This is a genomic window from Paenibacillus sp. EB106-05-06-XG162 (assembly GCF_058791655.1).
Genome location: NZ_JBYTDT010000008.1, coordinates 57,672 through 173,014, shown reverse-complemented (window position 1 = coordinate 173,014; position 115,343 = coordinate 57,672). Strand labels below are relative to the sequence as shown.

At 47.9% G+C, this 115,343-nt stretch carries 101 protein-coding genes, 1 tRNA gene, 1 pseudogene and 3 riboswitches (2 of these 106 cut by a window edge); of the genes and pseudogenes, 33 read left to right on the top strand and 70 right to left on the bottom strand.

Going from position 1 to position 115,343, the window contains the following annotated elements; translation table 11 throughout:
* The 3 genes from AC3WU2_RS18240 to AC3WU2_RS18230 form a co-directional block, all read right to left on the bottom strand.
* A protein-coding gene (locus AC3WU2_RS18240; protein WP_492456524.1) for an ABC transporter substrate-binding protein crosses the window boundary here: on the bottom strand, window positions 1-356 show its beginning. Its footprint begins 940 nt before the window's first position; only the first 356 of its 1,296 coding nucleotides appear in the window; its start codon is at window positions 354-356; its stop codon lies beyond the left edge, outside the window.
* Window positions 357-484: 128 nt separating this feature from the next.
* The gene (locus tag AC3WU2_RS18235) at window positions 485-1,321 is read right to left on the bottom strand and encodes a carbohydrate ABC transporter permease (RefSeq protein WP_018758741.1); all 837 of its coding nucleotides are present in this window, start codon (window positions 1,319-1,321) and stop codon (window positions 485-487) included.
* Complete coding sequence (locus AC3WU2_RS18230; protein WP_314586382.1) at window positions 1,321-2,205, bottom strand: carbohydrate ABC transporter permease; 885 nt, start codon at window positions 2,203-2,205, stop codon at window positions 1,321-1,323. Before AC3WU2_RS18230 ends, AC3WU2_RS18235 begins: the two co-directional genes overlap by 1 nt.
* 298 nt (window positions 2,206-2,503) lie before the next feature.
* Here AC3WU2_RS18230 and AC3WU2_RS18225 point away from each other — a divergent pair, with 298 nt between their 5' ends.
* Both AC3WU2_RS18225 and AC3WU2_RS18220 read left to right on the top strand, forming a co-directional pair.
* Window positions 2,504-4,312 carry a cache domain-containing sensor histidine kinase gene (locus tag AC3WU2_RS18225; RefSeq protein ID WP_492456523.1) on the top strand — a complete coding sequence of 603 codons (1,809 nt, stop codon included), beginning with the start codon at window positions 2,504-2,506 and terminating at the stop codon, window positions 4,310-4,312.
* 9 nt (window positions 4,313-4,321) lie between these two features.
* Window positions 4,322-5,941 (top strand): response regulator transcription factor, encoded by a 1,620-nt coding sequence (locus tag AC3WU2_RS18220; protein ID WP_492456595.1) that lies wholly within the window; start codon window positions 4,322-4,324, stop codon window positions 5,939-5,941.
* A gap of 50 nt (window positions 5,942-5,991) precedes the next feature.
* On the opposite strand, the gene AC3WU2_RS18215 is transcribed toward AC3WU2_RS18220, so the two are convergent.
* Entirely contained in the window at window positions 5,992-7,356 is a 1,365-nt protein-coding gene (locus tag AC3WU2_RS18215; RefSeq protein ID WP_492456522.1) for a sensor histidine kinase, read from the bottom strand.
* 1 nt (window position 7,357) lies between these two features.
* Window positions 7,358-8,059, bottom strand: a complete 702-nt coding sequence (locus AC3WU2_RS18210) for a response regulator transcription factor (RefSeq protein ID WP_492456521.1) — start codon at window positions 8,057-8,059, stop codon at window positions 7,358-7,360.
* Window positions 8,060-8,220: 161 nt separating this feature from the next.
* On the opposite strand from AC3WU2_RS18210, the gene AC3WU2_RS18205 reads away from it, so the two are divergent.
* Entirely contained in the window at window positions 8,221-8,805 is a 585-nt protein-coding gene (locus tag AC3WU2_RS18205; RefSeq protein WP_492456520.1) for a hypothetical protein, read from the top strand.
* 68 nt (window positions 8,806-8,873) lie between these two features.
* Here the strand turns inward: AC3WU2_RS18205 and AC3WU2_RS18200 are convergent, their stop codons facing one another.
* Together AC3WU2_RS18200 and AC3WU2_RS18195 are read right to left on the bottom strand one after the other, a co-directional pair.
* The gene (locus tag AC3WU2_RS18200) at window positions 8,874-9,533 is read right to left on the bottom strand and encodes a YjgB family protein (RefSeq protein ID WP_492456519.1); all 660 of its coding nucleotides are present in this window, start codon (window positions 9,531-9,533) and stop codon (window positions 8,874-8,876) included.
* A gap of 229 nt (window positions 9,534-9,762) precedes the next feature.
* Window positions 9,763-9,963 carry a cold-shock protein gene (locus tag AC3WU2_RS18195; RefSeq protein ID WP_018758750.1) on the bottom strand — a complete coding sequence of 67 codons (201 nt, stop codon included), beginning with the start codon at window positions 9,961-9,963 and terminating at the stop codon, window positions 9,763-9,765.
* Window positions 9,964-10,518: 555 nt separating this feature from the next.
* On the opposite strand from AC3WU2_RS18195, the gene AC3WU2_RS18190 reads away from it, so the two are divergent.
* Together AC3WU2_RS18190 and msrA are read left to right on the top strand one after the other, a co-directional pair.
* Window positions 10,519-11,406, top strand: a complete 888-nt coding sequence (locus AC3WU2_RS18190; RefSeq protein WP_018758752.1) for a LysR family transcriptional regulator — start codon at window positions 10,519-10,521, stop codon at window positions 11,404-11,406.
* 42 nt (window positions 11,407-11,448) lie between these two features.
* Window positions 11,449-12,003 carry a peptide-methionine (S)-S-oxide reductase MsrA gene (msrA, locus tag AC3WU2_RS18185; protein ID WP_492456518.1) on the top strand — a complete coding sequence of 185 codons (555 nt, stop codon included), beginning with the start codon at window positions 11,449-11,451 and terminating at the stop codon, window positions 12,001-12,003.
* 16 nt (window positions 12,004-12,019) lie between these two features.
* Here the strand turns inward: msrA and AC3WU2_RS18180 are convergent, their stop codons facing one another.
* Window positions 12,020-12,520, bottom strand: a complete 501-nt coding sequence (locus tag AC3WU2_RS18180; protein ID WP_018758754.1) for a GAF domain-containing protein — start codon at window positions 12,518-12,520, stop codon at window positions 12,020-12,022.
* A gap of 114 nt (window positions 12,521-12,634) precedes the next feature.
* Here AC3WU2_RS18180 and AC3WU2_RS18175 point away from each other — a divergent pair, with 114 nt between their 5' ends.
* Window positions 12,635-12,976, top strand: coding sequence for an acetyl-CoA acetyltransferase (locus tag AC3WU2_RS18175; RefSeq protein WP_492456517.1), 342 nt, complete (start codon window positions 12,635-12,637; stop codon window positions 12,974-12,976).
* 63 nt (window positions 12,977-13,039) lie between these two features.
* On the opposite strand, the gene AC3WU2_RS18170 is transcribed toward AC3WU2_RS18175, so the two are convergent.
* The 6 genes from AC3WU2_RS18170 to AC3WU2_RS18145 form a co-directional block, all read right to left on the bottom strand.
* Window positions 13,040-14,194 carry an ABC transporter permease gene (locus AC3WU2_RS18170; RefSeq protein ID WP_492456516.1) on the bottom strand — a complete coding sequence of 385 codons (1,155 nt, stop codon included), beginning with the start codon at window positions 14,192-14,194 and terminating at the stop codon, window positions 13,040-13,042.
* Between the two features lie 24 nt (window positions 14,195-14,218).
* A complete protein-coding gene (locus AC3WU2_RS18165; protein ID WP_492456515.1) occupies window positions 14,219-15,142 on the bottom strand; it encodes an ABC transporter ATP-binding protein in 924 nt (307 codons plus the stop codon).
* Window positions 15,143-15,180: 38 nt separating this feature from the next.
* Complete coding sequence (locus AC3WU2_RS18160; protein ID WP_492456514.1) at window positions 15,181-15,939, bottom strand: ABC-2 transporter permease; 759 nt, start codon at window positions 15,937-15,939, stop codon at window positions 15,181-15,183.
* 16 nt (window positions 15,940-15,955) lie between these two features.
* A complete protein-coding gene (locus AC3WU2_RS18155) occupies window positions 15,956-16,657 on the bottom strand; it encodes an ABC transporter ATP-binding protein (RefSeq protein ID WP_492456513.1) in 702 nt (233 codons plus the stop codon).
* Between the two features lie 3 nt (window positions 16,658-16,660).
* Window positions 16,661-17,044 carry a GntR family transcriptional regulator gene (locus AC3WU2_RS18150; protein ID WP_492456512.1) on the bottom strand — a complete coding sequence of 128 codons (384 nt, stop codon included), beginning with the start codon at window positions 17,042-17,044 and terminating at the stop codon, window positions 16,661-16,663.
* Between the two features lie 184 nt (window positions 17,045-17,228).
* Entirely contained in the window at window positions 17,229-17,609 is a 381-nt protein-coding gene (locus AC3WU2_RS18145; protein ID WP_492456511.1) for a PH domain-containing protein, read from the bottom strand.
* Window positions 17,610-17,819: 210 nt separating this feature from the next.
* Between AC3WU2_RS18145 and AC3WU2_RS18140 the strand changes: the two genes are divergently transcribed.
* Entirely contained in the window at window positions 17,820-18,878 is a 1,059-nt protein-coding gene (locus tag AC3WU2_RS18140; protein ID WP_492456510.1) for a type I restriction endonuclease, read from the top strand.
* Between the two features lie 71 nt (window positions 18,879-18,949).
* Here AC3WU2_RS18140 and AC3WU2_RS18135 read toward each other — a convergent pair.
* Window positions 18,950-19,022 (bottom strand) — tRNA-Thr (locus AC3WU2_RS18135).
* A 206-nt stretch (window positions 19,023-19,228) separates the two neighbouring features.
* On the opposite strand from AC3WU2_RS18135, the gene treP reads away from it, so the two are divergent.
* The 4 genes and pseudogenes from treP to AC3WU2_RS18115 form a co-directional block, all read left to right on the top strand.
* Window positions 19,229-20,671, top strand: a complete 1,443-nt coding sequence (gene treP, locus AC3WU2_RS18130) for a PTS system trehalose-specific EIIBC component (protein ID WP_492456509.1) — start codon at window positions 19,229-19,231, stop codon at window positions 20,669-20,671.
* Between the two features lie 28 nt (window positions 20,672-20,699).
* Window positions 20,700-22,388 carry an alpha,alpha-phosphotrehalase gene (treC, locus tag AC3WU2_RS18125; RefSeq protein ID WP_492456508.1) on the top strand — a complete coding sequence of 563 codons (1,689 nt, stop codon included), beginning with the start codon at window positions 20,700-20,702 and terminating at the stop codon, window positions 22,386-22,388.
* 130 nt (window positions 22,389-22,518) lie between these two features.
* Window positions 22,519-23,226: a trehalose operon repressor gene (gene treR / locus AC3WU2_RS18120; RefSeq protein WP_492456594.1), complete on the top strand. Its 708-nt coding sequence runs from the start codon at window positions 22,519-22,521 to the stop codon at window positions 23,224-23,226.
* A gap of 251 nt (window positions 23,227-23,477) precedes the next feature.
* A pseudogene (locus tag AC3WU2_RS18115) lies at window positions 23,478-23,966 on the top strand (C40 family peptidase); the annotation flags it as partial.
* Window positions 23,967-24,205: 239 nt separating this feature from the next.
* Here AC3WU2_RS18115 and AC3WU2_RS18110 read toward each other — a convergent pair.
* Together AC3WU2_RS18110 and AC3WU2_RS18105 are read right to left on the bottom strand one after the other, a co-directional pair.
* Window positions 24,206-25,621, bottom strand: a complete 1,416-nt coding sequence (locus tag AC3WU2_RS18110; RefSeq protein ID WP_492456507.1) for a sensor histidine kinase — start codon at window positions 25,619-25,621, stop codon at window positions 24,206-24,208.
* 9 nt (window positions 25,622-25,630) lie between these two features.
* Complete coding sequence (locus AC3WU2_RS18105; RefSeq protein ID WP_492456506.1) at window positions 25,631-26,320, bottom strand: response regulator transcription factor; 690 nt, start codon at window positions 26,318-26,320, stop codon at window positions 25,631-25,633.
* 182 nt (window positions 26,321-26,502) lie between these two features.
* Here AC3WU2_RS18105 and AC3WU2_RS18100 point away from each other — a divergent pair, with 182 nt between their 5' ends.
* Complete coding sequence (locus tag AC3WU2_RS18100; RefSeq protein WP_492456505.1) at window positions 26,503-26,853, top strand: hypothetical protein; 351 nt, start codon at window positions 26,503-26,505, stop codon at window positions 26,851-26,853.
* A gap of 117 nt (window positions 26,854-26,970) precedes the next feature.
* On the opposite strand, the gene AC3WU2_RS18095 is transcribed toward AC3WU2_RS18100, so the two are convergent.
* The 10 genes from AC3WU2_RS18095 to AC3WU2_RS18050 all read right to left on the bottom strand — a co-directional run bounded on the left by AC3WU2_RS18095 (window position 26,971) and on the right by AC3WU2_RS18050 (window position 35,739).
* Window positions 26,971-28,062, bottom strand: a complete 1,092-nt coding sequence (locus tag AC3WU2_RS18095; protein ID WP_492456504.1) for a putative 2-aminoethylphosphonate ABC transporter substrate-binding protein — start codon at window positions 28,060-28,062, stop codon at window positions 26,971-26,973.
* A 113-nt stretch (window positions 28,063-28,175) separates the two neighbouring features.
* Complete coding sequence (locus tag AC3WU2_RS18090; protein WP_492456503.1) at window positions 28,176-29,030, bottom strand: PHP domain-containing protein; 855 nt, start codon at window positions 29,028-29,030, stop codon at window positions 28,176-28,178.
* The gene (phnM, locus tag AC3WU2_RS18085) at window positions 28,993-30,228 is read right to left on the bottom strand and encodes a phosphonate metabolism protein PhnM (RefSeq protein WP_492456502.1); all 1,236 of its coding nucleotides are present in this window, start codon (window positions 30,226-30,228) and stop codon (window positions 28,993-28,995) included. Before phnM ends, AC3WU2_RS18090 begins: the two co-directional genes overlap by 38 nt.
* Window positions 30,222-30,941: a phosphonate C-P lyase system protein PhnL gene (locus tag AC3WU2_RS18080; RefSeq protein WP_492456501.1), complete on the bottom strand. Its 720-nt coding sequence runs from the start codon at window positions 30,939-30,941 to the stop codon at window positions 30,222-30,224. The genes phnM and AC3WU2_RS18080 overlap by 7 nt, the downstream gene beginning before the upstream one ends.
* A 12-nt stretch (window positions 30,942-30,953) precedes the next feature.
* Window positions 30,954-31,787 (bottom strand): ATP-binding cassette domain-containing protein, encoded by an 834-nt coding sequence (locus tag AC3WU2_RS18075; protein WP_492456500.1) that lies wholly within the window; start codon window positions 31,785-31,787, stop codon window positions 30,954-30,956.
* A complete protein-coding gene (locus AC3WU2_RS18070) occupies window positions 31,753-32,649 on the bottom strand; it encodes an alpha-D-ribose 1-methylphosphonate 5-phosphate C-P-lyase PhnJ (protein ID WP_492456499.1) in 897 nt (298 codons plus the stop codon). Before AC3WU2_RS18070 ends, AC3WU2_RS18075 begins: the two co-directional genes overlap by 35 nt.
* Window positions 32,636-33,820: a carbon-phosphorus lyase complex subunit PhnI gene (locus tag AC3WU2_RS18065; RefSeq protein ID WP_492456498.1), complete on the bottom strand. Its 1,185-nt coding sequence runs from the start codon at window positions 33,818-33,820 to the stop codon at window positions 32,636-32,638. The genes AC3WU2_RS18070 and AC3WU2_RS18065 overlap by 14 nt, the downstream gene beginning before the upstream one ends.
* The gene (gene phnH, locus AC3WU2_RS18060) at window positions 33,821-34,441 is read right to left on the bottom strand and encodes a phosphonate C-P lyase system protein PhnH (protein WP_492456497.1); all 621 of its coding nucleotides are present in this window, start codon (window positions 34,439-34,441) and stop codon (window positions 33,821-33,823) included.
* Window positions 34,438-34,905: a phosphonate C-P lyase system protein PhnG gene (gene phnG / locus AC3WU2_RS18055; RefSeq protein WP_492456496.1), complete on the bottom strand. Its 468-nt coding sequence runs from the start codon at window positions 34,903-34,905 to the stop codon at window positions 34,438-34,440. The genes phnH and phnG overlap by 4 nt, the downstream gene beginning before the upstream one ends.
* Before the next feature lie 48 nt (window positions 34,906-34,953).
* On the bottom strand, window positions 34,954-35,739 hold the full coding sequence (locus tag AC3WU2_RS18050; protein WP_492456495.1) for a DeoR/GlpR family DNA-binding transcription regulator: 786 nt from the start codon (window positions 35,737-35,739) through the stop codon (window positions 34,954-34,956).
* Between the two features lie 202 nt (window positions 35,740-35,941).
* Between AC3WU2_RS18050 and AC3WU2_RS18045 the strand changes: the two genes are divergently transcribed.
* Complete coding sequence (locus AC3WU2_RS18045) at window positions 35,942-36,721, top strand: TspO-related membrane protein (RefSeq protein WP_492456494.1); 780 nt, start codon at window positions 35,942-35,944, stop codon at window positions 36,719-36,721.
* Between the two features lie 121 nt (window positions 36,722-36,842).
* On the opposite strand, the gene AC3WU2_RS18040 is transcribed toward AC3WU2_RS18045, so the two are convergent.
* From AC3WU2_RS18040 to AC3WU2_RS18010, 7 genes are all read right to left on the bottom strand, one after another.
* Window positions 36,843-37,472, bottom strand: coding sequence for a nitroreductase family protein (locus AC3WU2_RS18040; RefSeq protein WP_018758776.1), 630 nt, complete (start codon window positions 37,470-37,472; stop codon window positions 36,843-36,845).
* Window positions 37,473-37,616: 144 nt separating this feature from the next.
* The gene (locus AC3WU2_RS18035) at window positions 37,617-38,678 is read right to left on the bottom strand and encodes a nucleoid-associated protein (RefSeq protein ID WP_492456493.1); all 1,062 of its coding nucleotides are present in this window, start codon (window positions 38,676-38,678) and stop codon (window positions 37,617-37,619) included.
* A gap of 406 nt (window positions 38,679-39,084) precedes the next feature.
* Window positions 39,085-39,873, bottom strand: coding sequence for a (2Fe-2S)-binding protein (locus tag AC3WU2_RS18030; protein ID WP_018758778.1), 789 nt, complete (start codon window positions 39,871-39,873; stop codon window positions 39,085-39,087).
* Window positions 39,874-40,068: 195 nt separating this feature from the next.
* Complete coding sequence (locus AC3WU2_RS18025) at window positions 40,069-41,109, bottom strand: lactonase family protein (RefSeq protein ID WP_492456492.1); 1,041 nt, start codon at window positions 41,107-41,109, stop codon at window positions 40,069-40,071.
* Window positions 41,110-41,317: 208 nt separating this feature from the next.
* Window positions 41,318-43,006, bottom strand: a complete 1,689-nt coding sequence (locus AC3WU2_RS18020; RefSeq protein WP_492456491.1) for a methyl-accepting chemotaxis protein — start codon at window positions 43,004-43,006, stop codon at window positions 41,318-41,320.
* Between the two features lie 200 nt (window positions 43,007-43,206).
* The gene (locus tag AC3WU2_RS18015) at window positions 43,207-44,895 is read right to left on the bottom strand and encodes a methyl-accepting chemotaxis protein (protein WP_492456490.1); all 1,689 of its coding nucleotides are present in this window, start codon (window positions 44,893-44,895) and stop codon (window positions 43,207-43,209) included.
* Window positions 44,896-44,990: 95 nt separating this feature from the next.
* Window positions 44,991-45,269 (bottom strand): hypothetical protein, encoded by a 279-nt coding sequence (locus AC3WU2_RS18010; protein ID WP_492456489.1) that lies wholly within the window; start codon window positions 45,267-45,269, stop codon window positions 44,991-44,993.
* Window positions 45,270-45,392: 123 nt separating this feature from the next.
* On the opposite strand from AC3WU2_RS18010, the gene AC3WU2_RS18005 reads away from it, so the two are divergent.
* From AC3WU2_RS18005 to AC3WU2_RS17990, 4 genes are all read left to right on the top strand, one after another.
* Complete coding sequence (locus AC3WU2_RS18005; protein ID WP_492456488.1) at window positions 45,393-45,845, top strand: MarR family winged helix-turn-helix transcriptional regulator; 453 nt, start codon at window positions 45,393-45,395, stop codon at window positions 45,843-45,845.
* A gap of 42 nt (window positions 45,846-45,887) precedes the next feature.
* The gene (locus tag AC3WU2_RS18000) at window positions 45,888-47,534 is read left to right on the top strand and encodes a hypothetical protein (RefSeq protein ID WP_492456487.1); all 1,647 of its coding nucleotides are present in this window, start codon (window positions 45,888-45,890) and stop codon (window positions 47,532-47,534) included.
* Window positions 47,535-47,863: 329 nt separating this feature from the next.
* On the top strand, window positions 47,864-48,640 hold the full coding sequence (locus AC3WU2_RS17995; RefSeq protein ID WP_492456486.1) for a DUF262 domain-containing protein: 777 nt from the start codon (window positions 47,864-47,866) through the stop codon (window positions 48,638-48,640).
* An 82-nt stretch (window positions 48,641-48,722) separates the two neighbouring features.
* Window positions 48,723-49,544, top strand: coding sequence for an alpha/beta fold hydrolase (locus AC3WU2_RS17990; RefSeq protein WP_492456485.1), 822 nt, complete (start codon window positions 48,723-48,725; stop codon window positions 49,542-49,544).
* Window positions 49,545-49,619: 75 nt separating this feature from the next.
* Here the strand turns inward: AC3WU2_RS17990 and AC3WU2_RS17985 are convergent, their stop codons facing one another.
* Window positions 49,620-50,192, bottom strand: a complete 573-nt coding sequence (locus AC3WU2_RS17985) for a nitroreductase family protein (protein WP_492456484.1) — start codon at window positions 50,190-50,192, stop codon at window positions 49,620-49,622.
* A gap of 162 nt (window positions 50,193-50,354) precedes the next feature.
* On the opposite strand from AC3WU2_RS17985, the gene AC3WU2_RS17980 reads away from it, so the two are divergent.
* From AC3WU2_RS17980 to AC3WU2_RS17970, 3 genes are all read left to right on the top strand, one after another.
* On the top strand, window positions 50,355-51,233 hold the full coding sequence (locus AC3WU2_RS17980; RefSeq protein ID WP_492456483.1) for an RNA polymerase sigma-70 factor: 879 nt from the start codon (window positions 50,355-50,357) through the stop codon (window positions 51,231-51,233).
* Between the two features lie 83 nt (window positions 51,234-51,316).
* Window positions 51,317-51,754, top strand: a complete 438-nt coding sequence (locus tag AC3WU2_RS17975; RefSeq protein ID WP_492456482.1) for a carboxymuconolactone decarboxylase family protein — start codon at window positions 51,317-51,319, stop codon at window positions 51,752-51,754.
* Between the two features lie 161 nt (window positions 51,755-51,915).
* On the top strand, window positions 51,916-52,734 hold the full coding sequence (locus AC3WU2_RS17970; RefSeq protein WP_492456481.1) for a hypothetical protein: 819 nt from the start codon (window positions 51,916-51,918) through the stop codon (window positions 52,732-52,734).
* A 138-nt stretch (window positions 52,735-52,872) separates the two neighbouring features.
* Here AC3WU2_RS17970 and AC3WU2_RS17965 read toward each other — a convergent pair whose 3' ends face one another.
* The 3 genes from AC3WU2_RS17965 to AC3WU2_RS17955 form a co-directional block, all read right to left on the bottom strand.
* Window positions 52,873-53,139 (bottom strand): hypothetical protein, encoded by a 267-nt coding sequence (locus tag AC3WU2_RS17965; RefSeq protein ID WP_018758790.1) that lies wholly within the window; start codon window positions 53,137-53,139, stop codon window positions 52,873-52,875.
* Window positions 53,140-53,345: 206 nt separating this feature from the next.
* On the bottom strand, window positions 53,346-53,930 hold the full coding sequence (locus AC3WU2_RS17960; protein ID WP_492456593.1) for a sugar ABC transporter substrate-binding protein: 585 nt from the start codon (window positions 53,928-53,930) through the stop codon (window positions 53,346-53,348).
* Complete coding sequence (locus tag AC3WU2_RS17955; protein WP_492456480.1) at window positions 53,905-55,410, bottom strand: methyl-accepting chemotaxis protein; 1,506 nt, start codon at window positions 55,408-55,410, stop codon at window positions 53,905-53,907. The genes AC3WU2_RS17960 and AC3WU2_RS17955 overlap by 26 nt, the downstream gene beginning before the upstream one ends.
* 191 nt (window positions 55,411-55,601) lie before the next feature.
* On the opposite strand from AC3WU2_RS17955, the gene AC3WU2_RS17950 reads away from it, so the two are divergent.
* Together AC3WU2_RS17950 and AC3WU2_RS17945 are read left to right on the top strand one after the other, a co-directional pair.
* Window positions 55,602-55,730, top strand: a complete 129-nt coding sequence (locus tag AC3WU2_RS17950; RefSeq protein ID WP_018758792.1) for a hypothetical protein — start codon at window positions 55,602-55,604, stop codon at window positions 55,728-55,730.
* Between the two features lie 210 nt (window positions 55,731-55,940).
* A complete protein-coding gene (locus tag AC3WU2_RS17945) occupies window positions 55,941-56,342 on the top strand; it encodes a hypothetical protein (RefSeq protein WP_492456479.1) in 402 nt (133 codons plus the stop codon).
* Between the two features lie 75 nt (window positions 56,343-56,417).
* Here AC3WU2_RS17945 and AC3WU2_RS17940 read toward each other — a convergent pair whose 3' ends face one another.
* Window positions 56,418-57,086: a DsbA family oxidoreductase gene (locus AC3WU2_RS17940; protein WP_492456478.1), complete on the bottom strand. Its 669-nt coding sequence runs from the start codon at window positions 57,084-57,086 to the stop codon at window positions 56,418-56,420.
* Window positions 57,087-57,348: 262 nt separating this feature from the next.
* On the opposite strand from AC3WU2_RS17940, the gene AC3WU2_RS17935 reads away from it, so the two are divergent.
* From AC3WU2_RS17935 to AC3WU2_RS17925, 3 genes are all read left to right on the top strand, one after another.
* A complete protein-coding gene (locus tag AC3WU2_RS17935) occupies window positions 57,349-57,597 on the top strand; it encodes a helix-turn-helix transcriptional regulator (RefSeq protein WP_492456477.1) in 249 nt (82 codons plus the stop codon).
* 127 nt (window positions 57,598-57,724) lie between these two features.
* Entirely contained in the window at window positions 57,725-58,072 is a 348-nt protein-coding gene (gene catR / locus AC3WU2_RS17930) for a catDE operon transcriptional regulator CatR (RefSeq protein WP_492456476.1), read from the top strand.
* On the top strand, window positions 58,053-58,292 hold the full coding sequence (locus AC3WU2_RS17925) for a cysteine-rich CWC family protein (protein WP_492456475.1): 240 nt from the start codon (window positions 58,053-58,055) through the stop codon (window positions 58,290-58,292). The genes catR and AC3WU2_RS17925 overlap by 20 nt, the downstream gene beginning before the upstream one ends.
* Before the next feature lie 160 nt (window positions 58,293-58,452).
* Here AC3WU2_RS17925 and AC3WU2_RS17920 read toward each other — a convergent pair whose 3' ends face one another.
* The 3 genes from AC3WU2_RS17920 to pruA all read right to left on the bottom strand — a co-directional run bounded on the left by AC3WU2_RS17920 (window position 58,453) and on the right by pruA (window position 62,239).
* On the bottom strand, window positions 58,453-59,241 hold the full coding sequence (locus AC3WU2_RS17920; protein ID WP_492456474.1) for an SDR family oxidoreductase: 789 nt from the start codon (window positions 59,239-59,241) through the stop codon (window positions 58,453-58,455).
* An 82-nt stretch (window positions 59,242-59,323) separates the two neighbouring features.
* On the bottom strand, window positions 59,324-60,652 hold the full coding sequence (rpoN, locus tag AC3WU2_RS17915; protein WP_492456473.1) for an RNA polymerase factor sigma-54: 1,329 nt from the start codon (window positions 60,650-60,652) through the stop codon (window positions 59,324-59,326).
* 39 nt (window positions 60,653-60,691) lie between these two features.
* Window positions 60,692-62,239: an L-glutamate gamma-semialdehyde dehydrogenase gene (gene pruA, locus AC3WU2_RS17910; protein ID WP_492456472.1), complete on the bottom strand. Its 1,548-nt coding sequence runs from the start codon at window positions 62,237-62,239 to the stop codon at window positions 60,692-60,694.
* A gap of 198 nt (window positions 62,240-62,437) precedes the next feature.
* Between pruA and AC3WU2_RS17905 the strand changes: the two genes are divergently transcribed.
* On the top strand, window positions 62,438-63,361 hold the full coding sequence (locus AC3WU2_RS17905) for a proline dehydrogenase family protein (RefSeq protein WP_492456471.1): 924 nt from the start codon (window positions 62,438-62,440) through the stop codon (window positions 63,359-63,361).
* 67 nt (window positions 63,362-63,428) lie between these two features.
* On the top strand, window positions 63,429-65,174 hold the full coding sequence (locus AC3WU2_RS17900; RefSeq protein ID WP_492456470.1) for a sigma 54-interacting transcriptional regulator: 1,746 nt from the start codon (window positions 63,429-63,431) through the stop codon (window positions 65,172-65,174).
* A gap of 115 nt (window positions 65,175-65,289) precedes the next feature.
* Here the strand turns inward: AC3WU2_RS17900 and AC3WU2_RS17895 are convergent, their stop codons facing one another.
* Together AC3WU2_RS17895 and AC3WU2_RS17890 are read right to left on the bottom strand one after the other, a co-directional pair.
* Entirely contained in the window at window positions 65,290-66,747 is a 1,458-nt protein-coding gene (locus AC3WU2_RS17895; RefSeq protein ID WP_492456469.1) for a catalase, read from the bottom strand.
* Between the two features lie 238 nt (window positions 66,748-66,985).
* Complete coding sequence (locus AC3WU2_RS17890) at window positions 66,986-67,198, bottom strand: cold-shock protein (protein ID WP_018758803.1); 213 nt, start codon at window positions 67,196-67,198, stop codon at window positions 66,986-66,988.
* 334 nt (window positions 67,199-67,532) lie between these two features.
* Between AC3WU2_RS17890 and AC3WU2_RS17885 the strand changes: the two genes are divergently transcribed.
* Together AC3WU2_RS17885 and AC3WU2_RS17880 are read left to right on the top strand one after the other, a co-directional pair.
* Window positions 67,533-69,191, top strand: a complete 1,659-nt coding sequence (locus AC3WU2_RS17885) for a sulfatase family protein (RefSeq protein WP_492456592.1) — start codon at window positions 67,533-67,535, stop codon at window positions 69,189-69,191.
* A gap of 107 nt (window positions 69,192-69,298) precedes the next feature.
* Entirely contained in the window at window positions 69,299-70,525 is a 1,227-nt protein-coding gene (locus AC3WU2_RS17880) for an MFS transporter (RefSeq protein ID WP_492456468.1), read from the top strand.
* 62 nt (window positions 70,526-70,587) lie between these two features.
* Here AC3WU2_RS17880 and AC3WU2_RS17875 read toward each other — a convergent pair whose 3' ends face one another.
* The 3 genes from AC3WU2_RS17875 to AC3WU2_RS17865 form a co-directional block, all read right to left on the bottom strand.
* Window positions 70,588-70,824, bottom strand: coding sequence for a DUF6953 family protein (locus AC3WU2_RS17875; RefSeq protein ID WP_492456467.1), 237 nt, complete (start codon window positions 70,822-70,824; stop codon window positions 70,588-70,590).
* A 14-nt stretch (window positions 70,825-70,838) separates the two neighbouring features.
* Complete coding sequence (locus tag AC3WU2_RS17870; protein WP_492456466.1) at window positions 70,839-71,357, bottom strand: hypothetical protein; 519 nt, start codon at window positions 71,355-71,357, stop codon at window positions 70,839-70,841.
* Window positions 71,358-71,552: 195 nt separating this feature from the next.
* Window positions 71,553-72,374, bottom strand: coding sequence for a protein-glutamine gamma-glutamyltransferase (locus AC3WU2_RS17865; RefSeq protein ID WP_492456465.1), 822 nt, complete (start codon window positions 72,372-72,374; stop codon window positions 71,553-71,555).
* 291 nt (window positions 72,375-72,665) lie between these two features.
* A riboswitch (cyclic di-GMP riboswitch) is annotated at window positions 72,666-72,752 on the top strand.
* Window positions 72,753-72,841: 89 nt separating this feature from the next.
* A riboswitch (cyclic di-GMP riboswitch) is annotated at window positions 72,842-72,931 on the top strand.
* Window positions 72,932-72,985: 54 nt separating this feature from the next.
* Here AC3WU2_RS17865 and AC3WU2_RS17860 point away from each other — a divergent pair.
* Window positions 72,986-73,633: an anthrax toxin lethal factor-related metalloendopeptidase gene (locus AC3WU2_RS17860; RefSeq protein WP_492456464.1), complete on the top strand. Its 648-nt coding sequence runs from the start codon at window positions 72,986-72,988 to the stop codon at window positions 73,631-73,633.
* A gap of 57 nt (window positions 73,634-73,690) precedes the next feature.
* On the opposite strand, the gene AC3WU2_RS17855 is transcribed toward AC3WU2_RS17860, so the two are convergent.
* Window positions 73,691-79,117 carry a MucBP domain-containing protein gene (locus tag AC3WU2_RS17855; protein ID WP_492456463.1) on the bottom strand — a complete coding sequence of 1,809 codons (5,427 nt, stop codon included), beginning with the start codon at window positions 79,115-79,117 and terminating at the stop codon, window positions 73,691-73,693.
* A gap of 70 nt (window positions 79,118-79,187) precedes the next feature.
* Window positions 79,188-79,274, bottom strand: a riboswitch (cyclic di-GMP riboswitch).
* Between the two features lie 528 nt (window positions 79,275-79,802).
* Between AC3WU2_RS17855 and AC3WU2_RS17850 the strand changes: the two genes are divergently transcribed.
* Window positions 79,803-81,353: an ABC-F family ATP-binding cassette domain-containing protein gene (locus AC3WU2_RS17850; protein ID WP_492456462.1), complete on the top strand. Its 1,551-nt coding sequence runs from the start codon at window positions 79,803-79,805 to the stop codon at window positions 81,351-81,353.
* Between the two features lie 100 nt (window positions 81,354-81,453).
* Here the strand turns inward: AC3WU2_RS17850 and AC3WU2_RS17845 are convergent, their stop codons facing one another.
* Complete coding sequence (locus AC3WU2_RS17845) at window positions 81,454-81,912, bottom strand: SRPBCC domain-containing protein (RefSeq protein ID WP_492456461.1); 459 nt, start codon at window positions 81,910-81,912, stop codon at window positions 81,454-81,456.
* 133 nt (window positions 81,913-82,045) lie between these two features.
* Between AC3WU2_RS17845 and AC3WU2_RS17840 the strand changes: the two genes are divergently transcribed.
* The gene (locus AC3WU2_RS17840; RefSeq protein ID WP_492456460.1) at window positions 82,046-82,852 is read left to right on the top strand and encodes a DUF6597 domain-containing transcriptional factor; all 807 of its coding nucleotides are present in this window, start codon (window positions 82,046-82,048) and stop codon (window positions 82,850-82,852) included.
* A gap of 11 nt (window positions 82,853-82,863) precedes the next feature.
* Here the strand turns inward: AC3WU2_RS17840 and AC3WU2_RS17835 are convergent, their stop codons facing one another.
* The 7 genes from AC3WU2_RS17835 to AC3WU2_RS17805 all read right to left on the bottom strand — a co-directional run bounded on the left by AC3WU2_RS17835 (window position 82,864) and on the right by AC3WU2_RS17805 (window position 89,759).
* A complete protein-coding gene (locus AC3WU2_RS17835) occupies window positions 82,864-83,778 on the bottom strand; it encodes a DMT family transporter (RefSeq protein WP_492456459.1) in 915 nt (304 codons plus the stop codon).
* A gap of 93 nt (window positions 83,779-83,871) precedes the next feature.
* On the bottom strand, window positions 83,872-84,738 hold the full coding sequence (locus AC3WU2_RS17830; protein WP_492456458.1) for a hypothetical protein: 867 nt from the start codon (window positions 84,736-84,738) through the stop codon (window positions 83,872-83,874).
* A gap of 164 nt (window positions 84,739-84,902) precedes the next feature.
* Entirely contained in the window at window positions 84,903-85,376 is a 474-nt protein-coding gene (locus AC3WU2_RS17825) for a CcdC protein domain-containing protein (protein ID WP_492456457.1), read from the bottom strand.
* A 128-nt stretch (window positions 85,377-85,504) separates the two neighbouring features.
* Window positions 85,505-86,761, bottom strand: coding sequence for an ATP-binding protein (locus tag AC3WU2_RS17820; protein WP_492456456.1), 1,257 nt, complete (start codon window positions 86,759-86,761; stop codon window positions 85,505-85,507).
* A 148-nt stretch (window positions 86,762-86,909) separates the two neighbouring features.
* The gene (locus tag AC3WU2_RS17815) at window positions 86,910-88,001 is read right to left on the bottom strand and encodes a threonine aldolase family protein (RefSeq protein ID WP_492456455.1); all 1,092 of its coding nucleotides are present in this window, start codon (window positions 87,999-88,001) and stop codon (window positions 86,910-86,912) included.
* 141 nt (window positions 88,002-88,142) lie between these two features.
* A complete protein-coding gene (locus AC3WU2_RS17810; protein WP_492456454.1) occupies window positions 88,143-89,096 on the bottom strand; it encodes a cation diffusion facilitator family transporter in 954 nt (317 codons plus the stop codon).
* Window positions 89,097-89,285: 189 nt separating this feature from the next.
* Complete coding sequence (locus AC3WU2_RS17805; protein WP_492456453.1) at window positions 89,286-89,759, bottom strand: DinB family protein; 474 nt, start codon at window positions 89,757-89,759, stop codon at window positions 89,286-89,288.
* A 68-nt stretch (window positions 89,760-89,827) separates the two neighbouring features.
* On the opposite strand from AC3WU2_RS17805, the gene AC3WU2_RS17800 reads away from it, so the two are divergent.
* Window positions 89,828-90,532 carry an ArsR/SmtB family transcription factor gene (locus tag AC3WU2_RS17800; protein ID WP_492456452.1) on the top strand — a complete coding sequence of 235 codons (705 nt, stop codon included), beginning with the start codon at window positions 89,828-89,830 and terminating at the stop codon, window positions 90,530-90,532.
* 51 nt (window positions 90,533-90,583) lie between these two features.
* Here the strand turns inward: AC3WU2_RS17800 and AC3WU2_RS17795 are convergent, their stop codons facing one another.
* The 14 genes from AC3WU2_RS17795 to AC3WU2_RS17730 all read right to left on the bottom strand — a co-directional run.
* Window positions 90,584-91,009 (bottom strand): DUF3995 domain-containing protein, encoded by a 426-nt coding sequence (locus tag AC3WU2_RS17795; protein WP_492456451.1) that lies wholly within the window; start codon window positions 91,007-91,009, stop codon window positions 90,584-90,586.
* Window positions 91,010-91,043: 34 nt separating this feature from the next.
* Complete coding sequence (locus AC3WU2_RS17790; protein WP_492456450.1) at window positions 91,044-92,426, bottom strand: DUF5808 domain-containing protein; 1,383 nt, start codon at window positions 92,424-92,426, stop codon at window positions 91,044-91,046.
* A 36-nt stretch (window positions 92,427-92,462) separates the two neighbouring features.
* The gene (locus AC3WU2_RS17785) at window positions 92,463-92,843 is read right to left on the bottom strand and encodes a GntR family transcriptional regulator (RefSeq protein ID WP_492456449.1); all 381 of its coding nucleotides are present in this window, start codon (window positions 92,841-92,843) and stop codon (window positions 92,463-92,465) included.
* Window positions 92,844-93,017: 174 nt separating this feature from the next.
* Window positions 93,018-94,037, bottom strand: coding sequence for a LacI family DNA-binding transcriptional regulator (locus AC3WU2_RS17780; RefSeq protein ID WP_492456448.1), 1,020 nt, complete (start codon window positions 94,035-94,037; stop codon window positions 93,018-93,020).
* A 24-nt stretch (window positions 94,038-94,061) separates the two neighbouring features.
* Window positions 94,062-95,417, bottom strand: coding sequence for an alpha-L-rhamnosidase-related protein (locus AC3WU2_RS17775; protein WP_492456447.1), 1,356 nt, complete (start codon window positions 95,415-95,417; stop codon window positions 94,062-94,064).
* Window positions 95,418-97,220 (bottom strand): glycoside hydrolase family 36 protein, encoded by a 1,803-nt coding sequence (locus tag AC3WU2_RS17770; protein WP_492456446.1) that lies wholly within the window; start codon window positions 97,218-97,220, stop codon window positions 95,418-95,420.
* Window positions 97,221-97,266: 46 nt separating this feature from the next.
* On the bottom strand, window positions 97,267-98,169 hold the full coding sequence (locus tag AC3WU2_RS17765) for a carbohydrate ABC transporter permease (RefSeq protein WP_492456445.1): 903 nt from the start codon (window positions 98,167-98,169) through the stop codon (window positions 97,267-97,269).
* Window positions 98,170-98,182: 13 nt separating this feature from the next.
* A complete protein-coding gene (locus AC3WU2_RS17760) occupies window positions 98,183-99,136 on the bottom strand; it encodes an ABC transporter permease (protein WP_492456444.1) in 954 nt (317 codons plus the stop codon).
* A gap of 68 nt (window positions 99,137-99,204) precedes the next feature.
* Window positions 99,205-100,881, bottom strand: a complete 1,677-nt coding sequence (locus AC3WU2_RS17755; protein WP_018759121.1) for a type 2 periplasmic-binding domain-containing protein — start codon at window positions 100,879-100,881, stop codon at window positions 99,205-99,207.
* Between the two features lie 256 nt (window positions 100,882-101,137).
* The gene (locus tag AC3WU2_RS17750; protein ID WP_492456443.1) at window positions 101,138-102,373 is read right to left on the bottom strand and encodes an MDR family MFS transporter; all 1,236 of its coding nucleotides are present in this window, start codon (window positions 102,371-102,373) and stop codon (window positions 101,138-101,140) included.
* A gap of 80 nt (window positions 102,374-102,453) precedes the next feature.
* The gene (locus tag AC3WU2_RS17745) at window positions 102,454-103,485 is read right to left on the bottom strand and encodes a LacI family DNA-binding transcriptional regulator (protein ID WP_018759119.1); all 1,032 of its coding nucleotides are present in this window, start codon (window positions 103,483-103,485) and stop codon (window positions 102,454-102,456) included.
* 385 nt (window positions 103,486-103,870) lie between these two features.
* On the bottom strand, window positions 103,871-110,614 hold the full coding sequence (locus AC3WU2_RS17740) for a DUF4855 domain-containing protein (RefSeq protein ID WP_492456442.1): 6,744 nt from the start codon (window positions 110,612-110,614) through the stop codon (window positions 103,871-103,873).
* 510 nt (window positions 110,615-111,124) lie between these two features.
* Window positions 111,125-113,905: a glycoside hydrolase family 3 C-terminal domain-containing protein gene (locus tag AC3WU2_RS17735; protein WP_492456441.1), complete on the bottom strand. Its 2,781-nt coding sequence runs from the start codon at window positions 113,903-113,905 to the stop codon at window positions 111,125-111,127.
* 433 nt (window positions 113,906-114,338) lie between these two features.
* Window positions 114,339-115,343, bottom strand: the 3' portion of a protein-coding gene (locus AC3WU2_RS17730) for a YybI family spore inner coat protein (protein ID WP_492456439.1). Its footprint extends 45 nt past the window's final position; only the last 1,005 of its 1,050 coding nucleotides appear in the window; its start codon lies beyond the right edge, outside the window — the gene reads right to left on this strand; its stop codon occupies window positions 114,339-114,341.

Genomic DNA, 115,343 nt, shown 5'->3' with positions numbered 1-115,343 from the left:
TCCTCCAAGCTATTGATCCATGTATCCAATTCGCGATAACCAAGGTTATTGAAAATATCCGGCTCGTCGCCCGAAGCGAACTTCGCTTTCAGCGCTGCGCCATAATCGGAGCCGCCGCCTACTGTCTGAATGTCCAGCTTAATGCCGGGATGCGTGCTCTCGTATTCCGCTTTAAGCTTGTTCAATGCTTCTGCAATCTCAACCTTGAATTGGAAAATCTTAATCGTCTTCGTCTCCGTGCCGCCGTTAGTTGTGGCACCGCTTGCCCCTTTATCTTCCGTTTTGGAGCCGCATGCTGCGAGCGCCATCGACAATGTTAGGAGTAGAACGAGTGAAAGTTTGGTTTTCTTTTTCATGAAAATGCCTCCCTATAATCTATCTAATGAACGTTTGTGTAATACGCTTACATCCTCATTGTAGAGGGAATCGCGCCTTGTTTAACCGTAGAATATTGATCAATCAGGTAGACGGAAGTGACCTTCTCTTACCCTTTCACCGCACCTTGCGTAATCCCTTCGATAATATACTTCTGCATCATGAGGAAGAAGACGATAATCGGCAGCACGCCCATGACGAGCGCTGGCAGCGCTAAATCCCACTGCTTCGTATATTGTCCGAAGAACGCGAACGTTGCAATCGGAATCGTGCGAAGCTCAGGCGATTGCAGGATGAGGGACGGCAGCAGGTAGTCATTCCAGATCCAGAGCGCATTCAAGATAAAGACAGTGACTAGCATCGGCTTCATCAGCGGTAATACGATGCGGAAGAACACGCCGTATGCATTCGTGCCATCGACCGTCGCCGCCTCTTCAATCTCCAGCGGAATCGACTTCACGAAGCCATGGAGCAGGAACACCGACATCGGAATCCCGAAGCCCAAATAACATACAATCAGTCCGGGAATACTGTTCATCAAACCGACGGTGCTCGTAACCTTCACCAGCGGAATCATGATGGATTGGAACGGCACGACCATCGCCGCGACGAATATCACGAACAGAATACGGTTGAATGCCGTGTTCTGCCGAACCATCCGATAAGCTGCCATCGCGCTGACGAGAACGAGCAGTACATTACTTACGATCGTAATGACGAATGAGTTCAAGAACGCAGACGGAAAATTCGTAATCTCAAAAGCTCTGGCATAGTTGCCCCATTCGATCGACTTCGGCAGACTCGCTGCATTGGTGAGGAGGTCGCCGAAGCTTTTGACGGAGTTGACGAACAAGAAGTAGAACGGAATAAGGAACAAAATTGCCACGAGCAGCATGATGATCTCTGTGATGGCAAGGCTTATACGATTATTCTTGGTGATATCCATTAGGCTTCAACCTCCTTACTCTTCGTCAATCTTACTTGCAGCGTCGTGATGACGGCAACAATGATGAAGAAGATAATCGCTTTCGCCGTACCGAGACCATATCGGTTCTTCGAGAAGGCTTCGTTATAAATGTTCATGGCGACCGACTCCGTGGAGCCGAACGGACCGCCTTTGGTGAGCGACAAGTTCAAGTCGAACATTTTGAACGACCACGAAATCGCGAGGAACAGACATACCGTCGCAGCAGGCATGATGAGCGGGATGATAATCGAACGGAGCACTTGTCCTCTGCTCGCGCCGTCAATCTCAGCCGCCTCCAGAATATCCTTCGGCACATTGTTCAGAGACGAGATGTAGATGACCATCAGATAACCGGCTGTCTGCCATACGAAGACGATCACGATCGCCCAGAACGCCGTATTCTCTGTTCCGAGCCAAGGCAGATTGAAGAACGAAATGCCCGTTACATCGCCGATCGCTGCGAACCCTTTGACGAAGATGAACTGCCAGATGAATCCGAGCAGCAGTCCGCCGATGACGTTCGGCATGAAGAATACCGTTCTAAGGAAATTACGACTTTTCAACTTTTTTGTCAAAAAATACGCCAGCGCAAATCCGAGCACATTCGTGAAAATCACGCCAAGTACGGTAAATTTCGCCGTGAACCAGAACGAATCGCGAAATACGGTATCATTCGTTAGTATTTGTTTATAATTGTCGAGGCCGACCCATGCCACCTCGCCAGAAACGCCATTCCAGTCCGTGAAGGAATAGTAGAGTCCCAGCAGGAACGGAACGACGATAATGAGAGCGAAGAATATCAGCGCAGGACCGACGAACACGAGCTGCTGCGTCCATTGTGAATTTCTTTTATGTTGATGCATCCCGATCTCCCCTTTGCATATTTCATTTTTTGCTTATAATTAGTATGCGAGAATCATGCGTCCAAAAGAACGTACGATATTAAACCAATAGGGAGACAATATTGACCTCCTCCGGTCGGCTTTCCATCGCGAAGAATAATCAGGGAGGCATATTCGACATCGAATCTTGCATTCAGCCTTCGAACTCCAGTGCTCATGTAGGCTCCCCCTACACTCCGCGCTTCCTTCTTCGGCTTCACGCAACCTTCTCGACGCTGAAAAGCCGACATCAACGTTAATGAAATCGAGGTGGCATTCATTGAAATTAAAATCCCATAGCATCCGTACCCGCCTGATCCAATTCATGCTGGTCGTGACGACGATTCCGCTCGTGCTCTCGCTCATCATTACGCTGATCCATACACGGGAATCGATCAAAGAGCAGTCGATCAGCGAGAATGCGAAGCTTATTTTCCAAGGGAAAACCAATCTCGTGAACTATCTGAACAATATCAATCGTGCGTCGATCATCGTGTATTCGGACCCGCATTTCATTGGTAATTTGTCCAAAAGTCTGGATGACTACCAGGCGATTGCCGAAATTTATAGCACCATGCAAAATTTGCAAGGCTCCCTGCCGGATATACAGCAGGTCTATCTGCATTCCCGGATCACCAATCAATCGACGCTAATCACGAGCAGCGTGCCTAGAAGAGAGGTTCGCGAAGCACCTTATGAAGGGGTCGCCAAATACATGACCACGCAGGCACCGACGAGCACAGAGCCCCCGCACCGCGTACATAACTATGGCTTTCCACCTTCGCCCTTGGAGAAAACCGATCGCCAAGTGTTCACCTTCTATCGTTCCATCAATCGAATTCCATCCACAACGCAGCTCGCTGTACTGGCGATTGATGTGAAGCTGGACGGGATCGCAGCGATCTGTAATCAGCTCTATGAAGCAGGCGATGAGCAGTTGTATCTCGTCAGTGACCAAGGAGATATTATCTATAGCGGGAACAAGGACGAGATCGGCAAGTCGTTGAAATCACTCGGACTAGGAGAGAAGCTCGCCGTCCCTCGTGGGGATCAATCTGGCTATGTCGACAAGGATAAAGCCATGCAGATCTATGAGCGGCTCGAGGTTCCTTTTGCCAACTGGACCTTGATTAAGCAGATCCCGCATGCAGCGCTATATCAGCGATCCACGGAATTAATCAAGATCAACGCTATTATTGCGGCGCTCGCGCTTCTGGCGGTCATCCTCGGAACCCTCGTTATCTCGATCCGCATCACGAGGCCCATTAAGCAGCTTGCAAGCTATATGAACGAAATTCAGACCGGTCGACTTGATATTAACATCGAGGTCAAAAGTCAGGACGAAATCGGCACCTTGTCGCGGCGATTCCGGCAGATGATGGATACAATCAATAACCTTATCTTACGCAAATATAAGCTGGAGCTCGCGAATCAGACGAATCAGATTCGTGCCCTGCAGGCACAGATTGATCCTCATTTCCTGTACAATGCGCTGCAATCGATCGGTACCCTAGCCCTTCAACATAACGTACCGCGCATCTATACGCTGCTGACTTCCTTAGCCGAGATGATGCGCTACAAGATGCGCAGTAATGAAGCGAAGGTCACATTACAGGATGAAGTCAATCACTTAAAAATGTATCTGGATTTGCAAAAAGAACGCTTCGATGAGCAATTCGATACGACTTGGGAGCTTGCACCGAACAGCCTGTCCGCCGCCATCCCTAAGATGACGCTGCAGCCGCTTGTAGAGAATTATTTCAAGCATGGTATGGACCCGCGTCTAGGAGCCGGTCGATTGTCGATTCGCAGCCGCATCGATGAAGCGAACTCCAAACGTCTGATCATCGAAATTGAGAATAACGGGACATCGATTCCTGAAGAAGAGCTTCACGTGCTGCAAGCATCACTTACAGCGCACCATCAAGAAGGTGAGGAGCAACGCGTGGAGGAAGGTGCTTCGATTGGGTTACAAAACGTATTGATGCGGTTACAGCTCTATTCAGAGGATCAAGCTTCGCTCAAGATTGAGAACCTAGAGCCGCACGGCGTTCGAGTCACCTTAGATTACATCTGGGAGAGTGAGTAAACGATGACGATGAAAGTACTTATCGTGGATGACGAGAAGCATGTCCGCGATGCGATTAATCTGCTCGCCCATTGGGAAGAGCATGGGATTACCGAGGTGCTGCAAGCCTCCGATGGCGAAGCTGCCATCACGATGATTGGGGCACACAAACCGCAAATTATACTGACGGACATGCGGATGCCGCACAAGGACGGCACCGAGTTGTTAACCTGGCTGCACACCCATGCCCCACAGATCAAAGTCGTCGTCATCAGTGGATACGATGACTTCAATCTCGTCCGGCATACTCTGATCAGCGGCGGAATGGACTATATTCTAAAGCCCGTTCAAGCTACTGCATTAAATGCAGCCTTAGCGCAGGCAGCGAAATGCTGGCAGCAGGAAGAACAAGCACGCGATCGCGTCACGAGACAACGTATGGAAGTGAATGAAATGAAGCCGCATTATGCGGATAAGCTCCTGACCGATCTGATCACGGGCGAGGGCCGTCGTGACGCCATATTAGGCCAGCTTCGCGAAGAATTTCAACTCCCGCTTCCGAAGTCACGCTGTTCGGTAGCTGTTCTCGATGTATCTCATTTGGATCATAAGCTGCGCTCCAAGTTCCAGAACCAACTGCAACTGCTCTTATTCTCTTTGATTAATATTTGTAATGAGATTCTACAGCAGCGGGGGGTGGCATTCCGCCAATTGAATCGTGCCGGTGAAATCGTCATTCTTTACGGCGATGAGCAGCGGTCCTTCCCCCCTCTCTTAAACGCAATTAACGATGGGATATACAGCACGCTACGCCGTCGCTTTCATTTCGGCATGAGCGACAATCATACGTTTCCAGACGATGCTCCCCGCGCCTATCATGAAGCATCTTCCGCATTATGGAAGCGCAACTTATTAGAGCCGAGGCTGTTGCATTCCTACCAACCGGATGGGATTCAGGGAGCTGCTCGCCCCTTGCGATTAACAGCGATACAAGAACAGCTTCGGCTTGCCGCCTTAAGTGGGGCCAGCGAGCAAATGGAGAACGTCACCACGCAATGGCTGAATGACATCCAGGGACTCAGCTCCATTACGCCGGAGCAGCTCGTCCAGTGGGATAAAGAATGGGACTGGATGCAAATGCAGTGGCTCGAAGGGGAAGGCGACGCCCTGCCCGTGGAGGAGAAAACGACGACAGCCGATACCGAGCTATCCCCTCCCTTGCCGCTTAATGAAGAAGGCTACTTGTCTCTGGATCTGCTGAAGCAGCAGGTTCGAGATCGACTCCAAGCGGTGAGCAAAATCATGACGCAGCAGCATACCAGGGACAACTTCTTCATCCATGACATTGCCAAATATTTAGAGCGTCACTATCAGCAGGAAATCTCACTTCAGGATATTGCAGCCAGGTTCTTCTTAAGCCGCGAATACATCGCACGGAAGTTCAAGCAAGAATACGGCGTTACCTTGCTGGACTACCTCAGCCGATTCCGAATCGGCAAAGCCAAACAGCTGCTCCATAACCCACACCTTCGCATCGCGCAAGTAGCTGAGATGGTAGGGTATCAAGACGAGAAATATTTCAGCAAAGTGTTCAAGAAGCTTGAAGGCATCACGCCCGGCGAGTTCCGCAGAGAACAGACGCTAGGCTAACACCAAAGAGACCTGAGTTCACCTCAGGTCTCTCTCTTCTATGATGAGCCTCACGCTCGACACGTCGGGAAATCAAAATCCAGTATCGCCCCGCCCGTATCCCGATTCTTCGCTGTAATCTCCCCCCCGCAGCGTTCAACGATTGCTCTCGCAATGGCAAGACCTAGACCGGACTCGCCGCCCTTCCCTTTCACAAAACGGTGAAACAACGTTGGAAGCAGCTGCTCTGGAATCCCTTCCCCATCATCTTGCACCGAGATAAGTACGTGGTTCCCTTTTTGCTCCACATGAATGTGAATCTGCTCCTTCGCATGACGAATCGAATTTGTTACCACATTAAGCAGCGCTTGCAATAGCTTGTCCTGATCCGCACGAATTTGCAATGATTCCGGATCATCCATGTGGTAATGGATGTGGAGCTGTAAGTCATTTTTCAAGAGCATCGGATTTACACGTTCTTCCGTCTCGAGCAGCATGTCCTTCACAGCAACGTCCTCAAATTGAAAGATATCCTCTTCACTATCAAGCTTCGCTAGCAGCGTCATTTCAGTGACAAGCTTTTTCACCCGATTGCCTTCACTCATAATGATCTCTAGTCCGCGCCGCATACTCTCGCCTTCGAATACGCCATCCCTAATCCCCTCAGCATAACCGGAAATCGACATCAAGGGGGATTTGAGCTCATGCGAAGCGTTCTGGAAGAATTGCTTCTGAACACGGTGGTAATGATCCAATTCCTGCGCTAGATCATAAACTGTCTCCGCCACCGCACCAATCTCGCCGCTTGCCTTCACCAGCTCCACATCAGCATACTTCCGGCTGCGCACCTTCTTCAATTCCTCTCGTAATCGCATCAAGGGGTGAATGATACGCTTCGTCATGAACAAGCCTAAGAGGAACACCACAATGAACCCAATACACAGCACGATGAGCAGCTGGCTGAATAGCTTCATCTCGATCTCTCGAACTTTACTGACAGGAGACACCAAGGTTAGCTGGTCGCCTGCTCTCGTTACCGCTGTACTGGTAAGGAACCGCTTGTCCTTGCCCTCGACGATCTTGCGCATCTCCGCATCCATCGGCATAGCAGCCGCAACCGATGAAACTCCCACCTCCAAGGCTGAGGTCTGCGGCGACAGAGTCGATGAGACAACCCGACTCTGACCGTCCAGAATAATGGCCTCAATATCACTCTCTGCTGGCAGATACCTGACTTTAAAGCTTGCCGAAGGGGTGGCACGCGTATCTTGCTGGATAATAGTTCGCGACAAGGTTGTGCTTAGGGTCTGAAGCTCTTCCTGCTGCTTGCCCATGAAATGATCCAACAGCACATTATGAATAATAAAGGCAATGACGCCGAACACGAGCACGAGCAGTATGCCGAAAGCCAAGTTAATCTGATGAATCAACTTCATCCTAACATTCCCCTCCATTCAGCCGATAACCGAGGCCCCATATCGCTTCAACCGGCAGGTCTTCAATCTTCTTGCGCAGACGCTTTACGAGATGGTCTACCGCGCGGTCGCTGCCGAAATAGTCGTCTCCCCATACCAGCTGCAGGATTTCGTCTCTGGCAAAAGCACGATTCGGGCGCTCCACGAACAGCTTGAGCAGATCGAACTCCTTGCTCGTAAGGTCGACCTCTAACCCGCGCCAGACGGCTCGCCGATCATGCAGCAAGAGACGGAGCTCACCAAGCGCCACGACAACCTCCTCATCCAGCTGCGGCTCTTCTTCCTTCATTCGAAGCTTCTGCATGCGCTGCAGCTGACGCTTCACGCGAGCGACAAGCTCTCTTGGACTGAAGGGCTTCACCATATAATCGTCGCCCCCCAGTTCAATGCCTAGTATTTTATCAACCTCGTCATCCCGCGCTGAGACCATGATAATCGGCACCTCAGCGTCAGCTCGAATTTTGCGGCATAGCTCGTATCCATCCATGCCAGGCAGCATAATGTCGAGCACCCACATATCTGGCGGATTGTTCTCCCAGAGGATCCATGCCTCCTCGGCCGTCCCAAGCCCGATGGTTTCCATATTTTCTTTTTGCAAATAGGACTCTACTAACTGTCTTATATTTAGATCATCATCTACGACGGCGATGCGATAATTGTTCATCCATCCGAACCTCCTCTTATCATGGTGCCATTATAGCAGTCCAAGCTTAAGGAGATATGAGTTGCCATTCTTTTTACATCATTTCGGACATGACCTGCCACATTTGCGTCCTACAATAGGTCTTGTAAACAACAAACCACCATTAAAGGAGTGTATGTACCATGAAAAAAAATTTCGTCGTTAGTTCCTTATTATCCGCTATGCTGTTCACCATCGCAGCGCTGCCCGCTTCCGCAAGCCCTGATGTGAAGCCCATCGAATCAGGTAAGAACTTGAACGTTCAGAGCACCGCGGCTGTGGCCAAACCCGCCATTGATCTACTTGGGCTTGTGAAGCAATATGCACCAGATACGTTACAAGAATGGGAAGACGTGCTCGCCAAGCAAACGAAGCACTTCGTCAAGGTAGATAACCTATCCCACACGGTTACGGTCATGAAGTCAGATGTAATCGATTCGAAAGAAGCAAAACAAATGATGATCAAAGAAGCCGTTCCGGCTTCCGTTGGAACTGAAAAGAAAGGAACTGAACAGCTAGGAACTGTAATATTTGTAGCCGATGCACCATTGACTGCATCCGCATCATTCGTAACAAAGAGAACCAAAGAAAATCAATTGTTCGAGGATTTGAACAAAGCGGTAGAAGAAAAGGATATCGAGGCGATTCAATCCAACCTGGCAAAACTGCTCGAGCAGATGAAAGAGGAAGCGAAGGCGGTAAAACAAGGAAAAGTCCTTACGAAATAAGACCATGACAACAAGGGTCTCTCACGCGAATGAGAGACCCTTTGTATATTTAGCAATCTAATCTCACTTCAACCCTGCATCAAATTCACCGCACCTCTCGGATAATACACCGAGATATGGTCGATATGCGGGTTCGGCTGTTTCTTCGTAGGCGAAGGTATAATGAATTTCAATTCGTAATCCTTGCCTGCCGAATAGACGTAAATGCGATCGTTGCCGCTCTTGCGCACTTCCTTCGGTTTCCCGAGCGCTGTCGTCACATCAGAGAGGGTCAGTGACTGAGCCTCTGGGCTGTTCGATCGTACATCGAAGATCTGCATGCCTTTGTTATAGCCGAATACGATATGCTTCTTCGCATAGGTGGCGTAGATGCCCTTGCCTACAGACTCATTCGTATCAGGCTTACCCCAGTTCTTCTCCACGTCATCGAACAATCCGGTTTGCGCACCGTATTCACTTCCTGCGACTTTACCTTGCTTCGCCAGCTTCATCATGTTCTTCACGGCTTCCACGGATTTATCATGCTTGCCGGTTCCCTTCTTGTTAGCTGTAAAACGCACCGTATAGTCAACGGCTCTCGGCTGCCCTTCAGCCTGCTGGACGATGCGGGTTGTCTCTGGCATCTGATTGGATTGGACAGATCGCTCTGCATTATTATTGCCGCAACCGCTCAGCATCACGACCAGCGTGAGTCCTAATGAGGCTGCTAGCGTTAAATTTCGGATCACGCTACCACTCCTATTCTCTCAAAGCTTGATGTTATATATCGTTTGACGTTGTCATTCTTCTAAAGGTTACCCCAAATGCATGATTCCAAGCACGCAAAATAACCCCACAGCGTGGGGCACCCGAAGACTTATGCAGATTCTAACAACAAAAAAAGCAGCTCACCCCTAGGGGTGAGCTGCTCTCGAGAACCTCCCGATTACTCGGGACGTTATTGTAGACAAATTAGTCTTACAATTTTGTTACGTTCTCAGCTTGTGGTCCACGGTTGCCTTGAACAACGTTGAACTCAACTTTTTGGCCTTCTTCAAGAGTCTTGAAGCCGTCGCCTTGGATTGCGGAGAAATGTACGAATACATCGTTGCCGCCTTCAACTTCGATGAAGCCGAAACCTTTCTCAGCGTTGAACCATTTAACTGTACCTTGTTGCATGTGTGTAGCCTCCTCAAAATAATTAACATGCTACTCCTATATTTACGGGTGGTAAATAAAAATTCACATATTCGAAAAGGTATATTAATCATACCGCATAATACCCTTTAGAATATGTGAATCCAGATCTCAAATCTTCAGGAGCATTTCATTGTTAATTCGTATTTACTTGTTCATAGTACCATATTATTTCATGGAAAGTCAAACACTTATGTGCCATTAACTTTTCCAGACCATGTCAATGCGTCAAAAATTCCCCTAATTCAGCGAAAGCGCGTTCATTACTATGGTATCAAGCAATAGCGCTGCATGGAATATATATGGCTTTTCCGAAAATTCCTTACCCGTATCCGCTTGCATCACCAGCATTTCACCCTGGGTCAACCTTTATTGAAATCAGGCACAGATATCATGTTACCCCTTTTTTAAAATTATATACCTGAAAGTAACAAACCTTGTGGGGATACAGGATAACGTTTATGATGAAAAATACCATGATCAACGTTTAACCGGACTCCGGAATGAATATTCATGCAAGGGAGGGCCACCTGCACCATGATTACGGATTCGCTCCATATTTTCGTCACGGTCATTGAACATCGCAATTTCTCGCGCGCAGCAGAGACTTTAAACTTGTCGCAGCCTGGCGTTAGTCTTCATATACGCAATTTAGAACGAGAGCTCGGGGCGAAGCTCCTGCACCGTTCCCCCAAATATGTACGATTAACGGAAGCTGGACAGGTGCTCTATCAACGTGCGAAGGTCATTCTATCCCTCTATGAGGAAGCCAAATCCCAAATTCAATTGATGCATGGCACGGTCACCGGCACACTCAAAATCGGAGCCAGCTTCACCATCGGTGAATATGTCCTTCCGAAGCTGCTCGCAAGCTTCGTGCAGCATCACCCGCAAGTCGATGTACAAGTCACGATTGCAAATACCGAAGGGATCACGCAAGGAATACGTTCCAATACGCTGGATCTTGGACTCGTCGAAGGTGAATTGCAGCAGAACGATATTGAGATTAGCCATTGGATGGAGGACGAGATGCTCGTAATTGCACCTTCGTCTCACCCCTTATCACGTATCCCACGGATAACGACAGAGCTGCTGCAGGAGCAGACTTGGGTATTCCGAGAACTCGGATCCGGGACAAGAGCCTATCATGATCGATTCATTGAGCGTCGCGGGGTGCAAGTGAAACGTTCCTTCATCCTAAGCAGTAATCAAGGGGTCAAAGAAGCCGTGCTCTCTGGGCTTGGTCTATCTGTATTGTCCAAGCTCGCCGTAGAGAAGGAACTACTCAGCGGTGAGCTCGTTGCCTTACCGATTGAAGGAGGAAGGCTTACACGGGCGCTCTCGATTGTACAGCGACGTGAGCCGCAAGATATGCTGGCGCCACTGATGTTCCGTCAACATATTAGTCACCCTATTCAATCCTAATCTATCGCTGTATCCCATAATTCGTTTAAAGGTGGTTACCCCATGGAACAACATCATGCATCTTCTATTCAACTCGCGACCTTCGCCGGCGGCTGCTTCTGGTGCATGGTCAAGCCGTTCGACCAATTGCCTGGCATCCTGAAGGTCGTCTCTGGCTATTCCGGCGGCCATACGGAGAATCCGACATACGCTGAAGTCAAATCGCAAACGACGGGGCATTATGAAGTCGTACAAATAACGTTCGATAGCGCACTATTCAGCTATGCGCAGCTGCTTGAGCTATTCTGGCCGCAGATTGACCCGACCGATGCGGAGGGACAATTCCAAGATCGCGGCCCTTCCTATCGTGCAGCGATTTTCTACCATTCAGAAGAGCAGCGTGAGCAGGCTGAAGCCTCCAAGGCTGTCATCGCCGCGAGTGGACGCTTCAACAAGCCGATCGTCACCGAAATTCTGCCTGCGAAGACCTTCTACCCCGCAGAAGAATATCACCAAGATTATTATAAAAAAAGCCCCGACCATTACCGAGAAGATCGCCTTCTCTCCGGTCGAGACCAATTTATTGAACAACACTGGAATTCCAAATCGAACTCCTAATGATTATCTTTACCTATTATCGTTTCAATTCGCCCAAATGCCGGAGCAGTTCCGTTGTGAATTGCTCCAAGTAAGTGCGGTCCACCTCACTGAATCGGCTCTCCAACGGGCTGTCGATATCTAACACGCCAATCAATTGATCATCGATCAATAGAGGAATAACAATCTCTGATCTCGAAGCCGCATCACACGCAATATGACCTGGGAACTTATGCACATCTTCGACGACAATCGTTCGCCGTTCTCCCGCAGCCGTCCCGCATACACCGCGTCCGAGCGGAATGCGTACGCAGGCAGGCAGCCCTTGGAATGGGCCAAGCACCAACTGATTCGTTGCTTCCTCGTACAGATAGAACCCCACCCAATTGATTCGATCCATATATTCACTCAGCAATGCCGAAGCATTGGATAGATTCGCGATAGCGCTCGTCTCCCCTTCTAGCAATGCAGCAAGCTGCCTTATTGCCTCCGGGTAATCTTTATCTGGATTTCCACTGATATGACCTTTTTCGAACATCTCTTTCTCCTCCCCTTACACGGATTCCCTGAATAACCTCCTCAGATTAACACATTCCCTAGGCAAATGCATATCTTATTGCAACACGAATTACCGAGGAGGTACCTAGAACCGATGCGCAAGAAGAAACCCGTCACGACCCAATCTCGCAACCAGAACCGGCTCTATCAGGCAGATGAGAGCTTCGCAGGCCAGCTTCAGAAAGTACGTGAGAAGCTGCTCCCTCTTTGTCATCAATACAAGAACCACGCCGTGCATATTGAGACCATTGATGGCAGAACTTTTGAAGGTACGATCGTAGATGTCGACGCTGGGCATCTATACTTACAAACCCTGAGCCAACAACGCGCTTACTATCCTTATCCCTACCCACAGCCATATCCCTATCCGCGTCCAAGCTCAAATGTTATATTACCGCTAGTCTTGTACGAATTACTCGTCATCGCGCTTCTCTAACGAACGCAAAAAAACAAGAGAAGGTATGGCAATCGCCCTCTCTTCTCTTGTCCTTACGATCAATTAGCTTATAGCACTCTTCATGAATCGAGGGAATCGCAGCGTTGCAAGCGCTAAGCCGACAACCGCAACGAGAAGCATCACTCCGAGATTCGGTAAGATATCCTGAATATGCGCACCATGCACCATCACATTCTGCATCGCCTTCTGCGCCCAATACTGCGGCATGACTTTACCTATATTCTGCAAGAATCCAGGCAGCATATCTGATGGGAACCACAAGCCCCCGAGCACCGCACCACCCATCGTAATGAGCTGCGTGAACGCCATCCCTTGATTCTCACTTTTTACGATGAGGGAAATCGCAAGTCCAAGCCCCGTACCACAAATCGCAATCGCGAAGACGATCATCGCGATAGCTAGTGCATCTCCAAGATGCAAACCGTACACCAAATACCCGAACCCAAGTAGAATCGTACATTGTACAACCACGACAAGCATATACGGTACCCACATGCCGATTAAATAGCTCATATAGCGCATCGGCGTACTATTCAGACGTGAGATCATGCCCGATTCTTTATCCTTCATAAATCGACGCACCATCGAAGTGATTACGAAGAACGCGAACATCACGGTATAACCTGGGACAACCTGCGTAATCATACTGATCGAACCGCTCGTTACCTCTTGCTTCTCATCGACTTTAATCGGCGGAGTAAGCACTTGCTTCAATTCCGCTTGGCTTTTCCCTGCTGCAGTCAGCGCATTCGCAATTTTCTCTTCCTGATATTTGCCTGCAATATTCTGGAGCACCGCTTCAATCGGGCCGATAATATTGCTGCTCATGCCATCGTGATAGAGCACGATCTGTGCTTGTTGATTCCCGGACTTCAAGCTGTCCCCGAAGCCTTTCGGGAACACGATCATCGCCGATAATTTGCCTTCCTTAATCTTATCAATCTGCTGTTCAGTCGTCAGCGTCGTATCATGCGTCAATTGGAATGCCTTCGTATCCTCAATCGTCTTGAGAAATTGCTGTGATGCTTGGCTTTGGTCTTGGTCCACATATTGAACATGCAATGTGGCAGAGCTTGCGTTGCTGAATACCGTTGCGAACAACACGATGAATAGAATGGGCATCCCGAGTAACCAGAAAAATGTACCTTTTTCTTTCATTAACAATTTAATTTCTTTCCGCGCAATCGTCCGTATCATCTTTTAACCTCTCCCTTCGTATCCCTAAGCGTCACGCAGCGAAGTTCCTGTTAGCTCCAGGAACACGGCCTCAAGCGATGGCCTTACCACCTCAAGCTGCGATGTTCGATAACCTCTCAACTGGCAGAGCTCTGCCGTACGGCGGATTGTGTCTAGCACGGCATCCGTTTCAATGCGGAATCCACGGCCTTGCTTCGTTATTCTCTGCGATAGCGGGGTTAAATCCGGTTGGACATCTCCCTCAAGCTCCAGATAGACCGATCTGCCGCCATACTGCGCGAGAAGCTCATTGAGTGCGCCCGCCACAACAACTTTTCCATGATCGATAATCGCGACATCTTCGCATAATGCCTCGACTTCCTCCATATAGTGCGTGGAGTAAATGATCGTCATGCCTTCGGCTTTGAGTGACTGAATCAAATCGAAGATATGGTTCCGTGATTGCGGGTCGATTCCGACCGTCGGCTCATCCAGAATCATGAACTTCGGTTTATGCAGCAGCGCGGCTGCGATATTAATTCGCCGCATCATCCCGCCAGAGAAGGTGCTCACGGTATCATTCGCCCGATCTGCAAGCCCCACTTGCTCCAGCACTTCTTGAATGCGTTGTTTCAATGCCTTACCCTTCACCCCGTACATCTCACCGAAAAAAAGAAGATTATCATAGGCGCTCAGTTTCTCATACAACGTTATATTTTGCGGGACATAACCGATGATTTTGCGAACCTCTTGCGACTGTGTTGCCGTGTCATAACCGAGTATATTTACGCTGCCACGATCTGCCGTTGTGATACAGGAGAGAATCTTCATCGTCGTCGATTTCCCAGCCCCATTGGGTCCGAGCAGCCCAAAACACGTCCCCTTACGCACTTGAAACTGAAGATCTTGCACGGCAAGCTTCCCTGCGTACCCCTTCTGCAAGCCTTTCACTTCGATCGCCATATCCATGATCATTAACCTCCCTTATATTTAACTGCGTTGATCTCTTATTGAATTAATTGCCGATTCATGAGCTTCACGGCAGCCCACAAGAAAACTCCCCCGAGTAGAAAGGACAGCGCCAGGAAAGCTACGAACAGCAGCCCTTCTGCCTGCGTGATCGGCATCTGCATAAACGTAAAGAAAGAATTACCATCATCGTTCAATACAACCGCTGGAATCCATGACATGGCGTTCGCTGACAACCCATAAATCACCCAGACGAGCGGTAATAGCGGTCTCCACTGCGTTACGCGAAGAATCGAACCGAATAGGCCAAAGCCAATCATAAATGGAACGAGCACAAACATAGCTAGATAGGTTTTGGACTCCGTGATGGTGAATCGGAAAAGTGAGTCTACCGATAGGTTCCCCTGAACCATCTGGATCAGAATGGTGATGACCCACGTCGCGGCAAAGGCAAGAAGCCCGTACTGTATGATTCGTATCAACGCTGCGACGTATTTCGATCGAAGAAGCACACCTCTTGAATAGGGAAGCGTTAACCACCACCCGTGCGTTCCTTCTTTAAACTCCTTGCTCACCATCATATAGGCCTGCATAAATGCAAAATACGGGAATACATAAATGATGAACAACAGCACTTCCGGCTTGAACGTGATCTGTACATGCAGGAAAGCGTAGGCGCTTATCAGAATGACCGCCGCAATGGCAGCGTACGCCGCAACCCATTTCCGGCACACCCGCGTCGGCCTACGCCGTTTCAACTCATGTTTTATTAAATAGCTAAACGCATTGCGATCCATTTATCATTCTCTCCCCTTACTGGTATAGATTCCGGTAAATCGACTCCATCGAACCCCGCTCGGCACGCAGCGTCTCCACATCGCCATGCAGCAGTGCCTGCCCATCGTTCATGAATAAGGCATAATCGAACAGGCTCTCTGCTTCTTGAATCTCGTGCGTGCTTATGAGCACGGTCTGCTGACTATCACTCATATTGTCAATGAGTGCGCCGATAATGCGCTCGCGTGAGATTAAATCGATACCTGAGAAAGGCTCATCTAAGATTAATAAAGGGACATCGCGGCAAAGGCATAACGTAAGCATCAGTCTTGCTTCCTGTCCGCGAGACATCCCGTGAACATCCATATCCGAGCGCAGCTTCATAAATTCGAGCATACCTTCAGCCCGGTTGCGATCAAAGCCCGGCAGCAGCGATTCTGCCCAATTCAGCGCATGCTGCACGTTATGGTAGTTATACCAGCGCGCACGATCCGGCAAATACGAGATGAGACGATTCGTCTCAAAGCCCGGCTTCGCCCCGAACACCTCAACCTGCCCATGATCGGGCTGCGTCATCCCCGTGATCATACGGAAGAAGGTCGATTTCCCTGCGCCGTTCGCGCCCAGCACACCGATGACACGATTAGCTGGCAATTCGATGGAGAAATCATTCAGCGCCCAGTGATTCCCGTAGCGCTTCGTCACCTGTTTCGCAGTGATGGCCATTTCCGTCTTCATTCGTCATTCGTCCCCTTCATTCAAAAATCTTTGTATATCGATCCGCGTAAAGCCAATGCTATGCATCTTCTCGAGAAATTCCTTCGTCGCTTCCAGCGCCAGGTTGTTACGGATATTCTGAACAACTTCATTATTCGAGGTAATGAACGTTCCTTGCCCGCGCCGTGTCTCCGTTAATCCATCCCGCTCAAGCTCCTGATATGCACGCATCACCGTATTCGGATTGATCTTCAACGTCTGTGCCAATTCCCGTACTGACGGTATCTTCTCTCCCAACGCAATTCCTCCTCTTGCGATTGAACCTCTTATCTGCTGCAACACCTGTTCATACAACGGTTTGCTTAAATCCAGATCAAACTGTATGCCGCCTGCTTCAACTACACTCAAGTCACTTCCTCCTTCACCCACACATTCATAAGACGAAAGCACGGCGTTTCAACATTCGTTTCTATATCGTATGTAGTGTATTATATCACTTAATACACTCAGTGCAATAGGTATTTTATATTTTTTCCCAGAAAAAAGAAAAAATCCACCGCCATAAGGCGATGGATTGCTGTTCATTCATTCGTTATTTTAATACTTTCTCAGCCAGGATGCGCTGTACATCATAAACATTGGAGTCTTTCTTGAACTGCTTCGATACGGTTGGTTCTACAGCGCTGGAGATCCAAATTTTGAGCTCTGCATCCAGATCGAATGTCCCTGCTGTCTCAATGCTGAAGCGTGCAATACTCTTGTAAGGAAGGGACATGTACTCTACCTTCTTCCCTGTAACACCTTGCTTGTCAATTAGAATCAATCGTTTGTCCGTGAACACGAACATGTCGCGAATGAGTTTGTAGGCCTTATCCACCGTCTCGCCGGGGAATAAAATCGGCTGCAATTCCTCTTGTACATCCTTCTCACTGACCGCTGAAGCGTTACCCAATATTCCGTCCAAAAATCCCATTCCCACATCTCCCTTTCATGGTATCCATTTTATAAAATAATTTACACTGACTGTTTGCTTGGATGGTGCTTACTTCTCATACGCAGCAAGCGGCAGGGATGGTGCAAAAATTTAAAATAAATGTCTACTAAAATATCATAGGAAACAAGTCCCTAATTTGGTATATTCATATTATCAAAACTATACAAATACAGGAAAGAGGTACTACTTATGGATAACTTTCGCGAACAAATACTGAATTTATCTAAACGAATACACAAAATGAAAGATAATATTCTAACAGAAGAAGCAACAAAAACTTCTGCTATCATGCCTTTTTTTCAGTTACTGGGTTATGATGTGTTCAACCCTGAGGAATTTATCCCTGAGTTTGTAGCAGATGTTGGAATTAAAAAAGGGGAGAAAGTAGATTATGCAATCATGCAAGATAACAAACCGATCATACTTATAGAAGCAAAATCCATCCAAGAATCACTTTCTAAACATGATTCACAACTGTTCAGATATTTTGGGACAAGCGAAGCAAAATTTGCTATTTTAACGAATGGTATTACATATCGTTTTTATACGGACTTAGAACAACAAAACAAAATGGATACGGCTCCGTTTTTTGAATTCAATTTAAATGATATTCGTGATACACAGCTCGTAGAATTGTTCAAGTTCAGAAAAGAGCAGTTTAGTATTGAGAACATTTTGACTACCGCATCGGAACTTAAATACACCAATGAGATAAAAATGTATTTAAGTAAAGAATGGGACAGCCCTTCTGAAAATTTTGTAGGATTTATATTACAAAATGTGTATAGTGGCAAAAAAACAAAACAGGTTGTAGAACGATTTCAAGGTCTCGTGAAAACATCATTAAAACAGTTTATTAATGATATTCTAAATGATAAATTGAAAGCAGCCATTGCAACCACAAACTCTGAAATTGATAAAGAACTACCAGTAAAAGAAATCGCAGCTACTACTGAGGAAGCACAAATTATTACTACCCAAGAGGAAATTGAAGGATATGTTACTATTAAATTTTTACTTCGTGATGCAATACCCGTAGACAGAATTCACTACCGAGATAATTTAAGTTACTTTAACATCCTTCTAGATAACAATATAAGAAAATGGATTTGTCGTCTTGGGTTAAACGGAACGAACAAATATATTCAATTGAACGACGAAGATAAAACGACATTCACAATTGAAAATATCTCTGATATTGAGAATTACAAAGATAAATTAATTGAGGTTGCAGATAAATTCAAATAATCACAATAAATACAGTAATGGCGCGGATTCCCAAAACCTCGGAACCCGCGCCATTACTGCGTTTATAGGAATGCTGATGAGAGGACTCGAACCACCGACCTACGCATTACGAGTGCGTTGCTCTACCACCTGAGCTACATCAGCAAGGACGCTGCATGAAGCAGCGGCAACTAGGTTATTTTATCAAAAAAAGAAATGATCGTAAACGGCTCCTCCGAAAAAATGAAATCCACATTATCAAACTCATATATATAAGTGTTGACACACTCGTATATACGAGTTATATTATTAGCTGTAAGCGCTAACACATGACATCATGAATAAAACATTGAATTGAAGGAGGCAGCCCCATGAGTAAGAACTACCGGGACACTGCATTACAAATACTTGAACATATCGGCGGCAAGGACAATATCGACCAAGCGGCACACTGCGTCACGCGGTTGCGAATTGCCCTGAAAGACGATAGCAAGGTGAACACGGACCAACTGCTTACAGTTCCCCTGGTGAAAGGCGCATTCCATAATGCCGGCGTCTTCCAAGTCATCATTGGGCCCGTCGATGTCGAGCGTGTATACGCCGAACTCATCGATTTAACAAAGATGGAAAAAGCCACTATTGCCGATGTCAAAACATCCGGCTCCAAGAAGCTGAATCCGCTACAGAAGCTCGTTAAAATTTTCTCCGACGTCTTCATGCCAATTCTTCCTGCCATTATTACGGCCGGTTTATTAATGGGTCTGAATAACCTCATCGGGGCTAAAGATTTGTTCTTCGAAGGCAAAACCTTGCTGGAAGTCTACCCGAACCTGGAAGGCCTGTGGGGTCTCATTAATATGATGGCGAATACGTCCTTCGTCTTCCTGCCAGCCCTCGTCGGTTGGTCCGCAACCAAACGATTCGGCGGCAGCGAGATTCTAGGATTGGTACTCGGGCTGATGCTCGTCCATCCGGATTTGCTCAATGCATGGAACTACGGACAAGCCGCTTCTGGTCTGAACGGACAGACGCTTCCGTACTTCGATATTCTAGGCCTGTTCTCGATTGAGAAAGTTGGTTATCAAGGTCAGATTCTGCCGATTCTCGTCGCGGCATTCGTACTCAGCAAAGTCGAATTATGGCTCAAAAAGAGAGTTCACAGCTCCATTCAACTCCTGGTTGTTCCGATTACATCCATCGTTGTCACAGGCGTTCTTGCCCTTGGCATTATTGGTCCGGTTACGCGTCATATCGGGAACTTCATTACAGACGGCATCGTTATGATCTTCGACGTCGCACCGGCGCTTGGCGCAGTCATCTTCGGCGCATTGTATGCACCGCTCGTCATTACAGGCATGCACCACATGTTCATCGCAATTGACTTGCAATTGATTGCTCAGACAGGCGGCACATTCATCTGGCCAATGATCGCACTATCCAACATTGCACAAGGTAGTGCAGCGCTGGCGATGTTCTGGCTGGCTAAATCGAAAACAGAAAAGAGCATGGCTTCCACTTCAGCATTATCGGCCTACTTCGGCATTACAGAGCCGGCGATGTTCGGCGTAAATTTACGCAATAAATTCCCGTTCTACGCAGCCATTATCGGTTCTGCGGCTGCAGCCATCTTCATTACACTAAGCGGCGTCCTAGCAGCGGGCGTTGGGGTCGGCGGTCTACCTGGCTTCATTTCTATCATTCCGAAGTATATTCCAACCTTCATGATCGGGATGGTCATCGCCATTGTCGTCCCACTCGGCTTAACTTACCTGTTCTCGAAATCTTCGAAGCTTAATAACCGAAATGGAGAATAAGGTACTGAATTAGAGAGGTGAAATCATCATGAATAACAGCAACAGCACAGCGAATTGGAAAAAATCCGTTATCTATCAGATCTATCCGAAAAGCTTCCGCAGCGCGCAGCAGCGCGCTACGGGAGATATTCAAGGCGTTACCGAGAAGCTCGATTACCTTGCCTTCCTCGGCGTCGATTATATATGGCTAACCCCCGTGTACACTTCACCCCAACGAGATAATGGCTATGACGTCAGTAATTATTACACCATTGACGAGAGCTATGGCACGATGGAAGACTTCGATCAACTCATCGCGGAAGCACGTTCTCGCGGCATCGGCATCATGATGGACATTGTGGTCAATCATTCTTCCACCGATCACGCATGGTTCCAGGAAGCGAAGCAGGATCGGAACAGTCGCTACCGTGATTATTACATTTGGCGCGATCAACCGAACAATTGGGCGTCGAAATTTGGCGGCTCTGCTTGGGAATATGACGAAGTAACAGAACAATATTATTTGCATTTATTCGACAAAACCCAAGCAGACTTGAACTGGGAGAATGAACAAATGCGCGCAGATGTCTATGAAATGATGCGATTCTGGGCAGACAAAGGCGTCTCCGGCTTCCGGCTCGATGTCATCAATCTCATTTCCAAAAATACAGATTTCCCAGACGATCTCACGGGAGACGGACGCAAGCATTATACCGATGGTCCTCATGTGCATGAATATATTCAAGAAATGAATTGCGAGGTTTTCGCAGGCCGCGAAGTCATTACCGTTGGCGAAATGTCATCAACGTCCATCGACAACTGTGTACTGTACTCGAATCCGGAGCGTCGTGAGCTGTCGATGACCTTTAGCTTTCACCACTTGAAGGTGGACTACCCGAACGGAGACAAATGGACGGAAGCTCCTTTCGACTTCGCGATGCTCAAGCAGATTATGTCGGACTGGCAAGTTGGCATGCATGCAGGACAAGGATGGAACGCCCTCTTCTGGTGCAATCATGACCAACCGCGTATTGTATCTCGATTCGGAGATGATGGGATCTACCGGGAGAAATCGGCCAAAATGCTTGCCACCGCACTCCATATGCTGCAAGGTACGCCTTATATTTATCAGGGCGAAGAAATTGGCATGACGAACCCAAATTTCGTATCGATTGATCGTTACCGCGATGTTGAGACCTTGAACATCTATGGATTGAAACGGCGAGCCGGTCAATCTGATCAAGACATTATGGGCGCTATTCGGCAGAAGTCCCGCGATAACTCGCGAACACCAATGCAGTGGAACAATGCCGCCTACGCTGGCTTCTCAGAAGCTGAGCCGTGGATCGATGTCGCATCTAATTATCCCGAGATCAATGTCGAACGTGCGCTCAATGATAAGGAATCCATTCTGTATCATTACAAGAAGCTCATCCATTTACGCAAAACGATCGATGCCGTGACGGATGGCGCCTATCGCATCGTATGTGGTGATCATCCGCAGGTATGGGCTTACACCCGAACGACGAAAGACGAGACGCTGCTCGTCGTGAACAACTTCTATGGCGATCAGACTTCGATCGATTGGCGTACGGAACCCGGCGTGATGAATCAGCTGAACTCGGGATCTGCAGAAGTCCTGCTAACCAATTACGAAGACAATGTGCACCTAGACGGAACTTCTCTTTCGCTCCGTCCTTATGAATCGATTGTCTATCGCATAACAACACCAAATTAAACAAGAACCGCCTCATACGAGCGATATTTGTCGATATCCGTTCGTAATGGCGGTTCTTTGGCATTCCAAGATTCGCCACGAATTTTATGGTACGATAGGGGGACAGATTGAGCATGGAACGGGGGTTCGAATCATGACGAAATATGAACTTATCATGGAAGCGATCATTCAGAAGATCGAGACGGGCAAATGGAAAGAAGGACACAAAATCCCGTCCGAGACGGAACTGATGGAAGAATATGATACCAGTCGCGGTACCGTGCGCAAAGCGGTCGATTTGCTGCAGGAGCGAGGGTACGTACAGAAGATTCATGGCAAGGGCGTGTTCGTCCTGCGGAAGAAGAACATTGAATTCCGCTTCGGCGGCATCGTTAGCTTCGCAGAAGAGAATAAGCGATTAAACCGAAAATTTCAGACCAAAGTCGTCGAGATGGATACACTCACGGCAGATAAAGAGGTTGCGAAGCTGCTAAGTATAAAGACCAAAACGGCAGTCACGCGGATCAAACGGGTCCGGCATGTCGATGGAGAGAATGTCATTCTCGACGTGAACCATTTCGTCGCTGAACTCATCCCTGGTCTAACTTCGGACATCGCGGAAGCGTCGATCTATGCGTATATTGAGCAGACGCTTGGATTACATATCAGCTATGCCCAGCGGGTGATCGAAGTGCAGCCCTGCACGGAGGATGACCGGAAGTACCTTGATTTGAACGGGACCGACTATGTCGTTGTCGTCAAGAACTTCACACATCTCTACGACGGCAGACAGTTCGAATATACCGAATCCCGGCACCGCTGGGACAAGTTCTATTTTTCGGATGTGGCTCGGCGATAGTCGAATTCTAATCCCATCTCTGCTTCTAACCCTACGAAGCGAGGTGGGATTTATTGTGTATTCTGTGTCCTCCATGTCAATGAACACAACATGAGAATATTCTCATCGAGTTCTCATACTTCTCGGAAATCCACGTGTGCCCTAATCAGTCCGATGGTTAGGTAAATGATGGGATTTTTTTGTATGTTATGTTGGTATCAGGTGATCGAGACGCTTCACCACAACATTTCATTTCGAGGAGGAAATTAACAATGAATCCTACACAAAAGTTCGGTAAGCTGCTTCTAGGCACAAGTCTTAGTCTTTCCTTATTATTCACTGGAGGTATGCTGATCCCCCCTCAAGCCGCACATGCTGCACAAGCTGCACCTCTATCGACATCTACATCCATCGCGGATAACATCGCTGCTACAGGCAAGCAATTCATGGGGGTTCCCTATAAATTCGGTTCGAAGTCCGGCGTAACAAGTACATTTGACTGCTCTTCATTCACACAGTATGTCTTCAAACAAAATGGAATTTCCCTTCCGCGTGATTCGAGACAACAATCCCGGGTGGGGACATATGTATCACGGGATCAATTGAAACCAGGGGATCTCGTCTTCTTCTACAACCCTATTCATCATGTGGCTATCTATATCGGAAATGGGCAGCTACTTCATACGTATGGCAAACCTGGCGTGACAATTACTAGCCTAAGCTCATGGGAATCTCGGATTAATACCATCCGTCGCGTACTACCTGACAATGGACAAGCCGTGGATCCAACCAATACGACAAGTCCTGATCAAGGCACCAACGTCCAACCGACAACGAAACCGGATCCTACAGATCAGTCCCCGTCCCATCCGTATAAAAAGACGAAACACAGACACGGGTACCGGAACTACAATCAACAAAACGAAAATGAATAAATTGGCATCCTGGTAAATGCCAATGCTCGAAGGGAGCCGTTCGCGGCTCCTTTTGCACGGGTATGCTAGTGAATACCTTCCTCTTTAACATGGGCTGCATAGACAGGCAATGCAACCCGAAAAGTACTTCCCCTCCCCAGTGTGCTGGTCACAGTGATCTTGCCCCCATGGTTCTGCACCAACTCTTTGGCAATGGATAGCCCCAATCCCGTCCCTCCCGTTTCTCTCGAGCGCGCTTTATCCACCCGATAGAACCGGTCAAAAATTTTGCCCTGATCCCCCTCTGGAATGCCGATCCCTGAATCCGCTACGGCGAAGAACACTTCCTCTTTACTTTTGCCGACACGAATTTCTATGGATCCTCCTGCACGCGTGTAGCGTATAGCATTCTCGAAAAGAATGACCACCACCTGCCGAAGCTGCTCCTCATCCCCCAAGACATATACATACGGATCTAATATTTCCTTCAGGGAAATGTTCATATCTTGACGCCATAATTGTCGAATTGCATCTTGAACCGTGCTGCCTAAATTCACTTTATCTTGTTTCATTGTGATATTGCCGGTACGCGCTAACGTTAATAATTGATTGATCAGACGCTGCATGCGTTTACTTTCTTGATCGAGCGCTTGAATGGATTGTTCCAAGACTTGAGGATTTTGTTTGCCCCAGCGCTGAATCAGCTGTACATTACCTCGAAAAGCCGTAAGCGGGGTTCGCAGCTCATGAGAAGCGTTCGAGACGAAGCTTTTCTCCCGTTCGAATTGATCTTCGAGTCGATCTAACAAATAATTAATCGTCTTTGCTAAGTCTGAGAGTTCTTTCGGGGTATGCGGGACAGGAATACGCAGCTTCATATCCGTAACGTCGCTCATTCCTCGCATGGCATGCATGATTGCAAATAAAGGACGCATGTTTCTCCGTGTAAGATGATAAATTAACAAGGATCCGATGATCATACTGAAAATTCCCGTGATACTTAAGACTCTAACAATAACCCCTAGTAAATGCACAATATTGTTCATCTGCACCCGGATATGAATCGTCATCGCATGTCCATTACTGTGATGGACGATATTGTCGTAGAAAAATAAGCCCTGCGTCGCATCCCATTGGAGGGGGCCAATCCAAGTTAATTCGACCGTTTCTTGACCATGACCATCCGTAGTCACTTCCCACCCCCGAGAATGTGCTACCGTAACTCCTTTGGAATTTTTGATCTCCACATTGTAATTCGCGTGGTCCGGATAGAGAACCTCATCCAGCATCTCTTGCCAATCGTCGACCGTTTCCTCGATACCATTCGTTATTTTTTGTTCGACAGCCATCAGTTCATTCTTCGTATCCTGGACCAGAAAATAACTTACAGCTCCCATAATGCATAGACCGATAAATAGAATAATCGCCAGGAGGCTGAGTACATACCACGCGGTAAAGCGAAACATCAACGTATTGACTGCTTCTTTCATCTGCTTCATCATCTGTCATCCTTAGCCAGAACGTATGACATATCCAACACCTCGAATGGTATGAATTAATTTGGGGATATGCTTGCGATCGACTTTATTGCGAAGATATCGAATATAGACATCCACAACATTGGTCTCCCCCGCAAAATCGTAACCCCATACCGCTGACAATAAGCGTTCTCGGCTGATAACCTCACCTTGATGCTGCATTAAGAAATGAAGCAGTTCGAACTCCCGCTGCGTGAGCTCGATTCGTTCTTCTGCTCTCGTAACCTGCCGTTTTCGAATATCGATGACCAAATCTTCCACTTGAAGCACATCCATAGAGGATCGATTCATTTCTCGATAATTACGCCGTATGTTGGTCCGTACTCTAGCGAGTAACTCCTCGATTTCAAAAGGCTTGGTTATGTAGTCATCTGCCCCTGTATCTAATCCGGCAATTTTATCTCCGATGTAGTCCCTTGCTGTTAGTAAAATGATCGGAACTTCACTCGTTCTGCGAATCCTGCGGCAGACCTCGAGCCCATCCAACTTCGGAAGCATCCAATCCAAGAGAATCAAGCTCCATTCCGTCTGATGAAACAACGCAAGCGCCTGCTCTCCGTCTGGGGCAACCGTTACCTCATACCCCTCATGCCGAAGTTCCAATTGAATAAACTGTGCGACATTCGGTTCATCTTCGACGAGTAAAATTTTCGCTGGCGACATCGTTTCACCTCATTGAATAGATATCTGTAGTCTAACCCCAGCTTCAGTAAACATGCAGCAGACAAATGAGAGCAAGATGAGAAAACTCCAATGAATCTCTCATGCAAACTTTCTTATTTTTTCATTTTCCTCTGATAACATGGTACAAGTAAGGAAAAATCAAAAAAGAAAGGTTGATAAGCATGAAGAAAAAACCATTACTCATTGCAGGCTTGGTCGCTATGATGATCGGAGGCGGTGTTCTGGTTCAAGCATATACTACCCCAGACAATAAAGCCTTTGCTGCGCCTAAGAGCCCTACAACAGCAACAACGGTAGACACACAGAAAGATAAAGATACCGACCCTGAGGTAGCAGATGATACCGAGCAAGTTCAATCAACTGATGCAACAACGCATCAAAACTCGAATACCATGAAACAAACGGAATCAGAAGATAATGATCACGGTGCCGTAGAGAAGGAATCTACGAATCAGGATCAGCAAGACCAGAGTGATGGCGACGGAGAAGTAGAAGACGGCCCGAACGAATAAGTAAAACAACAAAACAAGCCTAGTACGCTGCGGTACTAGGCTTGTTTTGTGGGTATGTACATGTATAAAGTGAAAAGCCCCCCCTAAAAGGAGAGCTTCTTACGGAAGACATCTATATTATTTCTTAGGCTCGGATTTGCTCGCGTAACGCTTATCCCACTCAGCCAGAATGCCGTCACGATCTACAGCAGCTTTGATCAGGTCGTTCTTGATCAATTGCTTGAGCGGATCTTGCGCATAGCCTTCAGGAATGGATGCCCCTTCTTGCTTGATACTCAGAATCGCATAGTTCTTGTTATACTCTTTCATTGGCGCATCGCTGATCGCCCAGTCCAGGAATGCTTGCGCTTCTGGCTTGATGTTGTCCTTCTTCACAAGCGCATTGGCTTCTAGATCCCAACCAGAACCTTCAGATGGGAATACAACTTCAACTGGGGCACCTTTTTGCTTCTCTTGAATACCACGGTATCCGAAGGACAATCCGATGACAGCTTCACCTGTTCCTGCCATTTTCGCTGGCTTCGAACCGGAATGTACATACATCAACATGTTGTCATTCAATTTGTCCATGTATTTCCACGCTTCATCTGCACCCATCAATTGCAAGAACGCATTCACTGTCAAATATCCTGTACCGGACGAAGAAGGATTCGGCATGACGATAAGCCCTTTATATTCTGGTTTGATCAAGTCCGCATACGATTTCGGAACCGGTAGTTTACGCTTCTCTAGCTCAGCTGTATTCGCAATGATCGCCGTTTCCCATGCGTCGATCCCTACCCATTTGGTCGGGTTCGCTGTATCCTTGAATTCTGGCGCTACACGCTCTACACCTTTTGGTGAATAGCCTTCTAGCATTCCCTTCTGATCGAGCACGAGCAAGCTCGTTGCAGCTAGACCCCAGATCACGTCCGCTTGCGGATTATCTTTCTCCGCGACTAATTTGGAAGTAATAACGCCCGTTGAGTCGCGTACGATGTTCAGCTTCACATTCGGATACTGCTCCTTGTATGATGCCAAATAGGCTTGAATTTGATCATCTTCCATAGCTGTGTAGATGGTTAATTCACCAGAATCAGCTGCTTTTGTCTCTGCTGGTTTATCGCCCTCTGCAGCTACCTCCGTCGTCGAACCTCCACCTTGGGCACATCCTGACAATAATCCGATACAGAGCATGAGCGTCATGGCCCATTTGAACGAGTTTTTCATGATTCGATATCCCCTTTTCTATGTTCCCATAATGAATGTCGGCATTTGTTTCTTGCTTACATATTCAATATAAAGGGTAATGATCAAGACAAGATCAACGTCATTTTAAGGTTTTATAAATATTCGCCGGCATAGGCTGCAAGACGTTCCACGCTATGCATTCCTGGGTTCTTGCTGCCAATGGTGAACTTATCGGTCTCACCGTAGAAGCCATGAAAGTCACTGCCCCCCGTCGGGATCAAGCCATAGCGCTCTGCAATCTCCATCGCCTTCTTCTCTTCGGCCTCACCATGTGTCGGGTGCCGCACTTCGATGCCAGCAAGCCCTGCATCGAGGAGTGCAGGGAGCATATCCCAGCTGTCATACTGATGCGGATGGGCAAGAACTGGAACGCCGCCCGCTTCACGAATCGCAAGAACGGCATCGCGGGCATCGAGATACGCCAGCGGAATATAGGCTTCGCCTGGCGCCGTTCCCTGCCCACCACGAGCAAATAATGTACGGTACAGCTCGCCATAAATTGAAGTCGTATACCCCTGATCGATCAGGGCATGCATAATATGCTGCTTGTAGACCCCTGTACCGCCCTCTGCATAACGCTCGACCTGCTCCCACGTGATGCCGTAGCCCGCTTCAATCAATTGCTCCACCATCTGACGGGATGCGTTCTGACGCCGTGCAATCAAGGGATCGCACAACGCTGAGATCGCCGCATGTCCCGGCTTCACATGGAAGCCTAGAATGTGCACACGGCGGCTTCGTTCGAAGTCATACCCGGATATTTCGATACCCGGAATAATTTGAATGCCCTGTTCCTGCCCAACGCGTTGCGCATGCATAAGACCCAGCGTCGTATCATGGTCATTGATGGACAGCACCTCTACCCCGTTCTTGCGCGCGAGCTCGATCACTTCCTCGATCGTCATGGAGTTATCCGAGATTTTCGTATGACAATGCAAATCGATCATCAGTCACAGCCTCCCATGCATAATTCGCTTCATGCACCAGGGTACCGCCCACCCATGTCTTACGAACAACAGGATATCCGCCGGCTTCCTCTACGAGCAGCAAATCTGCCGTACGACCCACTGCGATTGAACCGTAGGAATCCTCTATTCCAAGTGACTGTGCCGGGTAATAGGTCACCATCTTCACAGCCTCTGCTAGATTGCCAGTCGTCTCTGCGATCTTAAATACCGACGGAAGCAGCGCAGCCGGGAAATAATCGGAGCACAGGATATGCGCAGCCCCTGCTTCAACCGCATCCATTGCCTTCATGTTGTTATTGTGGGAACCTCCGCGAACGATGTTCGGCGCGCCGATACTGACGTACATGCCTTGTTCCATCGCATATTTCGCAGCCTCCAGCTTCACGGGGAACTCACTAATGACAGCCCCGAGACGATGCATGTAATCCACCTTCGCGGTCGTATCGTCATCATGCGAGGCCATCTGGACCCCTTGCGAAATGGCGTAGTCAGCCAGGTTCTGAAGCGCATCCCAATCGACATTCTGCTTGAACTCGACCAATTGATTCAAGAAAGCTTCTGCCTCATCTTCTGTAATCTGCTCATAGGCTGCGAGATATTTGCGGTAGGACTCCCAATTCCCGTATTGACCTTGCCCTGGGGTATGATCCATCAGGGACAAGAAATCAATCTGTTGCTCCGAGATCAGATCATGGACTTGTTGAATTCCCGCGACATTCGTGATCTCATACCGATAATGAATCCGATGCCTGATCATCGATGAGTCATGGCGTTTACGGCCTACATAACGAATAATACGGGCAACCATCTCATCATTTCGTACCGTCGTGCCATCGGAAGAGCAGATCGAATGGAATAGTGTCGTAATCCCGTAGCCCGCCATTTTCTTCTCCAAGCTCGCCATGGCGAGCTCCAGCGGGAAAATACTGCTCGGACGCGGTGAAATCTCCTTCTCAATCGAATCACAGTGCAGCTCAATCATGCCCGGCATGACGTACATCCCTTGCGCATCAACGATGACGCATGACTCCCCCGCCACAGCAGCAGGGGGCTCGAACGCTTCCGACGCATCTGCACGAATCACTTCCTTAATCAAGCCGTCTTGAATGACAATGTGTCCCTTCACAATGTCATCTGGCAGTATCATTTGTGCATTCGTTATGATCGTTGTCAACATTCCGCACCTACACCTCCGACGAGCAGTCCGCCCACCATATTGAATTCCTTATCCACGACCGATTCCATAAAATCCAAATCATGAAAAATCCCGATCATACTCGTACCCATTCCCTTAAGCTCCATAATCTTATCGCGAACAAAGGCCTTCGAGACGTGATCAAGCGATGCCGTCGGTTCGTCAAGAAGTAAGAAACGCGGTCGCTTCACCATCGCGCGGGCGAGATTGAGGCGCAGCTTCTCTCCACCGCTGAACGTATTCGGGTAAGCATGCCAGAGTGATTCCCTAAGCTCAAAATGTCTGAGCATCTCTGCCGCTTCGTCCACCGCTTCATCCTGCGACTTCCCATTCATCACCAGCACCTCAATAACCGCTTCGAATGCGGTCACCCGTGGCAAGAGTTTTAGAAATTGCGAGACGTAGCCGATCTCTTGATGCCTAATATCAAGAATCTGCCGCTCAGTCGCTTTTGCCAGATCCACCAAGCCATACGACAACGAGTTGTACCAGATCTCGCCTTGCGTCGGGATATACGTGCGATAAATGCACTTCAGAATAGTCGATTTCCCGGCTCCGCTCTTCCCTGTAATCCCAATAAATTCACCAGACCTTAACGTCATGTTAATATCGCTGCAGCCGGCAATTTGTTTCTGATCGAATTCGTGCAGTGTGAATGATTTATATAAATTGCGAATCTCGAGCAAGTTGTCCATGGGGTTCGCCTCCTAGATCATGGAGTTAATTAAAGTCTGGGTATACGGGTGCTGCGGATCTTCCATGATTTGATCCGTCAGACCTTTCTCCACAATACGTCCGTTCTTCATCACCACAGTACGCTGTGTGAGCATGCGAATCACCGCGAAATCATGGGAGACGACGATCATGCTGATCCCAAGCTCCCGCTGAATCTGTCGGATTAAATCAAGCACTCGTGCCTGTACGGATACATCCAGCCCCGTCGTCACTTCATCCAGCAGCAAGAGGGGCGGATTGTTCGCTAACGCCTTGGAGATCTGAACCCGCTGCTGCATCCCGCCGCTGAAATATTTCGGTTGATCATCCATCCGTTCCAGCGGAATTTGGGTCTGCCCGAGCAAATCCTTCGCCCGCTCCCGAATCTCGCCGACATGGCGCCACTCCGCCATGAGCAATTTCTCGGCAATATTGCCGCCACTGGAATGAGATAACCGCAGCCCGAGATGCGGGTTCTGATACACCATCCCCATCAGATGGTTACGTACCCAGCGCTTCTGCTGACGGCTAAGCTCGAACAGATTGTCTTTCCCGTCCTGATAAACTTGTAAATGAAATGTCCCTGATGTAGGTTCCTCGTCGAAATATAATGTTTTGACCAACGTACTTTTGCCTGAACCGCTCTCCCCGATAATCCCTAGCACTTCTCCGGGATACAGCTCCAGATGAATATCCGCGCAAGCAATGACCGTCCCACAGCTCGGACAGACGTTCCGCTGATGCTCCGGGCCTGTAAGCTCTATACATGAAGGACAACCTGCCCCGTATTGTTTACTCAAATTCGAAATTTGCAGGATTGATTCCATCCCAGATCACCCCGATCTCTACAGACTCGCCGGCCGCTTGCCGCTGACGTTTATCACAATAGCTCGTATCCGAGCAAGCAACCTGCTTCGCTCCCGTTACCGCATCATACGACTCTTCCAAATACGTATGCGTACTGCCGCATTTCGCACATGGCTGATCGAATTGCTCCACCTCAAATGGAATATCCTCAAATTGAAGCGGCGTGACGTCGGTATATGGCGGAATCGCGTAAATCCGTTTTTCCCGTCCCGCACCGAACAAAAACAAGTTGTCGGCTTGGTGCAGCTTCGGCACATCGAACCTTGGAATCGGCGACGGATCGCACAAATAATGACCGTTCACCATGACCGGATAATCATAGGAAATCCGAATCTCACCATACTTTACAATGTCCTCGTACAAATGAAGCCACATTCTACTGTAATCCCGCTCCGCATGCATACGGCGCGTCTCCTGCTCACTCGGCTCGACGGTTCGCAGCACTTCCGGCAATGGCACTTGGAAAATCAAAATTTGATCCTCGCGCAGCTTCTCTTCCGGAATACGATGCCGCGTCTGAATGAGACTTGCTTCGAGCGAATCGGTCGTCGGCGTGACGTCGCACATTTGGCAGATCAATTCTCGCAAGTTGCACGCATTGACGCTGTCATCGCTGCCTTGGTCAATGACCTTGACCGTATCTTCAGGCCCGATGACGGACAACGTCACTTGCAGTCCACCTGTCCCCCAGCCGCGGGCAATCGGCATCTCACGCGAACCGAACGGCACTTGATAGCCTGGAATCGCAACAGCTTTCAAGGTCTTCCGTCTGAGCTCCCGCTTCGTCAGCTCATCAAGAAATGCGTAATTATAGGCTTCCATGCGGCGCCGCCTCCTTCTCTTGTTCAATCTCTCCATCTGCGCTTCGATCACCCTTCTCGTTAATGGAACGAACGCGCTGAAGTTCAGCTTGGAAATCGACATAGTGAGGTAATTTGAAATGAGAGATAAAGCCTGAAGATTCAATGCCGTCGATATGATACAGGACGAATTCCTCGTCTTGTGCCGGCGAATCCGCATTTTGCTGCTGCATCGTCTGATCCAGAATGCTCATCGAAATGGCCTTATCCTCGTTATGACCGAAGCATAATCCATAACCAACCGCGAATTGCGCACGACCCGCAGCTTCACGGTGATTCTCCGCGTGTACGCGTACAACCATCTCCGATTCGGTGACGAGCACACGACCAATGGTCATCGTCTCGCCAGGATAGAACGGATGTTCAATCTCTACGGGCACATACCCAACGCGCAGTTCTCCAATCGTCGGATGGACATCCCCGTAACCGCGTACGCTGGAATATGCAAAAGCCATCAGAGCCCCGCTCTCTCCACGCGCCAGCGTCTGCAATCTTGCTGATCGTGAAGCCGGGAAGCTGATCGCATGACGGGTAATATCATCGATGACCACCTCCTCGTCTTGAGGTTCCCCAGCAGCCAACAACCCTTCAGCACGCAATAACTCAATGACACGTGGGAAAACCGGCATCTCGCTCTCTCCGTTCCCCGATAATTCCTCCTGCACGGCCTCTGTTAAGCTCTCGGATAAATAATTCGTTACATACTTCATAATCTCGGATGAATCTTCATCCATCCGGCTCATATCCAGCAGCCGCTTCGTATAGTCACGGGTAGGCCCGAGATACTGTCCGCCGGGTACTTCCTTGAATGTTGCCGAGATACGACGAATTACATCCATATTCTCGGTCTGGATCGGCAGCGTATAGAAATTACGCACCAGCGTCGAGCGGAATGCCCGCAGCAGGAACGAGGCTTCCAGCACGTCCCCTTCAGCCTGCTTGAGTGCGAGCGCAGCGAGATCGGGATCGTATAAGGAACCTTCGGACATAACACGATCGACAGCGAGCCGCATCCCTTTGCGAATCTGCTGCACCTCCAGCGGTGCTCCGCCTTCCTTCCACGGGATGTACTTCAACAGCTTCTCTGCTTCATGAATCGCATGGCTTCCGCCTTTAACTGCTACATAAGCCATCTACGCCACCTCCCAACTGAATTTCGTACTGCGCGGCACACAAGCCACGCGTCCCATCTCATCGACGAAGATCCAGTCGATCCCTAGCGGGAACTCGGCATTACTGACCTGCCATCCGGATACTAGACTTCCTGCGAGACCATCAATCCATAGCTGCTGCTCCTCCGCAATGCCCGGACCTCGCATCGTCAGCTTCACACTTCCCTTACACCCTTCCGAACCTGCACCTAACTCATGCACGCGGCAAATGATCGTTGCACTCTCATCCGGGAAGGTAAACGTCCCTCTTTTGCAAGACGCAATATCGACACTCGCCTGTGCAGCAGCATCGGTGGTGGTGAGGAACACATAATCACACGCCTGCAGTTCCTGTCTGCGTGATAAGGTATATAACTGAAGCTGCTCTGCCAGCGACATATCTCCAATAACCTCATAGGACACCGATTGATCGAGCAACATCATCCCTAGCGCAACAATGTACGCATCCGCAGCTTCACGACGAACGAAGGACGGTGCTTCAATCTGCACAATTTTGCCCGGTCTCGACATGGCATCCAGTACCTGACGATACACTTGTTGAACTGCATGCACACGCTCCATTGACTTCACACCCACACTCATGTTTCCACCTCCTCTTCGGTATCCATCAATTGAAAATCAACCTTCGTCCGCTCTATTAATGCGAAATCCGCCTGACGACGCTCCAGCAGCTCCTTCTCCTGCCTCGCAATCCAGATGCGGAACTGCTCCCGGAAATCATTCCATTTCAGCTCCATGTTGTGATGCACCGCGTCAAGCATTGCGACAATCCGCACCTTTTCCAGGGCATTCCCCATGACTGCGCCATATCCAACAACGCCATCAACCGTCAGCGTCGCTTCCGAAATCAAAATTTCCCCTGCATTGAATACTTGATGTTGTACCGATTCCTGCGCCCGCATCATCACCATGCCAAGCGACGCCTCGTTCACATCCTCCACACGCCCCATCTGAGCAATATGACTGCCCCATGGCCGCAGCGCTTCAACCCCCATCTCAGCGATTACAGCCGTATAGCCGCCCATTCGTGTATGCTTTTGCTCCATCCCTATCGCTCCCCTCAACCATCTCGTGTTATTTATCGATCATGCTACCTATTTCGCTTGGATCCAGCTCGTATCGTACTCCTCAAGCGTCTTCGCCCATGCTTCGGGTAGCTCAATATCGCAGATGATCATGTCAACTTCGCGCAAATCCGCGATTTTATACATTTTCACTTCTCCGATTTTCGAATGGTCTGTCACGATAATCGTCTGTTCCGACCGCTCGATGAACTTCCGCATTAAGGAGCCGCGCTCGGCATCATAGCCTGTAATGCCCTTCTTCAGTTGAATCCCGTCAATGGAGATAAATGCTTTGTTCGCCTGAAAATACTCGAGCATTTGCTCCGCCAATACCCCTGTCACTCGATCCTGCTCCGTGTTCACTACCCCGCCAAGCAACAAAATCTCAGCGTCTAGCATGCCGAGGTTCTTATACTGCTGAAGCAGCTGCAGTGCAGGCAGTGCATTCGTAATGACCTTCAAATGCTTCACATTGGTCAAATAATGGATCATTTGCAGCGTCGTCGTCCCATCATCGATAAATATCACGTCATAATCCTGCACGAGCCCTGCACAGGCACGACCGATCTTTTCTTTCTCGGGGGCAAATAAATGCTCACGTAGTGCAACGCCCGGTTCCATCCGGCCCAAGGTCAGCTTCACCGCCCCACCATAGACCCGTTTAAGCTTATTTTCCTTCTCAAGCTCCTCAAGTGTCCGACGTACCGTTTCGAATGAGACTTGAAGCGTATCCACAAGCTCGTCACTGCGAATTTTGCCTTCCAGATGAATTTTGTTCACGATATATTCCTTGCGTTCTAATGCACTTAATGACATAAATACCCCTCCAATTCACAAGCTCACTGTAAGGGATTCGTGTCAAAGGGGCATCAAATACACATGAAGATTATGTAAAGATGTGTTTTTCATGTGTGTTAGTGTGTGGTTTATCCTTTTAGAGGTTCGCATATTGTGGGAAGACAAGACGTAGAATGGAATGAGACAAGCAGAACTTATGCCATATAAAGGAGGACATGTTGTGCGCCATACAATCGTATTCGCTGCGGGGAACGTTATCGCATTCGCGCTGGTATTGATCATCAATGTGCTGGCAGAAAGGCTGCCGATAGGCGGGTACACGACGGGAGAAATTTCGGCGATGTACCCCTCCCAGTTAACACCAGCTTCTTACGCATTCATGATCTGGGGATTGATCTACACTGCGCTATTGCTGTTCGTCATCTATCAGCTGCTGCCTGCTGGTCGGGCTCGACCGGAGATACAGCGGATCGGCGGATGGTTCATCGTAAGCTGTGCCATGAATTCCGCATGGCTCCTGCTGTGGCATTATCAATATATCGAGTCCACCCTCTTCATCATGCTGGGGCTACTGATCTCCTTGATCGCTATCTATTCACGAAGCCGAGTACCAGGACCGCCCGTCCGGGATGCAGCAGCCTACTGGCTGCTCTCCGTTCCGTTCAGTCTCTATCTTGGCTGGGTGACGGTGGCATCACTTACGAACCTCTCCGTCTTCCTTACCCATACCTACGGAGAGCAGCAGGAAATTACGGGGTTATCCCAGCTCACTTGGTCGGTCATCCTACTCATCCTCGCTTCGTTCATCGCCCTGTGGGTAGCCTACCGTCATCACGATCCGTTCTACCTGCTTCCGATCGTCTGGGGACTCATCGCGATTGGGGTGGGACAGCAGGAAACGGCGATCATTGTCTATACCAGTTGGATAGCAGCAATTTGGCTCGGAATCGCCGCACTCCGTATGGCATGGCGATCCTTGCGCTGGCAGTGTGTCACATAAGCGTCTCGTTTAGCGCGCTGTTTCCATGGAGAAGCCATATACCAAAAAACCCCTAGGCGCATAAGCACCTAGGGATTCGTTCATATCGAACCTTGGAAGGTTCGTGTTATTCGATTCAATCTTAGAATTGGTTCCAGACAATGGTCTCTTGTGCTGGGAAGCGGTGGCTCGGACGGCCTTCTTGCGCTGCTTTACCGACAGAGATCAACATGATTGGAATGTAACGGCTAGGCACGTTGAATTGCTCCGCAAATTGCGTTGCATTGTAACCACCCATTGGGCAAGTATCGTAGCCTTTTGCTTTTGCAGCAAGCATCAATTGCATAGCAGCAAGGGATGCATTAAGAACCGCGGAATCGCGAGCCACTTGCGGGCTCTTATAAGCGCCTTCGATTTGACCAACAAGTGAGTCCTTCACTGCTTGCGGCAATTGACCTGCTTTAACCGCACCACCGAAGATCGGCTCTGCATTTTTGTTCGCTTCAAGGTCACCTAATACCGCGATGACAGCCGAAGCTTGAACCACTTGCTCTTGTCCGTAAGCGATTGGAAGCAATTTCTCCTTCTGTGCTTGCTCGTCGATTACAACGAATTTCCAATGCTGCAAGTTCCAAGCGGATGGTGCTTTCGTAGCTGTCTCAATTAGCTCAACAAGCTCTTCCTTGGAAATTTTGAACGATGGATCATATTTTTTAACGGAGTGGCGATCCGTCACCACTTGCATGAAATCTACAGATGTTGTTGTTGACATCATATATTCCTCCAGTTGTGTATGAATGTGATATAAGTTACATGAATTCCGTTTCCCATTATACAATGATATTTGTTGAGTTGCAAACAAAAATATAGCGACTTGTTTTTACATATGAAATTATTCTTCGTGAGTACATTTTGCCTAGGCTTCGTTATTGAAAAAGACTTTATAGAAGTACATTTTCCGTTCTTCGTCGTACCCTTTCTCCAGATAGTCGAAGCTTTCATTGTTGACCTTGATCTCAATGTTCGTGTCGAGCTTGATGTCGTTCTTGAACTGGCGTTTGACTTTGCGAAGCGCCGTCTGCGAAATGTTGAAGTCCGTCATTGACGGCAGCTCCCTCATCTCCTCATACGTTTCCTTGTAGGTCTTGAACATATCGATATAGCCCTGATCGCGAATGACTTCCTCGTAGAATACATCCTGCGTGAACTGCTCATTGCTCGCAAAATGCTGAATCGTCTCGTTCAGGAAAACCAGCTTCTCCTTCTTCTCGAACTGATCATTCGTCGTTGCGACGACATCGTCATAGAAGTCCGAGCACATCCGGATATACTGATCGGTCATATAGTGCTCGTCCACCAAATCCCTGACCTGCAGGAAGTCATCCCTCCAATAGACTGCCTCGTTCTGACTCCCCTTATTCGATAAGTCGACCAGACTCACATGGAACCCTGAAGATGCTTGGTAATTAAAAATAATGCATCCCTTGTCCAATTTTTTGATGTTCACGCCCTGCTCGTATTGGAGCTCAAATGCCGACGAATCCCGCTCATCGATCTTGAGGAATTCATCCTTATGCTCGGATTTGAAAATGCCCACGGCATCGACTTTGAAATTATCGTAGAGAATATTGTTGAAATGCACGACGTACAGCTCACCCGACTTAATCTGCGGATGCGAAGACTGTTCGTACAAATGCCTTAACATATGCACCGACTGGTCATAAAATGTCGTACTATCTTGGAAAATCGCGTTCGCAAATGTATAAACTTCATTCAGTGCCAAGTCCGCCTCGTGATGGAACCGATACGTCGCATCGAACTTAAACGAAGCAAGAAAATACTTCAATAGCGCAGCACGAAGCTCGTCATTATCAATGACGGTCAGCTCCTTCGCGATGACGACACCTTCATCCTTCGATTTATTGCCTACTTTATGAATAACAAGATCTTGAATTTCGATATTGGTTAGATTGATCATTCGGTCTCCCTCTTTCCTACGCGTCACCTTCGCGGTCTACAAAAAGTTCGAGTTCAAAAAGTCGGCATTTCAGCACCTGAGAGTTTTCGAAGAAAACTTACTTCGTAAGTATATGCTAAGGTTGCGAGAACCTGAAGAGCTTATGCTTCCGTAGAGAGTTTTCCTTCGAAAAACTTTCAGAGGACCGGAGTTTAGGCAAAACCTAAATGAGTACCTGAAATGTTTCCAAAGGAAACATACTTCGTATGCATAAGCTCTTCGAGGGTGAACGCAAGATTCGATGTCGATTATGCTTCTTGAAAATAACTTCGTGATCAAATGATGACTTTTTGAACAACCTCATAAAGACACTTTCCCAGTATACTCGAAAATAACGCGCATAGGCAGACTTGACCTTTCAGTTCATTCACTTTTGCTTCGTCTGATAAGCTGCGACCATCTGTGCCCGATCCGCTTCAGACAATCGAGGACAGCTTAGGCAATACGTGCCACCCTCTGTCTTGTACGCCAGACAGCATGCACTCTTCAGCCGCATTTTTTCCCCCGGTTCATAGGGACTATCCATGTAACGGAACTTCACTTGGAATGGGTTCTTCACGCGTCCGAACACTGTCGGAGACAGCTGATGATGCAGCACATCCATATCTTCGGCCAGATGGATTCGCTGCACTTCATCGATCGGCTCTTCCAGCCATTGCTCGTAATAATATTCGAAATACGTCGGAATGATCCCCCATAGCGCTCCAACACTAATCCCTGCCGCGGAGGCTAAGGATTGGAGAATCGGGCGAACCTGCTCACTGTAAAAGGAGGTCATTAGCGACGTGACGAGAAGTGATCGATTCGCAAGCGGTACCGTCGTCCCTTGAATCGATTTCAGATCAAACTTCAGCGTAATATACCCGTCCGGATGCGCTACGATGTGAACGCTCATGAGGTTCATCGACAGATCGAGATGAATCCCGTAGCGCCAGATTGCATAATGAAAAGCCGCGAACATCCGGGCGAATTGTGCCGTGAAATACGTCGCCGCCACATCAAGTGAGAGTGCCTTCAGCTCCGGGGCATATGCGTTTAGAAATGCCAGCGCACCTTCGCGTTCTGTGAGCTGACGCAGCTCGAAGGTTGCGATGGCGGGAGATGTGTCCTGATGGGTAATCATATATTTATCTAAAATTTCAGTTGGGATGTGCAATGGAAGATCCTCCTTCAGCGGATGAAGCACTAGCGACATGATTCGAGATAACGCTAATAGTGATAATGATAATTAATATCAATACCAAAATGATAATCTTCCAGCTTCACCCTGTCAATTCTAAAACGTGCACACGCCAAAACGCCCGTCTTCTTCCCCAATGGAAGAAGAACGGGCGTTTTATATCAGGAAATATTAGAGGACTTGCAGGCAGACCGGTTTGGTTACTTCTACACGATCCGTTGTTGCTTCTGGCAATCCTTCTGGATTCAATCGAATCACGAGCATCGAATCCGAATTCTGATTCGCTGCCAGAATGTACGGTGCGTCTGGCACAAGCGTGAAATGACGCGGGAAGTTCCCTTCCGTCGCTATGAGACCCGCATACTTCAATTCACTCGGGTGTTGAACGGTGAACACGGCAAGACTATCTTCCCCGCGGTTCGATCCGTACACAACGTTGCCCGAAGCGGAAACGGTAATTTCGGCGCAGTAGCTCTCCCCTTGGAAGTCTGGAGCCAGCGTCGACAACTTCTGTACAGCTGTTAATTTGCCTTGCTCCCGGTCTATCTCGAATACTTCGACTTCTGATGTCAATTCATAGATGACATAGACATAAGGAGCCTCCGGATGGAAATCCAAATGACGCGGTCCAGAGCCTGGTGTAACGTGCGCGATCGAACGCTCGATTAATTTGCCATCGGACGTTAATTCATACGTAACCACTTGATCCAGACCAAGATCCGCTACAAGGAAATATGACGTGCCTGGTATCTGCTTAATGGAATGCGGATGCGGGGTTTCTTGACGATCTGCTCGAACGCCATTTCCGACATGCTGTACTTGGTCAGACATTGAGCCGATCGCGCCCTCTGCTGTGATTGGATAGACGCAAATGCTGCCCGAAGAATAGTTCACGAGCAAGAGATAGTCTCCCGATGCATCCACTACGACGTAACAAGGATCTGCCCCTAGGGTAGACTGTCTGTTCACTTCTTCCATCGTGCCCTGCTCCAGATCATAACGCAAAGACACGACAGCCCCATCACCTGTCTCACTCACAGCATACACGCAGTTGCGAGGAGCATCTACGGTTAAGAACGATGGATTCGCCACACCTATAACGCCACCCACACGCTTCAGACGACCCTCTGCTTGATCGAATTGAAATAAATGAATGCCCTCTTCTTCCTTCGGCGCATACGATCCAACAAATACTGCTCTGTTCTGCGTCATTACGATATCCTCCTCAACGATTTCTTATGTAATCCACATGGCGATAACGATACTATCATTCTACCTCCTTTTACCATACGTTTCACCACATGATTTTAATCCCCACAAAGTGGTGCATTGGCTTCGAAGCGATCAGGTACTTTGCGGAGAGCTCGAAATCTAAAATAACCCAGCCTTGAAACAGGCCGGGTTATCATCTATTCGTCTACTAAATTTTGAATTTCCCAACTTGGGCTTGCAATTGCTCTGCCATCGTCGACAGCGAGCCTGCCGACGTGCTGATCTCTTCCATCGAAGCTAGCTGTTCTTGCGTCGCTGCCGATACCGTCTGCGATTCTGCAACCGCTACTTCAGCCGCTTGTGAGATTGAGTTAATCGAGCCTACCACTTGTTCCGTGTTCACAGACATTTGCTGAACACTCGCAGATACGTTCTGAATTTCATCGGATACTTGATTGATCGAATGATGAATATGTTCGAACGCTTCGCCCGCTTGGTTAACCGTACGGATTCCCTCTGCAACTTCTTTTCTACCAATCTCAACGGATTGCTGGGTCGTCTTCGACTCTTTCTGGATCACCGTGACAAGCTCGGTAATCTGCTGTGCCGATTGTGCCGATTGCTCGGCTAGATTACGCACTTCATTCGCAACCACAGCAAACCCTTTGCCGTGCTCCCCTGCTCTTGCCGATTCAATCGCAGCATTAAGTGCAAGCAAATTCGTCTGTCTCGCAATTTCCGTGATGATCTGTACGATTTCTCCGATATCTTTGGAACGATTCGTCAGACCTGTGATGACGCGAGATAAATCTTCCATCGTATGGTTAATTGACTGCATCTGCTGAACTGCGGATTGAATCGCTGTGTTCCCTTCGACAGACTTCTCTGCCGTTGCGATGACCACATTAGATACGCTCTGGGCATTCGCATTGATCTGCTTCACGCCTTCCGACATCTCGTAGACAGCTTGAACACACTCGGATACGCTCTGCACCTGATGTTCTGTCCCTTCTGCAACACGTTGAATCGATGACGAAATTTGCACGGTCGCTTGACTGGTCTGCACGGATCCTGCGTTCAATTCTTCGGAAGAAGCTGCCACGTGTTCAGCTCCTGCATGAATTTCTTTGAGCAGCTGATGCAGATTGTTCTTCATACGATTGAAGGAAATCGCGAGGTCACCAATTTCATCGCGATTCTTAATGACTAATTCCGGCTCCGTCAAATCACCATCTGCGATCAGAGATGCCGATTGCGAGATCCTTCTTAGCGGTCGACTAATCAGAACGGATACCGCGTATCCAATCACAATAGCTAGAATCGAGGTAACCACAATCACGATCAGGTTCATCAGCTTCAAGCCGTTCGCATATTTTGAATTCTCCTTACTGCCTTCGTCAAGCAGCTGCTGCTGCGCCTTTGCTAGCTTATCCGCTTCATATTCCATCTCACGGCCAATGGGAATGACATTGTTCGCCGCTTGCTTCACCGCGGCAACAATATCCGTCTTGGATAAGGCGATGACCTTATCGGACTTCTCTGCGAACGATTTACTTAATTCCGCCAATTTGGCGATCGTCTTCTTATCGTCCTCCCGGTTCACCATCTTCCCGAGCGCTTCTAATTGCTTCAATTGCAGATCATTTACCTGCTTAAATCGCGTTAAAGACTCCTCCGTATCGGAGAGCAAATAATCGCGTAGTCCGCTAGTCTGCGAAATCGTGCTCTTAGATATATTCGAAGCGCCCAGCAGGATTTCAACCCTCCGTTCGAGTAGGTCCTGGTACGAATGATCCATCTTGGTCAAGCTGTTGAAAAGAATGATGCCTGAGATGATAAGGATGGCCACCACCGCCAGGAAACTACATATTAATTTCTTCCGAATGCTGAATCTCATCTTTTCTCTCCTTCCAGTCCAATGGTCTATGGTCTATTTTTCCAAGTAATTATAGCTGGATTTCCTCCAACATTCCAGCATAATCCATTAAAGTTTTACAAATATCTACAATTAACGACAAAAAAAGACACAACGATTCGAGCTTTTCCATGCCAGTTCGAACGTCATGTCTGTCTCATATTATATATCGGTCAAATGTCCTAAATTGTGAACTTTGACGTCTGAGCCTGAAGTTGCTCCGCTCTCTTCGAGAGCGAATCCACGAAGGAGGCGAACTCTTCCATTGAAGCCAGCTGCTCTTCCACAGCCCCCGTAACCGTCTGCGATTCCGATGCAGAACGCTCTGTCTTCTCAGAAATGGCCTCCATGGACTTCACAACTTGGGCCGTATTCACATTCATCTGCTCAATACTGCTCGACGCAAGCTGTATTTCATCGGACACCCGAAGAATCGCTGTCTGAATATGGCCGAAGGCTCCCCCTGCGAGATTCACAATTCGGATACCCTCTTGAATCTCCTCACGTCCCACTTGGCACGATTGAACCGTCGATGCTGAATCACTCTGAATCTTCGAGATCAGCTCCGTAATCTGCATCGCCGATTGCGATGATTGCTCAGCGAGTAACCGAATCTCTTGCGCAACCACAGCAAACCCTTTGCCATGTTCCCCTGCACGAGCAGACTCAATCGCTGCATTCAGAGCTAACAAATTCGTCTGCTTCGCGATACTGGTAATGAACTCAACCATCTTGTTAATATGTTTCGAACGATCACCGAGCTCAACAATGATCTGGAATAACCCATCAATCGTCTGCTCAATCGATTGCATTTGTGCAATCGCTGCCTGGATGGACTGATTACCTTCCTCCGACTTCTCACGCGTCACGACGACCGCATCAGCCACTTGCTGTGCATTGTCGGAAATCTGCTGCGCACCCACCGTCAATTCCTGCATGGCTTGTACACAGACGGCCACATTCTGTACTTGGTGATCCGTGCCTTCCGCTACACGCGTAATGGATACAGCAATCTGCTCTGTAGAACGATTGGTCTGCTCCGCGCCTGCCGCGAGCTCCTGGGAAGAAGCCGCCACATGCTCAGCACCTTCAGAGATCTCGGTAAGGAGATGACGAAGATTACGGCTCATCTGATTGAAGGATTGTGCAAGGTCGCCAATTTCGTCGCGATTCCGAACCTGAATATCGGGGTCGGTTAAGTCTCCATTTGCAATGTTCTGCGCCGATCGCGAAATTTTCACGAGTGGTCTACTGATCAATCGTGACAACATATATCCGATGATGATGGCGAGGAGAAGCGAAAGACCGATCGTACCATAGCTTAACACCTTTAAATCAGCGACCATCGACGAATTCTGAGCAGTACTCTGCTTCAATACTTCTTCTTGTTTCTTAGCGATCTGATTGGTAACCCTCTCCATCTGTTTACCGACAGGGAGAAGATTATCTGTCGCGTTCTTCACCGCTCCCTCCCGATCTGTCGCTGCCTCATTAATGATGTTCTCTGCTTTCAGATTGAAGTCCCGACTCAAAGCGACCAATTGATTCATCAGCTGCTTATCCTCGTCCTTCTCCATCAACTGCAGTGTGCCGTAGATAAGTTGAATTTCACCCTGACTAGCTTGCTTCATTTCTTGAATATTCTGTTCATCATTGGTAAGCAGGAACTGTTGAAGGCCGCTCGTATGCTGTGTTGTATATGTCGATATGCGTTCAACGTTTGACAAAATCTGGGTGTCTCGATGCAATAATGTCGTATACGATTTGTCCATGCGACTCAAGTTCATTAATAGAAATCCGCCTGAGCTCACCAACAAAATCGCTACGATGAGAAAACTGATGATTATTTTTCTAGTTATGCTAAACCTCATTCTCACGTACCCCCCGATTGAATAAAATGCGATCTATATTGACCCATTTTATACCAAGGAACACAAAATATCACCAACCATTTTTAATATGAAAATCAATTGTATATGCGGAGAACAAGCCGTCTCATTGGGGATGTTGGATTATTTCGCATTATTTGACCATCGGTTCTACAAATGTGTAAAAAAGTCGATCTGGCGATAATAAAAAACACGCCAGCCGTCAATCGTTCCGGAAGTTCGACATCGATCAATAGTCCGCACTCATCGCGATCCGACAAGACGATAGCTGGAGTCAGCGGCAGATGGTTCTCCAGCAAGCTTTTATAGAAGCCGAGATACCGGTCTTGAATATGCGAAGCAACGTAGGCTGTCAATGAGGTTAACGGGCTTTTTGCCGAGAAAATAAACCATTCTAAATTGAAAAAACTTGCATATAGCATCTTTCAATATTAAGCTAAAACTATATGAAAATTGCGAGTTGAATGGAGTCATCGCTTATGGAAAACCTATTCAGCATCATTGAACGTGAAATTGCTATTTTCGGTCGTCGTGCAGAGGCGATCCGCATTGCTTATCTGAATCATAAAGAAATTGATCGCTCCACGTATTTATTGCTGCGCCTACTGCTGGATGAAGGCCCGCTTGCCATTAAATCGCTTGCAGATGCGCTACATCTAGACATCTCGACCGCAAGCCGGCAGACCGCTGCACTCGAAGGGAAAGGATTCGTAGAACGCCTATCCGACCCAAGTGATGCACGTGTCAAATTACTGCAGATCACCGAAATTGGGCGTAGCGAGCTGCATGCCTTTGCGAAGGCGCGTGAGGAATTCTACGCGAAGTTGCTCGAGGACTGGAACGAAGATGAATGCCGACAATTCGGCGAAAGTCTGGCACGCTTCAACCGTACGATCGAAACGCGTCGCTTAGAGCGTGAGAAATCCGAATAACGAAGATCCTACTATCGAACCTGAAAGGAAGAGGCATCCTTCATGACTCCTTATCATTTCCGGCAACGAGAGATCGTCACACGCATTGCAAACTTAGCAAGCCAGCAACCGGTTCTACCAAGCGGACTCTGGTTCCATCACGACATACGCGATAATTTCTACTATGCTTCCTATTTATTCGCTGCAGCGGTCGACTCAACGATTCCTGTCTCTTTTGACCGGGATGAAATGAAAGCCCTTGCAACATCCATTCTGCTGCAGGTGCTTCAGCTGCAAGATCAGGATCCGAGCAGCCCTACCTACGGCCACTGGCCGCTGAACCTGGACCCTGTTCCAAGCGAAGCAAAACCGAACCCTTTACCTGTCGAGATCATGGGCAGCCTGATGGTCTATTTCGATTCACAATATCAATCTACGTTCAGCGATCTGTTGCGCACGGTTTTTGCTACAGCATTTCTACATATTTATCAGGGCAACTTCTATCGCAAACCGATGGAACAGTATGGCCATCATGAGGCCAAATTCACTTCCGCCAAACTCATATTCGGTCATAAATTCCAAGATACAGCCCTCATTCAAGACGGCCATGATAGCTTGAAGCTTACGCTAGACCGCATTCACACGCTTGGCATGTGGGAGTACGGCAGCCTGCCGTGGTTCTGGCATTGGGTTCAGGCCTATACTTGCGCCTACACATTAGAGCAGAACGACTCCATCCGGCAGGACCTCAGCCGTCTACTTGATGCACTGTGGCGCCAACGATCGCAATATTACCTGAAGGGAACCTGGGTCGGCGCCCATGCCCGCGGCGGGTGGCATGACGTCCCTCGCGACAGCAACGTGCTGCTCGATTACGTGCAATACGGTGACTTCATGCTCCCTGAGGCCGTGCCTCGCACCGAATATGCCGGCTTCTTGTTCTACGAAGCGCCTGCCGATGCTCGCCAGACCGCATTAGATCGGTCTAAGCCGTTGGAAGTGAGGCAGCGCATCACGCGATTGGAATCGACGGGACCCGTCCATCTCCATTCCTATGCCTATATTACGGAGCACTATGCTGCTGGTGGCATGTGGGAGCGGTACACCGAGTTCGATAATGAGCAGCAGCGCTGGGATATTACGATCCCGCTGGTCAATGAACATAGCATCAATCAGGCTTATTTCTTCCATCCCGGTGACGGGTATCATGCAGGAGATCCAAGACATCACAGCGAGTACGCGCATACCCTTTACCATCGGAATACGGTCATTGCACTCTATTCCATTCCAGAGACCTCTCCTTTCGACTACATTGTCGGTGTACTACCCAAGGGCACCTGGCAGGCAGAGCCATCCGCGCTCTATGGTCTTGTAGAGAATGTATATGTCGCTGTACACCTCATGCAGCCTTATCAATATGAGGAACTGGAAGACCGACTTTCGGTGAGAAGCGAAGGCCGCTGGAATGGCGTCGTCATTGAAGCGATGGCTGTAGAGGAAGCCATGCAATTAGGGATGGAGAGCTTCGAGCTCTTTATCGAAGCGATGCAGGTGAACGCACCCGTATTCGCAGCGGAAGCGGATGGGGTCCTGCAAGTCCAGTACCGTACGCGATACAACGAGGAGCTGCAGCTTACTGTTCACGGTCCGAATCACCATGAGGCGCGAATCCGCGGCGAGCAAGTCGATTTTGAGGATTACAAGGTCTAATTTTTCAAATCTATCCGGCAGTACCAAAGGCGATTTCAGAAGACATGTATTGATCTTCAGAAACGCCTTTTTTGTGTTCCCGATAACAATGAAAATCGACTCCTTTTTACGCTAAAAACACCCAACTAAAATTGGATTAAATTGGATAATTATTATCAAAATTGATACTATTTTAGTGTTTCCGGATCATCTATACACTCACCTTATTTCGCTCAGCACCAAGGGTTTTCAGCCTCTGTAATAAATTACCTACCCTATTTCGCACATATAACTGTTACAATTTGAAATAAGTCTGCCAATTAAATTCCAACTTTTGGAGGTGCTTGCACATGATCATGAAGCCTGGGCAATTGCAACGCAAGCTTGAAGAGCTCGAAGAGAAATTAAAGCATACTTCGGAGCCCACGTATGTATTCAGACCAGGAGACCCTGTCCGCGTCGGAAATCTGCAAGATGCTGTTGTTGCAGAGGTGCTCCATGATGGCAAAATCTATCTCATCGACTATACGTATATCGATAAGAACTATGGAAATCCGGTCCACCATGAGCATACGCGTAACTATTATGGCTGGCTGGATGTTCGGAAGCCGATCCCTGAGACATCGGACACGATCATTCGCAATACGGACATGAATGTTCGATTTACATTCCGCATGTTATCCGAACTTCTCCAACGCGTATACAACTTCGGCATGAATCTAGACCCCGATTACCAACGGGATTATGTCTGGGAGCTTGAGGACAAGGTTCGCCTAATTAACTCCGTATTCAGTAATGTCGATATCGGCAAATTCTCCGTGATTCAACGGGATCCGAAGGCATGGGTACGATCGGGACAGGGCTATGAAATTATAGACGGCAAACAGCGCTTGATGACACTGATGGCCTACTATGAAGACCGTTTTGCATGGAACGGCAAGAAATACAGCGATCTTACCTCCAGAGAGCAGAATCATTTCATGAACTACCCGATTGTGTTCGCTGAAGTGAAAGACATGACGCGGGAACAGACCCTGCGGTATTTCTTAATGTTGAACACGGTCGGCAAGACCATGGACGCAGAACATATTGACCGTGTACGAGCTGAACTCAAAACATTGGAATAAGAACGCTACTCCATTTCATACGATTTTAGATGAGGTTACTGGAGATTGCCTTAATCACTTCGTGTGAAGGAGCGGATCGAATTTGGGTTATTTTGTCGAAGTGGAGCCCCGTGTAAAAATATATGTGGAAGATGTCGGATCCGGCGAACCCATCGTTCTCATTCATGGGTGGCCGGTGAACCATCAGATGTTCGAATATCAGACATCCATGCTACCGAAGTATGGATATCGCTGCATCAGTATCGATATTCGCGGGTTCGGTCAATCCGACAAACCTTGGTACGGTTATTCGTACGACCGGCTATCCGATGATGTGCGTACCGTAATCGACGCGCTCCAATTGGAGCGCGTTCGACTCATCGGCTTCTCGGTGGGCGGCGCAATCGCTATTCGCTACATGGCACGTCATTCCGGTCGCAAGGTCGCACAGCTTATTCTACTCGGCGCCGCTTCGCCAATCTTCACGAAACGGCCAGACTTTCCTTATGGCAATACGGTCAATGATGTCGATGCGCTGATCGAGCAGACAACGGTCAACCGCCCGCAGATGATCGAAGATTTCGGCCAGAAGTTCTTCTTCAGTCCGATCACGGAGAGTTTCCGCAGCTGGTTCCAGCTACTTGGACTGCAAGCATCCAGTCACGGCACCATAGCTGTAGCAGAGTCACTCCTGGATGAAGACTTACGGCAAGACCTTAACAAGATCCTCGTTCCGACAACGCTCCTGCACGGCGTCAAAGACAGGATCTGCCCTTATACGCTCGCACTAGCGACACACAAGGGCATTCCAGGCTCGGTCCTCGTGCCTTTCGAGAAGAGCGGGCACGGCCTATTCTACGATGAACGAGAGAAATGCAATGAATTGCTACTTAAAGCTCTGAGAGGACTTCAGACGACCAAGTAACCATTATTACACATACACCTAGCAAAAGAGCACCCTATCACATGATAAGGTGCTCTTTGCTATACAAATCATGGCTTAGCGAAGCCATACGGTCTTCTCTGCTGCTGGGATACGCTTGCTCTGCGGCGCTTCCATATCAGGATACCCCACGTAGATCATGCCTACGAGCTGCTCCCGTCCGCTTAGTCCGAAGGCTTCCTGCATGATCGGATGATACATCGGGTCCCCGGTCCGCCAGACCGCGCCAAGTCCGAGTGCATGCGCAGCGAGCAGCATATTCTGCACGGCCGCATGTACCGCTGCATACTCTTCGATCTCCGTTACGTTCGCATCCTCTGCAGGCGATACCGCCACGGCAATGACGATTGGAGAACGGAAGGCCTTCTTCTCATGGTTACTCCGCTGCTCAGCTTCTTCTTCCGCAGACAGCTCGCTCACTTGGGATAGTGCTATATCTGCATAAGCTCGTCCAAGTACGCGCCGACCTTCTCCTTCCATGACGAAGAACTTCCATGGCTCAGTACGCCGATGGTTCGGTGCCCAGATTGCTGCTTCCAGCAATCGCTCGATTTGTTCCTGTGGCACTGCATCCTGTTTCACTTTCCCGATACTACGTCTATGCTGAATGGCAGCGAATAAGTCTGTCATATCTTCTCTCATCTCCAGGCGATTATAGTTTAGGCGTGCATTCCATTATTTTAACATAAATATACCATTTCCAAGCAAAAGAACGATTTATTAGCATGCTGTGGAACTGACCACCCGGAATAATTTACAATAGAGGTATCTATTATGTACGAAGGAGATCGTATGGAACCGAAACTTGAAACGTTGTACACCACTTATAAACCCCTGCTTCAATCCATGGCCTACCGGATGCTTGGATCGGTTACCGAAGCGGAGGACATCGTACAAGACCTCTTCATTGCCTATGCACAATCTCCAGATAGCGAAATTCGGAATGAGAAAGCCTATCTCATCAAAATGGTCACCAATCGTTGCATCAATTTCCTGAAGAGCGCCCGCAAGCAGCGCGAAGTCTATGTCGGCCCTTGGCTGCCAGAGCCGCAGGTGTCGAGCATTGAGGAACGCCCGGATGATAACTTCATGCAGCGCGAAAATATCTCATATGCCCTACTCGTACTGATGGAGCATCTTACGCCTGTGGAGCGTGCGGTCTTCATACTGCGGGAGACGCTCGATTACAGCTATCAAGAGATCGGAGAGCTGCTAAACAAGACGGCGATCAATTGCCGTCAAATCTTCAGCCGAGCACAGAAAAAGCTGCAGCCTGAACTGACCGATACCAAGGCCAAAGCCGATCTCTCCGAGCGGCTATCGCTGAGCTTCATCGAGGCATCTCGAACCGGGGATTTCCAGCATTTCGTCTCGATGATTACCGAGGATGCCATTCTGTTCAGCGACGGCGGGGGACGTGTCCGGGCCGCGATCAACCCGATTTATGGTCAAGAACGAATATTCGCCTTTCTGCATGGTATTCATACCAAGAGAAACGCTTCCTATCAGCAACACCTCATTCGTGTGAATGGCCATTATGGTATCTTGACTCACATTGGTGAGAATATTTATTCCATTATTGCTTTCCAGCTGGATTCATCGCATCAGAAGGCACAATCCATCTATCTCATTCGCAATCCAGAAAAAATTTCGCATCTCGATATTCTATAATGTCACAAATGCGAATCCTATTTTGTCTATATCTATGAGAAGCTAAAAACAAGCTTAACGATATACAAATGGAGGGATTCCCAATGGAACAAAGAATGCAAATGAACGTCGTCAACCCGCAAGGTTACCAAGCGATGCTGGGGTTGGAGCAATACCTGCACGCATCGACAATCGATAAGAAATTATTAGAGCTTATCAAAATTCGCGCCTCCCAAATCAACGGCTGCGCCTACTGTCTCGAGATGCATACCAAAGACGCACGCAAGATCGGTGAGACGGAACAGCGCATTTACCTGCTCTCCGCATGGCGCGAAGCACCTTATTACACCCCGCAGGAGCGCAGTGTACTTGCACTAACCGAAGCCATTACGGTCATTACCGACAATCATGTGCCGGATGATGTCTATCAAGAAGCAGCGGAGCATTACAGTCAGAAGGAGCTTGCCGATATCATTATGGCGATTATTACGATCAATGCCTGGAATCGAATCGCGATATCCACGCTCATGATGCCGGTGTAAGCTTGACTACCCCTAATAATTAGGGTATATTTGGAAAAATATCATAAACCCACACTTACGAAGGAAGCACCTCGTGAGATCGCTGCAACGCAGCCGTTCTCGCGCAGGTGCTTTTTGTGTTGTCTGCTGTCGGGTTACCATGAAGGAGGATATCCATTTCCATGAGACAGAAAATGATCGCCTTATGTACGACACTATCCTTAATAACCGCTGCAATAGCCCCAGCTGCAGCCCAAGCCGCTTCTTACACCATACCTGTATCTACCCAATCCGCACTTGATAAGACGAATGCAGCTGCAGACAAGACGCAATCCGCACGTCTATCCAGCTTACAAGGCGACTTAACCGCGCTTCTGAAATCGGAGGATCAATGGAACGAACGTATTCTATCGCTCCATACCCAGAATGAAGAGACGTTGCCGAGCTTAAGTAAACATATTCAACAGATCGGCTCAGCCGAGCGAAGTCGATTGGAACAGCTCGTCACACAGACCAAAGCGAAATATCAGCCCCTCTTCCAATCATACACGACCTTGAACGATCGGATTCAAGCCGCCAGAGCACTGAAGAACAAAGATCTGAATGCCTTGCTCCGTATTCAAGCGGATAGCATGAAAGCCGCTGTTCAACTCGCACGCGCAGATATTCGAGCGAAAGAGGAAGCCTTACGGGCATGGAAGAGCAAGACAGCTGAGACGGTGAAAAAAGTTCGCAGTACACTTAAGGATATGGACCCGATCAAGGTGCAAATCCGAGCGGAGAAGAGTATTTTGAGCTCCCTCAAGAAACAAATCCCTACCGCTTCGCGTAACCTCACCGATGCCGTCAAGGTCACCGATGCGAAGCGATCGATCGATGCGCTAACCTCGCTGACCACCATTATTCGCGACATCAACGCACATCAACAGAAAATCATTACCTATGAGCAAAAGATCAGTGACATTCTCTCCAGAGCCAAATCCCAGATCCCCGTAAAATAATATAGAGCAGCAACCCACATCGACTTATGGTCGATTGCAGGCTGCTGCTCCTAACAAAAGGACTTGCCCTGGGGCAGCCGATGATCCGGTGCACCTTCCAGTTCAAGTCCTCGTATCGTTCATCTCTTGATTGTCTTCTTATTGTTGTTCTTGGCCAACACGACGCTGAATGACTCTGTGAATGATAATCGATCTAAACTCAAACACAAGGCCAAGCGCTAACATAACGCCCATCACACCAAGCATCGAGATCTGTGCTGTCACGCCGCTCGCTGCCGTCAATACCGTTCCAATATAGCCTTCCAATAAGGCAAAGGTAAAGAACGAAATAGCGATGATCATCGAGCGCTTCCGTTTCTCCTTCAAGATGTCCATAGATTTCTCTGATAAGGATTTATTTGCCATGTAAATAACCTCCTCGTGATTGTCACAACCGTCTCATGCCAATCGCCGAGAGGCTGTGCCCGAAGATTGGAAGCGTTTTAATAATGAGATAATTATATTTAATCACAATTCTGTCACAATGGCAATAAAATCCTTCAAAGTTTAGACACAAAATAGACTCAGAACGTTAACAATTGTATTTGAAATGCATTAATCGGCATGAGCACCTAACCCTTAAGTACATTTACATTGGCTTTATTGATCACATAGGTGCCCATCAACTCAGATTCTCCAGGATGTTTACCAGCATCCATATCGTAGAATTTCTTGACAGCCATCTCGCCGAATAAGTTCTGGCGCTGCGATATAACCGCATCCAAAATCCCCTGCTTCACATAAGCAATGTTATCTGGATTATTATCGAAGCCAATGAATTTCTGATGTTCCGAAGGATGGCGCTGCGTATAAAGAGCCATGATCTTTCCGAAATCTCCATCCACACCTGCTGCAAGATCGAAGCCGCCACTCTTCTTCACTAGACGCTCGAAATCTGCAAGCCGTTCGTCATGTACAGGATACCCGCTCTGAACACCTACAATTGCAATATTCAGTGATTTCGCAAGCTCATCGCGAATACCTTGCATTCGAAGCTTCAAATTCTCTTGGCGATCGTTAATGGTACTCAGCACAACGTTCCCTTCCCCATGAAGGACTTTGGCAATAAGTCGCCCCATTTCACAGCCTGCTTCGTAATCATCCGTACCAATGAAGCTTACCCGTCGACTGTCAGGCACATCGGTATCGACACAGATCGTTCGGATCTGCTGCTCCTGTAAAGTATTGATTACTGGCCGGAGATTGGTCTGATGGGATGAGAATTAAGTAATCAAGTCCTGCTTGAACCAAATCTTGGATGACTTCCTCTTGCGTGCGGCCCCCATAGCCATCTTGGTAACGAACGACAAAATCCAATCCGTATTTACTTGCTGTTTTCCTTGCATTATTGATCATCTGAACCGTAAATGGATGCCCCTCTGGCAGATTACTGACGAAGGCTACCCGCTTCGTGCGAAGCTCCGTATTGTCCACTTGATACGCTTCAACGGATTCCCCCATACGACCAACAATGCTTTGTAAAGATGTCGCCAAGTCGAACAAAATTTCATTCGATTGACTCTGCTGCATGCTCAGGGATGCAGCCTCCTCCGTCGATGCTGCTGATTCCTGCGCCACAGCGGCGATATTCGTGATGGAATCGACAATATGATTCTTCGTATGATTCAATACAGCCATGTGCGCTATAATTTTATCCTGATATGTGACAAGATCGGTCACATTCGTTGTAATCTCATCAAATGTCGCACTAACGACTTGGATAGTCTGCTGCTGAATTTCGAACTTGTCGGATGCAGAGCGGATCGATTCGACAACCGACGCAATCTCTGTCGTAATCGACTGAATAATTCTGCCGATTTCCGCCGCGGATGCGAAGCTCTGATCCGACAATTTCCGTATTTCGCTTGCGACCACGGCGAACCCGCTTCCCGCTGTACCGACCCTCGCCGCCTCAATCGAAGCATTCAGCGAGAGCAAATTCGTCTGCGACGCGATGCCCGTAATCGCATCTGTGATCTGATGCACTTCTTTCGCGTGATCCATTAATTTCGCAACACGCTCAATCGTAATCGTTAATTCATCCCTCGTCATACTGCTGGATTCTAGGGTCTTATGGACATTCGCATTCCCATGATCCTTCAATTCACGCAATCGATCCACGCCATCTTCCATAATCGATATGGCCTGTAATACCTGCTCGAACTGCGCTGCAAGCTCTGTCGTCGAATGCATACCGCTCTCTGCATCCACCGCTTGCTGCTGAGCCCCTTGGGACACCGCAAAATTCACATCCGTCATGGCCTTGGATTGTTCAGCGGACTCTCCCGCGGTATCAATGACAACCGTCGTTAGCTTCGTGATTTCGTGGATAGATGTTTGAAAACCGGAAATGGCGCCTCGAAATTGTTCAATGATATAGGATAGATCTGGTCTGCGTTCACCGAACTGCTGAAGCGTTTCACTCTGCCTCAAATCCTTGGTCTTGATCACCTGAACAGCGTAGGCCGCATCATCATGTGTCCCCTTCGGAACCCAAGCCACGAAGGCTAGTCCTGCAAAGCTGATCAATAGCAGAATATTGCCGGGAATTGCTAAATACTGTCGTATGACAAACGCGGTCACTGCGACAGCAAGTATAATCAACAGCTTAACATTTGTCGAAATCCTCTTCATCATCAATCATCCCCCCTATGGATAAATTTAACTGTATCATTTATTAAGCTAAACAATCCGTCATTGGCTGTATAGCTTTGTTTTCAGCTTTTTGGTAGTTTTTCTACATATTTCGACCTGAGCCTTCGGGTATTCTGAGACAATGCATGAATCTATCCCTGATGGATGATGATAACACGAGGGAGGTGATGAACATGGCAGGCAGAAACAGCAAACCGAAGAACGACGGCCCAGCAGCATCTCCATCCCGAATGGATCAATTCGGCGATAAGCTGGCAGATAGCAGAGACGATAAGCAAGCAAGAGCGGATCGCAAGCAATAAGCATCCTCGCCAAATAGCCGCGCAGTGAAGTTCTGCAGCGGCTGTTTTGACATATCTTCATCGAACTTTTAACTTTTTTTCATCTGGCATTAAGGTTACTAATTTATAGTACAAGTATCAAATACGAAACTTATCTAAAGCCTAGCCGTAACATACCAAGAGAATAACGAATACCCCTACTAATGGTTGGAATAAGAAAGGAATTCAAATATGGACCCTAAAAAGATTATTATGATAAGCTTCATGGCCTTTGTCATTGCGTGCAGCAGCAGCATCTGGAGCAATGAAGCGAGTGCAAGCGCTAGCACATACAAATTAGCAACAGACGGTTTAACGAGCAGCTCAGACACCGATGATCTTCTGCAAGCACTAGGCGTAGAATCAGAAGAGCAAATCTACGATGCGCTCTACAGCGGGCAATCACTGGCAGATATCGCTAATGATAATAAAATGGGAGTCGATCAAGTCGTTGATATTCAGGTGGCTCAGCTAAGGTCACAGCTCGACCAACGATTCTTAAACGGGAGTATTTCCTTAGAAGCTTATCAGGCCCAGCTCGAAGAAATTCATGACATGATTCAAGAGAGTGTGCATCGGAAGATGCTCCAATAATATTCGACCATATGCAAAAGAACCTTCAAACTACGTTCAAAACGTAAGATTGAAGGTTCTTTTTCCTCAGTTGGATTAGGAAGGATCGTAACAAGATCCATCGACATCACATTGCAGTCCTGGAATGATCGTGAGTCCGCCTCGATCCTTAGCAAGCTCTTCGTTCAACACTTGCTCGAAGGACTCGCGGTTCGTAACCCCTTGAATGCGTTGGCCGCCGATAATAAATGTCGGCACCGCGGTAACTGCAGCCTCTTCATAGGCATGACGACGGGCCTCATCCTGAACGGACTTATACTTCCCACTTGTAAGTGCCGCACGGAAGTCTTTCGCATCCAGCCCGATACCGCTCGCAAGCTCCGTCAACACCTCAAGTTCGCCGATATTCAACTCTTCCTGATAGAATGCCGTGAACACGCGGTTCATATAGGCATTGCCTTTCCCCTGTTCCTTCGCATAATGATACCCTTCGAATGCCAGGCCCGTATAGGGATGCGGCGAAAGGCGAGGCAGCTTCATATCTACGCCCCATTTCTCCGCCATGGGCGAGATATAAGAATTCCAGCCCTGCAGCTTGCTCGGTTCATTCCATGGATCAATCGGTTGCGACCCACTTGGACGAAGCTCGAACGGCATCCATTCCACCTCTACGTCCTTACCCTGAATGGCTTCCTCGAACGGTTTCTTCCCTAAATAACAGAACGGACAGACAAAGTCCGAATATACTTGGATTTTCACGGTCATCGTAACCAACCTCCTGTACTTCTAACATAATTTGTGTACCTGTAACCATTATAGTTACTAGTTAGAAGTGTGTCAATCGATGACAAGAAGTGGCACAATCACAAGACTACTGAATCAGACTTTAAATCACTCAAGCACTTTGTAGCATTCTCGCGCTCTACTCTTCTCGCCATCCAATCCTCCAGCGTCGCCACGCGATCAGGAAACTGATGGCTTCGTACCAAGAATCCCGCACCATGCTGCGGCATCGGGTCTGGGTCCGTTGGTTGATACCGGAAATCTACACTCCATCTCACATGATCCGAGAGATTTCCGCAAAATGACGGGTTTGCCGCCCAAAGCCTATGTCAATCGCATCAAAATGCAGCGCGCCGCCGCAGCCTTGTTAGAGAGCAATCGATCCGTTACTCATATTGCGGAGACGCTCGGCTATTCAACAATCCATCATTTTACGAGACATTTTACAGCGTATTACGGCATCTCTCCAACGCAATATCGAAAATCACATTAGTGACAACTCAACTTTGTGCAGATTTTCCCCATTACGAAAGTTCAGTTACGATAAGTTAACTTCTTAATTTAATTATGTGTTCCTACGCAGAGTACGTTATAATATAGGGCGTGAGGTGAATATAGGAATGAATCAACCGACATTGTGCCCGCGATTCGAAAAGGCTGTCGAAATATTAAGTAAACGATGGGTTTCCTTCATTGTCTTCCAACTCCTGTCGGGACCGAAGCGATTCAGCGAAATCGAGGCATCCCTGCCGAATATTAGCGGAAGACTCTTATCTGAGCGGCTCAAAGAGTTAGAGATCGATGGAATCGTAAATCGTGCCGTCTATCCGGAGACACCCGTTCGTATTGAATATTCATTAACAACGATGGGGCATGCCCTAGCACCGATTTTCAATGAAATCGTCCAGTGGTCCTCCACGTGGATTGACGCATCTTCGCTGAACGTTGATGAACAAGAATCTAAATAAGTCTGAGGAACATCCTATGAATGATAAAGCATTCGAAGTGGACCCCCATCTATGCCCGCTCTGTGGGCAGGACAACCGCTGCGGCTACCGAGCAGGAACGAATGATTGCTGGTGCTTCCACACATCGGTGCCCATGGCGTTAAGAGAGCGACTTACACCCGAGCTCCGAGGCAAGACGTGTATCTGCCGTGACTGTGTTGAGGCGTATCATAGAGAATAGATCCATAAAGAACAACGATAAACAGGAAATGCTACGACCGTTTCCCGGTATTTATCCGGGGAGCGGTCGTTTTCGTTATTTAACGGCATAGAATGAGAAAAATGGTTGAGCAGGAGGCTAATCCCACTCAACCATTTCTCTGTGTACCCATGACTGAATACTAAATCGCCTTTACCATGCCGCCGTCGACGAGCAGGGATTGGCCTGTCACATAGCTATTCGCAAAAGAACCATAGAAGGCTACAATCCGTGCGAATTCCTCCGGCGTACCGAGACGACCCAGCGGAATATCTTTCAAGTTCGTGTTCTGAACTTCTTCCATCGTACATCCGAGCTTCGCTGCCATTAGCGCATCAAGCTCAGCGATCCGATCCGTTGCAATACGTCCAGGCGCCACGGTATTAATCAGAATGTTATCGTTTGCGAACTCGGAAGCCAGCGTCTTCGTTAAGGCTTGTACACCGGCACGGAAAACATTCGAAAGGATGAGGCCTGCAATCGGCTGCTTCACCGATGTGGAAGCAAGATTCACAATTCGCCCTCCGCCAGCAGCTTGCAAGTGAGGGAGCGCTTCGCGGATCATGCGAATGGCGCTCAGGAGATTCAATTCAAAACCATTCATCCATTTCGCATCATCCATATCCGTGAAGCGTCCTCCCGGCGGGCCTCCCGCATTGGTAACGAGTACATCCAATCCGCCATGCGTGTCCACGGCTGTCTGAATCGCACGACTTACATCCTCTGCATTTAATACATCCATCTGCACCATTAAGACCTGTTTGCCTGTCTGCGCGAGAATCTCATCATGTGCCTGCTGGAGCTGTGCGAGATCGCGACTTGCGATCGTTACGTTCGCCCCTTCTCTGGCGAATTCCAAGGCGCTTGCTCGGCCGAGACCTTTACTCGCAGCTGCTACGAACACAGATTTACCGGTAAGTCCTAAATCCATCGTCAACATCCTCCCAATCCATTGGTACTTTCACCCATTATTATGCGACTGAGAGGCTCGCGTCAACCAAGAAAGAGTCACCTTACATTTTCGTTTTCCGATATCCCGCAGCTAATAGTTGCATCCCATCCCGATATTTCGCGACGGTACGCCGTGAGATCTGAATACCCTCCTTCGTGAGTAAATCCGCAATATGTTGATCTGAAAGGGGGCGGTCTTTGTTCTCCTCGGCTATTATTGCTCTGATTCGAGCCTTAACCGCCTGCGCAGAGGTGTCCATACCCTTCCGTGTCGGCAGCCCTGACGAGAAGAAATATTTCAAGGGAAACACCCCGTGCGGTGTCTGTAGATGTTTGCCGTTCACTGCACGGCTGACCGTGGATTCGTGAATACCCAATCGGCTCGCAATGACCGCTAGGGTCATCGGTCGAATCCCCTTCACACCTGCGGTTAGGAAATCGATCTGTTCCTCCAAGATCGCGTGCATGACTTGCTGCAGCGTCTGCCGCCTCAAAGCCACGCATCGGATGACCCACGCGGCCGATTTGATACGAGCCTGCAAGAATGCAGACGCATCGGATATTTCCGATACTACCGCTGATCCTTGGTTCTCCGCCCATCCATGATAGAGCTCACTGACGGCCAATCGAGGCGAACTGAAAGGATGCATGTGCAGCATATACCCTTCCATCTTCAGCTCCACCATGGCATCCGGCACCACATAGGGAACGATTGGCGCCCCAATCAATTGGCCGGGACGCGGTTGAAGACGCTGAATATATTGTGCGGCAGCCTTCACCTGTGCCTTCGACATCCGAAGGCCTAATGCGATCGTCCCCCATTGGCCATGCGCTAGATCCTCGAGATAGTGTGCCACGATCTCCCTCGCACCGCGAGCAGACGACGAGTCCCGCTCAATCTGAAGTAATAAGCATTCCCTAAGGTCCCGCCCACCTATCCCCGCAGGCTCTACCGATTGCACCTGCCGTAGTGCTTCCTCAGCGAGGCCGATCGAGACATGTAGCACAGAGCACACATCGGCTAAATCCATATCCAAATATCCATCTTCATTCAAGTTGCCCGTCAGGTAGGCCGCCGTTCGGCGAACATCAGGCGTTAGCTCGAGCAACCTTAATTGGCTAAGCACAGACTGCTCCAAGGATTCAGAAGCAGCCTGCGCTTGCCATAACGGATCGTACGCCATCCTTCTGGCATGCGTACTCCTGACGGTCTGGGAATGTCCAGATCTCCTATGTTCCTCTAGTTCCAACACTGGATTCTGCATAACTTGTTCCTGCACATACTGCATCAGCTCTTGACCCGATAGGGTAAGGATATGCATGGATTGCTGGAGCTCCGGTGTCATTGATAATTTCAGACGCTGATCTTGAACCAACTGATAACCTAGCATCTTAACATCCCCCTATCGAATTTCTTGCTGATGAACTTCTTAGAACTTCTCTGACACCATCTTAGCTTGCGTGAACAAGAGCAGATAATCCCGTCCGCCAGCTTTCGAATCCGTTCCCGACATATTGAAGCCGCCGAATGGATGCGTGCCTACAAGTGCCCCTGTACATTTGCGGTTAAAATATAAATTTCCGACGAAAAACTCACGGCGTGCCTTCTCCAGATGTGCCCGATTGCGCGAAATGACCGCACCTGTTAAACCGTAATCCGTGTTATTCGCGAATTGAAGCGCTTCATCAAACGATGATGCCTTCGTGAACGCAACCACGGGTCCGAAGATCTCCTCCTGTGAGATCCGTGCCGTCGCGTCAACATCCGCGAAAATCGTCGGCTCGATGAAGTACCCCTTCGGATCCCCTGTGTTGCCACCCCATACGAGGCGCCCTTCTTGCTTACCGATCTCGATATATTCTTGAATTTTGCGATAAGCCTTGTCATCGACGACAGGTCCGACATTCGTTATCCGGTCCGTTGGGTTCCCCATCACAAACTGCTTCGTACGCTCAACGACTTTATCCAGTACCGCGTCATATACATCTGCATGAATAATCGCACGAGAGCACGCCGAACACTTCTGACCGGAAAATCCGAAGGCAGACGCCGTTATGGCATCTGCAGCCAGATTCAGATCCGCATCGCTATCGACCACGATGGAGTCTTTACCGCCCATTTCCGCAATGACGCGTTTAATCCATTTCTGACCTGGTGCCGTCTTCGCTGCGCGTTCGTTAATCCGAAGTCCTACGTCACGCGATCCCGTGAAGCTAATGAATCGTGTAAGCGGATGATCCACCAAGTAATCGCCCACTTCGCCGCCAGGTCCCGGTAGATAGTTCACAACACCTGCAGGCAAGCCCACCTCTTCGAGCAGCTCTACGAATTTCGCTGCAATGACAGGTGTCGTACTCGCCGGCTTCAGTACAACGGTATTTCCCGATACGAGCGCCGCTGTCGTCATGCCCGCCATAATCGCAAGCGGGAAATTCCACGGCGGAATGACGATGCCGACCCCGAGCGGAATATAATAGATCTCATTCTCCTCTTCTTCAATAATGGTAAGCGGCTGCGGCGCACTGAGGCGCTGCATTTCGCGCGCATAGAACTCCATGAAGTCAATCGCCTCTGCGGTATCCGCATCGGCTTCGGCACGCGTCTTGCCTGACTCGAATGTTAGCCATGCCGAGAATTCATGCTTGCGGCGGCGCATGATCGCAGCGGCCTTGTAGAGATACCGCGCCCGCTCATTCGGATCGGTATGCTTCCACGATTCGAATACACGGGCAGCCGTCTGAATCGCTTCTTCTGCGAGCGCACAATCCGCTTGCGATACGACCCCGATCACTTGATCGGTGGAAGCTGGATTGACCGACGTCACCTTGCGGTCTGTCGACACCTTGTTACCCCCAATAACGAGGTCATAGGATCGCCCAAGCTCTCCCTCCACTTGTTGCAATGCCTTATCATAAGCCAGATTGTTCTGTTCATCTTTAAAATTGGTAAATACCTCATTTTTAAATTCTACGCGCATACCCTTTTCATCCTCCCTGAGTAAAATAACAAGAAATATAAATATCGTCCTGTATCCCAATGTATTAGCAATTACCGTGCCAACTTGCTTAAAAAAGAAATATTTTTATATCAAATGCGGTTTTGGCATCCTTCTTGCTTCTTTCATGATTGCTACATCATTACAATGACATGATGATTTGGAGAGGGGATTCTACCCATGGACATCGGTACGGAACTATATCGCAAAACACTACTGACGATTGCCGGCAATCGGCTCGTTGAACATTGGTCGCTCAAATACGGCAAGAAATTAGCGAGTAAATTTATCGCAGGCGATACGCTTGCTGAAGCCTTAACGCAGATTGAGGCACTGAACCAAAAAGGGATTATGGCGACCCTTGATCACCTCGGAGAAGGCATTCGTCACTTGGACGAAGCCGCAGGATATCGGGAAGAATATGTGCGTTTGGTGCGAGGGATTGCGGACCGTGGTGTGAATTCCAATGTCTCGTTGAAGCCGACGCAGATGGGGCTCGCGCTCGACCCAGAGACCTGTTACGCAAATATACGCGCTGTTGTCGCAGAAGCTGCGAAGCATCACAATTTTGTCCGCATTGATATGGAAGATACACCATTCACGGAAGCCACGATTGATATCGTTCGACGCCTGCATGCCGAGGGGCTTACGAATGTCGGCACCGTCATTCAAGCGTATCTCTATCGTTCTCTGAATGATGTCGAAGCGATGATTCAGGAGGGCATCCGCCTGCGTCTCGTCAAAGGGGCCTACAAGGAACCGAGTACCGTTGCCTACCAGAACGTTTCGGATGTCATTACGAATTTCAAAAAAATGATTCAAATGCACCTCGATCAAGGCATCTATACGTCTGTGGCCTCTCATGACGATACCATGATCAACTGGGTCAAAACGTATGTGCAGCAAAATGGGATCTCCAAAGACGCTTTTGAGTTCCAAATGCTATATGGTCTACGCATGAGTGAGCAAGCCAAGCTCGCCCAAGAGGGTTACCGAATCCGCTGCTATGTTCCGTATGGCGTGATGTGGTATCCGTATTATACGCGCCGACTGGCCGAGAAGCCCGCAAATCTGATGATGGTTCTCAAAAATATGTTCAACTAAGCGTGGGAAGATCAGGTATAATCCATATATTAGAATCTTTGTTCTCATATATGGGAGGTCAACCGATTTGAAGCATCAACTGCCGCGTCTCGAACAATTGATCAATACCCAATTTAGATGTCTACCAACCGATAGCATAGAGGCCCAGCCGATAGAAAATATCTCTACCCAAGGCGATGGACTTGTATTTACCCAAGCAGGCTCGCAATATTTCTATCTTAAAACGCAGCATGGGCTCAACAACGATTCATATGAACAATCTTTTATCAGGATTCCTGTGGAAGCGCTTCCGATAGATACTCCGCTGGAAGAGGCCATGACTCGATTTACGCACTCGGCATATCTCCTTGTGGAATCGGAAGGTCAGGTCGTCGGTTATGTGTCGGCTGTCGATTTATTGCAAGCCATCACGCAATCATATCGTGTTCTAGACGCGTATTATCGAACGACCCTTGCGACGATTGATCCCGACATGGCTATTACGCTGATTAATGAGGTGCAAGAGGTAGCTGTGTGGACTGCAGGCGCAGAGCATATCTTCTCGATTCAGAACCAAGATATTATCGGCAAGCCTGCGACAGCCTTCTTTCCCGTCGATCGCTTGCAATCCTTGAAGACCCTTCAGACCGGGGAGTCTGTCTATAAAATGCAGCACCAACCGCGCCAGGATTTATTCGTGCTTATCAATGCAAATCCAGTGAAGCTGGACGGGGAGATTATCGGTGCCGTCGCTGCGGAGACCGATATTACCGCCCAAATCCGGCTTCATCAGGAGCTGCTCCATATGTCGAGCAAGATGCATCATCTTCAGCGTGAGATGGAGATGCTCAGTCCATCGTCCGATCCATTCTCGCCGATCAAAGGCACAAGCCGTACGATCAAGAGCTGCATCGACACGATGCGGAAGGTCAGCCAGACGAAGGCGACCGTACTCATTCAGGGTGAGAGCGGTACAGGAAAAGAGCTATTCGCTAAGGCCATCCATGATTCCCGTGAAGATCATAATGCCCCCTTCATCGCGATTAACTGTGGCGCGATCCCCCCGGCGTTATTCGAGAGTGAACTATTCGGATACGAGAAAGGCGCCTTCTCCGGCGCTGATCCACGCGGCAAGAAGGGGCAAATCGCGCTCGCGAACGGCGGAACACTCTTCCTAGATGAGATCGGGGAAATGCCGCTCGAAATGCAGGTGAAGCTGCTGCGCGTGCTGCAAGAGAAGAAATATTTCCCGATTGGCGGGACGCAAATGCGCAGCGCCGATTGCCGGATCATTGCCGCGACGAATCGAGATCTGAAGAAGATGATTGCGGAAGGGAAATTCCGTGAGGATCTGTATTATCGATTGAACGTCCTATCGATGGAGATTCCTCCGCTCCGGCAGCGCAAGGAAGACATCTATGAACTTACCCAGTCGTTCCTGCACGAGTTCTCCCTCGTATACGGGCGGCATATTCAAGATTTTCCGCCAGAGGTCATTCAATGTCTGCTGCAATACGATTGGCCTGGCAATATTCGCGAGTTACGGAACACGATCGAGCGGCTTGTTATCTTCGCAACGGATGGCATCATCAAATCAGAATATTTGCCGAGTGCCCTATATCAAGAAGCCTCACGACCTTCTACAGCTGACTCTTCCCAAGCCATGGACGTTCATCTCGGCGTTCACGCTTATCAAGAGACCATGGATGCATTTGAACGGAATCTCCTGCTGCAAGCCTTGGAGGAGGTTAACGGCAATAAGCTTGAAATGGCGAAACTCCTCGGGATTTCGAGGGCTACGTTGTACAATAAATTGAAACGTTTTGGGCTATAGACACGCTAGTGTCTAAAATTTAAGACATTTATTTTCGAAATGTGTCTGATTTCATAGACAAACATAAGAAGACCTCCGCCCGCGCCATCATTGGCGCGAATGGAGGTCTTTATCGTTATGATTGCATATGCTGGAGATACGGTGTCAGATCCACCTTCAACCCTTGAGCCAATCGCTTGCCAAGCTCTGCATCAGCACGATAGAAGTTACAGATGGCGAGCAGCTTGGTCTGGTCGGTAACCGAAGACAAGTCAGCCGTTAAGTTCTTTACGAGAGCAACCTGCTCCGCAACCGAATACCGATTCCATACTTGGCCGGCCTGACCGAAGTTATTCGTCTTCTCAATTGTTTTGCGCATCGCTTCGCCTTGGGTCGGATAAGGAACATCATTGTACGCTGGATCTTCTTTTGGCGTATGTTGGTGGCGATTCGGTTCATAGTTAATATGATCCTTCTGCTGGCCGTGCGCCATCGCGCCATCCCGCTGATTATTATTCACCTGCGCGAACGGACAGTTAACCGGCAATTGCAAATAATTCGTGCCAATCCGGTAACGCTGCGTATCGGAATAGGAGAACAATCGACCTTGCAATAGCTTATCTTCCGACGGCTCAATGCCTGGAACAACAACGCCAGGGTTGAATCCGACTTGCTCAGTCTCCGCGAACACATTCTCAGGATTCTTATTGAGTGTCATCGTCCCCACAAGCTGATATGGAATATCTTCCTCGAACCAATCCTTCGTCGGATCTAGTGGATTGAAGTCGAAGTTATCCAGATCCGCAGGATCCAGCACTTGCACATATAAATCCCATTCCGGGAACTCCCCACGCTCAATTGCTTCATAGAGATCGCGACTTGCATGATTGAAGTCCTTGCTCTGAATCTCCGCAGCTTCCTCGGCAGACAAGTTCTTAACCCCTTGCTTCGGTACCCAGCGCAGCTTCGTGTAGACCGTATTGCCGTAAGCGTTGATCCACTTAAAGGCATGGACGCTGGATCCGCGCATATGGCGGTAATTCGCCGGAATTCCTTCGTCGGTGAATAGATGCACGAGCATATTCGTCGATTCTGGACTTAGCGACATGAAATCCCAATAGCGGTCCGGTGTCTGTAGATTGTTACGAGGATCCGGCTTCAAGGAATGAACCATATCCGGGAACTTCATCGCATCGCGAATGAAGAAGATCGGTAAGTTATTCCCGACAAAGTCATAGTTCCCTTCTTCGGTATAGAATTTGATCGCGAACCCACGCGGGTCACGCAGTGTCTCAGGGGAGTGCAGTCCATGAATGACCGTCGAGAAACGAACGAATACAGGTGTCTCTTGGCCTTCATTTTGCAAAAATGCCGCTTTGGTGTAGCGTTTCATACTGTTCGTCAATTTGAAAACGCCATGCGCCCCTGCACCACGTGCATGAACGACCCGTTCCGGCACCCGTTCACGGTCAAAATGCGCGAGCTTCTCGAGCAGCTGATAATCCTCCAATAAAGTCGGTCCATGCTGCCCCGCCGTCCTGGAACTTTGATTATTGCCAATCGGAACACCTTGATTCGTTGTTAATTTGGTCATAAAAACGCCTCCCTTTATGTAATATGATAGTAGTCACAACCATTCAAGAATCATAACCCCATTGTATGACAGATGATAATTAAAATCAATATTAATTTATAATTACTATAAATAATATATATGATAAAGGGACAACTCCTCGCCGTTCTAATGATCACGTACGTGCGATATTGTCCCTTTTGTTATACAAAAAAGCCGACCCAACAGGTCGGCTCCATTTATTTCTTACGTTATTGGTTTATGATTTAGTTTGCAGCGGGCTTGTATTCACCAATACGGCTAGCTTTCTCTCGCCCTTCTCCATAACGGATTGACATTGGGGGCATGTCGGCTCTGTTGAAAATGCAAAATTATCTCGCATCCAACCTTTGCATTTCTCATTGGTGCATGACCAAACTGCTGTTACTTCCTCAGGAATCTCATCCATCGGCTTTTTCCGTGAATTATACATGTCCATCCCTCTTTCTATCCAGGATTATCAAGCTTATAAATGCCCTGAACCATCGGTCTCAGGAAGTAAGTTCTCGAAGCACTTCTTTAATATGGCCTGACCGTTGGTTTTTAATAAATAAAAATTCACATATTGTACAAGGTTATCCACGCCTTCCATCATAACCCTCTGCAATATGTGAATTCAGGTCAAATATCAATACATTTCCATCTTACCACTTCTGGCACATAATAGCAACGATTACTTTCCATATCTTAGCTTGCAGGAGCATAGCATAAGATATAAGCGTATAACGAAGGAGCTGAATACGTTGAACCATCAGCAAAATCCGACCATGAAGCATGAACGACCTAATTTCTTAGTCTTTATCGTTGATGAGCAGCGATACCCTCCCCGTTATGAGAGTGAAGCCATACGAATCTGGCGCAAGAATAATCTCGTTACGCAGGAGTTACTGCGTAACGACGGCGTGGAGCTGCATCGGCATTATATCGGTAGCGCCGCATGCTGCCCTAGCCGAGCTACTATGTTTACAGGCCATTACCCTTCTCTGCATGGGGTCTCTCAGACGGATGGAATTGCGAAGAGCGCTTTCGATTCGGATATGTTCTGGCTCAATTCCAATACCGTGCCCACGATGGGGAATTACATGCGTGAAGCAGGCTACCAGACGTATTACAAAGGGAAATGGCATATCTCCTACGAAGACATCGTGGTCCCTGGGACACATCAAGATGTTCCAAGCTATCATCCAAGCAACGGTGTGCCTGATCGTCAAAAAGAAGACCTCTATCGACGGGCAGACCGACTGGAAAGCTACGGGTTTTCCGATTGGATCGGCCCAGAGCCGCATGGACGAAACCCACGAAATTCCGGATCTTCAGCTGCCCATGGCGTCAGTGGGAGAGATGTCGTCTATGCGTCAGAAGTTGTCGAACTGATTCGAGCGTTGGATCAACAAACCCATCCAGTAGAAGAGCGTCCGCCTTGGCTCATCGTCTCCTCCTTCGTCAATCCGCATGACATTGTGCTATACGGTTCACTAACAGAGCATATCCCTGCGTTCAGCTTCAATGTGGAACCAACAGTCCCTAACGTGGAGCCTCCACCGACCGTCCTTGAGTCCTTACACACGAAGCCTCGCTGCCAAGCTAGCTATCACACTGTCTATCCTCAAGCATTGCAGCCCATCCTAAATCCATCCTTCTACTATAGACTCTATTATCAATTGCAGAAAAACGCCGATGAGCAAATGCAAAAAGTGTATGAAGCGTTAACGCGCTCCTCGTTCTACGACAATACGATTATTATTTTCACATCCGATCATGGAGACTTGCTCGGCTCGCACGGTTATCTTCATCAGAAATGGTATTCTGCCTATGAAGAGATTCTCCATGTCCCTTTCGTGATCAATAACAAGAAGCTCTTCCCGAATCCAAAACAACTTGATGCATTGACCAGTCATCTCGACCTGTTGCCAACCATGCTAGGGTTAGCGCAAGCCAATGTACCAGAGATCCAAGAACGTCTTAAACTTCAATTTATGGAAGTCCACCCCTTCGTGGGCCGCGATCTAAGCTCCTATCTGCTGGGGGAATCCTCGCCGCCCGAAGACCCGATATTCTTCATGACCGATGATGATGTTATGCTTGGGCAGCATCAGATCAGCGCCTTAGGCAGACCTTATCCTTCTGTTGTCCAACCCAACCATATCGAGACCATCATTACGTGGCTTGAATCAGAAGATGCTGTTGGGACAAAGAGGAGGAGGCTATGGAAATACTCCCGATACTTTGACCCGAACGCAACGAGCAGCGGAACACCCACTCCCGAAGAGTTCGAGTTATATAACTTGACCGAGGATCCCTTAGAGATCCGCAACTTAGCTTACTCCACCTTCGCAACACCAGAGAGTCGGGGAATTCAAGCCCAGATGATACGCCTGTTAGATCTACAAAGACAGACCAAACGATTGACCCCAACGACAGCTTGAGATCTCGCTACGAATATCTTTCTTCAGAGGGGGCTTGGATGGTAGAGGGTAGTTTTGGTAATATTCATGTATAAAGAACGCAGAATGTTAGGAATGGAGCACAGTACATGAACAGATTAGCAGCCTTACGCGAGCCCTCTACGCGTAAATTATTATTCAGCGCAGGCCTGAGCTGGTTATTCGATGCCATGGATGTCGGCATGGTCTCCTTCATCATTGCCGCGATAGCCGTCGACTGGCATCTCGGCGCACAACAGATCGGCCTTGTCGCCGCAATCAATTCCATTGGAATGGCTGCTGGTGCAGCCGTGGCAGGCTCTCTTGCAGACCGTTATGGCCGCAGGTCCATCCTCATCTGGACGTTATTAATTTTCTCCGCAGCTAGCGGATTATCGGCACTCGTATCCAGCTTCGTTGCACTATGCATCTTGCGATTCATCGCGGGATTCGGTCTGGGTGGAGAACTGCCCGTCGCTTCGACACTTGTCTCCGAATCCGTACCACAGAAGGAACGAGGGCGTGCCGTCGTGCTCCTAGAGAGCTTCTGGGCCTTCGGCTGGATCTTATCCGCGCTCATCGCCTATTTCGTCATCCCGGATTACGGCTGGCGCATCGCCTTTGTTATCAGCGCATTGCCCGCGTTCTATGCCCTGTACCTTCGCCGGGCGATTCAAGATTCACCTCGGTACATGGCGGCGGTACAACAGAAACCCTTGCCTTTTCGTCAGCGTGTCGCTTCTGTCTGGTCGTCGAAATACCGCCGTTCTACCATCACCCTATGGGTTCTATGGTTCACGGTTGTCTTCTCTTACTATGGCATGTTCCTCTGGCTTCCAACGGTTATGGTGATGAAAGGTTATGGTCTCGTCAAAAGCTTCCAATACGTGTTGATTATCACGCTGGCACAGTTGCCCGGGTATTTCACAGCGGCGTTTTTCATTGAGAAGATTGGCCGGAAGTTCGTGCTCGTGACGTATCTCGTCCTAACAGCGATCAGTGCGATATGGTTCGGAATGGCCGAGTCCGAAGGCATGCTGATCGCTGCGGGTATCTGCCTTTCCTTCTTCAATCTGGGCGCATGGGGCGGTATGTATGCCTATACCCCAGAGCTATACCCAACGGAAGTACGCTCAACGGGCGTAGGACTCGCCGCATCCTTCGGGCGGATCGGCGGGGTGATTGGGCCTTATCTGGTCGGTATGCTCGTCGCTCGCGAAACGGCGATGACAACGATCTTCACAGTCTTCTTCGTCGCCATTCTCCTCGGTGCATTCGTCGTCCTGTTCTGGGGACGAGAGACAAAAGGGATCGATCCCGACAGTCCAACCGTATAAATTCGCACAATAAAGGGGTTGTATCCTATACCAATATAGGATACAACCCCTTATCATTGCTTCTATGTCCACGCCCAGAAGAATCCGTCTCGATCCCACGCAACTCTGCCGTTGTGCAGCTTCCGGAAAGCTTTCTTCACTTCTTTCTCAAGCGAAGCGTTGCCATTCTCATTCACAAAAACGAACTGCTCACCGAAATGTGTCCGTACATAATCAATCGCATCGCTCTGTTGCAAAGTCCCTTTGAATTGAATCTCATCGACCATCCATTGGGCGACGGTTTGAGGTGTCACTTCCATGTTATTCATGCTCCTTAATCCGCTGCGCGAACGAATCCTTCTTCGGTCAGATATTCTGCAGCTTCTTCATACGATTCGAATACCGTATCGAGATCTTCGCCTGCAAAGATGTACCACATCTGATCTTCATCTTCGAATTTGAGCTCCAACGACTGGTTCTTCGCGTTCGTCCAGCGTTCTTCGATCACTTCCTGTGCAGTGTCGGGTGTTGTCGCATCTGATGCTTCTACACTTCCAGTTGCACGTCGTACCCCTTTCCACGTTAAGGAACGGATGGACGCTTCAATGATCGTACGAATTTCTTCCGTAGACATATCGCGAATGTTCACCATACCTCGATCGTCAACATCATAACCCGTCAGATATCCGGCATAGACGAACCCATTGCCGTTCGGGTGCAGGTGATAGACAACCGTTTTCTTATCGAACATACTTTCCTCGTAGTGGTAATTGACGCGTTTCATAGACACATTTTTGCGCTCCAATTCAGGGAATGAATCGGCAATCGCGAGCTTTTCTTCAAAACTTAGCATATTTCGTCGGCCTCCGCATGGCTATTGTAGTAAGCCCCATTATACCATAAGCACCGGATAATCCTAATCTCACTCCGATTCCAATAACATCGTGACAAATTAAACAAAGTTCATTACCACCCGTGCCAAAAGACCCCCATCACCCAAAATTCAGGATTGGAGGCCTCTCTTATTCGTTCATGATTCTGCATGGTGTTAATAGTAATACGTCGTCTGAGATCCGATTTGAGCAACGAACGGATTCCACGCTTGCTGTGAGAACGCCTGGACTACGTTGCCGTCCGAAGATAAGTTCCGTAGGAATTCGAAATCCGGGTGTACGACCAAATCCGCTTGGAATGCCTCTATCGTGCTATTCGGCTTACGTTTCTCATTCAAGGCCGCCATAATCTCCTCCGCCGATTTGAGCCCAATGCCATGCCCAAAGTACAAGTTCGGCCCCATCACGATCGCATTCTCGCCCCGCCATTCCGGCCCTTTTGGATCAAAATCCGGGTTTTCGAAATATACCCCATCCCCAAGATACGCTTCATTCTTGTCTTCCGTGATTACTAGCGGAAGATAGTTGCTGGCATGCCAGTCTCTTAAATAAAGATTTTGAAAATACTTGTTAAATTCATCGTCACCGTTCATATCCAGCACGGCCTTATAGAACAGAATCATGATCGCTGTTGAACATTCAAACCCATAATACTCCCCATGTTCAAATATATCTCGAATCCCATCCGCGGGCTGGACATTTCCTCTTAATCGAAATCCACCGTTTGGTGTTCGTATCCAATATCGTGGATTACTGAACGATTCCCGGAAAGGCGCGAATCGGGCATAACTTGCGTTCAAGTCATTGGCTGCCTTCACGATTTTGCTCCTCATTTGCATTTCATAGACCAAAGCTTCCTTCGAAGGATAGTAGTAGGTTACCGGGCTGTTCTCCTTCGCCTTTACAATGCTCTGTTCCATCCGCGTCAGCGGCAAACTGCCGGCTTCTTGTAAAGGTCTCCCCGAAATACGTATCACGGCTTCTCCTCCAGACTCATTATGATGACATCGCCCTAGGTTAGTGTACGTATTGTAGGCTGGAATCGTGCATGAATCTTTTCCACTCTAGTTCTATTAGACTAGTAAAGAAACAGCGTATTTCCCACAAATTGTAGCGATATTTCACGAAATCCGACTTTTCCTTCCTAAGCCCTTCCATATTACATGTCGAAACCTTCATTTTCTCCAAATTCTGAGAATTTTTTTGTTGACTAATTGATAGAACAAGACTACTATAGTGATAGGTTCATAGAACTAATTTCCTATTAAAAATGATAAAGGCAAAGCCGTCGAAAGATGGTGACGCAAAACTACAGGGGCTAACGCGAAAATTCGCCATGCCAGCCAGTTACCGACATAGAAGTACGACGTTATTCGCGTTGTTAACCCTTCTTATTTCGGTAAGAAGGGTTTTTTACGTGCAACAATTTCATATGTCAACTCCGTATTGACAAAGGCAAACCCATCGAGAGATGGCGACGCAAAGCTATAGGGGCTAACGCGAGGAATACTCGCCATGCCAGCCAGTTACCATTACAAAGTCTAACGCACTTGAACGAGTGACGTTGGCTTTCCAAGGAGTGTTCGTGATGAAACAAACCAAACTCGTACTTATTGCGCTCATGATGCTGATGATTATTGCACTACTTCCTACGAATAACGTACACGCTGAAGGCGCTCTACCCGATCAATTGGTCGTACTGCCGACAGGTGATTATAATGTAAAAGAAGCAAAAGCGATGATGGAGCGCCTAGAGAAAATCCCAGCTCCAATCTTAAAAACACTTGCTGACAAAGGCGTTAAAGTGAAATTAACGAACGACATCATTACCAACGAACCTGAATTGAACTACCTCAAAGGCGTAACGCCAAGAGGCTGGGAAGGCACTGGACTCACTTGGGATGATGTGCCGGGTGTTAGCGAGAAAGTGGTTGTCGTACGCATCGGATACAGCAAAAAAGGCCATGGCCACAACTCGTACAACCTTGAAATCCATGAGACATTGCATGCCGTTGACCGCTTTGTGTTCAACAACGCAAGCGACACGCAAGATTTCAAAGATGTTTTCACCAAAGAAGCAGCAAGCAACTATCACGATGGCTATGTATCGGCTTATCCTGCAGAATATTTCGCAGAGAGCGCGAGCTTGTATCTCTACAATGATACAACGCGTAAAGAGTTGAAGAAGAACGCTCCGCTAACCTATGATTTTATGGACAAGCTATTCAATCAATAAGATAGAAAAAGCTCCCCTCTGATTATCAGAGAGGAGCTTTTGTGTTATAACTCGATATTATTCAGGATACACATGCTTTGGCTTGATTTCATTCCAAGTCTCTGTGTCATCCTCATTTCTTGTGTAACCATGGTGATTCGTCGCTTCGATGACATCGGTGTAATACCATTTGTTCACCGAATTGTCTGGCCACATTTTCGCATCTTCATGGATGCCTTTGACCTTCACTTTACGGTTCAAGACGCTGTTGATGAATGCCATCGCTTCTGCGCGTGTGATGAATTGGTTCGGTTTGAACGTGCTATCATCATAGCCTTTGATCCAGCCTTTGTTCGCTGCAGAGACAATGTATTTCTCAGCCCAATGTCCTTTGATATCCGTGAACATTTCGTTCTTCTTCTCATCCAATTTGTCGAAACGGGATGCGATGGCTGCGAATTCTGCTCTCGTAATCTGTTGAGCTGGTTTGAACGATCCATCCTTGTAACCTGTGATGATACCAGCATTCTCCATCGTTGCGATATGCTTACTCGACCAACGCTTCTGCTCAACATCTTTGTAAGAGCTGATCTGTTTCATGTAATCGCTACGTGACTCATCATCCATCAGACGATAGAAGATCGCTGCGACTTCTTCACGACTGATCAGGTTCTCAGGCTTGATCATGCCATCTGGATAGCCGTTGATGTAGTTGAAATGCTTATCCTTTTCCAATTGCGGTGGAACTGGAGGCAATGGTGGTACCGGTGGCAATGGAACAGGTGGCAACGGTGTAGTTGTTGGCGTCGATGGGCCTGGATCTACTGGAGTTGTTGTCGTGTTCTTCGTATAGAAGAAGATGTACTCCTGACCTTCTTTTTCAACAACCGTATAGTCGACTGGCGACTTCACCGGTGTATAGCCTGCAACCGATACAGCAGTAAGCTTGATTGTAGCTCCAACCTTGCCACTTACGGTTCCTGCATTCGCCAATTCCTTGTTCGTGCCTTGCTCTAGGTACTTCACAGTGACTTGATAGTCTTTCTCTACTGGTGTTTCGACTTTAGTGTAGAGAATTTCGAGTGTTTGTTCTGGGTCGCCTGTGAAGGTGTAGGTGTATTCTTCTTTTTCCGGCTTGTAGACGATGCCGTCTTTCGTAATTGGTTCTGGTTTAATGGTGATGATATCACCTTTTGCACCTTTTTTGACCTCTACGGCTAATTCAATCTTCTTATCTCCATCCATGTACACATGATGAACAGATACCTTCTGGAGATCTTCCACATTACCTAGCTTGTAATAGAATGTGTGCTCCTGTTTTTCGTCTGCGGTAACTTGATAGTCGAAGCTATACTGCTCTGGTGTGTATACCGCGTCAGATACAGAAATCGGTCCAGCTTCTAGATGAAGTGTCTTGCCTACTTCACCTTCTTGTTGCGTTGGCTCTTGTAACGGAAGCTCCGTTGCACGATCTACATAGTTCACAGTAACCGTACGTTTCTCAACCGGTGCAACATTCTTGGTGTAGAAGAAGGTTTGCGTTTGTTGATTGCCGTTCACGATTTCGTATTTCCACTCTTTAATAACAGGCGTGAACCCTTCCACAAACACTGCCTTGATAATTGCTCCATCTTCAATATCTTCCAGCAGTTGTTCCTTAGCTACACTATTTTCTGTTCCTTGCTCAAGGTATTGAACAAGAAGAGTGCGCTTTGGAACAACAGCATCTTTCGTGTAGTAGAAGATATGCACTTGATTATTTTCAGCCGTAAATGTGTACTTCACTTCTTTAGCACCTACGACTGTATAGCCTTTCGTATCAGGCGCTACTAAATTAGTTGTACCATTGGTTACACCTTTTACGGAAGCAGGCTCTAGTCCCGGTACTTGTTCTTCAGATCCTTCAAGCAAGTACTTCACAGTCAATGTCTGCTCATTCGCTTTATAACGGAAGGCAAATACTTGCTCTTTCTCGGACGTGAAGGTGTACTTCACTACTTTTTCGCCTACTAGCGTATATCCACTTACTTCTGGTGCGGCCAAATCGATCGTTTGTTTTACTGCTCCCGTTTGCGTCGTCGATGGCGTTACCTCAACTTCATTTTCAGAACCATCGAGTAAATACTTCACGGTTACCGTCTGATCGTCGGCTTTGTAATAGAAAGTAAATTCTTGGTTTTCTTCGGCAGTAAACTTGTAGATTACTTCCTTAGCACCTACGACTGAGAATCCTTTCTCTTCCGGTGCTACCAAATTAGTTGTACCATCCGTTACACCTTGCACGGTTGAAGGTTCTAGTCCCGGTACTTGTTCCTTTGTTCCTTCAATTAGGTACTTCACAGTTACCTCTTGCTCATTCGCCTTGTAATAGAAGGCAAACACTTGGCCTTTTTGGGCTGTGAACGTGTATTCCGCTACTTGATCACCCACTAGAGTGTATCCCGTTACTTGAGGTGCAACTAAATCAATCGATTGTTTCGCTACTCCCGTTTCTGTCGTCGACGGAAGAACTTCAACTTCTTTTTCTGAACCATCAAGCAAATATTTGATGCTGACCATTTGCGTGTCAGCTTTGTAATAGAAGGCATGTTCTTGTCTCTCATCGGCAGTGAACGTGTAAGTCACTTCCTTAGCACCTACTAATGTGTAGCCTTCCTCCTCAGGCGCTACCAAATTAGCTGTGCCATTCGTTACTCCTTGTACGGTTTTTGGTGCAAGACCCGGAACCTGTTCTTTCGACCCTTCGATCAGGTACTTCACAGTAACTGTCTGCTTGTTCGGATTATAGTAGAAAGTTTGTTCTTGACCTGGGGCAGCTGTATAGATGTAATTGATTTCTTTCTCTTCTGCTGTATAACCCGCAACAGTTGCTGGTACTAAATTGACTTCCTTACCCGTCGCGCCTGTTACATCAACTGGGTCATGAAGCACTTTATTGGTGCCTCTCTCCAGATAATTCACTTTCACGGTTTGCTCATTAGCTGTGTAGTAGAAGATATGGCCTTGGGCTGCACTCGCTGTAAAAGTGAAGTCGAACTTCGCTTCTTCCGGTGTATACCCTTCGATTGGAGTTGGTTTCAACTCAACCGTCTTGCCTGTTACGCCTGCAATTGTAATTGGTTTATCAAGTTCTTTATTCGTACCTTTTTCGAGGTACTTCACAATCGCCTTTTGATTACCTGCAGAATAATAGAAGATTACTTCTTGTTTTTCTTCCGCAGTAAATTTATAGGCGATGCTTTCAATTTCAGCGGTGTAGCCAGCTATTTTCTCAGCTTGCAATGTAATCGTTTTGCCTGTTACTCCGGTTTTTAAGGCTGATTTAACTAATTCTTTCTTCGTTTCCTTATCAACGTACTTCACAGTTACAGACTGCTTATTTGCTGTATAGTAGATAGTCACTTCTTGTTTTGCGTTTGCATTAAAAGTATATTCCGTGCTTTCTTTCTCGGCTGTATAACCCGCAATTTTATCTGCTTGCAACGTGATCGTCTTGCCTGTTGCTCCTTCTTTTACGACAGCATCTTTAATTTCTTCATTGGTGTCCTTATCCACGTATTTCACGGTTACGGACTGCTTATCCGCTGTGTAATAAAAAGTATATTTTTGATCTTTCGCAGCAGTAAAGGTATAGCTGTCACTTGATTTCTCTGCAGAGTACCCTGGGAACTGCTTGGCATTCAGCGTAACTTTTTGCCCTGTTGCACCATTCTCTACTGCTTTACCAAGTTCCTTATTCGTTCCTTGTTCTACATAGAATACATTTACACTTTGTCCAATTGCTTCGTAGTTGTAAGTAATCGTAACGTCTTTATTCGGCATCGGACCGGTTACGTGACCATCCTTTACGGTTAAGCCGCTTCCTGCGCTTACATTTACATTTTTCAATTCATAGCCTTCAAATGTCTTACTCTGGATGTCTATTGACTCGCCTTGAAGTTTCTTAACATCTTCTGCCTTCTCAAGTTCGATGTTCCCTGCTTTATACTCGATTTTGATATTGTAAGGAGCTTTCGCATACCCGAACCAAATTGTTGGGTTAGGTACGCTAAGCGTCAATGCTACATCCTGAGGGCTTGCACCCTTCTTAAGAACATAGCCATCAACATCTTTTGCCGTTACCTGATAGCTTTTGCTAATATCAAGCGCTTCATTGCCATTTTGTTTGAATGATTCGGTATATAGTTGAGCTGCCAGTTCCGGTTTATCGACAACCTTACCTTCTTCATTAACCGGTGTGCCCTCTGCATTGACCCGGTACCCTTTAATCAGGATTGAACCCTTACCAAAGCTTACTTTCGGTACTTCAAAATCTTTGGATGCAGGTTTACCATTCACATCCGTATAATCCATATATGTCTTACCATTGGTTGGATACAATGTATTTGGATCCGGATTTTTGCTTGAATCCAACTTTACGATGTACGTCATCGTTGCTGGGGATCCTTCGACGATGTTCCCGATTTCCCACGTAATCGTTTCTGTTGTGTTGTCCCATTTAATTGTACCTTGCGAAACCTCAGGTCCCTTGGTTTTGTCGAACATGTCGCCCATTGGATCAATGACTTTCGCATTCTGTGCAGCGTAAGAAATCTTACTGGATAATTCTTTAAAAACCTTCTCTAAATCAGAACTCGTAGATGCGTAGTAACCACGATTCTGGCTATATTTCAGTACGTTTGTCGCGTTGCTGTTGTTCCCTACTTCAAGTCCGATGGAATAGATATCAATATTGGCATCTTTAGCTAATTTAGCTTCAGAGACTGTACCTATACCATTATTATCAACTTTATACTTATTTTTCCCGTTTCCTATCGAATAGCCATAATCATATAACAAATAATCGTTACCATATCCAATAATGTCATTGTAGTTAAAATCCTGAAGCGCTTTGGAAAATGCATTGCCTTCAGACCATGTATAATCTACAACCTTTGATGCCTCAAAGCTATACGTTGGTTCTCCATCGCTTAAAAGAACAATGACTTTATTATCCGCTTTACTAGACTCCAACAGCGTTCTAGCACGGTGAATCCCCGCTTGAATATTCGTACCACCATTAGGGGAAATGGTTCCGATATCTTTCTTTAACGTTTCTTTCTGCGAGACATCCTTAAACCCCGAAACATCTGTTACGTCTCCCGCAAAAGATACAGCAGCAATTCTTGTTGCCGAATCTTTGATAAGTAATCTGTCCACGAAACTCTTTGCAGATTCAATCGCTTTGGACATCCGAGTCCCTTTCATGCTACCGGACCGGTCAATCACCAAAACCACGTCCGAACTACTCTTAATGTTCTTTCCTTCAACCGTTAGGGTTACTTTCCATTCCCCTGGCGTGCCTGTCGGTTCGGCCTTCTTCGTCAGATTGACCGCGCCTGGATTCGGCCAGACCAGATCGTTCGAAGCCGCTGCAGAGCCCGTCGATAACGTACCAGGGATGAATCCGGTGAATACGGACAAGATGAACATCCATGTCACTACAAGTCTAAAACCTCGTCTCATGTCTACCTCCTATTAATATATTATTTCAGCTCCTTGGAAACGCAAAAAAGTCCGGCTGCAATAACGATGTAATTGCAGCTGGACTATCATCGGTCAAAGACCATTAGACTCCGAGGCTTTGCGACCTAACCTTTCGGTTAGTGTGCCGAAATATATAATTCTAGTCGTTGCAGATGGACACTATGTAGGTCTAAAGTAGGATAAAGGAACTATTTACATTGACTAATATATGCTACTTATAGAAGCAAAGTCAATTGATTTTGGGATTCTTGAATCTAAAGTTATTTTAAACTACGTGATCCTTCGTTGGTTGACTCATCTGAAGAGAATTGCATATACTATAGAAGTAACCAATAAAATCTAACGCATGAGGTGGAAAGGATATGGAAATTTTGTCGACTGTTCTTAGAAGAGAATTACCTTAACACGGGAGAAGTCTGCCCATTTTTACCGTTAAAGTGAATCCGAGAACAGTAGATAAAAGCCAATCCCTTTCTTACGAAACCGATATGATCGTGGGCGAGGTGTATTCACCTCGTCTTTTTTGTATATACCACCATAGAAAAATAACGATTTCATCGTTCATACAACCATGAAGTGTTTCTTATGAAACAGAAGATTGCGAATTCTGCTGTTCTCTCGATTCAGCCGTAGCACAAGCTAAATTGAAAAGGAGAGAACACAAGTGAGTTTATTAAACATTGAAGAAGTTACCCATATGTACGGAGATAAATTGAATTTTCGGGAGATCAGCTTCCGCCTGCTGCGCGGAGAGCATGTCGGCCTGGTCGGCGGCAATGGTGCAGGGAAATCCACCCTCCTCCGTCTGCTCGCAGGCGAGATTTTGCCAGATGCCGGGCGCATCGATTGGATGCCGCAGATCAAAGTAGGCTATCTGCAGCAGCATATTCATTTGCAGCCCGGCACGACGATTGCAGCCTATCTGCAAAGCGCATTCGCGCATTTGTATGCGATCGAACGGCGCATGCTGGGCATGGCCGAGAACATGGCCGAGGCAGACAACGATCTAGACACCCTATTACGGCAATACGGCGACCTGCATAGCCAGCTTGAAGACTCGGATTTTTATCAAATCCACGCTCGGATTGAAGAGGTTGCTGCGGGACTTGGCATTCTGGATCTCGGCATGGAGCGTGATGTCAGCAAGCTGAGCGGCGGCCAACGAACGAAACTGTTGTTAGGCAAGCTGCTTCTTGAAGAACCTCATGTATTGCTGTTGGATGAGCCGACCAACTATCTCGATGATGTGCATATTGCTTGGCTGACTGGGTATTTGAAGAGTTATGAGCATGCATTCATCGTCGTATCCCATGATGAGCATTTCCTCAACGAGATCACGACGGTCATCTACCATCTGGAGCATCAGACCTTGAGGCGATACCCAGGGAATTACAACAATTTTCTGAAGAGTCATGAATTAAGCCGTCTGCAATTGCAGCAAGCTTATGAGAAGCAGCAGCAGGAAATTACACGACTTGAGAAATTCATCGATAAGAACCGTATTCGTAAAGCAAAGCAAGCGAAGAGCCGGGAGAAAATGCTCGGGCGAATCGAGCTCATCGATAAACCTACAACCGGACCACAGCCTCGCTTCAGCTTCGAGGTGCGTCAGAATCCTGTGAGCCATGTCATCACGGCAAAAGGCATTCAAATTGGCTATTCGACCCCGTTGATTGCCCCTGTCAATTTGGAAGTGAAACGCGGGGAGAAAATTGCGATCATTGGCCATAACGGGATTGGTAAATCGACCATGCTCCGCACCCTGCTAGGCCTCATGCCTCTGCTTAACGGTACTCTCCAGGTAGGGGATAACGTGAAAGCAGCCTATTTTGCCCAGGAAAACATTGCATCCGATCAGACACCCCTGGAACGGCTCTTAGCCTTCCGGACTGATCTAACGCAGCAGCAAATTCGTAAGATGCTTGCGATGCCCGGTTTGACCGAGAAGCATATCCGGCAGCCCCTTCGTCATCTGAGCGGCGGGGAACAAGCCAAGGTGCGCCTATGCGAGCTGATGCTTACGGATAGCAATGTGCTCGTGCTCGACGAGCCGACGAACCATCTGGATGTGCGAACGAAGGATGCCTTTCGCGAAGCGCTTAAAGCCTATCCGGGCACGATCCTGCTCGTATCCCATGAACCGGAATTCTATCGAGACTGGGTTACCCAAGTATGGCGTGTGGAAGATTGGTGCCGTGGTGCAATAAAAACGTAATCGATCATAGAGAACGAAAACAAGAAGAACCTGTGCGAATCCTTCGTATAAGAAGGAATCCGCACTGGTTCTTTGTTATGCAGGCCACTACAACGTCCTTTTACCAACCGAAATCGATCGTCTCTCCCGTCTCGCAATACGTCTTCAAGTTACTCAAAATCATCCACCACGAGCTCTGCGTATTATCGTAGGACGGATGCCCCTCTGTCCATTCATCATTGATCAACGTGAACTTCGTACAGTTGCCCACGGTATCAAGATTGAACGTAATTCTGGACTGGAACTCTGCATGGTTCTCACGATAAGACGGACCTGCGTGCTCCGTACTGCTATACGTCTTATAAGGCTCGTAGGCAAGGACTTCACCGTACACATGAACGGTCTCATCCCCATCCGCACCCGGTCCGATATAAGCATAACGGCTACCAATTTCAAATGTAGACTCTAATACGCATCCGAAGAAGAGCTTGCGCGTATTCTCTGGGACGAACATGGCATCCCACACCTGCTCTGGGGTTGCTTTAATATACAATTCATACTTCAATGGAATTTCACGCATTCTTTCGTTCCTCCTTCGATTTTATGCAATACATGTCAAGCGCATAACTATGCTAATATGATTATAAAACGTAATTATGCCCAAGTATTGTAAAAACGCGACAAAATGCACGCAGGAAAAGGAGCGGCTATCCATGAAACCCGAAATTGTAAAACCCAGTATGGGCGTATTGAATTTATCCCGTGGGACACATAAATTTCAACTGACAAGGCATGAGCCTTCCGAAGATATCGGCCAATTCGTGAAGCATTTCTGGATCGTCAGCTGGGATTTAACTGAACAAGCTCCCTACTTGCAGGAGGTTGTACCGAACCCTTGTGTGAATCTCGTCATTGAATCGAATCGAAGCGCAATTTTCGGTGCTGCAAAGCAGAAATATACGTACCACTTAGAGGGCAAAGGGGTCGTATTCGGCGCCAAATTCAAGCCCGGAGGATTCTATCCGTTCATTAAGCAACCGATCTCCGAGCTCGCGAATCAACCGATGCGCATTCAAGATGTATTCGACGTGGAGATCGGAACGTTAGAGCAGGAGCTGCTCACGCAAGTCAATGAGTCCGATATGGTCCGTCTAGCCGAACAATTCATTCGCCCAAAGCTCCCGCCATGGGACGACCAGATCGAGTTCATCAATCAGATCATCGACCACGTAAAGATGGACCGCGAGATAACGAAAGTGGACGAGATTTGCGATCTTTTCCACCTGAATAAAAGAACGCTGCAGCGTCTCTTCGACCAATATGTCGGCGTCAGCCCGAAATGGGTTATCCAGCTCTACCGATTGCAAAATGCCGCTGAGACGATCGAGCATCAGCCGCGCCTCGATTGGTCCGAGCTCTCCACGGAGCTAGGTTATTATGATCAGTCGCATTTCATCAAGGATTTTCGCTCGATCATTGGTAAGACGCCGGACGAGTACGTAAGGGAGCAGTTAAAGTGAAAAACCTTACTTCAAGAAGTAAGGTTAGGTGCCGCGGTATCTTTACGTTCCAGACTAATCCAGACCAATCCCGCGGCCATACATACGGCGCCAGCTAGCTGCCAGCCTGAGAATGATTCGCCGAAGAAGAGATAGCCCGCCGTAACGGCAGAAGCCGGTACCACATAACGGAAGAAATTCGCGCGCGCCGCGCCGACCTTGAACATACTCGCATTCCAGACAACGAAGGAAATGACCGTGCAGATCAGCACGTTATAACCAATCGCGGTATAGTGCGTCGCTGTCAATGCGCTCCAGTCCACTTTGCCCCAAGAACCAAACGTGAACGGAAGCATGCCGATTGCTCCGAACAGGATCATCCATGTACTTACCCGCAGAGCAGAATACCGTTTCATAATCGGCATGCAAGCCAGGTTATAGAGTGCCCCGAATATACTCACACCCAGCGCTAGACCATTCCCAATCATATGGTTGGAGGACAAATCGAGTCCTTCGCTTCCCCCAAGAATTATGAAGCATACGCCGATAATCGCTGCAATGCCGCCTGTCACGAGACGAGAGGAAATCCGTTCTTTCATGAACAAAGGCCCGAACAACGCTGCACAGATCGGCCAAGGTGCTACGTTCAATAGCGATGCGTTTGCCAGCGTCGTATATTTGATCGAGTACATAACGGCGATCTCGAGCCCCGTCACCCCTAGAAGTCCAATGACAGCGAGCTGTAGTGCCACTTTCACCGGGATACCGATACTTCCTTCCGTCACCTTCAGCAGTAAGAAGAAGAACGGCACGGCAAGCCCGAAACGGAGAAACGTGAAAAGTATCGGATCGAACGTCTCCATCGCCTGCCTCGATACCCCAAAATTCTCTCCCCAAATGGCCGCGACCAGCACCAACCCAACGTAATGCACCCATTTCCTATCCATATAAAATAGCTCTCCCCCATCGCCGTTCATCGACTAATATCATCCATCTACTATGCAGTGTGAGGGACAATGGGAGAAATTTCAATCTATTTCTCATTTCAATGAATGTACAGCTCTCTTCTTATTCACACTAGTCCCCTTAACCGCTTCATAAAACACAAGAACGCCAGCTGCTAACGAGACGAGGAAACATGAACCAGCGAGCAACGGATACAGCGACCATTCTAGAATAGGCTGCCCTTGGAAGGTCTGCCAGCCCATCGCAACCAATCCGAGTATATAGGCGATTCCCGTGATATGGATCAAACCGCTACGCGCCGAAGATTTCCACCGCGTCTGTTCTGTGAGCCAAGCAACGAATGGTAACGCTTGAAGCGCATGGAACCCTAGCCCATGAAGCCAGATAATATTCCCACTGCCACCAATGAATCGTCCGTTATTCACGGAAATCCAAATACCCGCAGCGAATGAAATGAGGACCGCGATCATTGCATATCGAATGCCGAGCACAAGCTCGGGGCGCTGCTTGTAAATTTTGGACCGGAAGTAGAAAGCTGCTAAGAACAGATAGAACAACACGAGCAGCAGCGCAACAATAGCGAACCCATTGCCAACCATCCGATCAAAGGCTGAACCGCCTAACACGAATCTTGGATTTACCCCGCGGAAGTTCTGTATTGTCTCTGCACCATAAGAGTAGAGCGCCAGCAGAATATAAGACCATCGGAAGATCAACCTCCCTCCCTTAGACATCCCTGAGAATGGAATCAACGCGGCTGTGGAGATTATGAATATGCCTATCGCTGCATTGAAGGAGAAGGCTTTCGACACATCCCCGTGAGGTGCCACCTCTCCTCCGAATAGTAAGGTCCATCCCCCGCATATTCCCGCGAGCAGAAACCCAAGCAAACCTACGCATACCAGCCATTTCTCACCTTCAAAAAATTTCACTTTTTGCATTCCACACTACACTCCTCGCACCGTTTTTCTTGATGGGATTAGTGTATCGCATGAATGTATTTCCAAAAATATCCTACAGGCTAGAATTCACCCCCGACCGGAGATGGATCTTATCACTGTCTTCAGACGTAGAAAAAGAGTGCCCTTGGGCACCCTTCTTGGAATTATGCAGCAATCGATTTCGATCTCACGTTATGGAATTTAACGAAACATACCACTCTCCAGCAGACAATGTAACTGAACGTCATGAAGTTGAGCAGGAAGCTCAAAGTTCCTGGATCCACACCCTTCACGGTTGCAATCGCAATGAAACGCAGCGCGAATATCGTAATGAGCAGCAGGAACATGTACTTATTTCCTTTGATAAAGGTGTTACCTGCTTCGCGCACTTCGAAATTGGTCGTTAGAATAAGCGGGATGGATAACACCATTCCTGCAAGGGCTGCAATAAGCAGCTGTTCGCTCTGAATATGAAGACTCGGGTCGAGAAGCTGAAGCATCGAGGTGCTAATATAGAGGATCGGCAGGACTAACGGAAGCCCTGACTTGGCAATTGGTGAGTTCATCCCACGCTGCAGACCGCGCAAAATAAAGAAAAATATGATCATCGAAATAAACATAGAATTGATTGGACTCATTTGAAAACCACTCCCTCAAGGATTCGATTTGATAGTCTTAGTATCTCGAATTTGAGGCGTCGCAACCAGTGAAATATGTAATTTGATCAAGGTTACAAAAGTCACCTCATGCATGTGACGAACGAATCTTAAGTGATCGGGAACAGCAGGACGAATTCTGTCCCTTTGCCCATTTTGCTGCGAACATCGATCTTGCCGTTCATCTTCTTAATCATACTAAAGGCAACGGTCATCTCCAGACCCGTTCCTTTCTCCTTCGTACAGTAATACGGGGTGCCGAGTCTCCGAATCTGCTCTGCGGTCATCCCGCCCCCTGTATCACGCATGCTAATCTTCGCGTAATCATTCCACGGACACACTTGCAGCGTCAGCATACCGCCTTCTTGCATCGCTTCAATCGCATGCTTGCCAATGTTAAGCAGGGCCTGCCGGAATTTATAACGATCCCCTGTAATATAAAAAGGTCTCTCCTGGGCGGGTATGACATGAATCTTGATCTGATTGTAATTCCCGTACGTTGTCAGCACATTCGATAGATACAAGAGCTCATCTTGAATATGCAATTCTTCCGTAATCCCGGGATCGGGCTGCGCCAATGCGAGGTAATCCGTAATGATATGCTCCGTACGATCAAGCTCCTCAAAACAAATCTGCTGATACATCGTCTTCTTCTCGTGGTCCAGGTGATCGGAGCCGAATAAATGAATGAAGCCCCTCACTGCAGTCAGCGGATTCCTGATCTCATGCGCGACAGACGCCGCCATATCACCGACGATCTTCATCTTCTCGCTCTTAATGACCTCTTCCTGCATGTAGAAATACTTGTTCAGGGACTCAATCAAATACACGTAGAAGGCGACGATGACAGCTTGTAAGATGTAGGTCTGCAGAATCGTCCAAGGCTTGATGAACAGAATCTCGAACTGCCCAATCCATGTGAAGTACACGGTTAACGTGAGAAATTTAATCAGGAGACTTAAGCAGACAGCTACCCCGATTTTGCAAATCGTTTTCATTCCGTCAAAGATGCGAAGCGACAGCATCACCAACACGAAAGTAAGCATTAGCGAAAAGATATACGCCCAATCATGCGGACTTTCGTTCAAGAACCGATAACCCACGATCGTTAGATATAATAAGCCCGAAACAGACAAACCGCCATACAACGAGCCTACGGCTAGCGGAATCGACCGAAAATCATATGTAATGCCATTTAGCGTTACTGGAAAAGACATCGTCAAAACAATGGCGATAGCAAAGAGTATATAGATCAGGAAGCTGTATAGCAGGTTCCGTTCTTTTATTTTATATATATAGGGGTACATGACGAGTGGAGTAAATATGATGAAGATGTTCAGGATAAAGTCCTTGAAGTAATCAAGCATAGAACGCCTCCAACACATATTTAGTATGGTATTAGTAGAAGAATATCACGAATGACTTACGGTGAGAAGATGAAATTGTCGAATAATGTATTTTTGGGGAATGAGAAAAAAGACACCTGCTCGGTGTCCTTCTCCTTAACGAGATGACTTACAATTCCATCATCTTCTTATCCAGCCACTGCAAGGCTTCCTTCAACCGTTCCTTCGGCAAAATCGCGTAACGGTCTCCAACACTCACCTCGTAAGCGCAAGACGTATCCCCTGCCTCTACGAGATAACTCGTAAGTCCGACACCCGTCTCTTCGTAACACTGAATTAATAACGGTTCAAGCTGATGCTTGGGCATATCGATATGCACATGAAACATGTTCGACACCGGTTCCACTGGCCTTGTGGCAATACCATGGCAAGCATTATAGAGCCCTGCCAGTGCCTTGGCATCTTCATGATACTGCTGCATCTTACCGACACGCTGCTGGAAATAATAATCGGCACTGAGGATGTACGGGTATAGACTGATCAGGTCGCCGCCATGTCTTCGCTTCCACACTTTCGAGGTGTCGATAAAGCCGGAATCCCCCGCAAGAATCGCACCTGCAATACCGCCAATCCCTTTGTAAAAAGAAATATAGACACTATCAAAAAGTGAACTAATCTCTGCAGCCGAGCGACCATAATACGGCATAATCTCGAACAAGCGAGCTCCATCCATATGCAGCTTAATGCCCCGCTCCCGGCAATACTTCGAAATCGCTTCAAGCTCTTCGTAAGCCGGCAATTGACCGCCAATCTCGCGCTGCGGAAGTTCGAGCAGCAGGCAGGAGATCTCTTCTGGCATGTTCATGACATCTTCCAGACGAATCAATCGGTCTTTGTCTGCGAGCAGGATCGGCTCGATCCGGTGTAGTTCCCGGAGCGCGTCATTCTCATGGATCTCCAGATGAGCTAACGGATGATAGGCTACCTTGGCAACGCCACGCTGATCGCACCATATCCGCAAGGCAATCTGCTGCGCCATCGTACCGCTCGGGAAGAATACGGCCTTCTCTTTTCCTAAGATATCAGCCATTTTATCTTGAAAATCTTCAATGATCTTACCCGAGCCGTATCGATCACTCTCAAGATCTCCATCGATCTGATCCAGCACGGTGCGTAAATTCTGCACGATCAGGTCCCCATGACCTGGAACCTTGTATACCGTCTGACGAAATGCTTCAGCTAGAGCGGATTGTTTACTCATCTTTCCTCAACTCCTCTTACCTCATAATCATAATCTAGCAATATAGCTCAAGTATAACGCAGATGCCGCAGCCAGATCACGATAGATTTTCATGCAAAAAAGCCACATCAGATGGATATCCGATGTGACTTGAATGAACGATTAAACTTGCATCTCCCCATGATGGACTTTCGAGGTCTCGATCTGGATCGTTGTATGTTGGATTTTGAACTTCTCTTCAATCAGATGGATCGCATCTTGCAGAACGCGCTGACCATCCTGATCGTCCTCGATAAGCATATGGCAGGTCAAGGAATCCAAATTCGATGTAATCGTCCAAATATGAAGGTCATGAACATCAATGACCCCTTCAATCCGTTCCAACGTTTCCTTCACTTCATATTGATCCACCGTAATTGGGGTGCCTTCCATCAGGATATGCACTGTATGCTTAATGACGCCCCACGCGCTGCGCAAGATTAAGAGGGCGACGACGACGGAAATAATCGGATCGGCAATGTACCAACCGAACATCCACATCACGATCCCAGCTAGAATCGCACCGACAGAACCGAGCGCATCACCAATGATGTGGAGATAGGCACTGCGAAGATTGACGTTATTCTTCACGTCGCCTTTCCGCATTAACGCCCATGCGCTGATAAGATTGGCAAGAAGACCGACCGAAGCAATGAGCATCATCGAGCCGCTAGCTACCTCAGGTGGGTTGTTGAACCGCTGGATCGCTTCCCATGTAATAAAGCCTGCGATCGCAAATAACGTGACCCCGTTGAATAATGCAGCCAGAATCTCGAAACGGTAATAGCCATACGTCTTGTTCGGCGAGGCTGGCCGTGTCGCAAACCAGATCGCGACCAAGGTTAGGATCAGCGAACTCGTATCGCTCAGCATGTGCCCGGAATCCGACAAGAGCGCCAAACTATTCGTGATTAATCCGCCGAAGAACTCTAGCAGCATAATTCCCGCTGTAATCGAGAGCGCAATGATTAAACCTTTCTTATTGCCTTCTCTACCGTGATCGTGGTTATGCCCATGATCGTGATGATGATGACCGTGGCTATGACTGTGTCCATGTGAATGTGAATGGTTATGCATAGGTTATTATCCCCCTTCAACGAATCAAAATATGAATCCTCTGTTAATATTTTTATTTAGTGTATATATGAGCATATGTTCATATATTATTATGTTCGAATCACTCCTTTTTGTCAACCCTTGGAATCTGATTCAGGCAAAATAAAAACCCGACCGCATACGGCCGAGTTCTGTATGTATCCTAAATGATTAGTCCCAAATATCGGGCCGATCCAGTTGAAGCATTCGCATATATTGCAGCAACTGACCGGTGTGCACGGCATCATGATACGATTTGCGTTCTAACGTATCCCCAAGATAACGTGCAATCGGGCGATGCGGCCACTGGATCAGTTTGCTCTCAAAATCTTCTACATCCAAGGATTCAACATATGCGATAAACTGCTTATGATAGGCAATCGACCGATCCACCTCATCTTGCACGGAGGTGAACGGGAGCTCCCATAACGGGGCTCTTTCTTCTTCGCTAGGCAATCGATGTTCCGTCAATATCATATACCACGAATAATCATGCAACAGAACGTGTCGAATCATATGTCCTATGCTTAGCGCTGTTGCATCCGGCTGCCAATTCAAATACGCATCAGGGATCCCATACGCTGCTTTTAAGAATCGACGACGGGTTTCTTTCAAATCAAGAAGTATAAGTTCTTTTGCATTCATTTCTGATGTCCTCCTAGCATGCTTTTAGGAGTATTGTAAACCTTGCATATTTAAATTATCATCGAAATATGAATGTATATCCGCAAATAACCATGATCACGTCCCTCATCGGTGACCTTACCCGCGCCGCGATGCTCGATGCGCTGATGGGAGGTCATGCGCTGCCCGCAGGCGAGCTTGCCTATATCTCTGGCGTTACGCCACAAACCGCAAGCTCCCATCTCTCTAAACTCGTGAAAGGAAATTTGATCGCTGTTGAACAGCACGGAAGGCATCGTTATTACAGGCTAGCAAGTCAGGAAGTAGCTGAGTTGATGGAGCTGATCTCGGCGATGTCCCCACCCATACAAATACGTTCCTTACGCCAGTCACAGGAGATGGAGAAGGTCCGTCATGCAAGAACCTGTTATGACCATCTGGCTGGAAAGCTAGGAGTAGCACTGACCCAAGCGCTCATCACAAAGGGTTATGTTGCCCATCGTTCCGAGACTGAATTTGATGTTACGGAGCAAGGTATCGAGCATTTCCGTTCGCTCGGTCTCGATCTCACGACCATGAAAGTGAACCGACGGATTTTTGCCAAGCGATGCCTCGACTGGAGCGAGAGGATTCATCATATCGGTGGATTCTTGGGGGCCGTTATCGCGAAGCATTTCTTTGAAATGAAGTGGATTGTACGAATGGAAGGAGGATCCAGAGCCGTTCGATTGACGGAGGAAGGCCGGATGAAGCTTCAAGCATTGTACTCCATCGCGATGGAAGACTTGGTGTGAGGCACAAATAAAACTCGACCCCAGCGGCCGAGTTTTATCCATTTACGAATACTATCTCATTGTGCCTATCAGCATATAAGAGATGCCGAGCAAGAGGCAAAGCGGGGAATATAGCATGCTGTCCCATTTAGCGAATACGGTACCCTTCTTGCGCTTGAACAGCCCCACCCATTTGAAATCTCCGATGCCGCGAATGATGAACACAGCCGCTACGACCCAGCCCCCAACTAGGAGGAGAAGATCAGAGAATAATAGCGGTTTAATCACGCTGCTCCACTCGAGTGCAATCCAAGCTGCCAGAGCGAGCAGAAGTCCAACCATACTTGTACCGATCGGCGAGGGCTGGAAGAGCCTCTCCGATCCATTCGTGGGGATAACCGCGCTATTGCCTCGCTTCCCGCCAAATGCCCAGTAAAAATGCAACCCGCTTACGACCAATAAAATACCGCTGACCACCCAAGCAATCATCTCAACCATATGTACCTCCTAAGCTAGGTCATGCTCATCCGAACTACTTCTGTACCTGTATTTGAAGCTGCTCATACCATTTCTTCGTCTGTGCCGGATCTTTGTCATTGTAGAACACATAAAGATCCTTGAGTTTGATCTGAATGTACGGCGGGTTATTTTTGACGACATATAGTTTGGACCTGCCTAACTCCTTCAATCGGAAGTTCCCTCGTGCATATTGATCTGTCGCTTCCCCATTCGTCTTCGTCCCCTTCGGAATGCTGTCAACAAGGGACAATCGTTCAATATCATCCATCTTAAAATCATACGAGTACATCGGGTAATCAATATGTACGTTATGCTCAGCCGTGATCGTTAAGACCGGCGACGTCATTTCCGAACGGATCAATAGGAACGATACGCCTACAATAATAGCAGCGAACACGATCGCAGAACCCCAGACGAACACCTTTCCTACCGGCGTCGCTGAATTGATCGTAAATCCAATCCCTACCCTTTTGGTAACAAACACACTGCTGTCGTTCGGATTATGGTATGTGAAGCCATTTCCCCAATATTCGTCATCGTCGGAGTAGATGATCTTCCCATCATCCGCTAATATGTCTTGCTCCGACATTTTCACGCGATAATTCACCGTTAAAATAATGCCCAGCGGAATGGCTGTGAACAACAGCGTAACAACGAGCCATACGCCCTTCCATTCTAGGTTCTCATTCATCATAAGCTGATCGATCAGCAGGAAGTGAGTGCTCTCCAGGATCGCCAGAAATAGCCAGCAGTAAGACCACAAACGTCGTTTGGCTTGATTCAAGCTGAGATTCACTTCACTGTTCGCACTGTACACTTTCCCTTTAACCTTGCGCATTCTGAATGAGATCAAGAAGAAGAGCACGGATATGATAAGACTGGCGATCGGAAGCCCCAAATCCCGCGTCGGGTCACTCGCAGCCCATCCAATAAGACTAAGCGACATCGCAAAGGGAATGATGAACAGCCACAATGGCGCCGAGCGCTTATTCTTCAGCTGAGCAACCCGCAGATCGCTACGGATGACCCGCTTCATCCCTACGAACCAGTCATGCTCACGTTTTAACGCAAGCGTCGCTCGAAAGGCTCGACGAAATGGAATCACGATCACGACAGCAAAGACCATCAACCATACGAGAAAATAAATCGTCTGATAAGCAAGCTGCGCGTACAGCAGTACAAGGGGGATAAGCGCAACAAGGGAACCTATCATCACCAGTCTGAATTGCTTCTTGAATTGTGCCTGAACCTCACGGATCGCCGGATGGTCCATCGCCTGCGAAGGCAGCATCACCGCGAACAGCATCCCGTTGTGATATTTCGCTTGCGGCATATAGGTCGTTAGCATAGCAATGTAACAAATCAGAATGGTAACAAGATAAATCACCAACAACATTGTAATCAACTCTCTTCACAATGAATTCTAGTTCTTCTAGTGCTGATAGGTCATTCGGGCGAAAATCTGCGAACAAAGCGCCTGAAAACGCGGTTGATCGACGCCTTTGATCGTCGCCTCCGCAATCATTAATTGAAGCTGCTCCTCCAAATGGGCTGCGTGCTTAGGATCTTCCGCCGTACGAGCGCCCACCTTCGCACCATGTCTGCGATCAATCACAATATAGCCTTCTTGCTTCAGCAGTGCGTATGCTTTATTCACTGTCATTGTATTAATCCCGAGATCTTCGGCTAGCTGGCGAACGGTCGGCAGCTTCTCATCCGTCTCGAGTTGTCCTGTCGCAATGCCGATAACGATCTGATTGCGCAGCTGCTCGTAGAGCGGGGTTTCGCTGTCTAACTCCAATGAAATCACCATAGGGTTCACCTCTCATCGATCATTAAGTATTACTTATTATAATACAAATAATACTTAAGATCTATATACTGCTCATAAACGAAAAAAACACTGACCATTGTGTGGCCAGTGTCCGCTTACAAGCTATTGAGATGTCTTGCTTTGCACCAAATTCCGCGAAAGAACGTGTCGCCCTCAGGTTGACCCGCAGCTATTGCGGATGATTAGTTCCGTTGGCACCGTAACCTTAAGCGGCAGTTCCCTGCCAAGAAACCGGTCAACCAGCAGTTTGACGGCCGTCACACCCATTTCTTCGGTGTAGACTTTGACGGTCGTTAGCGGCGGGGTGACATATTGCGACAGATCAATATCATCGATACTTACGATGGCGACTTGATCCGGCACCTTGATCCCCGATTCATCGAGCGCCCGCAATGCGCCAATGGCCATCGGGTCGCTAGCAACGAAGAACGCTTCGGGTACATCCCCTTGCTGAATGGCCTGCTTCATCAATCGATAGCCTTCATCTGCTCCCCAGCTACCGATGAACATGCTGTTATCACGGAACAATTCTCGCTCTCTCATCATCGACATATAGACAGTCTGCCGCTCGTCTTCAATATACTGAATGCTATCATGCTGCCGAATATAGCTCGTTCCTCCCATATAGCCAATGCGCTGATGTCCTAGCTCCAACAAGCGCTCCATGGCGCACCTCGCGGCACCAGCGAGATCGAACTGGACGGAATCGTACTGGTTGGAGCCATGATGATCAATATATACGATCGGAACTTCCGAATGCGATGATTGCAGCAAAATATCCGCTTCTACTTTTCCAACGACAATAACGCCGTTCAGTCCTGAAAAATCCAGTGCCGGGCTCACATCTTCAATCCAACGGAAAATCCTACGGATCGATACTCCGTGCTTCTCACATTCTTTCTCAATCCCTTGCCGTATGGTCATATAGAACGGATCGGAGAACTCGAACTGCTCAGAGCACCAGATGACAAGTCCGATATGCCAGTCCATGCTCTGCTCTACCCCGACATTCTTCCGACTCTGCTTCGTTCGATAATTCAAGGTTCTCGCCACTTCGATAATCTTCCGCCGGGTCTCATCTTGAATGCTGAATGTCACATCCTTCCGAAGTACCCGGGACACCGTCGAACTGGACACTTCCGCAATTCGTGCAATTTCTTTGATGGTCGCCATCACATCACAACACTTTCTAGTAAACTACGCTATAGCTTCTGCGACAAATCGCTCGCCAGGCACTGTATTCCATTGAATCCAACTGATCGGTCCGATCCCCTTCACGTGCTTTATTTTCGCTTCAATCGGGGTTCCATTGACGGATATCATACGCCATATACCCGAGAATTGGGGCTCCCACACGAACGTCGGCCCGGACACATGCTCCAGCACAGTCTCTTGATGACTCATGTGCGATACATGAACTTCATTCGACCAGACCGGAATATGTCTAGCCGCAGCCCACGCTACAGGGCTAAGCCGCGGCTGCGTTACAAGCACACGGTCCGCTGCACTCGGAGCAATCCCCATCATCCCCGTAATCAGAGAAGTAATTACGCTATAAGACACTTCCGGGTATTCCCGCCGCGGCATCTTCGGATGCGATAACTCAAGCAATAACGAATATGCGAAATCATTCAATCCATATTGATAATAAATTTCCGCCAGATAAGATCGTTCCTCGACATTGTTCCCACCATGCTTCACAACATCGAGCAATGCCTTGTCCAGCTTCTCGGCATCATCGATCAGCCTGAAGTATAAAGGAAGATACTGCGCAGACGCATAATAAGGGGTATAGAACGAACGATCCTGTAAGATCGCACCATAGAAACGCCCCATCTGCTCATTCCACCATTGCTCCCGGTACATGGTCTGCAACGCGTCGGCTTTGTCCGAATATTTCTGATGGTGCCCCTCATATCCACGCAGCTTCTGAATTTCAGCATAAGCACGGTACCCGCCGTAGAGCGCCGCTACGAGATCTCCGGCTACAAGCGGATGCATGCCATCCTCCATGTAGGAAGCAATGCCGCGGCGACCATAAAACGTATAATGCTCAGGCAATCCATCCCGGTCCTTGTCCCAGCGGTCAACATAATCCGAGACGGTATGGTGGTAGAAGTTCACCAGATCTGACGCTTCGATATAGTCCTTGTCCCCGGTCCATTGATACTGCCGCAAGCAGCAGTCGACGAGATCGAAGTTCGCGGGTAAGTTATACCAGAAATCACTATCATCCGTATAATCAACCGGTGCCGGTAGGCCATCCTTCGTGATCTCCCAATACGAGCACCAATCTCTTAGGCCGGAAATATGTCTGGCGAATTGACTTAACATGTTCTTGTTATGCAAGTGCAAGCCTAGGAGATGAGCGCCCGTGCTCTGGTGCGCGACGTCACGCATACAAAAAGCATCTCTCCCCGGCAAAGCCGCTTCATACCATGGTCCCACTGGATCATCCAAATGCGCATACGATAACGCTTGTTCTTTAGCCCAAGCAAAGGCCTCATTCAATGCGGCACTCGACGATTCGAATAGAAGACTGCTCTTCTGCAATCAAATCACCCCGCCCTTCTTGATCGTCACTATACCAGATGCAGGAACATCAAGCCGTTGAAGCCCTGCATGCAAGGTCACCTGCTGGCGATCAATGACTTTCCCTAGACAATTGCGGGTCTCCAGCTCAACGTAACCAAGGTCGTTCGCAAGTTCAAGTACAAGACGCGTATTCAATGTTCCATTGACGACAATCAGCGTACCGGGTACCGCGTCGCCTGCGTTCACAACGACATCTTCATAGACGCAAAAGATACGTTTCTCCGCAGTTTCCGCACTGATCATTGGATACAAGAAATCCGGCCGCCCAGGCATTAACTTTCCTTCAATTAGAGCATCCCGATGCTCGCGCCAGAAGGACAACCAGAAGGAGGTCATCTGTACGTGTTCCTCCGGGATTTGATCCAGCTTCACGGAGATCTGCGGGACAGAGAATAGAATGTTGATGAATTGGAGCGCCGCACTCTCTGCAGGTTCGTTCGGATTCCACATGATCATGTCGGAATGCACAGCGGTATGGCCGCTTAGAAGCCTCACATCGATCGTACGGATTCGATTCTCCGTCGCATCGTTCGGACAGTCGGTCGCGCGAAGCAAATTCCCGTATTTTTTCATCAGTGGACCCACATAGTTCTGACGGAACTCGATCATGACATCCGGCTTGATCGCTTGCAGCCTCGCCATGACGTCACTCAGCAACCGATCGACCGCTTCAGGTACGGATGAGAAATCCATCTCGGGGTCCTGCTTCCCCTTCGTCTCTTCCGTCGCGTAGAAGCTGTCCACGAAATCTAGCTTCAAGCCGTCTAAATCCCATTCCACAAGCGCCTTCTCATATATACCAATAATATACTCCCGTACTTCTGGATATCTTGGATCGAGTACTCCGCAGCCAAGATTGTCGAATACAGTCAAGATTTTATGTTCGAATCGATGCCATGCATCGCTTTTCTTTCCAACAAAAGGAACTGAATACCACAACATATATTTCATGCCAATCGCGTGAACGCGGTCGACATGCGCACGCATATCTGGAATCTTATCCTCGCAGACGAGCCAATCTCCACAATATGCATATCCTCTGGCATTATCCGAAGTCTGCCATCCATCGTCCACAATAACCATCTCACACCCAAGGTCTTTAGCCAGTCGGCATTGGTGTTCGATTTGGTCTGGATCTAGCTGTTGATGGAAACTATACCAAGTCGAGTACACAGGCAGCTTTGCAGCTTCCGGTACAGAAGCCGGTTCATACCCTGGGAGTGATGCCCACCATTGCTGTACTTCATCAAGACTTTCGTAGTAAGGCACATCTCTCGCATCCAGACGAATAACAGCTTCATAGGTCTGTATTGGAGCCATTGGTTCCGTGAACAGCTTCACCGCACACCGGAACACCGACGATTCCTCATGGACACCAGCTGCCATCTCAACGGCATTTAGTGCATCAGAGTAGGCGAAAGTTAACCGATTGCAGCCCAGTGTATTAAATAGACAGCCCACTGGAGCAGAATAAGTCGCTTTCGAGACCAGACCTCTTTCCCAATCTACATGAAGACGTCTGTTACGATATGCGGAAGGGTGCCAATAGCCTTGAATATCAATCGCTGGAACGTGCCATACGATTTCTACCGGCGTCGGCTGTACAGGGGCGTCTGCCTCCATTCGAATATGCAGCAGTTCGACACCGTCGCTAATAACTTGGGATGTCAATGTGGTACGAAACTTATTTTCGTCACCCTTGACCGTAAAATGGTATTTCTCTGTTTTTAAGCTGTTCTTCTCTATATTGATTGCATTCATCAGTAGTTCCTCCATTTCCTGTCCTTATCTTGCTGATGCGATAAGATTAACCTTTCACCGCACCAAGAGTCATACCACCAACAAAATATTTCTGCATGAACGGATAGACCACCACAATAGGTAATGTAACGACCATCGTCACAGCTGCACGAAGCGTAGAACTAGAAATATTACGATATTTCGAATAAGCTGCCTGTGCATCCTGAATTTGCTGGAGCGCTTCAACCTCAAGCAAGAGCTTGCGAAGATAGGTCTGCAACGTGTCCCATGTACCGCTCGAGTTGTATAAAATAACGTCAAACCATGAATTCCAATGTCCTACTGAACTGAACACGGCAATCGCAGCGAATACCGGCATCGAGATTGGAATGACGACCCTGACATAAATCTTTAACTCAGAAGCACCGTCAATCCGTGCAGATTCGAACAATGCCTCCGGTAAACCTTGCATGTACGAGGCCATAAGCATCATGTAATATGCCTGTATAAGACCCGGAATCCAATACACGTTAAAGGTATTGGTCAATCCAAGCTGCACCATTAGCAAATACGTTGGAATCAAACCGCCGCCAAAATACATCGTGATCAGGAACAAAACACGCATAAATTTTCTACCTGAGAAGTTACGGATCGTAACGATATAGGCGAGAAGTCCCGTCATGAACACACATGTGACCGTCCCGACGACAACGCGTAAGATAGAAATCACGAATCCATCGAACAACTTCGGATTCTTCATCAAGAATGCATAGGATTCTAGCGAGAACTCACGTGGGAAAAGGTAGATCCCCCCCCTTGCTGCATCCACCCCGTCATTCAAGGAAATCGCCAGCAAATTCACAAAAGGATACAGCATAACAACCATGAACGCCAGCATAAATACAACATTGCATACATCAAATATACGACTACCCAAAGTAGGTTTTATTCCTATTGAACTCGAACTCATGCCCGTTCACCCCCTATAAAATCGAAGTATCTAGCGCCTTTTTACTAATACGGTTGGCACCTAGAACGAGCACAAGCGAGATCACACTCTTCAGTAATCCGATCGCCGTAGCATAAGAATAGTTGCCCAACTGAATACCGTATTTATACGCATACGTATCGATAACTTCGTGGTATTCTCTCGTCTGTGAGTTACCGATCAACAATTGCTGCTCGAATCCCGCATTTAGAATACCGCCGATCCCCAGAATAAACAGCACTGCGATCGTCGGACGAATACTTGGCAGGATAATATGCCATACCATTCCGAACCGACCCAAACCGTCTACTTTACCCGCATCATAAAGCTCAGAATCAACGCCAGCTATTGCAGACAAATAAATAATCGTAGACCAACCGACATCCTTCCACACATTCGTCGCTGTGAGCAATCCCCAGAAGTATTTTCCTTCCCCTAGAAATGCAATTGGTTTGTCGATGATGCCCAGCCGCATCAGCATGTCATTCATAAATCCTTCATTACCTAGAATGGCAAACAAAATACTAGCAACAACAACCCAGGAAATAAAATGCGGCAAATATGAAATCGTCTGTACAACGCGCTTGAACACTTTCAGGCGCAGCTCGTTGAGCAACAGGGCCAATATAATCGGCGCCGTAAAGCCAAATACAATACCGAGTCCACTGATCGCTAACGTATTGCGAAGAATATGCCAAAAATCTGGTGAATGGAAAAAGGTTTGGAAATGCTGAAACCCTACCCATTGACTTTTGAACATATTTCTGCCGGGAATGTATTTCATAAATGCGATAATAATTCCATACATTGGAAGATAACTAAAGATGAACACCCATATGATCATCGGGATACTAAGCAGCCACAGCTGACGTTCTTTGTTCACTGTCCGCTTAATGTGGTTAAATCTTGATTTGGGTTGTGCCTGAATATTCACAACTTCTGAGTTCATCTACCCACCTGCTTTCTTGATAGAAATTTCGAACGAGAGGAAGGAATCCTTCCTCTCGTTCACTTCCTTTACTTCCAAGTAGTCATCCGTTTTTTATACGTATCGGATCTGAATTTCTCAATGTCATGCAGTCCCGAGCTGTTCAATTTATCCTTCATGTCATTGTAGTTCTTCGTAAGCTCATCCTCTGTCTTACTCATAACAGCCTTCGACCATAACGTCTCAATCTGATCGTCAATTTGCTGTTTTGTCATCGTCAACGGATCGTTCGCTGGGATCGTAATGGAGCCCAATGAATTATCGTAGATCGTATCCTTCAGATTGTCGTTCATGATCTTCTTCCATTTCGCTTCATCGTTGAAGTTCTGGTCAAACCAAAGCGTACTTTTGCCGTCATCTTTCATCGTGCCCTGGCCTTCAACAAGCATCAGGTAACCTTGACCAAGCTTATCGGAAGTATCATAATTCCACGTTGCATCAATGATCGCTTTTTTGGCGCTTTCCACCCAACTCCATTTTCCATTTTCGAACTTCCATACTGAATCTTGCTGATTCGGAGCGCCCCAACCAACTAGACGCGTACCCATATCCGTAATCGAGAAATTCATCCATTTGATGATATCCTCTGGATTTTTCGCTTTATCGGTAATAATCGTGAATGATCCGCCACGTGCGTTTTTCGGAGACAAGTAAGCTTTTTCCGCGCTAGCCGCTTTTAGCTTCACTTGCACATAACGTTGATCTTCTGTCCAATTTTTATTTGTCTTCTGCCATACTTCATGGCCCGCATTCCACGACTGCCACCATGGACCAATGTGGCCCATAATACGTTCAGACGAGAATTTTGCCTTCCATTCATCGAATTTGTTGACGAATGTGTCTGGATCAAGCAAGCCGTCACGATAAATTTGATTCATAAATTTCGTGAGCTCCAACCCTTCTTGCGTGTTAACCCAATGAGTCATATCGCCTTCTGGAGAGACTTTGTAACCCGCCTGCAGTCCCCACATACCGGCAAGCGTCGGAACCATTGTATTCGTAACTGGCGCAACACCTGAAAGCGCATACGTTTTCTCGCCTTTCGCATTCTTCGGATGTGCAGCTTGCATCTGCTTCAAGATGTCATAATATTGCTCTGGCGTCTCAAATTTCGGCGATCCCATCGCTACATACCAGTCATTGCGGATATGCGCGCTATTGTCTGGAATCGGCAGCAATCCCCAGTACTTCGGCAGCATGTATAACTTGCCGTCTTCGCTATTGTAAGATTTGAACCATGTCTCTAATTGGCTCTTAATGTTCGGTCCTAGTTTGTCGACATATTCGCCGATTTCGATCGCCTTGCCCTGGTCGACCCATTGCTGTGCCTGGGACTCACTCAGACCCGTGATCACTTCTGGATAGTCGTTGCTCGCGAGCATAAGGTTCAATTTTTCTTTTTGGTCTACATCGTAGACGATATTGTGCAACTTCACGTTAAACTTCTCGAGAATGTACTTTTGCAGTTCTGCTTCGTGCTCTTTAACTTTATCTGGATTGTCCTGTCCGGAGTAGAAATTGATCTCAATTGTCTTGTCAGGCATTTCCCAATTGAATTCATTGAGTTTCTTCTCCACCGGTGTAGTGGTTTGACCCTCGGTTTTATCAGTTCCTTTGTCGGTAGCTGCATCTTTCTCCGTGCCACAGCCTGCAAGCGTTGTTAATACAAGTACAATAGCAATCAATAATGACCAATTTCTTTTCATGCATGGACCCCCTCAAATGTATTCGCTTACATTTTCAACCTCTCCATACAACCTCAATGCACTGTTGGCCGCATACCACCCTTTTACCCGATTATTAATTTACTAAATATATATCGCTTACATTGTATTTATTTAGTAAATTATGATGTCATTTTATCATCCAACTTTGAAATAATCAAGAGACTTGTTGCACAAAAAAGGGTAAAAAAAATAGAGCAGCTTATCCGCTGCTCTTGGGCCATTCTTACTACATTTCTTAAGGCGTGGTAGAAATGTATTTCCCTTTACTGGGAGCCTTTACATCAGCATCAGTTCTAGCCAATTGTCGCCCCGCCTGCCGATAATACCATATCGTTACCAAGCAAATAGCGGCTGCAATGGTGAAGACCCAATGACCTGGCCATCCTTCATACACGAGGCCTCCTAACCAAGGGCCTAACATCCGTCCAACTGTAGAGGACGCGGCACAAGCTCCGAGCACCTTTCCTTTCGAGCTGCCGTCCGCAGATTCTACCATCCATGCTGGCACAGCCGGGAAGACCAGCACTTCCCCGCAAGTCATGATGATCATCGCGAGCACGAATTGCCAGTACGATGATGCAAAACCGACGAGCAAGAGACCGGCGGTGAAGAAGAAAGTCCCCCACCGAATTTGTGTCTGCAGCGCGATCTGGAACCGACGTATAAGCCATGTTTTGAGCGGATGCGACAGCAGAATAAGCCCGCCATTGACCGTCCATAGCAGACTGTATAATGCGAAAGAAATTCCCTGCACCTTGGCGTGAAGCGGAACAACCGCAGACCACTGCGAGTAACAGAGCCATGAGACGGCAAAACCGATACAAGCTGCAATAACCGCACGCCCCGAACTGCTGTTCCATAATCGTCCGTCCCGTTGACTTCGCGATGGACTCATTGCGTCTCGATGCCCCTGATGCGGCTGACGTATTAGACCGGCGAACAATACGAAGAACACGACATACAATAACGCATTGCCGAAAAACACAAGCTGGAATGACAAATTCGCCACAAAGCCGCCAAGCGCCGCACCCAGCGCCATCCCGACATTTTGCGACACGAATAGAATATTAACCGCGCGCTGCTCTTCCCCTGGACAGCCTGTTACTGCCATGGCATTTAAGATCGGATAGACGAAGCCGCTGAAAAGACCCAGCAAAGTTAAGAGCACCGCATAAGTGTATAGATCATTCGCCAACCCCATTGCTGCTACCGCACAAGCTGAGCCTGCTATCGCGCAGAGAACGGGAAGCTTGCCGCCCCAGCGATCAAATAGGATCCCCCCAATCAAATTGCCAACAAATGCAGCTCCGCTATTCAGCAGCAGCACTAAACCCGCCATACTTAGCGTCCCACCGAACTGCTCATGCATATAGAGCGTATTGATGGGCCATACGAGCGTCAGACCAGTCGATAGAACAATCGCACATAACGATAACCGCCGGAGCAAATGTGTACTATTTAACGTATCCACATGATGTGCATCCCCTCTATTTGTTTTTACTAAAATAGTGTAATTAAATTTACTAAAATATTCAATAGAATCTTCTTCCCTTATCCTTTCATCTCCGCACCGCAGCTCTTCCGAATGATCAACTTCGTCGGAACGGTGACATGCAGCGACACCTCACGGCCTTTCAACCGATCTGCCATCAGCTTCACAGCCGTTACCCCCATTTCCTCTGCGTACACTTTGACTGTCGTTAACGGGGGCGTCACGAACGAGGCCATTTGAATATCGTCAATGCTTACCATTGCAATATCCTCTGGTATTCTCAGTTCTGCTTCATTCGCTGCCTTAATCGCCGCAATCGCCATCGGGTCACTGCCAATTAAGAGCGCTGTTGGCCGTTCCTTCAATTGCAGCATCTGCTGCATCAATCGATACCCTTCTTCGGTTCGCCAATCTCCCACGAATACGAGGTTCGGATCGAACAGCCCACGCTCTTTCATCATAGCTTCATACTCTAACTGACGATGATCTACATTATGTACTCTTCCTTCTGCTTTGCGAATATAGCTCACCCCGCCAATATATCCGATTTTGCGATGCCCCAGTTCGAACAAATGCTCCATCGCGTTTCTTGCAGCTTTCCGGAGATCGAACATCACCGAATCACAGCTATCATTCAGCATATAATCGATAAATACGATCGGCTTTGCATCATTTATCGACTTCTGCACTACATCCAAGTCCACCTTACCGATCACAAGAAGCCCGTCCAATTGTTCGGAATCAACCTCTTGATTATTGTCCATTAACCGAAATACCTTTGTCACATTCATGCCTTGCTTCGCGCATTCTCGCTCGATCCCTTCACGGATCGACAAATAATAAGGATCAGAGAACTCCAGCTGCTCTGAGCACCAAATGACCAGCCCCATGTTCAGCATCTCCACAGCTGTGTCGCCGTTCTTCTTGCGTGCACGATTGCCGCCCTTCTTATATTCAAGTGCCTTCGCAGCATCCAGGATCCGCTGTCTCGTCTCTTCGGATACTTGAAGACTATAGTCCTGATTCAACACCCGAGACACGGCTGCGCTTGAGACGCCAGCTCGATCTGCTATATCTTTAATCGTCGCCATCCGTTCCCCTCCTTCACACGTTACCTTTTACTAAATACCATACCAGTAGTTACAAGGGTGCGCAACACGTTAGAGAACATTGCCGTAACACACAAAAACGACCTCATGACGAGGCTGTCTCTTGCAATCCAATCGATGTTCGGTAATTTTCCCACCCATAACATGACACTCAACTCTCGTTACCGTCATACATGATGAATCGAACAGGCTGCTGGCGTTTTTCAGAACGGTGTGCCGATTATTCCCTCGGGATTGAAGACTTTGCTCGAGACAGGTGCTACGCTGACATAAGTGCAATCGATACCTAAAAAAGGACACCCCGAGGGGTGCCCTTTTCCTGTGCTATGACGCAATTTTAGCTATGCTGCTGCAAATCGCAACTTCATTACTCCGCTAGCACTTTCAACAATCTGCTCAAGAACACAGCTGTCTCTGCACGTGTCGTATTGCCGCTTGGATTGATCAGACCATTATTGCCTTGGATCAGCCCTTGCTCGATCATGCCTGCAATACTGTCCGCTGCATAGTCTGCCACCTTGCCAGCATCCTTGAAGGAATCCAGCGCAGTGAGGTCGCCTTTGAGCTCTTTCGCTTGCGCTACAGCTAGCGCCCGCGCAGCCATGACCATCATATCCTGACGAGAGATCTTCGCCTTCGGAGTGAATTGATCTCCGTTCGTGCCTGTCACGATACCAAGCTGCTTCGCAATCGCTACAGCTTCATGATAATAAGCTTGTGCATCGACGTCGGCGAATGCCGCTCCCGCTTCCGCCTTCAGATTCAGAGCTCTGACCAGCATCAGGACGAAATCTGCACGGCTTACTTGTTCAGCCGGACTGAATTCGGCAGCAGACGTTCCTTGCACGATGCCTAACGATGCCAATTGCTCAATTGCTTGCTGTGCCCATGCATGCTTACCGAGGTCTGTGAAGGACGCAGCCAGCCCCGTATAGGATACCGCGTAGACACCAGCTTGGTTCGCTTGGAAACGTAGCTGCTTGTCAGCAGCGGAGTATGCCGCTCCCTTAACTACGGTTGCAACACCTTGATCATTAATCCATAGAACTCCGATGCTGGAAGCCAATTCTTTGCCTGTTAGTACGTAAGGCACTTTAACCAGTACGGAAGCCTTATCGTTCTTCCAAGCTACCGACTTGCCATCCATTTGTACGGACAATTGTACAATCGGTCGGTTACCCACTTGCGCCTGTGCCGAAGCGTTCAAGGATTTGCGATCCCCTGCGCTTACGATCACCCGCACTTGCTTGCCGAGCTCCGACTTCGCGAACATCTGGCCGTTCAATACGGCCGATGCATTCGGCGTGCTTACTTCAATCACCAGATTCGGATTCTCGGACAAGAACGAAGCTGGAAGATCAAGCGCATAACCTGCTGCATTGCCATTTTTCTTCAGTTCAACGATGACCGTCTGCTTGCCGGATGCATCGGCTTTCGCTCCTGTGATCGCTTTCTTCAGATCCTGCTCGCTAATCGTACCCACAGCCGTTGTGCCATCGAGCTTCGAGCTAACGGTTGCTTTCACGGAACCGTCCGCTTGCGGCTGGATGTCGACTGTTGGAGCAGTAGAACCACCACCGCCATTGTTTCCGCCTGGTCCAGGGTTACCAGGGGGATTAGGGTCGGACTTCTTATTGTATTCGAAGCTAACTTTGACCGACTCACTCTTGCCATCGATCGACAGGAATGCATTATAAATACCCTGTACTTCGGCTTTAATCGTGAACGCGAACTCAATTTTACCATTCGCCGTGCTTGCTTTCTGTTCTTCGTAATTGATTTTGTTATGTGGATCAAAAACTTTTAGGTTGACCATGGATTGATCAGCGTTCATCACAAGGCCGTTAATTGTTACTTTTTTCGTTGCATTATCAATCGTTGCTTGCACGCCATCAATCGCCTTCACGTCTACTCCACCCGAGAGGTTATAGACGCCAAATTCATAGAAGGAATAGCCGTACTCGGTATTTCTCTCTACCCCTTGGAATTTGATATATCTCGCGGAGATCGGGCTGAACTGAACCGTCTCTTTGCCGTCATGCGCCGTAATGACGCCATCGTTCGGCATGACATTCTTCCAAGTCAGCTTATCGTTCGATACGAGCAGCTTGTAAGTCTTCGCACGAGCATACTCCCAATCGATGCGAACGGTATCCATCAGGACCGGTTTGCCGAGATCCACTTGGAATGACGTGTTGTCGACATATTCACTCGCCCATCGGGAAGATGGGAACCCATCCACCGCTTTAGCTGGCGCATAATTCGCATTATTGCCTTCCGTCGATGATGCTTCCGCGGATTTACCCTGCGCCAAATTGCCTGTGAGGTAATAGACGCTTTCTTTCAGCGTATTGTAAGCCTCATCTTTGATCTTGCCTGCTTTCTTGAACTCATCCAGCTTCGCGTTGAAGCCTTTGAGATATTTCGTAACCTGCGCTGCATCTTTACCCTCGTTGCGCTTCATCATTTCGAGGTAGTTGTTCAGCGCCGGCGCTACAACCGCATCCGTGTACTGATTCGCTTTCTGGTAACGGTCTACTAACGTCTGAATGCCAGCCGCATTCGTCGTTGCTTCGATCACGTACGATTTCGTCACCATACGTCCCGCCGTAACGGTAATGGCGAGCTCATGCTTGCCGAGTTTGCCTGCGAGCGGAATAACGGTACCCGCTGTATAAGGCTTGCCGTCATACGTCGCCGTCACTTTCGTCAGACCATCATCCTTTTGGAGTTTCCATGTAAAGGATACGGATTCTGAATCAAGCAGCTTCATGCCGCTTTGGAAATCCTTGCCGTTCATCTGAACGTCTACCTCGGATGGCTGGTCCTCATTAATCTTATAAGTCCCCTTCACGAATTCATACAGCCAATCGTATAGAACGCGTGTCGCTGGATCTTTGCTGACCGCAGTGTTATAGACCGCGTTGTTGCCTTGATAGTACGATTTGAAGCCTTCCGTCATTAGACCTGTTCTTGCACCGTTGTTCAAGTAATCGATATACCGCTCGCGGAACACGCCGTCCGTCAGCATCCGATCATCGAACTCCAGTTCATTGGACATGCCGTACTGCTTCGCCAGATTCGCGGAATCCTCCAAGCGCTCAATATCCGTCGGCTCGAAGAAGTAGTTCGGTTGGATTGTGACAGCATCAAAGCCGACATCCTTCCACATAAACGCTTTATAAGCAAAGAAGTGCGGAATCCAAAAGAACTTGAGGTCTTTGTCGCTAATCTTCATGTCATGCAGGCTGCTGCTCACCGAACGGATGAGATCCGGTCCTGACGCGCTTGTGCTGATTTGTTCTTCTAACCAGTACATGCCTACAAGCTCAAGATTAGCATAATTTTTCGCTTCCCACTTGGCTTTAACTTGCTGCAGCCACCACTGAACCGCTTTTTCCCGGTTCGCTAAGGCTTTATCTTTACCAGCGGCTGCATCATTAAAGTTCAAGGACTCCCCGCCTTGTTCAATAGCGCCGAAATCTTTGATCGACTCGCCCGGATCCGGGATCATAAGGACAACCTTTTCCTTCACACCAGGCTGTTTCAGCGCATCGGATACTTCCTTAGCCGCTGCATCCAACTGATCCATATCACCGTCTTTTGCGAAGGTTTTTTCCAGATACCATTTCCAATCTTCCAGATAAGCACGCCCGCCGAAATCGCGACCTGGAGTTGGCGGGTTAATGCCGAGGTACAGAACGCCGTCGAAGAGGCGATCCTTAATATTGTTGTTCGTATCTACATAACTGATGTTCGGGATAATGCGCTCTTTCGTCCATGTGCCGAGGTTATTCGCATATTGCCCATTGTACAGCAGCCCAAGTTGCTTAATACCTGCTGTCTCTTCACCAGGTGCCAAGAATTTCGGCGTCTGCGTCGGAACGGTTACCGCTCCAGCGATTTTGCCATCTTGGCCGAGAATTTCAATTTCATCCACGAATGTCATCGCACGCGTATGCATTGTGAACGTGACTTTTACATAACGAGCATAGGCGATTTTTGCATCTGCTCCAACGCTCTTAATTCCGTCTTTGCTACCATCCCACTGGTAGGTTTCATCATAGGTTCCGTCTCTCCAGAGTTCCTGTGTCGCACTGTCCTTGAGCAATCCCCAATTCACTTTGTCATCGGAGACATACATCGAGACCGTCAGAGGCACGAGCACATTGTTGGTTGGCCAACTTTCTAGGAAATGCGCTTTAATCTTGGAGATCGATTTCTGTTCGCCTAGATCGAACACAACTTCGCGCGTTTTCTTTCGCAGATGCCCGACCCATGCCGGATCTTTGAAATCCGGTTTGCCGTTGACCGTCTTGGCATATTTGCCATCTGTCAGCTTCTTCTGGCCATCCGGATAGGATGCCTCAGGCTCCTGCGACCAGCTATAAGGAAGCCCGAACGCAAGATTGCGTTCCAAGGATGCCGGCTGATCAGAGAGTGAATACACGCCAAACTCATAGAAGGAATAGCCGTAGCCTGTCGCCCGCTTTACGCCTTCGAATTTGATATATCTTGCCGTAACCGGATTGAATTGAACCGTTTCTTTGCCATCTTGCGCTTTAATAATGCCGTCATTCGGCATCACATTGGTCCAAGTCTTCTTATCGTCCGATACGAGCAGCTTATACGTGTCGGCGCGAGCACCTTCCCAACTGATGCGGACCGTATCCATCGCCGTCGGCTGACCCAGGTCAACTAGGAACCAGTTCGCGTCATCATAGTGGCTAGCCCAGCGAGTCGCTTGGAATCCGTCCACCGCGTTGGATGGGACATAATTCGGATTATTATTTTCAATCGACGATACTTCAACAGGTTTGCCTTGAGCGAGACTGCCTGCCAGGTAATAGACGCTTTCCTTCAGCATCGTATAGGCATCGCCCGCAATGCTCTTCTTCAGTTGATCCAGCTTCGTATTGAAGCTCTTCAGAGACTTCGTGAATTCAGCTGGATTGGCGCCGCCTTCCGCCTGTTTCATAGCTTCTAGGTCGACTTTAAGCGCCGCTGCATCGTTGTTCTTCATTTTCCCGTCAATGACGTAACTGTCCACGAGAGCTATCATCGTCGCAGCATCCGTCTTCACTTCGAAAGTAAACGATGTTTTCTTCGATTTCCCCGAAGTGACGGTCACATCCAACATATGCTTGCCAAACATATTCTTCAACGTGATTTCCGTCCCTGCCGTGTAAGGCTTGCCATCATACATCGCAGAAACTTTGATCACACTTGGATCGGCAGCATCTTTAAGGTTCCATGTAAATGCCACTTTCTCGGAATCCGCTAGAACTTGACCTGCCTCAAACGGCTTGCCGTTCATCTTCACTTCCACTTCCGGTGGAGCGGCATTATTAACTTTGTATTCGCCTTTGACATAGTCTCTCAGCCAGTCATACAGGATCCGATTGGCCGGATCTGTGCTCACCGCACTATCATACACGGCATTATTGCCTTGGTAGTAAGCGTTGAAGCCATTTGCCATCAACCCAGTCTCCACACCGCTGTTCAAATAATCGATATACCGCTCCCGGAACACGCCGTCCGTCAGCATCCGATCATCGAACTCGAACTCGTTCGTCATCCCATAACGCTTCGCGATGTTTGAAGCATCTTCAAAACGATCATAACCTGTCGGCTCGAAGAAATAGTTCGGTTGGAACGCTACCGCATCGAAGCCAACATCTTTCCACATATAAGCCTTATACGCCAAGAAATGCGGAATCCAGAAAAATTTCATAGTGTCCGCATGTACTTGCCCACTTACAGCCTTTATCAAGTCCGGACCGGCTGCATCGATGCCGATCTGCTCTTCCAGCCAGTACATACCAACGAGTTCAAGGTTGGAATAGTTCCCAGCAGCCCAACGCGCCTTCACTTCGTTAATATACCACTGCGTTGCCTTCGCACGATTTGAAAGCGCTTGCGGTTCATGACCAGTAAAGTTAAGATTCCCGTCACCAAGATCTCCGAAATTGGACACTCCCTCATCCGGATACGGAATCATGAGCACAACCTTGGTCTTATGATTCGGTTCGCCGAGCTTCCCACTGACTTCCACCGTCGCATCATTCAGGTGCTTCATATCGCCATCTGCCGCGAAAGTTTTATTCAAATACCATTTCCAGTCTGCAAGAATGGACGGATCACCCGACCCCGCCCCGAAACTGCGACCTTCCGGAGAGTTCGTCCCGAGATAAAGGACGCCGTCGAAGAGCCATTCTGTCGGCTGCTTCGTAACTTTATCCACGTAACTGATATTCGGAATAATGCGATCCTTCGACCAATCGCCTTTACCGCCAGCATAATGTCCATTATAGAGCAGCCCTAGATCCTCGATCCCCGCCGTCGCTTCGCCAGGCGCCAAGAGCTTCGACTCATGTGACGGCACGGTTACCGCTCCCGCTGCTTGCCCGTCTTGACCGATAATTTCAATCTCATCCACGAGTGTCATCGCCGAAGGATGCATGGAGAACATCACTTTCACGTACCGTGCATATGCGATTTTCGCATCTGGTCCGATCGGTTTAATGCCGTCCTTGCTTCCATCCCACTGGTACGTCTCATCGTATTTGCCGTTATTCCACAGTTTCTGTGTGGCATTATCTTTGAGCAATCCCCAGTTCACCTTGTCATCGGAGACGTACATCGAGACCGTTAACGGCAAGAGCACGTTATTCGATGGCCAATCTTCTAAGAAATGCGCTTTAATAGCCGTGATGGACTTCTTATCTCCGAGATCGAACACGACTTCGCGTGTCTTCTTCAAATGATGTCCAACCCATGCTTTGTCGGATCTATCGTTCGCTCCATATTTGCCATCCGTCAATTTGTTGTCGACGTCCGGATAAGATGCTTCCGGCTCTTCTGACCACTCATAAGACAGTCCTGCAGCCAGGTTGCGATAGACGTCGTTGTATACCGATGCAGTGACACCCTCTGCGTTAGCAATCGGTTGAACCAATGGATCAACCGGATCGACTCCGCCAGGCAGGTCGGTTGACGTCTGTTCTTTTTTCTGTGTAGGCAGCGCCTCTTCCGCTTGCGCGATCGGCATCATCGTTACGATCATGATCGCAACCATGACTAGCGCAACCCATTTTCTACTCCTCTTCATATCGTGCTAACTCCCTTCTGATTCTTGAGTCAAGAAACATCAAATTCCCAAATGGTATGCGCTTCCATTTCAGCTTACCTCGATGCTCTTTCCTCCCTTCCGAGATTCCGACACGTCATAGAAGCTTATAACATATGTCAATGTCCTTACAGTAACATTATGAAAAGTGGCCTTCCTTTCAAATAGATAATTTATGACATTGGGTATACACTTGTTGACATGAAGGCCCTCATGTCGCGTTTTTATAGGTATAAAGATAGCGCTTACCTCCTTAGGTCCTACCTTTTCTCTCTTAACTGTCCAACAAAAAACTCCCGGCATGATAGACCGAGAGTTTCGCGTAATCGTGACATCTCATATAAAACCACAGCCGTAAGAGGTTGCGGATTTACATAGTGGGGCAGATCATGACACTTGCTGCTATGGGTGTAATAAACAGGTAGCACTTTCCCATACAATTAAGATGAAAACCCGACCTCAATCCGGTCGGGTTTTTGTCCCATTTTCCAATTACACTTGCTTAAACTCGATCCAATCAATCTGCATGCCTGGTTTGACAAAATCAAACTTCAGTTCATATACGCCTGTTTCCAGTTCGATTTTCAGCAGCTTCAACTGGATCCAACTGCCTTCTGTACCGTTGGTTTGAATCGTCGTCACCGTCTGATCGTTCAAGGTTACGTTACATGCGCTCTGAGCCAACTCGTTATCCGGTGACATGACATGAGCAAAGATCCGATATACCCCAGCCTGTTCAACCTTCATCAAGGTGGACCCTGTCGCAGAAACTGTAACCTGTGCATTGTGGGATAATGCTTGCACTTGTTCCGACGAAAGCGTTGGATTCGCTTTAAAAGCTAGGATTGTTTCTTCAATCACTTGCGCTCTGGAGAACACCGGTGCTTGCATCAAGAACTCACAAATATTCGTAGCACAGCGCTGCAGCTCACCGCGGGTTAAGGAGCCGTTAGCCAAGGATTCAATCGTATTGTCTCCCCAAATATTCGTCTCCGCGCCGTAGTTACCCACAACCATATACAGATCGTTTTGTGCACGGACCATCATATTCGTAAGTTTCCGATCCGCAGGCCCTCCATGAACAACATCATTCATGATGGCCCACCAATCCGTCATCACGATGCCTTTGAAGCCCCATTCCCCACGCAGAATCGTGGTGTTCATATCATAATTCGACGCCGCCCAATGCCCGTTAATGGGATTGTAGGAGGTCATGATCGAATTTGCACCGCCCTGTTTGACCGCGATTTCAAATCCTCTCAGATAAATCTCCCGAAGGGCGCGTTCAGATACAACGGCATTTACCTTGCTGCGGTGCTTCTCCTGGTTATTACAAGCGAAATGCTTCAACGTGCCATTCGAGCCGCCTTTCATAATACCGCGCGTGCACGCTGCAGCGAACATCCCGGAAACGAGCGGATCTTCCGAGAAATACTCAAAATTACGCCCATTCAGCGGACTGCGCCGAATATTTAATCCCGGTCCAAGCAAAGCGTCGATGTTATTGCTTAATAATTCTTGGCCTTCCATGACGTAAAGTTCTTCGACCAATTCGGTGTTCCATGTTGCAGCAAGCAAGGTTCCAATGGCTACTTGCGTCGCCTTCTGACCGCTATCCATCCGAATCCCAGACGGACCGTCCGCCGTACAGGCAACCGGAATGCCATAACGGAGCAACGGATCACTTACACCCCCGAAGGCTGAAGCCGTACCCGGTGTGACGAGCGGACTGCTCATACCTTCTCCTCTAACGATGGCGGCAAGATCCTCATCGCTAAGCTGAGCGATAAAAGCTTCCATGCTCACTTTCTCGTCATAAACGTCTCTTAACGTATACCCTTGGTTTCCCGTCTGCTCCAGCGTCTTAGGAAGATTCTGCTCGATCCGTTCCGCCATCGAAACCTTGCGTGTCGACACCTCTGCATAGGTAAGTTCATAGGTACCGTCTTCATTCCGAGTGCCCGGTTTCATTCGTGTAAAGCTTTCCGTTGGCGCCATCGCCTCTTGCAGCTGTTCTACGACTTGAAGAGTCTCCACGACGTATCCTTTTTGTCCTTCAACGTCGATTTCCACGACATTCTTGACACTATTCCCCACGTACAGGTGATACGTTCCGGCTTCCAACACATAGGCGGAAGGATGTCCTGTCACTCCGACGTCATCATAAGAAGCCATCGCATGAATAGGGAAACTCACGGTAAGACGCTGCGATTCGCCTGGCTGAAGCTCCTTTGTCTTTACGAATGCTGCCAAGACTCTTGCCGGTTGGCCCAACTTCCCTTGCGGCGCTTCATAATAAACTTGAACGACCTCTTTACCTGCAAATTCAGCTCCCGTATTTTGTACAGTTACGCCGATTTCAATGTATTGTTTCCCCTCTTTGACGGTCAGCTTAGCTTCCTCAGGTGTTATGCTAAATACGGTGTAAGATAAGCCATAACCGAATTCAAACTGGACCTTATTGGGTTGAAACGTTTCGAAAAAACGGTAACCGACGTAGATATCTTCTTCATACACGCTTCTTAGCTCATGGCCGTAGTTGCGAGTTGAAGGATAATCGTCGATCGAATATGCAATCGTATCCGTTAATTTACCGCTCGGTGTCACGTCACCAGCCAGCACGTCTGCAATAGCATTGCCGCCTTCCATGCCGCCATGCCAAGCGTAGATCACGCATGAAATCGGGTGCACGTAGCTGGCATCAATCATCCAGCTCATATCAATAATATTCGATACGTTGAGTACAACAGCCGTTTGTTCAAAATATGTGGTCACCCGCTTCAGCATAGCTTTTTCTTCTGCCGTCAACTGATAACTTCCCGGGGCATCAGCATTATCTTGATCTTCTCCTGCCGTACGTCCGATCACAATGATCGCCTGGTCGGATTTGTTTCTTGCTTCCTTCACCAGCTCGTCGGTTAGAGGCATCTCCTTCTGGTGCCACGGCTCAGCCGCCCAACCGCCTCCGCCATTATCGAATGGATTCTGTTCAATCCATTTCTCATATACCGCTGCTAACTCTTCATTGACGGTGATATTCTCTTTACTCCGAAGGCCGTCTAACAGATTGGTTGTATGGGTAATATGGACACTGCCGCCCGAACCTGTACCGCTGCGATAATAATTAACCTGGGTTCTGCCAAAAATCGAAACGTTTCGCCGAACGGGAAAAAAATTCCCTTCATTCTTTAACAATACAGCACCTTCTGCGGCTACTTTTCTGCTAAATTCAGCGAAGCCTTCTAATGGAACTCCAAATTTTTGGTTTTTCAATACATTCCCTCCACGATATTAATTAATTTATAACACTTATAGATTACTTCCAATCGTCTTAGTATCATATTAACAAATCTATAGACAAATATGGAAGGTAAATCTCGCTGCAATTCAATGATTTTACGGAAATATTCTTGTTAAAAGTAAAAACCCAACCTTATGGTCGGGTTCCTATCATTCCGTTCACTTCATTTTTGCAAAATATAATCGATACGATTCGATTAACCACATTGGGAACAAATAAGGACAAGAACGGCATGTCTAGCCGCAAACATCATTTCCAACAAGAAAATATACCTAAAACTCAGTTCGCATCGCGAGACAATTCACATTATGTATGTACAGTCTTCGCTGCTAGGCGCATAAAGGGCTGTCCTCTGTCATCTTCGATGACCTGGACAGCCCCTCTTCGTGTAGCTCGTTCGTCAGACTATTTTTTCAGAATCGCAAAGCCCTTTTTCAGGTTTAAATCTTTGAACATTTGATCAAACTTCTTGCCGTCAGCCGATTGAGTGTCAAACGGGTTGGATTGAGGTGTTGTAACGACATATACCATACCGTTTGCCTCAGCAACTACACCTCCGATTTGGCTCTTGTCATCATCCGAAAGCTTGTTCCAATCGTTCTGTGCGAAGACAGAGATGGTAATTAACGATTGGGAATCTTTTTGATCCTTCGTTGTGTAGTCAAAGTAAACGACATGCTTGGCCGAAGGGAACATGCTGTCGGACTTTTCAGCGCGCACCTTATAGTTACCATTCCAAGAGGAAGGTATTTCTACACTGAAGTTTGCTTCGGTATTTTTGTAAATCGAGCTTTTCACACTGTCCTTGGACGAATTGGATTCGTTATTCGTCTTTGTAATTTTTTTACCGATCAGTTTCCAACTGCTTTTGTTCCATTGCCAGGTCGAAGTCACGTAAGCTGTTGTATCCCCAGCGGTAGTTCCAACTCGCTCAACTCCCTGCAAACCGTAAGCACCTTTTTTGTTCAAAGCGATTGGTTTTAGCTCAGTGAAGGCATTTCCCTCCACTCCGATCTTACCTTTGGCAAGCCCTGGCTGTGGAAGTTCTACAGTCTTGTTGTTTTTCAACGCGAAAATATGGCTTGTCTTATAACCGCCGTTTCCACCATCATCTGCAGTAACCATGATATCGGCTACTTTATCATTGTTAAGATCCGGAACGAGGAGTACAGGAGAATACCCGCCGTCATGCAACGGAAAAGAGGTCGTTTTCTTTGTCTTCCCATTCTGAATAACAAGCAGCAATTCCTCATTATATATATCGCTTGCCTTCTCCTTCTGGCCATAAAGTGTGATGATGTCCGCTTTTTTGTCACCAGTCACGTCGACTTGTTTTTGCACCAGCTTGTGCATGTTGGCTGGCAGCTTAAAGCTATTATTGCTTGCGGCCATAGCGGTTCCGCTGAGTAC

Excerpts from the sequence above, each read along its gene's own strand:
- AC3WU2_RS17980 (WP_492456483.1), top strand. The coding sequence starts at position 50,355 with ATGGAACCGAAACTTGAAACGTTGTACACCACTTATAAACCCCTGCTT.
- AC3WU2_RS17885 (WP_492456592.1), top strand. The coding sequence starts at position 67,533 with ATGAAGCATGAACGACCTAATTTCTTAGTCTTTATCGTTGATGAGCAG.
- AC3WU2_RS18050 (WP_492456495.1), bottom strand. The coding sequence starts at position 35,739 with ATGTCATTAAGTGCATTAGAACGCAAGGAATATATCGTGAACAAAATT.
- AC3WU2_RS17880 (WP_492456468.1), top strand. The coding sequence starts at position 69,299 with ATGAACAGATTAGCAGCCTTACGCGAGCCCTCTACGCGTAAATTATTA.
- AC3WU2_RS18015 (WP_492456490.1), bottom strand. The coding sequence starts at position 44,895 with ATGAGGTTTAGCATAACTAGAAAAATAATCATCAGTTTTCTCATCGTA.
- AC3WU2_RS17820 (WP_492456456.1), bottom strand. The coding sequence starts at position 86,761 with ATGCTTGATTACTTCAAGGACTTTATCCTGAACATCTTCATCATATTT.
- AC3WU2_RS18160 (WP_492456514.1), bottom strand. The coding sequence starts at position 15,939 with ATGGATCGCAATGCGTTTAGCTATTTAATAAAACATGAGTTGAAACGG.
- AC3WU2_RS17985 (WP_492456484.1), bottom strand. The coding sequence starts at position 50,192 with ATGACAGACTTATTCGCTGCCATTCAGCATAGACGTAGTATCGGGAAA.
- AC3WU2_RS17845 (WP_492456461.1), bottom strand. The coding sequence starts at position 81,912 with ATGCGTGAAATTCCATTGAAGTATGAATTGTATATTAAAGCAACCCCA.
- AC3WU2_RS18170 (WP_492456516.1), bottom strand. The coding sequence starts at position 14,194 with ATGATACGGACGATTGCGCGGAAAGAAATTAAATTGTTAATGAAAGAA.
- AC3WU2_RS17905 (WP_492456471.1), top strand. The coding sequence starts at position 62,438 with ATGGACATCGGTACGGAACTATATCGCAAAACACTACTGACGATTGCC.
- AC3WU2_RS18140 (WP_492456510.1), top strand. The coding sequence starts at position 17,820 with ATGGATAACTTTCGCGAACAAATACTGAATTTATCTAAACGAATACAC.
- phnG (WP_492456496.1), bottom strand. The coding sequence starts at position 34,905 with ATGGAGCAAAAGCATACACGAATGGGCGGCTATACGGCTGTAATCGCT.
- AC3WU2_RS18105 (WP_492456506.1), bottom strand. The coding sequence starts at position 26,320 with ATGTCGCCAGCGAAAATTTTACTCGTCGAAGATGAACCGAATGTCGCA.
- AC3WU2_RS17795 (WP_492456451.1), bottom strand. The coding sequence starts at position 91,009 with ATGGTTGAGATGATTGCTTGGGTGGTCAGCGGTATTTTATTGGTCGTA.
- AC3WU2_RS17955 (WP_492456480.1), bottom strand. The coding sequence starts at position 55,410 with ATGATGAAGAGGATTTCGACAAATGTTAAGCTGTTGATTATACTTGCT.
- AC3WU2_RS18205 (WP_492456520.1), top strand. The coding sequence starts at position 8,221 with ATGAAAAAAAATTTCGTCGTTAGTTCCTTATTATCCGCTATGCTGTTC.
- AC3WU2_RS18005 (WP_492456488.1), top strand. The coding sequence starts at position 45,393 with ATGGAAAACCTATTCAGCATCATTGAACGTGAAATTGCTATTTTCGGT.
- AC3WU2_RS17855 (WP_492456463.1), bottom strand. The coding sequence starts at position 79,117 with ATGAGACGAGGTTTTAGACTTGTAGTGACATGGATGTTCATCTTGTCC.
- AC3WU2_RS17790 (WP_492456450.1), bottom strand. The coding sequence starts at position 92,426 with ATGTTGTTGGTGATTTATCTTGTTACCATTCTGATTTGTTACATTGCT.
- AC3WU2_RS17895 (WP_492456469.1), bottom strand. The coding sequence starts at position 66,747 with ATGACCAAATTAACAACGAATCAAGGTGTTCCGATTGGCAATAATCAA.
- AC3WU2_RS17870 (WP_492456466.1), bottom strand. The coding sequence starts at position 71,357 with ATGCTAAGTTTTGAAGAAAAGCTCGCGATTGCCGATTCATTCCCTGAA.
- rpoN (WP_492456473.1), bottom strand. The coding sequence starts at position 60,652 with ATGCTAGGTTATCAGTTGGTTCAAGATCAGCGTCTGAAATTATCAATG.
- AC3WU2_RS17780 (WP_492456448.1), bottom strand. The coding sequence starts at position 94,037 with ATGGCGACCATCAAAGAAATTGCACGAATTGCGGAAGTGTCCAGTTCG.
- pruA (WP_492456472.1), bottom strand. The coding sequence starts at position 62,239 with ATGCGCGTAGAATTTAAAAATGAGGTATTTACCAATTTTAAAGATGAA.
- AC3WU2_RS17925 (WP_492456475.1), top strand. The coding sequence starts at position 58,053 with ATGAACAAGAATCTAAATAAGTCTGAGGAACATCCTATGAATGATAAA.
- AC3WU2_RS18075 (WP_492456500.1), bottom strand. The coding sequence starts at position 31,787 with ATGGAATCAATCCTGCAAATTTCGAATTTGAGTAAACAATACGGGGCA.
- AC3WU2_RS18220 (WP_492456595.1), top strand. The coding sequence starts at position 4,322 with ATGAAAGTACTTATCGTGGATGACGAGAAGCATGTCCGCGATGCGATT.
- AC3WU2_RS18000 (WP_492456487.1), top strand. The coding sequence starts at position 45,888 with ATGACTCCTTATCATTTCCGGCAACGAGAGATCGTCACACGCATTGCA.
- AC3WU2_RS18175 (WP_492456517.1), top strand. The coding sequence starts at position 12,635 with ATGCGCAAGAAGAAACCCGTCACGACCCAATCTCGCAACCAGAACCGG.
- AC3WU2_RS17755 (WP_018759121.1), bottom strand. The coding sequence starts at position 100,881 with ATGAAAAGAAATTGGTCATTATTGATTGCTATTGTACTTGTATTAACA.
- AC3WU2_RS17950 (WP_018758792.1), top strand. The coding sequence starts at position 55,602 with ATGGCAGGCAGAAACAGCAAACCGAAGAACGACGGCCCAGCAGCATCT.
- AC3WU2_RS17770 (WP_492456446.1), bottom strand. The coding sequence starts at position 97,220 with ATGAATGCAATCAATATAGAGAAGAACAGCTTAAAAACAGAGAAATAC.
- AC3WU2_RS18080 (WP_492456501.1), bottom strand. The coding sequence starts at position 30,941 with ATGGACAACTTGCTCGAGATTCGCAATTTATATAAATCATTCACACTG.
- AC3WU2_RS18235 (WP_018758741.1), bottom strand. The coding sequence starts at position 1,321 with ATGGATATCACCAAGAATAATCGTATAAGCCTTGCCATCACAGAGATC.
- AC3WU2_RS18190 (WP_018758752.1), top strand. The coding sequence starts at position 10,519 with ATGATTACGGATTCGCTCCATATTTTCGTCACGGTCATTGAACATCGC.
- AC3WU2_RS17830 (WP_492456458.1), bottom strand. The coding sequence starts at position 84,738 with ATGCAAAAAGTGAAATTTTTTGAAGGTGAGAAATGGCTGGTATGCGTA.
- AC3WU2_RS17970 (WP_492456481.1), top strand. The coding sequence starts at position 51,916 with ATGAGACAGAAAATGATCGCCTTATGTACGACACTATCCTTAATAACC.
- treC (WP_492456508.1), top strand. The coding sequence starts at position 20,700 with ATGAATAACAGCAACAGCACAGCGAATTGGAAAAAATCCGTTATCTAT.
- AC3WU2_RS17810 (WP_492456454.1), bottom strand. The coding sequence starts at position 89,096 with ATGCATAACCATTCACATTCACATGGACACAGTCATAGCCACGGTCAT.
- AC3WU2_RS18095 (WP_492456504.1), bottom strand. The coding sequence starts at position 28,062 with ATGAAAAACTCGTTCAAATGGGCCATGACGCTCATGCTCTGTATCGGA.
- AC3WU2_RS18020 (WP_492456491.1), bottom strand. The coding sequence starts at position 43,006 with ATGAGATTCAGCATTCGGAAGAAATTAATATGTAGTTTCCTGGCGGTG.
- AC3WU2_RS18090 (WP_492456503.1), bottom strand. The coding sequence starts at position 29,030 with ATGATCGATTTGCATTGTCATACGAAAATCTCGGATAACTCCATGACG.
- AC3WU2_RS18065 (WP_492456498.1), bottom strand. The coding sequence starts at position 33,820 with ATGGCTTATGTAGCAGTTAAAGGCGGAAGCCATGCGATTCATGAAGCA.
- AC3WU2_RS17920 (WP_492456474.1), bottom strand. The coding sequence starts at position 59,241 with ATGGATTTAGGACTTACCGGTAAATCTGTGTTCGTAGCAGCTGCGAGT.
- AC3WU2_RS17940 (WP_492456478.1), bottom strand. The coding sequence starts at position 57,086 with ATGACCGTGAAAATCCAAGTATATTCGGACTTTGTCTGTCCGTTCTGT.
- AC3WU2_RS17875 (WP_492456467.1), bottom strand. The coding sequence starts at position 70,824 with ATGGAAGTGACACCTCAAACCGTCGCCCAATGGATGGTCGATGAGATT.
- AC3WU2_RS18035 (WP_492456493.1), bottom strand. The coding sequence starts at position 38,678 with ATGATCAATCTAACCAATATCGAAATTCAAGATCTTGTTATTCATAAA.
- treP (WP_492456509.1), top strand. The coding sequence starts at position 19,229 with ATGAGTAAGAACTACCGGGACACTGCATTACAAATACTTGAACATATC.
- AC3WU2_RS18195 (WP_018758750.1), bottom strand. The coding sequence starts at position 9,963 with ATGCAACAAGGTACAGTTAAATGGTTCAACGCTGAGAAAGGTTTCGGC.
- AC3WU2_RS17835 (WP_492456459.1), bottom strand. The coding sequence starts at position 83,778 with ATGGATAGGAAATGGGTGCATTACGTTGGGTTGGTGCTGGTCGCGGCC.
- AC3WU2_RS17760 (WP_492456444.1), bottom strand. The coding sequence starts at position 99,136 with ATGAACTCAGAAGTTGTGAATATTCAGGCACAACCCAAATCAAGATTT.
- phnM (WP_492456502.1), bottom strand. The coding sequence starts at position 30,228 with ATGTTGACAACGATCATAACGAATGCACAAATGATACTGCCAGATGAC.
- catR (WP_492456476.1), top strand. The coding sequence starts at position 57,725 with ATGAATCAACCGACATTGTGCCCGCGATTCGAAAAGGCTGTCGAAATA.
- AC3WU2_RS17740 (WP_492456442.1), bottom strand. The coding sequence starts at position 110,614 with ATGAAGAGGAGTAGAAAATGGGTTGCGCTAGTCATGGTTGCGATCATG.
- AC3WU2_RS18100 (WP_492456505.1), top strand. The coding sequence starts at position 26,503 with ATGAAGAAAAAACCATTACTCATTGCAGGCTTGGTCGCTATGATGATC.
- AC3WU2_RS17860 (WP_492456464.1), top strand. The coding sequence starts at position 72,986 with ATGAAACAAACCAAACTCGTACTTATTGCGCTCATGATGCTGATGATT.
- AC3WU2_RS18230 (WP_314586382.1), bottom strand. The coding sequence starts at position 2,205 with ATGCATCAACATAAAAGAAATTCACAATGGACGCAGCAGCTCGTGTTC.
- AC3WU2_RS17945 (WP_492456479.1), top strand. The coding sequence starts at position 55,941 with ATGGACCCTAAAAAGATTATTATGATAAGCTTCATGGCCTTTGTCATT.
- AC3WU2_RS18110 (WP_492456507.1), bottom strand. The coding sequence starts at position 25,621 with ATGATGAAGCAGATGAAAGAAGCAGTCAATACGTTGATGTTTCGCTTT.
- AC3WU2_RS18070 (WP_492456499.1), bottom strand. The coding sequence starts at position 32,649 with ATGGAAGCCTATAATTACGCATTTCTTGATGAGCTGACGAAGCGGGAG.
- AC3WU2_RS17785 (WP_492456449.1), bottom strand. The coding sequence starts at position 92,843 with ATGGTGATTTCATTGGAGTTAGACAGCGAAACCCCGCTCTACGAGCAG.
- AC3WU2_RS18025 (WP_492456492.1), bottom strand. The coding sequence starts at position 41,109 with ATGACGCAGAACAGAGCAGTATTTGTTGGATCGTATGCGCCGAAGGAA.
- AC3WU2_RS17745 (WP_018759119.1), bottom strand. The coding sequence starts at position 103,485 with ATGGCGACGATTAAAGATATAGCAGATCGAGCTGGCGTCTCAAGCGCA.
- AC3WU2_RS18210 (WP_492456521.1), bottom strand. The coding sequence starts at position 8,059 with ATGAACAATTATCGCATCGCCGTCGTAGATGATGATCTAAATATAAGA.
- phnH (WP_492456497.1), bottom strand. The coding sequence starts at position 34,441 with ATGAGTGTGGGTGTGAAGTCAATGGAGCGTGTGCATGCAGTTCAACAA.
- AC3WU2_RS17995 (WP_492456486.1), top strand. The coding sequence starts at position 47,864 with ATGATCATGAAGCCTGGGCAATTGCAACGCAAGCTTGAAGAGCTCGAA.
- AC3WU2_RS17805 (WP_492456453.1), bottom strand. The coding sequence starts at position 89,759 with ATGAATGCAAAAGAACTTATACTTCTTGATTTGAAAGAAACCCGTCGT.
- AC3WU2_RS17800 (WP_492456452.1), top strand. The coding sequence starts at position 89,828 with ATGAATGTATATCCGCAAATAACCATGATCACGTCCCTCATCGGTGAC.
- AC3WU2_RS18040 (WP_018758776.1), bottom strand. The coding sequence starts at position 37,472 with ATGTCAACAACAACATCTGTAGATTTCATGCAAGTGGTGACGGATCGC.
- AC3WU2_RS18215 (WP_492456522.1), bottom strand. The coding sequence starts at position 7,356 with ATGAAGTTGATTCATCAGATTAACTTGGCTTTCGGCATACTGCTCGTG.
- AC3WU2_RS17975 (WP_492456482.1), top strand. The coding sequence starts at position 51,317 with ATGGAACAAAGAATGCAAATGAACGTCGTCAACCCGCAAGGTTACCAA.
- AC3WU2_RS17890 (WP_018758803.1), bottom strand. The coding sequence starts at position 67,198 with ATGTATAATTCACGGAAAAAGCCGATGGATGAGATTCCTGAGGAAGTA.
- AC3WU2_RS18145 (WP_492456511.1), bottom strand. The coding sequence starts at position 17,609 with ATGGGATTTTTGGACGGAATATTGGGTAACGCTTCAGCGGTCAGTGAG.
- AC3WU2_RS18165 (WP_492456515.1), bottom strand. The coding sequence starts at position 15,142 with ATGGATATGGCGATCGAAGTGAAAGGCTTGCAGAAGGGGTACGCAGGG.
- AC3WU2_RS17765 (WP_492456445.1), bottom strand. The coding sequence starts at position 98,169 with ATGAGTTCGAGTTCAATAGGAATAAAACCTACTTTGGGTAGTCGTATA.
- msrA (WP_492456518.1), top strand. The coding sequence starts at position 11,449 with ATGGAACAACATCATGCATCTTCTATTCAACTCGCGACCTTCGCCGGC.
- AC3WU2_RS18155 (WP_492456513.1), bottom strand. The coding sequence starts at position 16,657 with ATGAAGACGGAAATGGCCATCACTGCGAAACAGGTGACGAAGCGCTAC.
- AC3WU2_RS18180 (WP_018758754.1), bottom strand. The coding sequence starts at position 12,520 with ATGTTCGAAAAAGGTCATATCAGTGGAAATCCAGATAAAGATTACCCG.
- AC3WU2_RS17815 (WP_492456455.1), bottom strand. The coding sequence starts at position 88,001 with ATGAGTAAACAATCCGCTCTAGCTGAAGCATTTCGTCAGACGGTATAC.
- AC3WU2_RS17840 (WP_492456460.1), top strand. The coding sequence starts at position 82,046 with ATGAAACCCGAAATTGTAAAACCCAGTATGGGCGTATTGAATTTATCC.
- AC3WU2_RS17825 (WP_492456457.1), bottom strand. The coding sequence starts at position 85,376 with ATGAGTCCAATCAATTCTATGTTTATTTCGATGATCATATTTTTCTTT.
- AC3WU2_RS17965 (WP_018758790.1), bottom strand. The coding sequence starts at position 53,139 with ATGGCAAATAAATCCTTATCAGAGAAATCTATGGACATCTTGAAGGAG.